General features: G+C 72.1%; 100 protein-coding genes and 1 pseudogene (1 of these 101 cut by a window edge). 45 read left to right on the top strand and 56 right to left on the bottom strand.

What is annotated here, in order from left to right:
• Positions 1 to 484 carry the 5' end (the start) of a saccharopine dehydrogenase NADP-binding domain-containing protein gene (locus tag HHX30_RS26220; protein ID WP_169984657.1) on the bottom strand. It extends 572 nt beyond the left edge of the window, so 484 of the gene's 1056 nt are visible here — the first part of the coding sequence; it begins with the start codon at positions 482 to 484; the stop codon falls past the left edge of the window.
• 81 nt (positions 485 to 565) lie between these two features.
• On the opposite strand from HHX30_RS26220, the gene HHX30_RS26215 reads away from it, so the two are divergent.
• Positions 566 to 1144, top strand: coding sequence for a TetR/AcrR family transcriptional regulator (locus HHX30_RS26215; protein WP_169984656.1), 579 nt, complete (start codon positions 566 to 568; stop codon positions 1142 to 1144).
• 48 nt (positions 1145 to 1192) lie between these two features.
• On the opposite strand, the gene HHX30_RS26210 is transcribed toward HHX30_RS26215, so the two are convergent.
• From HHX30_RS26210 to HHX30_RS26185, 6 genes are all read right to left on the bottom strand, one after another.
• Entirely contained in the window at positions 1193 to 1831 is a 639-nt protein-coding gene (locus tag HHX30_RS26210) for a pyridoxamine 5'-phosphate oxidase family protein (RefSeq protein ID WP_169984655.1), read from the bottom strand.
• A gap of 41 nt (positions 1832 to 1872) precedes the next feature.
• Complete coding sequence (locus tag HHX30_RS26205; RefSeq protein WP_169984654.1) at positions 1873 to 2775, bottom strand: hypothetical protein; 903 nt, start codon at positions 2773 to 2775, stop codon at positions 1873 to 1875.
• A gap of 139 nt (positions 2776 to 2914) precedes the next feature.
• Positions 2915 to 3082 carry a hypothetical protein gene (locus HHX30_RS26200; RefSeq protein ID WP_169984569.1) on the bottom strand — a complete coding sequence of 56 codons (168 nt, stop codon included), beginning with the start codon at positions 3080 to 3082 and terminating at the stop codon, positions 2915 to 2917.
• Positions 3083 to 3353: 271 nt separating this feature from the next.
• Entirely contained in the window at positions 3354 to 3806 is a 453-nt protein-coding gene (locus HHX30_RS26195) for a carboxymuconolactone decarboxylase family protein (RefSeq protein WP_169984653.1), read from the bottom strand.
• Positions 3807 to 3809: 3 nt separating this feature from the next.
• Positions 3810 to 4730: an RNA polymerase sigma factor SigJ gene (gene sigJ / locus HHX30_RS26190; RefSeq protein WP_311922867.1), complete on the bottom strand. Its 921-nt coding sequence runs from the start codon at positions 4728 to 4730 to the stop codon at positions 3810 to 3812.
• A 22-nt stretch (positions 4731 to 4752) separates the two neighbouring features.
• On the bottom strand, positions 4753 to 6081 hold the full coding sequence (locus HHX30_RS26185) for an MFS transporter (protein WP_311922866.1): 1329 nt from the start codon (positions 6079 to 6081) through the stop codon (positions 4753 to 4755).
• 21 nt (positions 6082 to 6102) lie between these two features.
• Here HHX30_RS26185 and HHX30_RS40850 point away from each other — a divergent pair, with 21 nt between their 5' ends.
• Positions 6103 to 6504, top strand: coding sequence for a helix-turn-helix domain-containing protein (locus HHX30_RS40850; protein ID WP_311922865.1), 402 nt, complete (start codon positions 6103 to 6105; stop codon positions 6502 to 6504).
• A 50-nt stretch (positions 6505 to 6554) separates the two neighbouring features.
• On the opposite strand, the gene HHX30_RS26175 is transcribed toward HHX30_RS40850, so the two are convergent.
• Genes HHX30_RS26175 through HHX30_RS26160 form a run of 4 tightly spaced genes read right to left on the bottom strand, consistent with a single transcriptional unit; the run spans position 6555 to position 10697 of the window.
• Entirely contained in the window at positions 6555 to 7556 is a 1002-nt protein-coding gene (locus HHX30_RS26175; RefSeq protein WP_169984649.1) for a LacI family DNA-binding transcriptional regulator, read from the bottom strand.
• Positions 7557 to 7600: 44 nt separating this feature from the next.
• Complete coding sequence (locus HHX30_RS26170; protein ID WP_169984648.1) at positions 7601 to 8482, bottom strand: carbohydrate ABC transporter permease; 882 nt, start codon at positions 8480 to 8482, stop codon at positions 7601 to 7603.
• The gene (locus tag HHX30_RS26165; RefSeq protein WP_169984829.1) at positions 8482 to 9378 is read right to left on the bottom strand and encodes a carbohydrate ABC transporter permease; all 897 of its coding nucleotides are present in this window, start codon (positions 9376 to 9378) and stop codon (positions 8482 to 8484) included. Before HHX30_RS26165 ends, HHX30_RS26170 begins: the two co-directional genes overlap by 1 nt.
• Before the next feature lie 2 nt (positions 9379 to 9380).
• Positions 9381 to 10697: an ABC transporter substrate-binding protein gene (locus HHX30_RS26160; protein WP_169984647.1), complete on the bottom strand. Its 1317-nt coding sequence runs from the start codon at positions 10695 to 10697 to the stop codon at positions 9381 to 9383.
• A gap of 208 nt (positions 10698 to 10905) precedes the next feature.
• On the opposite strand from HHX30_RS26160, the gene HHX30_RS26155 reads away from it, so the two are divergent.
• The 3 genes from HHX30_RS26155 to HHX30_RS26145 all read left to right on the top strand — a co-directional run bounded on the left by HHX30_RS26155 (position 10906) and on the right by HHX30_RS26145 (position 15319).
• Positions 10906 to 12891 carry a beta-galactosidase gene (locus HHX30_RS26155; protein ID WP_311922864.1) on the top strand — a complete coding sequence of 662 codons (1986 nt, stop codon included), beginning with the start codon at positions 10906 to 10908 and terminating at the stop codon, positions 12889 to 12891.
• A 103-nt stretch (positions 12892 to 12994) separates the two neighbouring features.
• Positions 12995 to 14137, top strand: a complete 1143-nt coding sequence (locus HHX30_RS26150; RefSeq protein WP_169984645.1) for an arabinogalactan endo-1,4-beta-galactosidase — start codon at positions 12995 to 12997, stop codon at positions 14135 to 14137.
• A 90-nt stretch (positions 14138 to 14227) separates the two neighbouring features.
• Complete coding sequence (locus HHX30_RS26145; protein ID WP_169984644.1) at positions 14228 to 15319, top strand: glycosyl hydrolase 53 family protein; 1092 nt, start codon at positions 14228 to 14230, stop codon at positions 15317 to 15319.
• Between the two features lie 80 nt (positions 15320 to 15399).
• Here HHX30_RS26145 and HHX30_RS26140 read toward each other — a convergent pair whose 3' ends face one another.
• From HHX30_RS26140 to HHX30_RS26130, 3 genes are read right to left on the bottom strand one after another with little or no spacing between them, the layout of a single operon-like run.
• Positions 15400 to 15639, bottom strand: coding sequence for a hypothetical protein (locus tag HHX30_RS26140; RefSeq protein WP_169984643.1), 240 nt, complete (start codon positions 15637 to 15639; stop codon positions 15400 to 15402).
• A 4-nt stretch (positions 15640 to 15643) separates the two neighbouring features.
• Entirely contained in the window at positions 15644 to 16423 is a 780-nt protein-coding gene (locus HHX30_RS26135; protein WP_169984642.1) for a hypothetical protein, read from the bottom strand.
• The gene (locus HHX30_RS26130) at positions 16399 to 16635 is read right to left on the bottom strand and encodes a hypothetical protein (protein ID WP_169984568.1); all 237 of its coding nucleotides are present in this window, start codon (positions 16633 to 16635) and stop codon (positions 16399 to 16401) included. Before HHX30_RS26130 ends, HHX30_RS26135 begins: the two co-directional genes overlap by 25 nt.
• Before the next feature lie 176 nt (positions 16636 to 16811).
• Here HHX30_RS26130 and HHX30_RS26125 point away from each other — a divergent pair, with 176 nt between their 5' ends.
• From HHX30_RS26125 to HHX30_RS26105, 5 genes are all read left to right on the top strand, one after another.
• Complete coding sequence (locus HHX30_RS26125; RefSeq protein WP_249350453.1) at positions 16812 to 19076, top strand: TIM-barrel domain-containing protein; 2265 nt, start codon at positions 16812 to 16814, stop codon at positions 19074 to 19076.
• A 23-nt stretch (positions 19077 to 19099) separates the two neighbouring features.
• The gene (locus HHX30_RS26120; protein ID WP_169984640.1) at positions 19100 to 20425 is read left to right on the top strand and encodes an extracellular solute-binding protein; all 1326 of its coding nucleotides are present in this window, start codon (positions 19100 to 19102) and stop codon (positions 20423 to 20425) included.
• A gap of 74 nt (positions 20426 to 20499) precedes the next feature.
• Positions 20500 to 21402, top strand: coding sequence for a carbohydrate ABC transporter permease (locus HHX30_RS26115; protein WP_169984639.1), 903 nt, complete (start codon positions 20500 to 20502; stop codon positions 21400 to 21402).
• Entirely contained in the window at positions 21399 to 22238 is an 840-nt protein-coding gene (locus HHX30_RS26110) for a carbohydrate ABC transporter permease (RefSeq protein WP_310742162.1), read from the top strand. The genes HHX30_RS26115 and HHX30_RS26110 overlap by 4 nt, the downstream gene beginning before the upstream one ends.
• Positions 22239 to 22279: 41 nt before the next feature.
• Positions 22280 to 25210 carry a glycoside hydrolase family 3 protein gene (locus tag HHX30_RS26105; protein WP_169984638.1) on the top strand — a complete coding sequence of 977 codons (2931 nt, stop codon included), beginning with the start codon at positions 22280 to 22282 and terminating at the stop codon, positions 25208 to 25210.
• 61 nt (positions 25211 to 25271) lie between these two features.
• Here HHX30_RS26105 and HHX30_RS26100 read toward each other — a convergent pair whose 3' ends face one another.
• The 4 genes from HHX30_RS26100 to HHX30_RS26085 all read right to left on the bottom strand — a co-directional run bounded on the left by HHX30_RS26100 (position 25272) and on the right by HHX30_RS26085 (position 31677).
• A complete protein-coding gene (locus tag HHX30_RS26100; RefSeq protein WP_169984637.1) occupies positions 25272 to 25595 on the bottom strand; it encodes a DUF1330 domain-containing protein in 324 nt (107 codons plus the stop codon).
• Between the two features lie 130 nt (positions 25596 to 25725).
• On the bottom strand, positions 25726 to 27732 hold the full coding sequence (locus HHX30_RS26095; protein ID WP_169984636.1) for a serine/threonine-protein kinase: 2007 nt from the start codon (positions 27730 to 27732) through the stop codon (positions 25726 to 25728).
• Positions 27733 to 27737: 5 nt separating this feature from the next.
• Positions 27738 to 29654, bottom strand: a complete 1917-nt coding sequence (locus HHX30_RS26090; RefSeq protein ID WP_169984635.1) for a hypothetical protein — start codon at positions 29652 to 29654, stop codon at positions 27738 to 27740.
• 4 nt (positions 29655 to 29658) lie between these two features.
• Complete coding sequence (locus HHX30_RS26085) at positions 29659 to 31677, bottom strand: protein kinase family protein (RefSeq protein ID WP_169984634.1); 2019 nt, start codon at positions 31675 to 31677, stop codon at positions 29659 to 29661.
• A gap of 115 nt (positions 31678 to 31792) precedes the next feature.
• Between HHX30_RS26085 and HHX30_RS26080 the strand changes: the two genes are divergently transcribed.
• From HHX30_RS26080 to HHX30_RS26065, 4 genes are all read left to right on the top strand, one after another.
• Positions 31793 to 33301 (top strand): serine/threonine-protein kinase, encoded by a 1509-nt coding sequence (locus tag HHX30_RS26080; RefSeq protein ID WP_169984633.1) that lies wholly within the window; start codon positions 31793 to 31795, stop codon positions 33299 to 33301.
• Positions 33302 to 33303: 2 nt separating this feature from the next.
• Positions 33304 to 34680, top strand: a complete 1377-nt coding sequence (locus HHX30_RS26075) for a serine/threonine-protein kinase (protein ID WP_169984632.1) — start codon at positions 33304 to 33306, stop codon at positions 34678 to 34680.
• An 865-nt stretch (positions 34681 to 35545) separates the two neighbouring features.
• Positions 35546 to 36925, top strand: coding sequence for a hypothetical protein (locus HHX30_RS26070; RefSeq protein ID WP_169984631.1), 1380 nt, complete (start codon positions 35546 to 35548; stop codon positions 36923 to 36925).
• Positions 36926 to 36990: 65 nt separating this feature from the next.
• Complete coding sequence (locus HHX30_RS26065) at positions 36991 to 37245, top strand: hypothetical protein (protein ID WP_169984630.1); 255 nt, start codon at positions 36991 to 36993, stop codon at positions 37243 to 37245.
• Between the two features lie 15 nt (positions 37246 to 37260).
• On the opposite strand, the gene HHX30_RS26060 is transcribed toward HHX30_RS26065, so the two are convergent.
• Positions 37261 to 37608: a hypothetical protein gene (locus HHX30_RS26060; protein ID WP_169984629.1), complete on the bottom strand. Its 348-nt coding sequence runs from the start codon at positions 37606 to 37608 to the stop codon at positions 37261 to 37263.
• Positions 37609 to 37714: 106 nt separating this feature from the next.
• Positions 37715 to 38812 (bottom strand): cytochrome P450, encoded by a 1098-nt coding sequence (locus HHX30_RS26055; RefSeq protein WP_169984628.1) that lies wholly within the window; start codon positions 38810 to 38812, stop codon positions 37715 to 37717.
• 548 nt (positions 38813 to 39360) lie between these two features.
• Between HHX30_RS26055 and HHX30_RS26050 the strand changes: the two genes are divergently transcribed.
• The 5 genes from HHX30_RS26050 (at position 39361) to HHX30_RS26030 (ending at position 47115) form a co-directional block, all read left to right on the top strand.
• A complete protein-coding gene (locus tag HHX30_RS26050) occupies positions 39361 to 40572 on the top strand; it encodes an ROK family transcriptional regulator (RefSeq protein WP_169984627.1) in 1212 nt (403 codons plus the stop codon).
• A 211-nt stretch (positions 40573 to 40783) separates the two neighbouring features.
• Entirely contained in the window at positions 40784 to 41695 is a 912-nt protein-coding gene (locus HHX30_RS26045) for a PD40 domain-containing protein (RefSeq protein ID WP_169984626.1), read from the top strand.
• Positions 41696 to 42032: 337 nt separating this feature from the next.
• Positions 42033 to 44837, top strand: coding sequence for a glycoside hydrolase family 3 protein (locus tag HHX30_RS26040; RefSeq protein ID WP_169984625.1), 2805 nt, complete (start codon positions 42033 to 42035; stop codon positions 44835 to 44837).
• Positions 44828 to 45835, top strand: coding sequence for a LacI family DNA-binding transcriptional regulator (locus HHX30_RS26035; protein ID WP_169984825.1), 1008 nt, complete (start codon positions 44828 to 44830; stop codon positions 45833 to 45835). Before HHX30_RS26040 ends, HHX30_RS26035 begins: the two co-directional genes overlap by 10 nt.
• Positions 45832 to 47115 carry a GH1 family beta-glucosidase gene (locus HHX30_RS26030; RefSeq protein WP_169984624.1) on the top strand — a complete coding sequence of 428 codons (1284 nt, stop codon included), beginning with the start codon at positions 45832 to 45834 and terminating at the stop codon, positions 47113 to 47115. The genes HHX30_RS26035 and HHX30_RS26030 overlap by 4 nt, the downstream gene beginning before the upstream one ends.
• 82 nt (positions 47116 to 47197) lie before the next feature.
• On the opposite strand, the gene HHX30_RS26025 is transcribed toward HHX30_RS26030, so the two are convergent.
• The gene (locus HHX30_RS26025; RefSeq protein ID WP_169984623.1) at positions 47198 to 48199 is read right to left on the bottom strand and encodes an isopenicillin N synthase family oxygenase; all 1002 of its coding nucleotides are present in this window, start codon (positions 48197 to 48199) and stop codon (positions 47198 to 47200) included.
• 194 nt (positions 48200 to 48393) lie between these two features.
• Between HHX30_RS26025 and HHX30_RS43405 the strand changes: the two genes are divergently transcribed.
• Positions 48394 to 49785 carry an ATP-binding protein gene (locus HHX30_RS43405; protein ID WP_169984622.1) on the top strand — a complete coding sequence of 464 codons (1392 nt, stop codon included), beginning with the start codon at positions 48394 to 48396 and terminating at the stop codon, positions 49783 to 49785.
• 85 nt (positions 49786 to 49870) lie between these two features.
• Positions 49871 to 50809 carry a DMT family transporter gene (locus HHX30_RS26015; protein WP_169984621.1) on the top strand — a complete coding sequence of 313 codons (939 nt, stop codon included), beginning with the start codon at positions 49871 to 49873 and terminating at the stop codon, positions 50807 to 50809.
• Positions 50810 to 50839: 30 nt separating this feature from the next.
• On the opposite strand, the gene HHX30_RS26010 is transcribed toward HHX30_RS26015, so the two are convergent.
• The gene (locus HHX30_RS26010; protein WP_169984620.1) at positions 50840 to 51598 is read right to left on the bottom strand and encodes a DoxX family protein; all 759 of its coding nucleotides are present in this window, start codon (positions 51596 to 51598) and stop codon (positions 50840 to 50842) included.
• 252 nt (positions 51599 to 51850) lie between these two features.
• On the opposite strand from HHX30_RS26010, the gene HHX30_RS26005 reads away from it, so the two are divergent.
• A complete protein-coding gene (locus HHX30_RS26005; RefSeq protein WP_396705397.1) occupies positions 51851 to 52432 on the top strand; it encodes an RNA-guided endonuclease TnpB family protein in 582 nt (193 codons plus the stop codon).
• A 93-nt stretch (positions 52433 to 52525) separates the two neighbouring features.
• Here HHX30_RS26005 and HHX30_RS26000 read toward each other — a convergent pair whose 3' ends face one another.
• On the bottom strand, positions 52526 to 54115 hold the full coding sequence (locus HHX30_RS26000) for an MFS transporter (protein WP_169984619.1): 1590 nt from the start codon (positions 54113 to 54115) through the stop codon (positions 52526 to 52528).
• Positions 54116 to 54351: 236 nt separating this feature from the next.
• On the opposite strand from HHX30_RS26000, the gene HHX30_RS25995 reads away from it, so the two are divergent.
• Both HHX30_RS25995 and HHX30_RS25990 read left to right on the top strand, forming a co-directional pair.
• Positions 54352 to 56715 carry an AAA family ATPase gene (locus tag HHX30_RS25995; protein WP_169984618.1) on the top strand — a complete coding sequence of 788 codons (2364 nt, stop codon included), beginning with the start codon at positions 54352 to 54354 and terminating at the stop codon, positions 56713 to 56715.
• A gap of 102 nt (positions 56716 to 56817) precedes the next feature.
• Positions 56818 to 58521, top strand: a complete 1704-nt coding sequence (locus tag HHX30_RS25990) for an ABC transporter family substrate-binding protein (RefSeq protein WP_169984617.1) — start codon at positions 56818 to 56820, stop codon at positions 58519 to 58521.
• 27 nt (positions 58522 to 58548) lie between these two features.
• Here HHX30_RS25990 and HHX30_RS25985 read toward each other — a convergent pair whose 3' ends face one another.
• Positions 58549 to 60051 carry a hypothetical protein gene (locus HHX30_RS25985; protein WP_169984824.1) on the bottom strand — a complete coding sequence of 501 codons (1503 nt, stop codon included), beginning with the start codon at positions 60049 to 60051 and terminating at the stop codon, positions 58549 to 58551.
• 225 nt (positions 60052 to 60276) lie between these two features.
• On the bottom strand, positions 60277 to 60459 hold the full coding sequence (locus HHX30_RS25980; protein ID WP_396705307.1) for a hypothetical protein: 183 nt from the start codon (positions 60457 to 60459) through the stop codon (positions 60277 to 60279).
• A 173-nt stretch (positions 60460 to 60632) separates the two neighbouring features.
• Between HHX30_RS25980 and HHX30_RS25975 the strand changes: the two genes are divergently transcribed.
• From HHX30_RS25975 to HHX30_RS25960, 4 genes are all read left to right on the top strand, one after another.
• Positions 60633 to 61199: an HhH-GPD-type base excision DNA repair protein gene (locus HHX30_RS25975; RefSeq protein ID WP_169984615.1), complete on the top strand. Its 567-nt coding sequence runs from the start codon at positions 60633 to 60635 to the stop codon at positions 61197 to 61199.
• 177 nt (positions 61200 to 61376) lie between these two features.
• Positions 61377 to 63458 carry a SpoIIE family protein phosphatase gene (locus tag HHX30_RS25970; protein WP_169984614.1) on the top strand — a complete coding sequence of 694 codons (2082 nt, stop codon included), beginning with the start codon at positions 61377 to 61379 and terminating at the stop codon, positions 63456 to 63458.
• Between the two features lie 219 nt (positions 63459 to 63677).
• Positions 63678 to 65354: an RNA polymerase sigma factor gene (locus HHX30_RS25965; RefSeq protein ID WP_310742164.1), complete on the top strand. Its 1677-nt coding sequence runs from the start codon at positions 63678 to 63680 to the stop codon at positions 65352 to 65354.
• Between the two features lie 396 nt (positions 65355 to 65750).
• Entirely contained in the window at positions 65751 to 66641 is an 891-nt protein-coding gene (locus HHX30_RS25960) for a hypothetical protein (RefSeq protein WP_249350451.1), read from the top strand.
• Between the two features lies 1 nt (position 66642).
• On the opposite strand, the gene HHX30_RS25955 is transcribed toward HHX30_RS25960, so the two are convergent.
• Entirely contained in the window at positions 66643 to 67392 is a 750-nt protein-coding gene (locus HHX30_RS25955) for a YaaA family protein (RefSeq protein WP_169984611.1), read from the bottom strand.
• Between the two features lie 42 nt (positions 67393 to 67434).
• Here HHX30_RS25955 and HHX30_RS25950 point away from each other — a divergent pair, with 42 nt between their 5' ends.
• Entirely contained in the window at positions 67435 to 68166 is a 732-nt protein-coding gene (locus tag HHX30_RS25950) for an N-acetyltransferase (RefSeq protein WP_169984610.1), read from the top strand.
• A gap of 222 nt (positions 68167 to 68388) precedes the next feature.
• Here the strand turns inward: HHX30_RS25950 and HHX30_RS25945 are convergent, their stop codons facing one another.
• Positions 68389 to 68619 (bottom strand): hypothetical protein, encoded by a 231-nt coding sequence (locus HHX30_RS25945; protein WP_169950713.1) that lies wholly within the window; start codon positions 68617 to 68619, stop codon positions 68389 to 68391.
• Positions 68620 to 68865: 246 nt separating this feature from the next.
• Here HHX30_RS25945 and HHX30_RS25940 point away from each other — a divergent pair, with 246 nt between their 5' ends.
• Positions 68866 to 70938 (top strand): type IIA DNA topoisomerase subunit B, encoded by a 2073-nt coding sequence (locus HHX30_RS25940; RefSeq protein WP_169984609.1) that lies wholly within the window; start codon positions 68866 to 68868, stop codon positions 70936 to 70938.
• Between the two features lie 23 nt (positions 70939 to 70961).
• On the opposite strand, the gene HHX30_RS25935 is transcribed toward HHX30_RS25940, so the two are convergent.
• The 4 genes from HHX30_RS25935 to HHX30_RS25920 form a co-directional block, all read right to left on the bottom strand.
• On the bottom strand, positions 70962 to 71252 hold the full coding sequence (locus HHX30_RS25935; RefSeq protein WP_169984608.1) for a hypothetical protein: 291 nt from the start codon (positions 71250 to 71252) through the stop codon (positions 70962 to 70964).
• A 224-nt stretch (positions 71253 to 71476) separates the two neighbouring features.
• Positions 71477 to 71800, bottom strand: coding sequence for a hypothetical protein (locus HHX30_RS25930; RefSeq protein ID WP_169984607.1), 324 nt, complete (start codon positions 71798 to 71800; stop codon positions 71477 to 71479).
• Positions 71801 to 71815: 15 nt separating this feature from the next.
• Positions 71816 to 72823, bottom strand: a complete 1008-nt coding sequence (locus HHX30_RS25925) for an SPFH domain-containing protein (RefSeq protein WP_169984606.1) — start codon at positions 72821 to 72823, stop codon at positions 71816 to 71818.
• Positions 72824 to 73021: 198 nt separating this feature from the next.
• Positions 73022 to 73522: a carbonic anhydrase gene (locus HHX30_RS25920; protein ID WP_169984605.1), complete on the bottom strand. Its 501-nt coding sequence runs from the start codon at positions 73520 to 73522 to the stop codon at positions 73022 to 73024.
• Between the two features lie 137 nt (positions 73523 to 73659).
• On the opposite strand from HHX30_RS25920, the gene HHX30_RS25915 reads away from it, so the two are divergent.
• Entirely contained in the window at positions 73660 to 74031 is a 372-nt protein-coding gene (locus tag HHX30_RS25915) for a VOC family protein (RefSeq protein WP_169984604.1), read from the top strand.
• A gap of 4 nt (positions 74032 to 74035) precedes the next feature.
• On the opposite strand, the gene HHX30_RS25910 is transcribed toward HHX30_RS25915, so the two are convergent.
• Positions 74036 to 74323, bottom strand: a complete 288-nt coding sequence (locus HHX30_RS25910; RefSeq protein WP_169984603.1) for a DUF3817 domain-containing protein — start codon at positions 74321 to 74323, stop codon at positions 74036 to 74038.
• A gap of 2 nt (positions 74324 to 74325) precedes the next feature.
• The gene (locus tag HHX30_RS25905; protein ID WP_169984602.1) at positions 74326 to 74808 is read right to left on the bottom strand and encodes a DUF2269 family protein; all 483 of its coding nucleotides are present in this window, start codon (positions 74806 to 74808) and stop codon (positions 74326 to 74328) included.
• Positions 74809 to 75082: 274 nt separating this feature from the next.
• Between HHX30_RS25905 and HHX30_RS25900 the strand changes: the two genes are divergently transcribed.
• A complete protein-coding gene (locus HHX30_RS25900; RefSeq protein WP_169984601.1) occupies positions 75083 to 76039 on the top strand; it encodes a GlxA family transcriptional regulator in 957 nt (318 codons plus the stop codon).
• 44 nt (positions 76040 to 76083) lie between these two features.
• On the opposite strand, the gene HHX30_RS25895 is transcribed toward HHX30_RS25900, so the two are convergent.
• Both HHX30_RS25895 and HHX30_RS25890 read right to left on the bottom strand, forming a co-directional pair.
• The gene (locus tag HHX30_RS25895; RefSeq protein ID WP_169984600.1) at positions 76084 to 78612 is read right to left on the bottom strand and encodes a DNA topoisomerase (ATP-hydrolyzing) subunit A; all 2529 of its coding nucleotides are present in this window, start codon (positions 78610 to 78612) and stop codon (positions 76084 to 76086) included.
• A 186-nt stretch (positions 78613 to 78798) separates the two neighbouring features.
• Positions 78799 to 79374, bottom strand: a complete 576-nt coding sequence (locus HHX30_RS25890) for a GNAT family N-acetyltransferase (RefSeq protein WP_169984599.1) — start codon at positions 79372 to 79374, stop codon at positions 78799 to 78801.
• Positions 79375 to 79493: 119 nt separating this feature from the next.
• On the opposite strand from HHX30_RS25890, the gene HHX30_RS25885 reads away from it, so the two are divergent.
• From HHX30_RS25885 to HHX30_RS25875, 3 genes are all read left to right on the top strand, one after another.
• Positions 79494 to 79955, top strand: a complete 462-nt coding sequence (locus tag HHX30_RS25885) for an ester cyclase (RefSeq protein ID WP_169984598.1) — start codon at positions 79494 to 79496, stop codon at positions 79953 to 79955.
• A 64-nt stretch (positions 79956 to 80019) separates the two neighbouring features.
• Positions 80020 to 82134, top strand: coding sequence for a RecQ family ATP-dependent DNA helicase (locus tag HHX30_RS25880; RefSeq protein ID WP_169984597.1), 2115 nt, complete (start codon positions 80020 to 80022; stop codon positions 82132 to 82134).
• 148 nt (positions 82135 to 82282) lie between these two features.
• On the top strand, positions 82283 to 82861 hold the full coding sequence (locus tag HHX30_RS25875; RefSeq protein ID WP_169984596.1) for a hypothetical protein: 579 nt from the start codon (positions 82283 to 82285) through the stop codon (positions 82859 to 82861).
• 54 nt (positions 82862 to 82915) lie between these two features.
• On the opposite strand, the gene HHX30_RS25870 is transcribed toward HHX30_RS25875, so the two are convergent.
• Positions 82916 to 83809, bottom strand: coding sequence for a carbohydrate kinase family protein (locus tag HHX30_RS25870; RefSeq protein ID WP_169984595.1), 894 nt, complete (start codon positions 83807 to 83809; stop codon positions 82916 to 82918).
• Positions 83810 to 84086: 277 nt separating this feature from the next.
• Between HHX30_RS25870 and HHX30_RS25865 the strand changes: the two genes are divergently transcribed.
• The 4 genes from HHX30_RS25865 to HHX30_RS25850 all read left to right on the top strand — a co-directional run bounded on the left by HHX30_RS25865 (position 84087) and on the right by HHX30_RS25850 (position 89562).
• Positions 84087 to 86723 (top strand): GNAT family N-acetyltransferase, encoded by a 2637-nt coding sequence (locus HHX30_RS25865; protein WP_310742165.1) that lies wholly within the window; start codon positions 84087 to 84089, stop codon positions 86721 to 86723.
• Between the two features lie 82 nt (positions 86724 to 86805).
• On the top strand, positions 86806 to 87396 hold the full coding sequence (locus tag HHX30_RS25860; RefSeq protein WP_169984593.1) for a DUF5998 family protein: 591 nt from the start codon (positions 86806 to 86808) through the stop codon (positions 87394 to 87396).
• Positions 87397 to 87519: 123 nt separating this feature from the next.
• Positions 87520 to 88635 (top strand): alkaline phosphatase family protein, encoded by a 1116-nt coding sequence (locus tag HHX30_RS25855; RefSeq protein ID WP_169984822.1) that lies wholly within the window; start codon positions 87520 to 87522, stop codon positions 88633 to 88635.
• Positions 88636 to 88749: 114 nt separating this feature from the next.
• On the top strand, positions 88750 to 89562 hold the full coding sequence (locus HHX30_RS25850) for a sulfurtransferase (protein ID WP_169984592.1): 813 nt from the start codon (positions 88750 to 88752) through the stop codon (positions 89560 to 89562).
• A gap of 34 nt (positions 89563 to 89596) precedes the next feature.
• Here the strand turns inward: HHX30_RS25850 and HHX30_RS25845 are convergent, their stop codons facing one another.
• From HHX30_RS25845 to HHX30_RS25825, 5 genes are all read right to left on the bottom strand, one after another.
• Positions 89597 to 90577, bottom strand: a complete 981-nt coding sequence (locus tag HHX30_RS25845) for a threonine/serine dehydratase (protein ID WP_169984591.1) — start codon at positions 90575 to 90577, stop codon at positions 89597 to 89599.
• A gap of 134 nt (positions 90578 to 90711) precedes the next feature.
• Positions 90712 to 93264: a CHAT domain-containing protein gene (locus HHX30_RS25840; RefSeq protein WP_169984590.1), complete on the bottom strand. Its 2553-nt coding sequence runs from the start codon at positions 93262 to 93264 to the stop codon at positions 90712 to 90714.
• On the bottom strand, positions 93261 to 93713 hold the full coding sequence (locus HHX30_RS25835) for a hypothetical protein (protein ID WP_169984589.1): 453 nt from the start codon (positions 93711 to 93713) through the stop codon (positions 93261 to 93263). Before HHX30_RS25835 ends, HHX30_RS25840 begins: the two co-directional genes overlap by 4 nt.
• Entirely contained in the window at positions 93710 to 94234 is a 525-nt protein-coding gene (locus tag HHX30_RS25830) for an RNA polymerase sigma factor (RefSeq protein ID WP_169984588.1), read from the bottom strand. The genes HHX30_RS25835 and HHX30_RS25830 overlap by 4 nt, the downstream gene beginning before the upstream one ends.
• A gap of 44 nt (positions 94235 to 94278) precedes the next feature.
• Positions 94279 to 95298 carry a S8/S53 family peptidase gene (locus tag HHX30_RS25825; RefSeq protein WP_169984587.1) on the bottom strand — a complete coding sequence of 340 codons (1020 nt, stop codon included), beginning with the start codon at positions 95296 to 95298 and terminating at the stop codon, positions 94279 to 94281.
• Between the two features lie 192 nt (positions 95299 to 95490).
• Here HHX30_RS25825 and HHX30_RS25820 point away from each other — a divergent pair, with 192 nt between their 5' ends.
• Positions 95491 to 95988, top strand: a complete 498-nt coding sequence (locus tag HHX30_RS25820; protein ID WP_169984586.1) for a DUF3145 domain-containing protein — start codon at positions 95491 to 95493, stop codon at positions 95986 to 95988.
• Positions 95989 to 96136: 148 nt separating this feature from the next.
• A complete protein-coding gene (locus tag HHX30_RS25815; RefSeq protein ID WP_169984585.1) occupies positions 96137 to 96892 on the top strand; it encodes a hypothetical protein in 756 nt (251 codons plus the stop codon).
• Between the two features lie 52 nt (positions 96893 to 96944).
• On the opposite strand, the gene HHX30_RS43400 is transcribed toward HHX30_RS25815, so the two are convergent.
• The 13 genes and pseudogenes from HHX30_RS43400 to HHX30_RS25755 all read right to left on the bottom strand — a co-directional run bounded on the left by HHX30_RS43400 (position 96945) and on the right by HHX30_RS25755 (position 108538).
• Complete coding sequence (locus HHX30_RS43400) at positions 96945 to 97241, bottom strand: aldo/keto reductase (RefSeq protein WP_311922873.1); 297 nt, start codon at positions 97239 to 97241, stop codon at positions 96945 to 96947.
• A 107-nt stretch (positions 97242 to 97348) separates the two neighbouring features.
• Positions 97349 to 97783 (bottom strand): annotated as a pseudogene (locus HHX30_RS43395) (aldo/keto reductase); the annotation flags it as partial.
• Between the two features lie 77 nt (positions 97784 to 97860).
• Positions 97861 to 98151, bottom strand: a complete 291-nt coding sequence (locus HHX30_RS25805; protein WP_169984584.1) for a hypothetical protein — start codon at positions 98149 to 98151, stop codon at positions 97861 to 97863.
• A gap of 67 nt (positions 98152 to 98218) precedes the next feature.
• Positions 98219 to 99637 (bottom strand): acyl-CoA carboxylase subunit beta, encoded by a 1419-nt coding sequence (locus HHX30_RS25800; RefSeq protein ID WP_169984583.1) that lies wholly within the window; start codon positions 99635 to 99637, stop codon positions 98219 to 98221.
• A 14-nt stretch (positions 99638 to 99651) separates the two neighbouring features.
• Positions 99652 to 100884, bottom strand: coding sequence for a beta-ketoacyl-ACP synthase II (gene fabF, locus HHX30_RS25795; RefSeq protein ID WP_310742166.1), 1233 nt, complete (start codon positions 100882 to 100884; stop codon positions 99652 to 99654).
• A gap of 119 nt (positions 100885 to 101003) precedes the next feature.
• Complete coding sequence (locus tag HHX30_RS25790) at positions 101004 to 101243, bottom strand: acyl carrier protein (RefSeq protein WP_169984581.1); 240 nt, start codon at positions 101241 to 101243, stop codon at positions 101004 to 101006.
• 80 nt (positions 101244 to 101323) lie between these two features.
• Complete coding sequence (locus HHX30_RS25785; RefSeq protein ID WP_169984580.1) at positions 101324 to 102280, bottom strand: beta-ketoacyl-ACP synthase III; 957 nt, start codon at positions 102278 to 102280, stop codon at positions 101324 to 101326.
• Positions 102277 to 103173 carry an ACP S-malonyltransferase gene (locus HHX30_RS25780; protein WP_169984579.1) on the bottom strand — a complete coding sequence of 299 codons (897 nt, stop codon included), beginning with the start codon at positions 103171 to 103173 and terminating at the stop codon, positions 102277 to 102279. Before HHX30_RS25780 ends, HHX30_RS25785 begins: the two co-directional genes overlap by 4 nt.
• A 117-nt stretch (positions 103174 to 103290) precedes the next feature.
• On the bottom strand, positions 103291 to 104439 hold the full coding sequence (locus tag HHX30_RS25775) for a CdaR family transcriptional regulator (protein WP_249350460.1): 1149 nt from the start codon (positions 104437 to 104439) through the stop codon (positions 103291 to 103293).
• Between the two features lie 168 nt (positions 104440 to 104607).
• Positions 104608 to 106263, bottom strand: a complete 1656-nt coding sequence (locus tag HHX30_RS25770; protein WP_169984578.1) for a DUF2079 domain-containing protein — start codon at positions 106261 to 106263, stop codon at positions 104608 to 104610.
• 148 nt (positions 106264 to 106411) lie between these two features.
• Complete coding sequence (locus tag HHX30_RS25765) at positions 106412 to 106855, bottom strand: DUF350 domain-containing protein (protein WP_169984577.1); 444 nt, start codon at positions 106853 to 106855, stop codon at positions 106412 to 106414.
• A 14-nt stretch (positions 106856 to 106869) separates the two neighbouring features.
• Positions 106870 to 108033 (bottom strand): glutathionylspermidine synthase family protein, encoded by a 1164-nt coding sequence (locus HHX30_RS25760; protein ID WP_169984576.1) that lies wholly within the window; start codon positions 108031 to 108033, stop codon positions 106870 to 106872.
• A gap of 13 nt (positions 108034 to 108046) precedes the next feature.
• Complete coding sequence (locus HHX30_RS25755) at positions 108047 to 108538, bottom strand: hypothetical protein (RefSeq protein ID WP_249350450.1); 492 nt, start codon at positions 108536 to 108538, stop codon at positions 108047 to 108049.
• A 134-nt stretch (positions 108539 to 108672) separates the two neighbouring features.
• Between HHX30_RS25755 and HHX30_RS25750 the strand changes: the two genes are divergently transcribed.
• The 4 genes from HHX30_RS25750 to HHX30_RS25735 all read left to right on the top strand — a co-directional run bounded on the left by HHX30_RS25750 (position 108673) and on the right by HHX30_RS25735 (position 111570).
• Positions 108673 to 109689 (top strand): PHP domain-containing protein, encoded by a 1017-nt coding sequence (locus HHX30_RS25750; protein WP_169984575.1) that lies wholly within the window; start codon positions 108673 to 108675, stop codon positions 109687 to 109689.
• Between the two features lie 69 nt (positions 109690 to 109758).
• Positions 109759 to 110217: a YafY family protein gene (locus HHX30_RS25745; RefSeq protein WP_169984574.1), complete on the top strand. Its 459-nt coding sequence runs from the start codon at positions 109759 to 109761 to the stop codon at positions 110215 to 110217.
• Between the two features lie 130 nt (positions 110218 to 110347).
• Positions 110348 to 111061: a YafY family protein gene (locus HHX30_RS25740; protein ID WP_169984573.1), complete on the top strand. Its 714-nt coding sequence runs from the start codon at positions 110348 to 110350 to the stop codon at positions 111059 to 111061.
• Positions 111062 to 111177: 116 nt separating this feature from the next.
• Positions 111178 to 111570, top strand: a complete 393-nt coding sequence (locus HHX30_RS25735; protein ID WP_169984572.1) for a VOC family protein — start codon at positions 111178 to 111180, stop codon at positions 111568 to 111570.
• Positions 111571 to 112109: 539 nt separating this feature from the next.
• On the opposite strand, the gene HHX30_RS25730 is transcribed toward HHX30_RS25735, so the two are convergent.
• Both HHX30_RS25730 and HHX30_RS25725 read right to left on the bottom strand, forming a co-directional pair.
• A complete protein-coding gene (locus tag HHX30_RS25730) occupies positions 112110 to 112685 on the bottom strand; it encodes a hypothetical protein (RefSeq protein WP_169984571.1) in 576 nt (191 codons plus the stop codon).
• Positions 112682 to 113290 (bottom strand): hypothetical protein, encoded by a 609-nt coding sequence (locus HHX30_RS25725; protein WP_169984570.1) that lies wholly within the window; start codon positions 113288 to 113290, stop codon positions 112682 to 112684. Before HHX30_RS25725 ends, HHX30_RS25730 begins: the two co-directional genes overlap by 4 nt.
• Positions 113291 to 113572 lie beyond the last annotated feature (282 nt).

The raw sequence follows: 113572 nt of genomic DNA, 5'->3' as shown, positions 1-113572 counted from the left end.
GGGCGCCGGGCTCGATCGCGACTGACGCGACGGCGTCGACGCGTACTCGCGAAGGCTTCTCCGCGGCCTCCAGCAGATGCAGCAGGATGCTCTCGGTCGCGAGCACGCCGAAGCCCGCGCCGGAGACCAGCGTGCGACCGGTCGCCGCCGCCTCCCGGTCCATGCCGTGGAGCAGCTCGAACGCGCTCAGCTCGTTGGAGACGTCGACGTAGTGGGTGCCCGGTGGGCAGGCCCGCGCGACCTGCGGCGCCGTGACCGCGAACGGCCCCACCGTGTTGATCACGACGGCCGGCGCCTCGGCGGCCAGCCGCGCGCAGACCTCGTCGAGCGAGCCGGTCACCGCCCGGGCGTCCGGACTCACCCGGGTCAGCCGCTCCCGATCGCGGCCGGCCACCACCACCTCGGCACCCGCCTGCCGCAGACGCTCCACCGCCTCCCGGCCGACCCGTCCGGTCGCGCCGAGCACCCAGATCTCGCCCGTCATGTTCGCCTCCATCGGTCATGACATGCCGTGTCATCACTATCGCATAGCATGACATGACGTGTCATCACTAGAATCGGCGACATGGGTCGATGGCAACCGGGTGCGCGAGAACGGCTCGAACAGGCCGCGCTCGATCTCTTCCTCGAGCAGGGGTTCACCGAGACCACCGTGCCGCAGATCACGGCGCGGGCCGGGCTCACGACCCGTACGTTCTTCCGGCACTTCGCCGACAAGCGTGAGGTGCTGTTCGCCGGCGAGGAGTCGGTGCCCGAGCGGGTGGCCCGCTTCATGGCCGAGGCCCCGCCGTCGCTCGGCCCGATGGAACTGATCAGCGAGAACCTGGCCCCCGCCGCGGCCGAGATCTTCGAGGGCCGCAGCCTCGACTACCTGCTACGCCGACGGGCCGCGATCGACGCCGAACCCGCCCTGCACGAGCGCGAGCTGCGCAAGTTCTCGCTGATGTCGCAGGCCCTGGAGCAGGGCTTCCGTGCCCGCGGCGTCGACGAGCTGACCGCCCAGCTGGCGGCGGAGGTCGCCGTGACCACGTTGCGGATAGCGGTGACCCGCTGGCTCAACCAGCATGGCGACCCCGGCCTGCCGGCCACCATCGACCAGACCCTGGCGGCGATGAGGCACCTGACGAACACGCCGTCGGCCTGAGGCCGCGGCCCGCCTGCGGACGCGGGCTCGGCGAACCCGGGAGCGCCGTCAGAGGCTCGTGCCGGTGCGGGCCAGGATGTGCGGCGGGACGGGGTGGGCGGCGGCCCGCGGGTCGGTCACGGGGGCCTGCCACGACGAGGTGAGCGGCAGGACGCCCGCCCACACGTCGTGCGGGTCATCGGCGTCGTCCGGGTGGCCCTCGCGCACCTTGACCGACGCCTCGTCGAGCGGGACCGCGAGAATGGCCGTCGCGGCCAGTTCCCTGCGGTTCGGCTGCCGGGCGTGGTCCCACTGGCCCGGAGCGACGTGCTCGGTCAGGCACCGCAGGGCATCGAGCTTCTCGTCGTCCTCCAGCACGCGCGGCACGCCGTAGATCATCGCGCTGCGGTAGTTGACGCCGTGCTCGAAGACCGACCGGGCCAGCACGAGGCCGTCGACATGGGTGATCGTCACACAGACCGTCGTGCCCCGGGTGAGGCTGCGGCTCGCCACCGAGCCGTGCACGTACAGCTGGGCGTCGTCGAAGCCGTACACCGTCGGCACCACCATGGGATCGCCGTCCACGACGACGCCGAGATGACAGACGAACCCGGCCCGGAGCACCTCGAACAGCGCCTCCCGGTCGGTGCGGCCCTGTTCCCGCAGCCGGCGGTGCCGGGTCCGCGCCGTCGCGGACAGATCACTCATAAGGCGAGATTCAATCAGATAAGGGATGGCCTGCGACGCGCTCAGGGGACGATCTGCGTCTGGACCACGCCGACGAGGTAGGCGGCGCGAACGTGGGGATCGCGCACCATCTTCAGCGCGTCAGCGGGCGGCGTCCAGTCGACCATCACCCCGCAGACCAGTCCGTCGCCGGCCGTGCTCCGCATCGCCGTCAGGTCGAACGCCTTCCTGGTCAGCGCCCTGCGCTGCACCGGGCTGAGGTCCCGCAGCCACGCGCGGAACTGCGCGACCACGTCCGTTGCCTCGCAGGCCGCCGTGTGAAGAGGCCGGCAGTTGTCCTCCGACCACGACAGGGGGAGATGCGCCGGTCCGAGGGCCGGGAACAGCACTCTGTCGCCCTCCAGGCCGTTCGCCGCGAGTTCCGCGTAGGTCAGGGGTTCCTTCAACTCGATGACGAGAGCGACGCCGATGTTCAACTCGCCCAGGTGCGCGGTGGAGACCGCTCCGGCGAGACCGGCCAGAAAGCGCTCGACCTTGCGGCGCTGCCGGAGCGGCCTTCCCGTCCCCTTCAGATACCCCTTCCGCAACACCTCGGTCGCGGCGGTGTCCGGGATGGTCACCAGGTCGATGTTGCCGCCCATCGTGGGATCGAGAGCCACCGTCCGTGGGGGAGTCGCCAGGTGGGCCGGAAGGGGGACGAGCTCGATCGGGACGGTGCCGGGGGCTCCGGTGGGCAGTGTGTTGTCCTCCCGGCTGAAGTCGACGAGAAGGCCCGCCCCGTAATCCGGATGAGCGACGGCCAGGGCGACTCCGTAGGCCGAATACAGTTCGGCCCACTCCTTGCGGCCGATCTCACCGCCGTCTCTCGAGCAGGAGCTCGTCGTGACCAGTGCGGCGGTGAGCGCGATGGAAACCGGCTTGCGCATCCGTGCGAACATCGCCTCCGCCATCCATAGGACGATCATGCTGCCTGTGCATGCTAGGCGGGGGGAGGCGGCTTCTGGCGGGTTCTTTCCCTGTTCGGCATCACGGCGATCGACACAAGCACCCGGCCCGCCCGGCGGGAGTGCCGGGCGGGCCGTGGGATCGCTGTGACGGACCGGATCAGGCGGCCGACGTCGGTCCGGACGTCCTCGGGAACCGGATGACGTTCCCGCCCGTGTAGGCCCGGAGGTCGACGATCTTCCTGTCTCCTCTGTCCCTCCTGGGCCTGCGGCGCAGCGCGGTCCTGATGTCCCTGACCTTGGCGAGCGACGGCACCACCGTGACCATGTTCATTACCCCCCGACCGTGATGGTTCCGTGACCTTGTCGGAATAGATATCGGAGACTCGGTAAAACCGGCGTAAAGCCTCCGCTGTCACGCGGGTCTCAGTAAGGAAGCAGCCGGCCGGAGGGGGTGCGCAGGTCGAGATCGGCGGCGGGACGGCGGATGCGGAGCGGCTTGCGGATCCTGGTGCGTCTCATGGCCTCCTCCTTCCGTGACGTAGGAAGACTATTCGTCTCGCCTGCCATCGTCTTCCGGTTTTCGGGGATAGACCGGATCAGACCCCCGTGCCGGGGACCGTCCGGCTGATCACGGAGATCCGGTTCCAGGCGTTGATCTGCGCGATCGCCACCACCAGCGCGGCCAACTGCTCCTCCGAGTAGTGCTTGGCCGCCTCCTCCCAGACCTCGTCCGGCACCGGGTCGGGCCGGTCGGCGAGCCGGGTCGCGGCCTCGGTCAGCGCGAGCGCGGCCCGCTCGGCGTCGGTGTAGTACGGCGCCTCCCGCCAGGCGGCCACCGACCACAGCCGCTCGTCGCTCTCCCCGGCCTTCTTGGCGTCCCGGCCGTGCATGTCGAGGCAGAAGGCGCAGCCGTTGATCTGGCTGGCCCGGATCTTCATCAGCTCCAGGGTGGGGTGCGGCACCCCGCACTCCCGCAGGAAGCGCTCCACCCCGCTCATCGCCCGGTACGCGTCCGGGGCCAGGTCGCGCACACTGATCCTCGCGGTCATCGCTCAACTCCTCGTCTCGTCGGCCCGCGTCACGCGGGCGAGCTTGTCCGGGTTCAGGACCATGTCGACGGCGGTGACCCGGCCGCCCGCGACGGTGAGGCCGATCACGGAGACCAGCCGGTCGCCGCGGTAGCGCAGCAGCCCCGGCCAGCCGTTCACCACGGCCGGGACCATCTCGTACGGCCCGAACCTGCGTACGCCGAACAGCAGCCTGGCCACCTTGGCCGCGCCGAGAACCGGCCGCCTCCCGGCGCGCACCCGGCCGCCGCCGTCGCTACGGAACACGACGTCCGGGTCGAGCAGCGCGAGCAGCGCGTCGATGTCGTCGCCGGCGCATGCGCGGGCGAAGGCGTGCACCACCCGCCGATGCTCGGAGGGGTCCACGTCGAAGCGGGGCGCGCGCGACGCGACGTGGGCCCGCGCCCGGGCGGCGAGCTGCCGGCAGGCGGCAGGGCTGCGCCCGACCGCCGCGCCCACCTCGGCGAACGTCAGGCCGAACACGTCGTGCAGCACGAACGCCGTCCGCTCGGCCGGGCTGAGCGACTCCAGCACGACGAGCATGGCCATGTTCATCGACTCGTCCAGCGTCACCCGCTCCGCGGGGTCGGCCCGAGTGAGAATCGGCCCGGTGACAAGAGGCTCGGGCAGCCACGGTCCCACGTACTCCTCCCTGCGGTGCCGCGCCGAGCGCAGCACGTCGAGAGCGAGCCGGGAGACCGTGACCACCAGCCAGCCGGTCACGTCCCTGATCTCGTCGCCGCCGTCGGCGGCCCCGGCCGACCGCAGCCGCAGCCAGGCGTCCTGCACGACGTCCTCGGCCTCGTCCAGGCTGCCGAGCAGGCCGTACGCGACGCCGAGCAGCCGGGGCCGCAGAGCCTGGAACTCCGCGTCCAGGCCGGTCACCGCGCTTCCATGGTCGTTCACGCCTTGAGGACGAGACACCTCCTCAGTGTGTGACATCCCTCTGCAGCGGCTGCGCTCGTGGGGAGTCCTGAGCCGGTGCCGGGGAACCTCCGGAGGTGCGGAGGCCGAACGCGACGACGACCGCGCCGAGCACCGCCGCCGCCACAGGGACCGCCAGCGCGGTCCGCAGCCCATCCGGTCCCGCCCCGGCCGCGACGCCGACGGCGGTGACGGCCGACAGCCCGAGCGCCGTGCCGAACTGCATCGCCGTGTAGAGCAGGCCGCCCGCCAGGCCGTGCTCGTCCTCGTCGACGCCCTCCGTCGCGGCCATGGTCAGCGGGCCGTACGCCAGTGAGAAGGACAGGCCGAGCAGGAGCAGCGCCGGAAGCATGGCGGCGTAGGTCCAGTCCATCCCCACGGGCAGGAACAGCGCGTACGCGACCGCCGCGGGCACGATGCCGCCGAACAGCACCCGGGTGTTGCCGAAGCGGTTCACCAGGCGCGGCGTCAGCGTCGGCGCGAGCACCGTGTCGATCCCGATAACCAGCATGGCCAGGCCGGTCTGCATCGTGGTCCAGCCGCGCCACTCCTGGAGATACAGGGTGATCAGGAACTGGAACCCCGCGAACGCGAACAGGAACAGCAGCGCCGCCGCGTTCACCCGCACCAGCGGCGCGGTGCGCAGGATGCCGAGCCGCACCAGGGGCGACGACGACCGCCGCTCGATCGCGGCGAACAGCCCGAGCATCGCCAGCCCCGCCGCGATGGCACCGGCGGTCAGGCCGGGGCCGTCTCCGGGATTCTCCAATCGGACCACCCCGTACGCCAGCAGCAGCATGGCCGCCGTGATGGCGAACGCCCCGGGCAGGTCGAAGCCGCCCGAGGGGTGCTCGCCACCCGTGTCACGGACGAGGACCAGCGCCGCCGCCAGGATCAGCGCGGACAGGATGACCGGCGCGAAGAACACCCACCGCCAGCCGAAGGCGGCGAGCACGCCTCCGGCGACCAGGCCGAGCGAGAATCCGCCCGCCGCCGTGCCCGCGTACACGCCGAGCGCCTTGGTACGCACCGGTCCCTCGGGGAAGTGGGAGGTGACCAGCGCCAGTCCGGCGGGCGCCATGAACGCGGCCGCGACCCCCGTGACGAACCGCGCGGCCAGCAGCATCCAGCCCTGCGTGGCGAGCCCGCCGAGCCCGGAGAAGACCAGGAAGACGGCCAGCCACAGCAGGAACATCCGCCGGTGGCCCAGCAGGTCGGCGGCGCGGCCGCCGAGCAGCATGAAGCCGCCGTAGCCGAGCACGTAGGCGCTGACCACGCCGCTGAGCATCCCGGTGGACAGGCCCAGGTCGGTCCGGATCGACGGCAGCGCCACGTTCAGCGCGCGGACTGCGAGGTGCGGCAGATCCTCGACCGCATCGCCGACAAGTGGTCGCTCCTGGTGATCGCGCTGCTCGACAAGCGGAGCCTGCGCTTCACCGAGCTGCGCCGCGCGATCGACGGGGTCAGTCAGCGGATGCTCGCCCGCACGCTGCGGCACCTGGAACGCGACGGGCTGGTCAGCCGGACGGTGCACCCGACCGTCCCGCCGCGCGTGGACTACGCGTTGACGCCGATGGGCGCGACTTTGCACACCACCATCCGTGCCCTGGTCGACTGGACCGAGGAGCACCAGAACGCCATCGCCGCGGCGCGCGCCGCCTACGACCGGCGCGTGGCCGCCGAGCAGGAGGCCGCCGAGTGCGAAGAGGCCGAACGCCTGGCCGTCGCCCGCGCGGTCCTGCCGATCAGGGGCTGACCGCCGGTACGGGTGCCCGGACGAGCGCGAGCACGCGCCGGGGAAGCGACCTAGGCCGACTCTCTCACGACGAGGCGGGTGGGCAGGATCACCGGGTCCACCGGGCCGCCGCCGTCGATGAGCGTGAGCAGGAGCCGTACGGTCTCCTGCGCGACCTCGGCGAGCGGCTGGCGGACGGTGGTCAGCGGCGGATGCGTGGTGGCGGCCACCGACGAGTCGTCGAAGCCCCCCACGGCCACGTCGTCGGGCACCCGGCGTCCGGCCGCGCGCAGCGTGGACAGCGCGCCGGCCGCCATGAGGTCGGAGGCCACGAAGACGGCGTCGAGGTCGGGCGTGCGCTCCAGCAGCCGCGCCATCGCGCTCTCGCCGCTGAGCTGGGTCCAGTCGCCGTGCTCGATGAGCTTCCTGGAGGCCTTCCTGCCGAGCACGTCGGCGAAACCCTCCAGGCGCTGGATGCCGCCGGGGGTGTCCATCGGGCCGGTGATCGTGGCGATCCTCCTGCGGCCCTGCTCGACCAGGTAGCGGGTCATCTGCCGGGCGCCCTCGCGGTCGTCGGCCGCCGCGTAGGGGATCGTGGTCTCCCGTCCGATGACCGCGCCCTGCGCCACGGCGGGGACCTTCGTCTCCACCAGGGCGTCCACGAGCGTGTCGCCGGCGTGCGTGGACATCAGGAACACGCCGTCGGCGTGGCCGCCGCGCACGTAGCGGAGCACCCGCTCGCGGTCCCCGTCGTCGCCGGCCAGCATGACGACGAGGGACACGTCGCGCTCGGCCAGGCGTTTGATGGCGGTGCGGATCATCACACTGTAGTTGGGGTCCTCGAACAGCTTCTCGTGCGGCTCGGACAGGACCATCACGACCGACCCGGTCCGCTGGGTGACCAGGCTCCTGGCGGCGCGGTTGACGACGTACCCGGTCTCGGCGATGGCCCGGCGGACGGCGGCGTGGGCGGCGGGGCTCACGTACCGGTCGTCGTTGAGCACCCGGGAGACGGTGCCCCGGGAGACGCCCGCCGCCGCGGCCACGTCGTGGATGGTCGGACGTTTCGCCATAGACGTATTTTCCCCCCGCCGATCAGCGTGTTTCCCCGTGTGCATCAGCTTTTCACGGCCCCGCCGGACAGGTCCGTACGCCAGTAGCGCTGCATCGTTAGGAACAGCGCGATCAGCGGGATGAGCGACAGCATCGTCCCCGTGATGATCAGGTTGTACAGCGACGGCTGGTTGGCGCCCGCGGCCAGCAGCGTGTAGAGGCCGACCGTCAGCGGGAACCTGTGGTCGTCGCCCAGCATGATGAACGGCAGCAGGAAGTTGTTCCAGATCGCGACGAACTGGAACAGGAAGATCGTCACCATGCCCGGCGTCATCATCGGCAGCGCCACCTGGCGGAACAGCCGCCACTCGCTCGCGCCGTCCAGCCGGCCCGCCTCCAGCAGCGAGCCCGGGATCGCGGCCCTGGCGTAGATCCGGGCCAGATAGATGCTGTACGGATGCAGGATCTGGGGCAGCAGCACCGACCAGTACGTGTCGGCCAGGCCGGCCTTGGAGAACAGCAGATACTGCGGGATCGCCAGCACCACCGACGGCACGAGGATGCCGCCGATGAGCATGTTGAAGATCAGGTTCCGACCCGGGAAGTCGTACGTGGCGAGGGCGTAGCCCGAGACGGTGGACACCGCGGTCGACAGGACCGCGCCGCCCCCCGCGTACAGGAGGGTGTTGAGCAGCCAGAGCCAGAAGACGCCGTCACGGTAGGCGAACAGGTCGGTCAGGTTGGACAGCAGGCCGGTCCCCGGCGCGAACGTCGAGGTGGAGAACAGCTCGGCCTTCGATTTGGTGGCCGCGACCACCACCCAGCTCACCGGGAACAGGGTGTAGATCGCGCCCAGCACGAGCACTCCGGTCGGTACGATCCCCAGCGGCCGGCGCGGCGCCCGCCGGGCGTGGCCGCGGGTCCGCGGCAGCGCGGTGGCGGCCATCAGCCCTCCCCGAACGCGCGGTTCTTCATGATCCGCAGGAAACCGAACGACAGGACGAGGGAGATCCCGGCGATCACCATGGATGTCGCGGCGGCCGAGTAGAGGTCGCCGGTGACGAACGCGTCGCGGTACACCTTCATCAGGGGGCTCCAGGTCGAGCTGATCGTGTTCGTCAGCGGCCGCAGGGTGGTCGGTTCCGTGAACACCTGGACGGTCGCGATGACGGAGAACACGGTGGTCAGGATGATCGACGGGACCAGGATCGGGATCTTGACGCGCAGCGCGATGCCCAGCTCGCTCGCGCCGTCGATCCTGGCCGCCTCGTAGTACTCCCGCGGCACGGCCCGCAGGTTCGTGTAGAGCACCAGCATGTTGAAGCCGGTGCCGCCCCAGACCGCCACGTTCGCCATGGAGAACGTCACCAGGTCGGCGCTGAGGAACGGGTGCTCGCCGAACGGGCTGAGGCTGGGCAGGTAGAGGAAGCCCCACATCAGCGTCGCGGCCACGCCGGGCACGGCGTACGGCAGGAAGATCGAGATCCGGGTGAGGCGGGCGAGCCGCACGTGCGCGGCGTCGAGCATGAGCGCGAACACGAGGGCGAGCCCCAGCATCAGCGCCAGCACCAGCGCGCCGTATCCGAGGACGCGCAGCCAGCCGGCCCACAGCTCGCCGTCGCCGACGGCGGCCGCGTAGTTGGCGAGCCCGGCGAAGACCTCGGTGCGGGCCCCCTTGCCGAGCCCCAGGCCGGAGACCTTGGTGCGCCGCAGGCTCAGATAGATCGTGTAGCCGATGGGCAGGGCCATGAAGAGCGTGAACAGCGCCATGGCCGGGGCGAGGAACAGGTAGGGCGCGGCGCCCGCGCGGCCGGCGCGGGCGCCTGTCTTCGGAGATCGCATCGTCACTGGGCGAGGCTGAAGCCGGACTTCTGCATGTCGGCGACGGTGGTGTCCTGCATCGTCGCGACGGCGGCGGCGAAGTCGGATTTGGCGGCGACGGCCTTGTCGAAGGCGTCCCTGTAGGCGTTGTACGTCACGTTGACGTTCGGGCCGAAGGTGAAGCCGCGTGCGGTGGCGCCGATGGCGGCGGCCTGCTGCCAGAAGTCGGGCTGGTTGGAGAAGTAGTCCGGCGCCTCGGTCATCAGCGCGGCGCCCTTGGCGGAGGCCGGGTAGACCGCGCCCTCCTTGATCAGCAGGTCGAGCGCCTGCGGGTCGGTGTTGAGCCAGGTGGCGAACTGCGCGGCGGCCGCCTTGTTGGGCGATTTGGCGGCGACGGCGGTGGACGAGCCGCCCCAGAAGCCGCTGTAGTTGTCACCCGCGCTCCACTGCGGCAGCGGGGCGATGGCCCACTTGCCCTTGGCCTTCGGCGCGTTGCTCGACAGCACGCCCGGGCCCCACACCGCCGACGGCCAGGTGAGCAGCTTGCCGTCGTTGAGCGCCTTGTTCCACTCGGGGGTGAAGTACGGCATGCCGTCGATGACGCCCTCCTTCACCAGGCCGCCCCAATAGGAGGCGACCTTCGTGGTGGCCTCGTCGTTCACCGCGACCTTCCAGGCGTCGCCGCTGATCGACCACCACTGCGCGCCCGCCTGCTGGGAGAGGCCGGCGAACCAGCCCGGGTCCTTGCTGGAGAACGTGCCGAGGAAGACCTTCGGGTCCTTCTTGTGCACGGCGCGGGCGGCCTCGGCGTACTCGTCCCAGGTCTTCGGCACCTCGATGCCGTACTTCTCGAACAGGTCCTTGCGGTAGTAGAGCATCATCGGCCCGCTGTCCTGCGGGACCGCGTAGACGGCGTCGGTGCCGAGGGTGACCAGCCCCCAGATGCCCTCGCCGAACTCGGCCTTCGCCTGCGCGGTCTCCGCCTTAAGGTCGGCCACGGCGTCGGCCGCGACGAAGGAGGGCAGCATCTGGTATTCGGCCTGGACCAGGTCCGGCGGGTTGCCGGCCTTGGCGGCGGTGAGGAACTTGGCGGCCGCGTCGTCCCCGCCCGCCTGCTTGCTGACCGTGACCTGGATGTCGGGGTGGGCCTGGTTCCACACCGTGACGATCTTGTCCATGTTCGGGACCCAGGTCCAGTAGGTCAGCTTGACCGGCCCGGCCGGTGCCGCGCTCTGGCTCGCGGCCTCGGAGGACGGCTCCTCGGTGCCGCCCGAGCAGGCCGCCGACAGTGCGGTGGTGAGGATCGCGACGGCCGCCACTGCTAACCGGTTCACACGCATAGGGCCCTCCAGGCAGGGGGGGAGAGGGGGATGGGAGGATGAAACGTTCTGGGAGCGTTCACAGAGTGGAAGGTCCCTCAGGTGCTGTCAATGGCCGTTACCCGGTTGTTAACGCCCCGTCCCTATCAGCGCAAATCGCATGCACCTTCACGCCTGGGCGGCTGTGCGCTACTGTGCACGTTCACAGAAGCAGAATCGAGGGGGAGACGTGCCCGGATATCCCGTCCTGCCCGAGGGCCTCGCCTACGGCGGGGACTACAACCCCGAGCAGTGGCCGGAGGACGTGTGGCGGGAGGACGTCCGCCTGATGCGGGAGGCCGGGGTGAACCTGGTCACCGTGGGGGTCTTCAACTGGGGGCTCATCGAACCGGAGGAGGGCGAGTACGACTTCGCCCGGCTCGACCGGATCCTCGACCTGCTTCACTCGGCCGGCGTGTACGCCGACCTCGCCACCCCCACCTCGTCGCCGCCCACGTGGTTCCGCCGCCGCTACCCCGGCAGCCGCCTGGTGGACCGGGAGGGCCACGTGCTCGGCGGGGGCTCCCGGCACAGCTTCTGCCCGAGCTCGCCCGACTACGCCGCCGCGTCCGAGCGGGTCGTCACCGCCCTGGCCCGGCGGTACGCCGGCCACCCCGCCGTGGCCATGTGGCACGTGCACAACGAGTACGGCTGGGCCAACGCCCACTGCTACTGCCCGACGTCGGCCGAGGCGTTCCGCGCCTGGCTGAGGGACAGGTACGGAGACGTGGGCGCGCTCAACGCCGCCTGGGGCACGACCTTCTGGGGGCTGACCTACGGCTCGTTCGAGGAGGTCGAGCCGCCCGTGGCCGCGCCGGTGGGCCTGCTCACCGGGCTCCAGCTCGACTTCATGCGGTTCTCGGTCGACGCCCACATCGCCTGTTTCCGCAGGGAGCGGGACACGATCCGCCGGTTCTGCGACCTGCCCGTCACGACCAACTTCATGATCCCCAACTGCAAGCCCATGGACTACTGGCGGTGGGCGGCTGAGGTCGACGTGGTGGCCAACGACCACTACCTCGACTCGGGGCGGGCCTATCCGCAGATCGAACTCGCCATGGCCGCCGACCTCACCCGCTCGGTGGCCGGAGGCCGCCCCTGGATGCTGATGGAGCATTCGACGGGCGCGGTCAACTGGCAGCCGCGCAACCTCGCCAAACGGCCGGGGGAGATGCGCCGCAACACGCTCGCCCACGTGGCGCGCGGCTCGGACTCGGCGATGTTCTTCCAGTGGCGCGCCTCCCGCTACGGAGCGGAGAAGTTCCACTCGGCGATGGTGCCGCACGCCGGGACCGACTCGCGGATGTGGCGCGAGGTGGTGGCGCTCGGCGCGGACCTGCGCGAACTCGCCGGGGTGAGGGGCTCGCGGGTGGCGGCCGAGGTCGCCGTGGTGTGGGACTGGGAGTCCTACTGGGCGCTCGAGTTCGAGTGGCGGCCGTCGGCCGACCTGCGCTTCCGGGAGCGCGTCGAGGCCTATTACGAGGCGCTGTGGCGGGAGCACGTCACCGTCGACTTCGTCCATCCGTCGGCCGACCTGTCGCCGTACCGGCTGGTCGTCGCGCCGAGCTCCTACCTGCTCGGCGAGGCGCCGGCGAAGAACCTGCACCGCTACGTGGAGGCGGGCGGGCACCTGCTCGTCTCGTACTTCTCCGGCATCGTGGACGAGAACGACACCATCCACGCGGGGCCCCATCCCGGGGCGCTGCGCGAGGTGCTCGGCGTTGCCGTCGAGGAGTTCCACCCGCTCCGCGAGCACGAGACCGTGACGCTGGAGCCCTTCTCCGCGACCGGCCGGATCTGGTCCGAGCGCGTACGGCTCGCGGGGGCGCGAGCCGTGCACGAGTTCGCCGACGGGCCCGACGCCGGGCACCCCGCCGTCACCCGGCACGAGCTGGGCGCGGGCACCGCGTGGTACGTGTCCACCGCCCTGGACGCCGGGTCCGGCCTGCGCGGGCTCCTCGGCCGGGTGCTCGACGGCGCGGGCGTGTCCCGGCCGCGCGGCCTGCCCGACACGCTGGAGCTCGTGTGGCGGGGCGACCACCTGTTCCTCATCAACCACGGGGACGCGCCGGTCACCGTGCACGGGGTGACCGGCACCGGAGTGCTCGACGGCGCCGCGTACGACGGTTCGGCGACGGTGCCCACCGGGGGCGTCGTGGTGGTCCGCACCGCTTGAGACTCCCCGGCGCCGTGCCGCACCTGACCGGCGACGCGGCGCCGGGGCCCGCACAATCGAACACGGGGGAACACGGCTCGTCCTCTCCTGACCGGAGGATCTCATGGCTCGATTCCTGGCGGCCCTGCTGTGCGCGATGGCCGCGCTGTTCACCACCGTCGCCCCGGCAGTGGCCGCGGCACCGGCCGGCGGCGGCCGGAAGCCGGGCGGCCCACCACCCCACCTCGCGATCAGGGGCGCCGACGTGTCGAGCCTCGCCAAGTCCGAGGCGCTGGGCGGGACGTACCGCTACGCGAACGGGCGGCGGGGCGACGCGCTGGCGATCCTGCGGCACAGCGGGGTCAACTACATCCGGCTCAAGGTGTGGGTGAACCCCGCCGACGGCTACAACACCAAGAACCAGGTGCTCGCGATCGCGAAGCGGGCCAAGGCGCTCGGCATGGGCCTGCTGGTCGACTTCCACTACTCCGACTCCTGGGCCGACCCCGGCAAGCAGAACAAGCCCGCCGCCTGGTCCTCGCTGTCCTTCGAGGAACTGAAGCAGGCGGTGTACGACCACACCTACGACGTGCTGAGCGCGCTGAAGGCGCAGGGCACGACGGCCGACATGGTGCAGGTCGGCAACGAGATCAACGGCGGCCTGCTGTGGCCGGACGGCCGGTGGGACGCCTGGCCGGGAATGGCCGCCCTGCTGGGCGCCGGGTACGACGCGGTCAAGGCGGTGTCGGCCGGAACGAAGGTCGTGCTGCACCTGGCGGACGGCGGCGACAACGGCCTCTACCGGTGGTGGTTCGACACCGCCGCGTCCTACGGCGTCCGCTACGACGTGATCGGCCTGTCGTACTACCCGTTCTGGCACGGCACCCTCGCCGCGTTCCAGGCCAACCTGAACGACGTCGCCGCGCGGTACGGCAAGCCGGTCGTGGTGGCCGAGACCGCCTATCCCTTCACGACGGCCGACGACGACGGCTGGGAGAACATCGTCACCTCCGCCGAGCCGTACCCCGGATATCCGGCGACCCCCGCGGGTCAGGCGGCGTTCGCCCGTGACCTGACGAACATCGTGCGGGCGGTGCCCGGCGGGCTTGGCCTGGGGGCCTTCTGGTGGGAGGCCACCTGGACGGGGGTGAAGGGCAACGGCTGGGATCCCGCCGACCCGTCGTCGGGCAACGCCTGGGAGAACCAGGCGCTGTTCGGCTTCGACGACCGGGCGCTGCCCGCGCTGCGGGAGTTCGCCCGCCGCTGAGTATCGAAGCGTCCCTCGCCGTGGCGACCTGACCTCGTGACGGCGGGGGTTCGGGGGCGTCCGTCCATTCCTCTCCTGACCGGAGGACTCATGAGAAAGATCCTGGCGGCGCTGGTCGTATGCGCCGCCGCGGTGCTCCCCGCCGCGCAACCGGCGCAGGCCGCCACCCCACTGACCATGCTCGGAGCCGACGTCTCCTCCGTGCAGCGCTCCCTCGACCTGGGGGCGAAGTACTACGACGCCAGCGGCGCCCAGAGGGACCCGCTCGACATCCTCAAGGGCGTCGGCGTCAACTACGTCCGCCTGCGGATCTGGAACAACCCGGCCAGCGGCTACAACAACAAGGCGAAGGTCCTGCAGTACGCCAGGACGGTCAAGGCCAAGGGCCTGAAGCTGATGATCGACTTCCATTACTCGGACACCTGGGCGGATCCCGGCAAGCAGTACAAGCCCGCCGCGTGGGCGAGCCACGGCATCGGCCAGTTGCAGACCGACGTCTACAACTACACCTACGACGTGTGCTCCAGCCTCAAGGCCCAGGGCACCACCCCTGACAGCGTGCAGATCGGCAACGAGATCAACGTCGGCATGCTGTGGAACGACGGCAAGGTCGTCAACAACGACTTCACGAACCTGAGCCTGCTGCTCAAGGCCGGCTACAACGCGACCAAGGCGTGCAACTCCGGCACTCAGGTGATCATCCACACCGCGAACGCCGACAGCGACGCGCACGCCCGTTGGTTCTACGACGGCATCCGGGCCAAGGGCGTCCCCTGGGACATCACCGGCCTGTCGTACTACTGCATGTGGCACGGCACGCTGTCCAACCTGTCCAGCGTGATCTCGGACATGCGGTCCCGCTACGGCAAGCCGGTCGTCATCGCCGAGACGGCCTACCCGTTCACTCCTGACAACGCCGACTGGGAGGGCAACTCGGTCACGTCGGGCTGCCCGGGGTACGGCCTCACCTGGCAGGGGCAGGGCGCCGAGTTCGCGGCGGTGCAGAGCACGGCCCGCAACGCGGGTGCCGTCGGAGTCTTCTACTGGGAGCCGACGTGGTACGCCGTGCCCGGCAACGGCTGGGACCCGGCGAACATCAACGGCACCGGCGACGGCTGGGACAACATGGCCGTCTTCGACTGGACCGGCCACATCAACCCGAACGTCAGGTGGACCCCGTAACCGCCTGAAACCAAGCGGGCCGTCCTGAGGGTGCACCCCTCCGGGCGGCCCGCCCCTCCGGCACACGGGCCGGCCCGCCTTCAATCGAACAGGTCGTCGGCTGATTTGACCTTGGGGGCCTTATGCAGCCATGCGCCCAGTTGGTCGAGGCTCTTGCATCGGTTGATCCGTTCCGCCGCGTCGTCGGAAAACTCCACGCCGCGCATCTCCAGCACCCTGACGATCCCCGCGATCAGCGTCGCCTCCGCCTGCCCCAGGGCGCGGCCCGCTTCGATCCAGTGAGGGAAATATTTCTTACCGAGGTAGTCGAAGTCCTGCATGGTCTTACTCATCGAACAACTCGTCGGACGAGGTGATGACGGCGGCCCTACGGACCCAGGCCTCCAGTTGGTTCGTGTCCTCACACCGCTGGATCCGTTCGCGTGCGTCGTCGGAGATCTCCAGGCCTCGGGCGTCCAGCACGGTCAAGATCGATTTGATCTCGCCTTTTACCTCGCCTTTCACCTCGCCTTTGGCCAGCCAGTGGGAGAAGTACTTCTCGCCGAGGTAGTCGAAGTCCTGAATGGTGGTCACCATCTCCTCCAGACGCTTGACCGTCACATCCCGTAGCGAGCTGATCACGTAGCTCAAATATACTCTGGCGCGATCCTCATCCAATGTCGCCAGCCCCGCCAGCATCGCCTCCAGCACCATCTCGTTGTCGGACTCGTCGGGGTGTGCCACGGCCGAGAGGACGGCGAGTTCCGGGCAGGCGCGGGCCTGGTCGGGGTTGGTGATGAGGGGCATGCGGCCGGGGTCGATCACGAGCGGCGTGATGGCGCCGTTCGGGCCCAGCCGGATCGTCCTCTCGCACCAGCGGGCCATCGACCGATCCGGGCAGATGACCAGCAGTGCGGTGTCGCACTTGTGCTGCGATCGCAACGTCGTGATGTAGACCGGCCAGCTGAAGCGCTTGCCATAGTCCCGGCCGAGCTGAACCTCCACGATGACGGCCATCACCGCGGTTCCGGTCTCGTCCCGTACGACCACCACCGAGTCGGCGCGGAACTCGATCGGCGATTGACGGCTATTAAAAGCGCTCAGGGCTCGGGGATGGCTTCCCATTCGCGGCAGGGGGTGAGCGCGTGGTGCTGGTAGATGACGCCGACCGCGGGGCGGGACCAGCCGAGTGCGACGGTGTCGCCGTCCGTGTACGGAACCGGCTCGCCGAGGTCGGCGGCGGTCACGGGCTGGCCTCCGGGGCCGCAGACGCACTCGGGGCTGCCCTCGTGGTCGATCACGTCGTCGAGCGGCATCACATGCACGAACCTGTCCATCTCACCTACCTTGGCGGGGGATTGCGGTCACATTACCTCAAACAGGCATTAATCGGAATAATTTGGACAAATCCGGAGCGACTTCGACCCATTGACCTTTGTTGGGATGGACGGCAAACTAACTCCACAATCGCCGGATGAGCCGATGGAGTGCCGCAATGCCGTACCGTCCCCCATTGATCGCGCGCGAGTTCTTCGTGGCGGATCCTCCCGAGCTTCCGGTGCGCGAGCCGGGCGAGGCGGGCCTGTCCGCGCTGACCAGCGCGGATGTGGTGGCCTCCGACGGCCAGGGCGTGACGCTGAAGGGCTCCACCTCGGCCGAGGAGACGCTCGTCGTGCAGATCACGGTCGCGGGTGAGGGGGTGATCCGGGTGCGCCTGTCGGAGGACCCCGACGCGCGCACCCGGTCCGCCCGCGCGATCTCCATGGTCACCCCCGGCGAGTACGGCGAGGCCGTCGTGGAGGCGAGCCACAGCCGCGTGATCGTCGACGCGGGATCGCTGCGTGCCGAGGTGCGGCTGAACCCGTGGAACCTGCGCTTCACCGACCGGGCCGGCCGGACGCTGGTGGAGCAGGACCCGGGCCACCCCGACATCAGCGGCCGGCTGCGCACGCTGCCGTTCGGCCGCTCCGCCGTCGACGGCGCCCCCGTCGCCTACCACGACACGTTCGTGGCCCCCGCCGACGAGGCGTTCGGCGGCTTCGGCGAGTCGTTCACGCCGCTCGACAAGCGCGGCCAGCGGCCGCTCATGTGGAACTTCGACGCGTTCGGCGCCGAGTCTCAGCGCGCGTACAAGAACGTGCCCTTCTATCTGTCCAGCAGGGGTTACGGCATCTGCGTCGACAGCGGCACGCCGGTCGAGTTCGACGTGTGCCAGTCCACGCACAGCGCCGTGCAGATCATCGTGCCCGACGACATCATCGACTACTACGTCATCGCGGGACCGGCCCCGGCGGAGGTCCTGGACCGGTTCGACCGGCTGACCTGCCGGCCGCAGCTGCCGCCGAAGTGGGCGTTCGGCACCTGGATCTCCTCGGGCTTCTTCCGTGACAGCCAGGAGCGCGTGCTGGAGCGCGCCAGGAAGATCAGGGAGCGGGGGATCCCCTGCGACGTGCTCCACCTCGACTGCTACTGGCAGGCGGACGGGCACTGGTCCGACCTCCAGTGGGACCCGGAGACGTTCCCCGACCCGGTGGGCATGCTCGCCACGCTCAAGGAGCAGGGCTTCAAGGTCTGCCTGTGGATGAACTCCTACGTCTCGCACCTCAGCCCGGCCTTCGCCGAGGCCTCGGAGAGGGGCTACTTCCTCAGGACGCGCGGCGGCGAGACCTACGTCGCCGACACCTGGCACGGTTCCTACCCGGCCTGCGGCATCGTCGACTTCACCAACCCCGAGGCGGTGGAGTGGTTCAAGGGCCTGCTGCGCGACCGTCTGCGTGAGGGCGTGGCGGCGTTCAAGACCGACTTCGCCGAGGGGGTGCCCGCCGACGCCGTGGCCTTCAACGGCATGACCGGCACCGAGCTGCACAACGTCTACACGCTGCTGTTCAACGACATCGTGGCGGAGGTGACCCGCGAGGTGAACGGGCACGACCTGGTCTGGGCCCGCTCGTCCTACCTCGGCGGTCAGCGCCACTCGGCCCAGTGGAGCGGCGACGTCGACACGACCTACTCCGCGATGGGCAGCACGATCAGGGGCGGGCTGTCGCACGGGCTGTCCGGAGTCCCCTTCTGGAGCCACGACGCGGGCGGCTTCACCGGCACGCCGAGCCCGGACCTCTACATCCGCTGGTCGCAGTTCGCCGCGCTGTCCCCGCTCGTACGGTTCCACGGCACGACCACCCGGGAGCCCTGGGAGTTCCCGGCGCACGCCGAGCAGGCCGCCGTCGAGGCCCTGCGGCTGCGGTACCGGCTCATGCCGTACATCTACTCGGCGGCCGTCACCGCGGCCGAGACGGGCGCGCCGATGCTGCGCGCGCTGTGCGTCGACCATCCCGACGATCCGGTGGCCTGGCAGGCGGACCTGCAGTACCTTCTCGGCACCGACCTGCTCGTCGCCCCGATGACCTCGGCCGACGGCACCAGGAAGGTCTACCTGCCCTCGGGGGTGTGGGTGGACTACTGGACCGGTGAGGCGGCCGACGGCGGACGCTACGTCACGGTGTCGCCGCCGCTCGACCAGATCCCCCTGTTCGTACGGCACGGCTCGCTGATCCCGGTCACCGAGCCGGGCGACACGGTGGCCGACGAGCCCCGGGTCTCGCTGCTCGCCTTCGGCGTGCCGGAGCGCGAGAGCCGTACGACGATCAGGGACCTGGACGGGGACACGACGGTCACGGCGGTGAGGGACGGCGACCGGCTGGTCGTCACCGCCGAGGGCCCCAAGCAGATCGACGGCGTCGAGTTCGTGGGCCCCGGCGTCCCGGTCGTCATCAACTAGAGAAACCCCCCTGGAGAAACACCATGTTCAGAGTAGGCAGGAGCGCGGCGGTGGCGGCACTGGCCGCGGCCGCACTGGCGCTCAGCGCGTGCGGTGGATCCTCTGACGATTCCGATAGCGGCAGCGGCAGCGGTGGCGGCTCCGCGGAGGGCAGGACCCTCACCCTCTGGCACTACGAGACCGGCAACAGTGCCATGGGCACCGCCTGGGCCCAGGCGATCAAGGATTTCGAGGCGAGCCACCCCGGCGTCAAGGTGAAGTTCGAGGAGAAGGGCTTCGAGCAGATCCAGAAGACGGCGTCGATGGTCCTCAACTCCGACGAGGCGCCCGACATCATGGAGTACAACAAGGGCAACGCGACGGCCGGTCAGCTGTCCAAGCAGGGCCTGCTCACCGACCTGTCGGAGGAGGCCACCAAGCGCGGCTGGGACAAGCTGCTCAGCCCGTCGCTGCAGACCACCGCCAAATATGACGAGCGGGGCATCATGGGCTCGGGCAAGTGGTTCGGCGTGCCGAACTACGGCGAGTACGTGATGGTCTACTACAACAAGGACATGTTCGAGAAGGCGGGCGTCAAGGTGCCCACCAGCTTCGACGAGTTCACCGCCGCGCTCGACGCGTTCGCGAAGAAGGGCACCACGCCGATCGCGATGGCGGGCGCCGAGTACCCCGCCCAGCAGCTGTTCTACCTGCTCGCGCTGAACAAGGCCAACCGTGCCTGGATCGACTCCTTCGAGCTCTACAAGGGCAAGGTCGACTTCCACGGTCCCGAGTTCACCTACGCCGCGCAGACCATCTCCGACTGGGTGAAGAAGGGGTACATCGGCAAGGACTCGGCCGGCATGAAGGCCGAGGACATGGGTGTGGCGTTCATCGGCGGCAAGTACCCGATCATGGTGTCGGGCAGCTGGTGGTTCGGCCGCATGCAGGAGGAGATCAAGGACTTCAAGTGGGGTTCGTTCCTGTGGCCCGGCCAGTTCGCCCCCGGCTCCAGCGGCAACATCTGGGTCGTGCCGGAGAAGTCCGAGAACAAGGACCTCGCCTACGACTTCATCGACATCACGATGAAGAAGGAGATCCAGAACCTGCTCGGCAACTCGGGCGGCGTCCCGGTCGCGGCCGACCCCACCGCGATCACCGACGCGCAGAACAAGGAGCTCATCGAGAACTTCAACAAGCTCTCGACGCAGGACGGCCTGGCCTTCTACCCTGACTGGCCGGCCCCCGGCTACTACGACGTGCTCGTCGCCGGCGTACAGGAACTGATCAACGGCAGCAAGAAGCCCGAGGAGGTCCTGGACGAGATCGCCCAGCCGTACAACGACAACCTGGCCGACATCGCCGAGTGACTCTCCCCGACTCCGGCGGCGGGGCTGCCTGACCGGCCTCCGCCGCCGGACCCCCTTTTCGAAAGGCTCCGCACATGGCACCACCCGGCGCGGGCACCGCCCGCCCGCGCGGGAGGGGCGGCTACTGGCTCTACCTGGTTCCGAGCCTGGTGCTGTTCCTCGCGATCATCGTCGTTCCGTTCCTGATGAATGTCGCGACGAGCTTCACCCGCTGGTCCGGCGTCGGCACCCCCAAATGGATCGGGCTCGACAACTACACCAAGCTGTTCAGGGACGAGCGCTTCTGGGCCTCCTTCCAGCACAACGTCGCGCTGATCGTCGCGATGGCCGTGGTGCCCACGATCATCGGCCTGATGCTCGCCGCCGCGCTGTTCGACTACATCGCCAAGCGGTTCGGCGGGCGTACGGCCTCGGCCCTGCGCGCGGCGTTCTACCTGCCGCAGGTGCTGCCCGTCGCGGTGGCCGGCGTGGTCTGGGGCTGGATGCTCCACCCGTCGTACGGCGCGGTCAACCAGATCTTCGGGCTCGAGGTCAACTGGCTGGGCGACCCGGACATCGCGCTGGCGACGGTCATGGCGATCATGGTGTGGTTCCAGCTCGGGTACCCGGTCGTCATCTTCATGGCCGGGCTCCAGCGAGTCGACCCCTCGTTGTACGAGGCGGCCGAGATCGACGGCGCCTCGTGGTGGCGCAGGTTCTGGCACATCACGATTCCGCAGATCCGGCCGGAGATCTTCGTGGTGCTGCTGACCTGCACGATCGCGGCGCTCAAGGTGTTCGGGCCGATCTTCGTGCTGACCAGGGGAGGCCCCGGCTCCGCGACCATGGTGCCGTCGTACTTCTCCTATCTGAACTTCTTCCAGAAGGTCAACGTCGGGTACGGCTCGGCGATCGCGACCGTGCTCGCCCTGATCATCGTCGTGGTGACCTTCCTCTTCCTGCGGGTCCAGGAGCGCGACCAGGAGAGTGAGTCGTGACCCCCGATCGCACCATCCGCCAGCCGGGACGATGGGCCGTGCTCGCGGCACTGGTCGTGCTCGCGGTCGTGATGCTCTTCCCGTTCGTCATCGTCACGCTCAACGCGTTCAAGTCACCGGCCGAATACTCCTCGGGCGGCCCGCTGAGCCTGCCCCACGGGCTCTACCTGGACGGGATCGTCGCCTTCTGGAACCGCGTCGACTTCGGCCTGAAGCTGTGGAACAGCCTCCTGATCAGCGGTGTCGTCGCGGTGGCCGCCGTGGTGCTGTCGGTGCTCAACGCGTACGCGCTGGGGATCGGCAAGGTCCGCGGCCGGCTGTGGATCCTCGTGCTCTTCCTGGTCGCCAACACGCTGCCGCAGGAGGCGCTGGTCTACCCGCTCTACTACCTGTCGAAGGAGGTGGGGCTGTACGACTCGAAGCTCGCCGTCATCCTGATCTTCACGGTGATCCAGGCGGCCTTCGGGACCTACCTGCTCTCGTCGGTGCTCGGGCAGTTCCCCCGGGGGATCCTGGAGGCGGCCGAGATCGACGGCGCGAGCAGATCGCGGATGCTGTGGCGCATCGTCGTGCCCATCAGCCGCCCGACCCTCTCGGTGCTGCTCATCTTCTTCTTCATCTGGACGTGGAACGAGTTCTTCCTGCCGATGGTGTTCCTCATCGCCAACGACAACCAGACCGTGCCGGTCGCCCTGGGCGTCCTGCAGGGCGAGAAGATGATGGACGCCACCATGTCCAGCGCGTCGGCGCTGCTCGGCATCATCCCGGCTGTGGCCTTCTTCCTGATCTTCCAGCGCACGCTGACCCGTGGCGTCACGGTCGGCGCCATCAAGTAACACCCCCCAAGTAACGCGTCACTACCTGACCTGGAGGCGCAATGTCCCATCGCCGTTCGGCGATGCTGTCCGCGTCGGCCGCCCTGGCTCTGGCACTGAGCCTGGCCGCCGGCCCCGCGAGGGCGGCCGACGACTATCCGTTCCGGAACCCGTCGCTGCCGCTCGCCCAGCGCGTCGACGACCTGCTCGGCCGGCTCACGCCGGACGAGAAGGTCGCGATGCTGCACCAGTACGCCCCCGCGATCGACCGTCTCGGCATCAAGATGTTCAAGACGGGCACCGAGGCGCTGCACGGCGTCGCCTGGTCGACCGACTACACGAACAACGGCGCCGTGGTCACCGCCAAGGGCACCGTCTTCCCTCAGGCGCTCGGCCTGGCCAGCACCTGGGATCCGGCCCTGATCAAGCGTGTGGGTTCCGCGGTGGGCGACGAGGCCCGCGGCTTCCACGCCGAGAACCCCACGGTGTGGGGGCTCAACCTCTGGGCGCCCGTCGTCAACCTGCTGCGCGACCCCCGCTGGGGACGCAACGAGGAGGGTTACTCGGAGGACCCGCTGCTGACCGGCGCCATCTCCACGGCGTACGGATCGGGCATGGTGGGCGACGACCCCGACCACCTGAAGACGGCTCCCACGCTGAAGCACTACCTGGCCAACAACAACGAGGTCAACCGCGACACCACGTCGTCGGAGCTGCCGCCGCGGGTGAAGCACGAGTACGACGAGGCGGCCTTCAAACCGGCCATCGAGGCCGACGCGGCGACCGGCGTGATGGCGTCGTACAACCTCGTCAACGGCCGGCCGAACACGGTCAGCCCGGACCTCGACGACGTGGTCCGCTCCTGGACGAAGCGGACGCTGTTCAACGTCTCCGACGCCTGGGCGCCGAACAACCTCGTGCAGACCGAGAAGTACTACGCCACCCAGCCCGAGGCCGCCGCCGCGCTGATCAAGGCGGGCCTGGACAGCTTCACCGTGGACGACACCAACGGCGGCCCGACGGTCGCGTCCGTCAAGGAGGCGCTGTCGAAGGGCCTGCTCAGTCAGTCGGACGTGGACGACGCCGTCCGGCACCAGCTCGGCGTCCGGTTCCGGCTCGGCGAGTTCGACCCCGACGGCGGGCCGTACGCGAAGATCACCAAGGACGTGGTCAACAGTCCGGCCAACCAGAAGCTGAACCGCGAGACCGCGGCCAAGGCCATGGTGCTGCTGAAGAACTCCGGCGGCGCGCTGCCGCTGAAGCCCGGCAAGAAGGTCGCCGTGGTCGGCCCGCTGGCGAACGTGCTCTACACCGACTGGTACTCGGGCAGCCTGCCGTACAAGGTGACCCCGCTCGACGGGATCAAGGAGCGGGCGGCGTCGGTGACCTCCTCCGAGGGCGTCGACCGCATCGCGCTGAAGGACGTCGCCACCGGGAAGTACATCAGCGCGCCCGCGGCCGGCGGTGACCTGAAGGAGAGCGCGACCTCGGCCGGCGCCACCGAGCAGTTCGACGCGTTCGACTGGGGCCAGGGCGTGCTGACCCTGCGCAGCGTGGCCAACGGCAAGTACGTCAGCCGGGCCAACTGGGCGACGCTCGCCAACACCTCCGAGCAGCCGTCCGGATGGTTCGTGCAGGAGCAGTTCAAGCTGGAGCAGCAGTCCGACGGGACCTACCTGCTGCGGTACGCCGGCTACGAGACGACCGAGAGCTGGTTCGGGTCGGACCCGTACGTCAAGGCGGCGGCCGACGGCACGCTGAGCCTGACCTCCGCCGACCAGGCCACGCACTACGCCAAGGAGGTCGTCTCCAGCGGCGTCGACGACGCGGCGGCCAAGGCCAAGGCGGCCGACGTGGCGGTCGTCGTGGTGGGCAGCATGCCGTTCATCAACGGCCGCGAGGCCCACGACCGCACTGACATGAACCTCGCCGAGCGGCAGGAGGCGCTGGTCAAGGCCGTGAAAGCGGCCAACCCGAACACGGTGGTCGTGCTGGAGAACAGCTACCCGACGACGATCAACTGGGTGCAGGACAACGTCCCGGCCATCCTGTGGACCACCCACGCGGGCGCCGAGACCGGGCACGCCCTCGCCGACGTGCTGTACGGCGACGTCAACCCGGCAGGCCGGCTCACCCAGACGTGGTACCGCTCGGCGGACGAGCTGCCGGGCATCCTCGACTACGACATCGTCAAGAAGGACCGGACGTACCTGTACTACCAGGGCAGGCCGCTCTACCCGTTCGGCTACGGCCTGTCGTACACGTCGTTCGCCTACCAGGGCCTCAAGGCGGTGCGGAAGGGCGACGCGTACGAGGTCTCGGTGAAGGTGACCAACACCGGCTCCCGGGCCGGCGACGAGGTCGTGCAGCTCTACACGCACCAGCACCGCTCGCGGGTGAAGCAGCCGGTGAAGCAGCTCCGCGCGTTCCAGCGCGTGACGCTGGCGCCGGGCCAGACCAGGACGGTCGCCTTCAGCGTCGCAAGGAGCGACCTCGCGCTCTGGGACGTCACGCGGAACAAGTGGACCGTCGAGAACGCCACCCACGACGTGCTCGTGGGGTCGTCCTCGGCGAACATCCGGCAGCGGGCGACGATCAACGTGCAGGGCGAGAACATCCCCCACCGCGACCTGTCGAAGACCACCCGGGCGGTCGACTTCGACGACTACTCGGGCATCCACCTGGTCGACGAGACCAAGGAGCGCGGCGACGCCGTGGCGGGCGCGAACGGCGGCTGGATCGCGTTCAAGGACGTCCAGCTCCGCAACTCCAGGAAGGTGACGGCCGGGGTCGCCTCGGCGAGCGGTGGGACGATCGAGGTGCGCCTCGGCTCGCCGACCGGCGCCAAGGTGGCCACGATCCCGGTCGCCGCGACCGGCGGGATCTACAACTGGGCCGGCGCGACCGCGCCGGTGTCCGGCGCGAACGGCGTGAAGGACGTCTACCTCGTCTTCACCGGCGATCTCCGGATCAAGGACCTCACCCTGAGCTGAGGCCCCTTGGAGTACGGCGGACGCCCCGCGCGCATGCGCGGGGCGTTCCCCGTCACGGGGGTCAGCCCGCCAGCACGTCCGTCGCCTTGTGGTCCCCGGCCACGCCCTCGATCAGCACGGCGTCACCGGAGGAGTTCCGGGTGCGCAGCGGGAGGATCTCCTGGTAGGCGGGCGACCGGTACCACGCCCTCGCCCTGCCGAGGTCGGGGAACTCGATGACGATGAGGGTCTGCGTCCAGGTGCCCTCCAGCAGCTCGGGCTCGCCGCCGTGGATGATGAAACGGCCGCCGAACGGCTCCAGCGTGGCGTCGATGCGCCGCAGATACTCCACGATGTCCGCGCCCAGGTTGACGTCGCGGAGCTGGGCGACGGCGTAGGCAGTCATGGTTTCCTCCCGTGATCGTGTGCGGCCGGGGTGCGGGGCGCCGGTGGGGCGCGTCCTCCCGCGGCCTTGAGCATCCCGCGGACGGGTCGCGAAGACGATGACCTGTGAGGTAACCGGCGTCCCGTGCCGGTCAGCCGGGGGTGACGTGGATGCTCCAGTACGTGTCGGCGGTCCCGGCGAACTCGGCGAAGAGCCGGACCCGGCGGCCGGACAGGTCGACGATGTGGACCCGCCACGGGGTGGACCCCTTGTCGAAGACGAGAAGGTGGTCCTCGTTGAACCAGCCCCACAGCGCGCCGTCGGCCGGGAGGGGAAGGCTCGCCCGGCGGCGGCCGGTGCCGGAGTCCACCACGCAGGCGCGCCCGTCGTCGCCGGGACACAGCGCCGCGAGCAGGCGTCCGGAGGGGGAGAAGCCGGCGTTCACGGCGGAGGTCCAGCGCACGCCGTCGAGGGTCCGGCGGAGGGTTCCGTCCAGGCCGTAGACGCGGACGCCGTCATTCCCGGGCGCCGACGACCGGATCACCGCGGACCCGTCGGGCGTCCACTGGTAGGTCGCCGTGCCCGCCTCTCCGTCCTCGACCTTGGTGAAGGACACCCTCCTGGCCGGCACGTCGACGACCGCGAAGCCCGCGGCCCGCGGGTTCCCGGACGGCCCGGTGGATATCGTGAGCAGCAGCCGCCGCCCGTCGGCGGACCACTCCGGCGAGGCCGCGAGGAGCGGGAGCATCACGGTCGGCACCGAGAAGGTCTCACCGGTCTCGCGACGGGTGAACCGCACCACGTTGTTCGGGTCCGAGGCGCGCCGCGGATCCCGCCCCACAACCGCGACAAGCCTGCCGTCCGGGGACACGACCGGGTCGACCAGGCCGTCGAGCTTCCGGAACGCGGCCCGGCCGGGCTCCCGGACGTAGGCGGGCTCGTCGACGCGGCCCGCCTGGCCGGTCTGCACGAGGAACGACGTGACGCGCACGGGGTCGCTCGGCGCCTCATGAAGCGTGGCCCGCAACTCCGGTACGGCGACGCGGTCCGCGACCGGCGCGGGCGGGCCGCTCAGGGCGAGGCGCGGCGGCGGGTCCGGGCGGGTCGCCACGTACGCCGCCACGCCCGCGCTGAGGAGCACTCCCACGCAGGCGGCCGCGACGGCGCGCCGCGCTCTGCCGCTCTCGACCCTGCCACTCTCGATCCTGCCACTCTCGATCCTGCCGCCTGCAACCCTGCCGCTCGCGGTGGCCCCATCCGGTCCGCTGCCCGGTCCGCTGCCCGATCCGCTCTCCGGCTCGGCGGCGGCGGAGCCGCGGTGGAGGAGGCCGGTCGTGTCCTCGGCGGTGCGGCCGAGCAACCGGAGCAGCGCCTGAGCGGCGCCGGGACGCGCGGCGGGATCCTTGCGCAGGCACGCGGCCGCCACCTCGCGCAGGTCCCCGCCGAGCCCGCCCAGATCGGGCTCCTCCGTCAGCACACGGCGGATGATCGCGGGGACCGTGTCGTGCCCGAACGGCGGGACGCCGGTGGCGGCGAACACCACGACCCCCGCCCACGAGAACATGTCGGCGGCCGGGGCGGGCGGCGCGCCCCGCAGCTGCTCGGGGGCCATGTAGGCGGGGGTGCCCAGCACTCCCTCGCCGGTGGGTTCCGCCGCGTCCCCGGGGCCGACCGCGCGGGCGATGCCGAAGTCGATCACCCGCGGGCCGTCGGGGCCCAGCAGCACGTTGGCCGGCTTGAGGTCGCGGTGGACGACGCCCGCCCGGTGGATCGCCGCGAGCGCGGTCACCGTGCCGACGGCGAGCCGCCGCAGCTCCTGGCCGCGCAGCGGACCCCGCTGCGCCACGGCCTGCTGCAGCGTCGGGCCCTCGATGAATTCGCTGACGATGTACGGCAGGCCGTCCGCCGTGCCCACCCGCAGGACCTGGGCCGTGCAGAACGACGCCACCTGGGGCAGCACCTCCGCCTCCCGGCGGAACCTGGCGTCGGCCTCCGGGTCGCCGGAGGCGTGCAGGACCTTCACGGCCACCCGTTCGCCGTGCCCGGACTCGGCGAGATAGACGACGCCCTGCCCGCCGGATCCCAGCCTGCCGAGCACGCGGTAGCCGCCGATCTCGGCCGGATCGCCGGGACGCGGGGGAGAGGCGGAGGCGGGCACGACGATCAGCGCGAGGTGTAGGAGAACCGGACCGGGGTGTCCGGGAGCTTCCGGGCCTCGGCGAGCGTTCTGACCTTCCGGCCCTTGAGATCCGTCACGACCGCCCGTACGCGGTCCTTGCCGGCGGCCTCGCTCACGATCAGGTGCTCCTCGTCGTACCACCCGAGGACGGCGCCGCCCTCATGGCGGGGAACCGTCGCCGCGCGTGCGCCCGTGACGGCGTTCCACAGGCAGACGGCGCGACGTCTCTCGCACCTGGTGGTGACGAACAGGCGGCCGGACGGCGAGAACAGGTCGCCTCCGCCGATCGACGGGCCCGTCCAGTGCATGCTGCGCAGCAGTCGCCCGGACAGATCCCACACCCGTGTGCCGAGCGCCTGCTCGGGGGTGGTGTAGGGGCCGACGACCCCGGTCCCGTCCGGCGTCCACCGGAAGTAGCCCGTGGCGCGCGCCGACTTCGGCAGCGCCAGGTATGCCCGGGCGTCCTCGGGGTTGGCCGTCTGGACATACCGCGCCCGGCGGGTGGCCGGATCGGCCACGAGGAACCCGGCCGGATACATCGCCTCCGGTCCTTTGCCGAAGTCGAGGACGGTGAGCAGCAGTCTGGTGCCGTCCCGTGACCACTGAGGGCCCTGGCTGAAGTAGGGCGAGCTCAGGCCGGTGACGGAGAACCGCTCGCCGGTCCGCCGGTCGGTGAAGGCGATGGACTGGCGTTCCGAATCGGCGTTGTGGATCGAGTTCAGCACTGCCAGCCATCTGCCCCCCGCGGACACCGCCGCCTCGAGGGTGTCGCCGCCGACGGCCTCGAAGCCGCCTTGGGGGAGCCGGGCGTAGGCGAGCTCGACCTGCCCGTCGACGGTGGCGTGGTAGGAGGTGAGGATCACTGGATCGGACGGGTTCTCGTGCAGGGTGAGCCCGGGGGTCGTGCCGGAGGACGCCGCCGTCACGGGCGCCGGGCCTGTTTCCGCCGGAGTGGCCACGGCGGTCCGCGGAGCGGCCTGGCGTGGAGTCAGCGCGTACGCCGCGCCGCCGCACATGAGCGCGAGGGACGTGCCCGCGACGGCGAGCACGAACCACGACCGGCCGGCACGGGACGTGGGCGGCGGCGCGGAGGGCCGCGCGGGCTCTTCCCACGCCCCTTCTCCGGCCGCCGGCACGGTCGCCTCCCGCGTGGCGGGGATCACGGTGTCCAGGGCGCCGGAGTGGCCGATCAGGCGCAGCAGGGCCTCCTCCGCCGACGGGCGCGCGCCGGGCTCGGCGGCCAGGCAGTCGGCGACGAGCTGCCGCAGGTCGCCGTCGAGCGGGTCGAGGTTCGCCGCGCCGTGCGCCAGGCGTTCCTCCTCGGCGAACGGGGCCCGCCCGCTCGCCGCGTACACGATGGTCGCGGCCCAGCCGAACACGTCGGCGGGCGGGCCCACGGGGTCGCCGGCCACCTCTTCGGGAGAACGCCACAGGACGGGGTTCGGCGTGGCGGAGCCGTCGCAGAGCAGGCGGGGGCCGTCCGGGCCGAGCACGATCCGGTCGGGCCGCACGTGCCCCGAATGCAGACCGGCCCATTGCGAACCGGCGCGGTGCAGGGCCGCGACCGTGGTCATCGTGGCGATCGCCAGCCGGTGGAGCGCGGGGCCCGACCGGGGACCGGCCGCGGCGACGTCCTCCTCCAGCGACGGCCCGTCCACGTGCTCGGTCACCACGTAGTCCGGGCCCGAACCGACGATGGTCGCGGTCCCGATGACGACGGCCCGCCGCAGTGCCTCCAGCCGGACCGGATCGGGGCGGGACGCGGCGGGAAACCGCTTCACCACGACCCGCTCCCCGGAGGGGGACAGGGCCGTGTACGTGGCGTCGCCGAGCCGTCCGGCGAGGCGGTGGGGACCGAGCGCGGCCGGGTCGCCGGGACCCAGCGGGGCGACGGTGGGCATCGCGTCAGCTCCCTGTGCCGGAGAGGGGGGTGTAGTAGAAGAGAAGGTCGTCGGTGTCGTCGGCCGCGGCGATGTCGGCGAGCGCCCGCTGCTCCCGCCCGCGCGTGTCCATGACGACCACCTGGTGCTCTTCGCGGCTCGGGTCCGTGACGAGCAGGTGCGCGTCGTCGTACCAGTCCAGGAAGGCGGAGCCCGGGAAGAAGATCGCGATCGAGTGCAGGCGGACGCCGGTGGCGGCGTCCCACAGGCACAGGGTGCCGCCGCTCGGGCAGTAGGTGAGGAGGAGCCGCCCCGAGGGGGAGAAGAGGTGGCGGCCGACGCTCAGGCCCACCCAGGGGAGGTCGCGCGTCTGCCGTCCGGCGAGGTCGAGGAACCGCACGCCGTATCCGGTCTTCGTGGCGTGGCCGACGGCGACCCCTGACCCGTCGGGCAGCCAGGCGTACGTGCCCACCCCCTGCCGGCTCTCGTCCTGTGTGTCCACGTACGACGAGGTCCGTTTGGCGGGGTCGAGCACCACGAAGCCCGTGGGCGTGCTCTTCCCGATCACCACGGACAGCAACAGCCGGGTGCCGTCGGGGGACCAGACGGGGCGGCCGAGCTTCCCGCCGGGCACCGCCGGGGTCAGCGTGAACCGCGCGCCGTCGCGCGGGTCGCGGAACTCGACGGAGTTCTCCTTCATGAGGAACAGCGCGAGCCAGGCGCCGCCGGGGGACGCGAGGGGCTCCGCGTCGGGCGTCTCCAGCTTCGCGAACGCGTTTTCCGTCCGCAGGTAGGTGTCCGGGCCGACACGGTAGGCCGTCAGCCGTACGGCGTCCCTGGGATTCTCGAGCAGCGTCATCCGCACGCCGGGCACGGTCAGCCGGGTGGTGGCGACGGGAGGAGCCGGCGGGTCGGCGGCGGCGGAGACGACCTCCACCGGCGGCGGCGACGCCGTGACCGGGCCGGACACGGCGCGCTGGCGCAGGGCGAGAGCGTGCCCGCCGATGGCCGAGGCCAGCGCGATCGCGAGCCCGGCCAGGGCCAGGACCGGCAGCCGCCACCGGTTCCGCGCACCCCGCGCGGACCCCGCCGCGAGCCGTTCCCCGGGGGAGGCGCCGGGGAGCACGGCCGGTTCTGCCTGTTCCGGCTGTTCCGCCGGGGGCGGCGGTGTGGCCGGGTGCCGAGGCGGCGCCGGTTCCGGGGCGCGGTCGAGGGGGACGGTGAGCAGGGAGTGGCCGACCAGCGCGAGCAGTGCGTCGGCGGCGGTGGGGCGGGCGGCCGGGTCCTTGGCGAGGCAACCGGCGACCAGGCTCCGCAGCGGTTCCTCCAGCGCGGACAGGCCCGGTTCGTCGTGCAGCACGCTGGTGACGACGGCCGCAGGCGAGTCCGCCTCGAACGGCCGGTGTCCCGTGGCGGCGAAGACGACGGTGCGGGCCCAGGCGAACACGTCGGCCGGCGGTCCCGTCTCCCGCCCCGCGAGCCCCTCCGGCGTCAGCGCGTCCAGGTCGACGGGCAGGGTGGCGCCAGGATCGGTCCCCGGATCGCCGGGATGGGCGGCGGTCTTCAGGAGTGGGGCGATTCCGATGCCGGTTACGAGGGGACCGTCGGGTCCCAGGAGCACGGCGTCCGGCCCGAAGGCACCGTGCACGGTGCCGGCCTGATGGGCGGCCACCAGTGCGGAGACCGTCGCGACCGCGAGGCGCTGGAGCGCGGGACCCGGCAGCGGCCCCCGTCCGGCCACCTCCTCCGTCAGGGCCGGTCCGTCCACGTGCTCGGTGACCACATAGGGCCTGCCCCGGGCGGTGCCCGCGTCGAGGACGGGCACGAGATGGGAGGCCGGAAGCCGCCGCAGGGCGCCCACCGAGAGGAGGAAGGAGCCGGGGTCCTCGAGCGTCACGTCGTACAGGGTGACGATCACCCGGCCGCCCGCGTCGGACTCGGCGGCGTAGAGCACTCCGTGGGCGGTCTCGGTGATCCGGCCGAGCAGCCGGTAGTCACCGAGCCGCTCCCGATCGTCCGGTCGTAACGGGCTGGTGGCGAGCAACTCGTCCCCCGTTTTCGAGGCGATCCGTCTCTGGATGTCTCCATTATTCGTCGCTCAGGGCGGCCGTGCCGGGTTTCGTCGGGCGATCGATCACGCTTTCGCTATTCTCCCCCATATGGCCGAATCGCTGAGGGGGACGCTGGCCTCGCGATACCACCTCCTGCGCCCACTGGGCTCCGGCGGTATGGGCACGGTGTGGCTGGCCAGGGACTCCGTGCTCGACCGCGAGGTGGCGATCAAGGAACTTCGTCTCCCGGACGGCCTCGGCGAGCGCGAGCGGGCCGAGCTGATCGCCAGGGTCATGCGCGAGGCCGAGGTCACCGCGCGCGTCCGGCATCCCGGGATCGTCGCCCTCCACGACGTGCTCCTCCAGGACGGCAGGCCGTGGATCGTCATGGAACTGCTCCACGGCCACGACCTCGCCCGGCAGATCGCGGCGTACGGGCCGCTGCCGTACCGGCAGGTGGCCGACCTCGGGGCCCGCCTGCTCGACGCGCTGTCGGTCACGCACGCCGGGGGCGTGCAGCACCGCGACGTCAAGCCGGGCAACGTCTTCCTCTGCGCCGACGGCCGGGTGCTGCTTACGGATTTCGGCATCGCCCGCCAGGCCGGCCAGGCGTCGATCACCGAGGCCGGGCTGCTGGTCGGCTCGCCCGGGTTCATCGCGCCGGAACGGCTCGCGGGAGAGCCCGGCGGCCCGGCCGCCGACCTGTGGTCGCTCGCCGCCACCCTCTACACCGCCGTCGAGGGCGTCGCCCCGTACCAGGGCCCGCGTGCCGAGGTCATCCGGGCGACCCTCACCCAGGCCGCCCGTCCGCCGGTGCTCGCGGGGCCGCTCGGCCCGGTGCTGGCGTGGATGATGGCGCGCGACCCGGCCGGCCGTCCGGACGCGGCGACCGCGCTCACGCTGCTGCGCCAGGTCGCCGCCGGCGGCACGCCGTCCGTGGACCACGGGCCGGGCATCCGGGTCGAACCCCCGCCGCGCCGCCGGCGGTGGTGGTGGATCGGCGCCGCGGCCGCCGTCGTGGTGGCCGCCGCGGTTCCCCTGACGGCGCAGCTGCTGAAGAACGAGCCGCCGGACGATTCCGCCCGCCGGGTCTCGCCGGCTTTCGAGCGTGCCGTGGACCTGTGCCGGTCGCTGTCGGCCGACCAGGTGCGGCGCATCCTGGGCGCCCCGGCGCAGGCGCGGCCGGGGGAGGCGAGCTGCCAGTGGGCCGTCACGGGCGCCGGCATCGCACTGAGCGCGGAGACCGACTCCGACACCCCCGAGCCGTGGGCGCTCGACACGGCCTCCGCGCACACACTCCTGGAGGGACTGCGCAGGCAGTACGCGTCGGGCCCGCGCGACCGCGACTGGATCTGGTACGAGATCGGTCTCGACCGCAGGAGCCAGGCCATCGAGTCGGCCGCCAGGGACGTGCCGGAGGCGGCCGACGAGGCGTTCGCCGTGGACCTCACCACGCCGGAGGGCAAGGCGCAGGCCACGGTCGTGTACTTCAGACTCGGCGATCTCGTGGCCCGGCTCCAGTACGCCGACCTCGACGCGAAGTCGCCCGCCGACCTGCGCGACCGGGCGGTCGCGGCGGCGGCGTCGGCGGCCGAGGGCCTGAGGGGGCTGGCCTAGCCGTGGATCTGCTCGCCGGACGGTACCGGCTCGCCGAACCGCTGGGTGAGGGCGGCGGCGGCACGGTCTGGCGCGCCCACGACGAACTGCTGCGCCGGGAGGTGGCGATCAAGCAGGTGCGCGTCCCGCCCGGCCTGGACGACCGGACGCGCGCCGACTTCCTCGGGAGAGCCGTCGAGGAGGCCCGGGCGGCCGGGCGGCTCACCCACCCGGCCATCGTGACGGTCCACGACGTCGTCGGGCACGCCGGGCAGCCGTGGATCGTCATGGACCTGGTGCCCGGCCGCTCCCTCGACAAGATCATTCGTGAGGATGGGCCGCTTCCCGCCGAGCGGGTGGCCGAGATCGGCCTGGCGGTGCTCGACGCGCTGGAGGCGGCCCACTCCCGGGGCATCCTGCACCGCGATGTGAAGCCGGCCAACGTCCTCATCGGGCCGGACGGCCGCGCCCTGCTCACCGACTTCGGGATCGCCGCGCCCGTGGGCGGCGCCGGCGGCTCCTGGCAGAGCTCGGCGGGGTCGCCCAACTACATGGCCCCGGAACGGTTCCGGGACGAGCCCGACGGCCCGCCCTCCGACCTGTGGTCGCTGGGCGCCACGCTCTACACCGCCGTCGAGGGGGAGCCGCCATTCCACCGGAACATGGCCGCCGCGCTCGTCGCCGCCGTCCTGCTCCACGAGCCCCGGCCGATGACGCGGGCCTCGCGGGTGCTCGCGTGGATCGTGCTCGCGCTGCTCGACAAGGACCCGGCGCGGCGTCCGCCGCCCGACGTCGTACGGCAGGCGCTGCGGGCCGCCGCCGCGCCGCCGGTGCCCGCGGCACGGCCCGCGCGGACATGGCGGCTCGTCGCCGTGGCGGCCCTGGTGATCGTCGCCGGCCTGGCGGCGGGCCTGGGCGCCTGGCTGCTGGTGTCCGGGGGACGGGACGGCTCCGCGCGGTTCACCGCGGTCCCGGACGCCTGCCGCAGCCTGACCGCGGCCCAGGTCCGCGACCTCATCGGCGCCGCGCCGCGCGCGGAACCCGCCGCCGAGGGGCGGTGCCAGTGGAAGGAGCGCACCACCGGCCGCGAAGGGGCGATCACGGTGACCTACCGGCTGCCCGCCGCCGGGGAGGACGAGGCGGCGGCCTCCCGTGACCTCGCGGCGCAGCGGGCCACTCGGGGCGCCGCGGCGCGCGACCGGCCCGGCATCGCCGACGAGGCCTTCACCTGTGACTCCTCCGACCCCGCCGCCGGTGCCACCGGGGCCACGGTCTGGTTCCGCCTCAGCAATCTCATCGTCGAGGTCGCCTATCGGCGTGCCGGTGACCCCTCGGTCACCCCGGCCGACCGGCACACCGCCGAGCGCGCCGCCGAACTCGTCGGCATCGGGCTCGGGTGACCTCCCGACCGTAGGAGACGATATGACCAGCGGTGACGACGCACCCGTCGAGCCCGGCGGGCCCCCTCCCCAGGACCGCCCCCGGCAGGGTGTGCCGCCGTACCCGCCCCCGTACGGCCCGCCACCCGGTGCTCAACCCGGTGCCCAGCCGGGCGCTCAGTACGGCCCGCCGCAGGGTGCTCATCCGGGTGCTCCGTACGGCTGGCAACAGCAAGACGCACAGCCCGGCGTCCCGTATGGTCCACCGCCGGATGCTCAGCCGGGTGCCGCGTATGGTCCGCCGCCGGGTGCCCAGTCCGGTGCGCCGCCCTATGGTCCACCGCCGGGTGCCCCGCCCGGTGCGCCCTACGGTCCGCCGCCGGGTGTCCAGTCCGGTGCCGCGTATGATCCGCAACCTCAGCCCGGCGCGTATCCGGGTGCCGTGCCCGGTGGTCAGCCCGCCCCGCAGCCCAACTTCGGCGGGTATCCCGGCGCCCAGGCCGGTCCGCAGCCGCCGCCCGGACCGTACCCGGGTCCTCAGCCCGGTTCTCAGCCCGGACCGTACCCCGGGTCGCAGCCCGGTCCGTACCCCGGACAGCAGCCTGGGGGGTACCCGGGTACGCCGGGCGGGCAGGTCTGGCCGCAGGCGGGGCCTCCGGGCGGGCCGCAGCCCCAGTCGAACCCCTATCCCTATCCCGGCGGGCAGGCCGCTCCGCCGTCCACTCCGCAGTCCACTCCGCCATCTGTTCCGCCGCCCGGACCGCAGGCGCAGCCCGGTCAGTACTCCGGCCCCTACTCGAGCCCGTACCCCGGGCAGGGTGGCCAGGACGCGCAGCAGGGGCAGGGCTGGCAGCCGGCGACGCCGCCCCCGCCGGAGCTGTGGCAGATGCCGACCCAGCCGTCCGCCCCGGCGCGACGGGGATGGGTGGTGCCGGTGGTGGCGGTCGTCGCCGTACTGGCGGTGGCCGGGGGCACGTTCGCGTTCATGTCGGTACGCCAGACGGGGACGACGCCCAGCGCGGCGGGTTCGCCGGCGCCGTCGCAGGCCGCGAAGTCGGCGTCGGCCGCGCCGGTGGCGGCGACCGCCGACGTGTGCGCGATGCTCGACCCGGACGAGGCCGAGCGTCTCGTGCCCCGGGCCGAGATCGACTCGTCCACCAGCGACAACCGCGACAGCACCCTCGTGAGCTACGTCCGGTGGCAGTGCCGCTGGGCCAACCGGAACATCTCGTACAAGGACGTCACCCGCAGCCGCGAGATCACGGTCAACGTGTCCAAGTACGAGGCGCTCGGGACGACCACGGCCGTGGATGCGGCGAAGATCCAGTACAAGGGCGAGCTCAGTCAATACAAGTACGGCGCGACCCACTCGGACGAGGAGCGCTATTACTCGGCGGTCCAGGAATACCAGGGCGTCGGGGACCAGGCGGCCGCGCAGTACCACTGGACGCGGGAGCGCGACAAGTACTGGTACTCCTTCGGCCAGGGCGTCGGCCGGGTCGGCGACGTGGTCTTCCAGGTGAAGTACGAGGCGAGCCAGAAGAAGAAGGAGGCGGAGCTCTTCTCCAACGAGACCACCCAGTCGATCACCGAGGAGAACGCCCTGCGTGAGGTGAAGGGCCTTCTCACGCAGGTCGCGAAATCGGTGGCCGCCTGGCAGGACGGCAAGCCGCTGCCGTACCACGCGCGCCCGAAGCCGAGCCCGTCGTCGTCGCCCTCGCCCACCCGGATCCCGATGCCGAAGGCCTGCGTGAGCCTCGAGTCGCTGGCCGCCACCCTGGTCCCGGGGACCGAGGGCGCGGCGGTGCGGGGCAAGGAGGGCAACTCGACCGTCACCCAGTGCCAGTGGTGGAACGACAAGCTCCCGCTCGGCGGCGGCAAGGTCCGCTGGCGGAATCTCCGTGTCGCCGTCCACAGCTTCTGGGACGCCGAATCCGCTCGTTACTACCTCATCGACCAGCGCTCGAAGACCAAGTTCACGGCGAGCAGCGAGATCGGCGGCATCCGATGGGGCAAGGTCGAGAAGCTGACCGGCTTCGGGCAGGAGGCGTTCGGCCAGGCGATCCGGCAGCGCACCGACACGGCCCAGGGCAACCGGTACGAGATCTACGCGCTGGACGGCAAGAACGTCATATGGGTGCTGCTGTCCGGCAGCGACCGGCCGGAGAACACGCCGATCAACGCGCCCGATTCCGTGCTCATGGACCCGAAGGAGGCCGCGGACGGGGCCAAGTCCGTGGCCAAAGCCCTGCTCGGTGCCCTGTGAGACGGTGTTCGCCCAGGTGTGGGCGGGTACTTCCCCACTCGACCGCGAGTCGACGGGGGGAAACCATGGCTACCTGTGAAGTCTGCGGCAACGACTACGACATGGCCTTCGAGGTGCACAGCCAGGGCGCGGTGCACGTCTTCGACAGCTTCGAGTGCGCCATCACCCGGATGGCACCCGTGTGCGAGCACTGCGGGTGCCGGATCGTGGGCCACGGCGCCGAGTACGACGGCCGCTGGTTCTGCTGCGCGCACTGCGCGCGCGAGGAGGGCGCGACCAGGATCACCGACAAGGAGGTCACGACCGCCGGCATGCGGTAGCCGTACCGGCGGCGGTCAGGACTCGAAGGCGACGAGGCGGATGATGAGGAAGTGCTCGCCTTCGGGTTTGGGCGGCAGCGTGGTGCCCGGCACGGCTTCGAACACCTCCGGGTGCTCGTCCCGGGTCACCACGCCGAACAGGTCGTCCGGTATGGCCACGCCCCGCGCGAGCGCACGCCTCGCCGCGGCGTAGAAGCTGCCGCCCGCCTCCAGGTCTGCGGCGACCGCCTCCGCCGCCGACCGGCTGGGCACCTTGATGCGGGCCACCCGCGCCCGCTGCGGGCGTGCCGTACGGGCGCGCAGGTAATCCTCGATCTCCCAGATGAGCAGCTCGCCGAGATAATGCGAGACGTCCTTCTCCATGGCGTCCATACTGGCGCGTCCCGTTTGATGCCGACTTGCACTCCGTTTGTTTCCGATGACCGGCGCTTCCTCCGCCGCCCGTCGGCCGCGTGATCACCCGTCGGCGTCATCCAGCAGAGGTGACGTGCAGGGCGACCGGCCGCAGGACCAGGCCGTCGGTCCATGCCACCGACTCGGGCGAGGTGGTCAGGCGGAGGGCGGGCCGCCGGATGACCAGGGCTCTGATCGCCTCGGTGAGCTCGACCCTGGCGAGACTGGCGGCCAGGCAGCGGTGCGGGCCGTAACCGAACGCCACATGCGGGTTGGGGGGATGGGCGGTGAAGCGGTGGATGTCGAACCGGCCGGGCTCGGGAAACGCCTGCGGGTCGTGGTTGGCCGCGTTCAGGTTCGGCATGACGACCGTCCCCGCGCTCAGCGTGCCGCCGGACAGCTCGGTGTCCTCCGTGATGCGACGCATGAAGGCGCTGGCGGGCGGCCCGTCGAAGCGCAGGATCTCCTCGACGGCGGTGGCCGTCAGGGCCGGGTCCGCGACCAGCTCGTCCCACTGGCCGCGGTGGAGGAGCAGCCGGAACACACCACGGGCGATCATCGAGGCGGTCGTCTCGTAACCGGCCGTGATCAGGGAGAAGACGGTGTTGACGAGCTCGCCTTCCGACAGCCGGTCGCCGGCGTCCCTGGCCTGGATGAGCAGGTCGATGAGGTCCTCGCCCGGTGAGAGGCGATGCTGGGCGACCAGTTCGGCGGCGTAGGCCATGAAGTCGGTGTAGCCCTCGTAACGCGCCTGCTCGGTGGCCGTGGAGGTGGTCAGGAACATGTCCGTCCACCGGACGAACTGCTCGTAGTGGTCCATCGGCACGCCGAGCATCGCGCAGATGACGTGGGCCGGCAGCCGCAGCGCGTATCCCTGGACCACGTCGAAGTGGTCGCCCAGGCCGTCGAGGAGATCCTGGGCGATCCGCGCGATGCGGGGGCGCCACGGTTCGATCTGGCGCGGGGTGAAGGTGCCCTGCATGATCCGGCGGTAGCGCGTGTGCTCCGGCGGATCCTGGTTGATGAGCGCGTCCGGGTCGTCGTCGATGCCGACGCCGCTCACGAACCGCGGCAGCCCGGGAAGGCGCAGATTGCGGCTGGATGTGGGCGAGGCCAGCAGGGCTCGGACGTCCTCGTAGCGGACGGCCATCGGCACGCGGTCGCCACTGGGCATGGTCGCCGGCTCCAACGGCCCCGACTCCCGTCTGCGGGCGAACTCCGGTGGTGGAGTGGCGAGCGGTCCCGGCACGATATCCGGCCCGAAACCAGGCTCAATCCCGTTCGAATCCGGCTCGGTGGTCAATGCAACCCCTTCCGGTTCGGGGCGCCCGGAGGACGGCCTAGGCGGAACGTACGAAATGGTGCACCGCCCGTCAACATGCGAACAACGTCGGCTGCCCCCCCCCCCGGCGAACCGCCGACTCGAAGGGTGCCCCGATCACCGCGCCGGCCCGATGAGACGGAAGGGGCCGAGTCCGGCCCGTGACGTGCCCTGGATTCGCTTGGCTCTCCACGGTAGGCTTTAGTTAGTCTTATGGCCAAACAAATGACGGAGGGGCGAGTGCCACCAGGTTACCCGGGAGGCGCTGGGGCCGGTGGCCGGTGCCGAGCCGGACGCGGCGCGGCCCGTGCGTCCGTCCGTGCCGCGATCCTGGCCGCCGATGTCGTGTCAAATTGCTCGCAATTGCGGCATGATGAGCCCGAGCGGGAACGGGGCGGACATTGATCACATCGCACAACGGGCCACAGCCGGCCGACTTCACCGACGTACGCGCGACCAACCTCGCCGTCGTGCTGCGGTTCGTGCGGGAGAACGCGCCCTGCTCGCGTGCCGACATCGCCGCCTCGACGGGCCTCAACAAGGCCACCGTGTCCAGCCTGGTCGCCGACCTCATCGACCGGCGCCTGCTGCGCGAGACCGGCCTGACCGAGCACCGCGTCGGCCGGCCCGCCACCATGCTCGTCCTGGACGGCTCGCCGTACGCCGCGATCGGCATCGAGGTCAACGTCGACTACATCACGGCGGTCGCGGTGGACCTCAAGGGCGAGGAACTGCTGAACTGGCGGCGCTCCTTCCCCGGCGGGACCTCGAGCGCGGGCCAGGCGGTCGTCGCGATGGCCGCGCTCGCCCGGCGGGTCGTCAGCAGGATGACCAAGGAGGCCCGTCAGGTGCTCGGCCTGACCGTGGCCGTCCCCGGGCTGGTGGACGTCAACGGCACCGTACGGGTCGCGCCCAACCTGGGCTGGCACGACGCGGACCTGGCCGGCGACCTCACCAAGGCACTGCGCGACCCGGGCTTCCCCGTGCTGGTCGACAACGACGCCAACCTGGCCGCACTCGCCGAGCACCGGTTCGGGCCCCACCGCAACGCCGCCAACCTCGTCTACGTGACCGGCGAGGTGGGCGTCGGCGCGGGCATCGTCATGGACGGCAGGCTCAGGCGAGGCGGGCAGGGCTACAGCGGCGAGATCGGCCACATCGAGCTCGACCCCGCGGGGCCCACCTGCCGGTGCGGCCGGCGCGGCTGCCTGGAGGCCGTCGCCGGGATCGGCGCGATCCTCGCCCGCACGGCGCCCGACGCCTCGCCGTCCGAGCTGGAACTCGAGATCGACGAGGTCGTGCGGCGCGCCCGCAACGGCGAGCGCGACATCCTCGCGCTGCTGGAGGACGTGGGACGCCACCTCGGCAGGGGAATGGCCGCCGTGGCCAACATGCTCAACCCCGAGGTCGTGATCCTCGGGGGCTACTACGTGCCGCTGGCGCCCTGGCTCGTCGCGTGCGCGGAGGAGGAGATGTACGGCAGGGTGCTGGCCCCCGGCGGGGGAGGCTGCCGCCTGGAGGTGTCGACGCTCGGGTACGGCGCCGCGGCGCTCGGGGCGGCCGCGCGGGTGCTCGACTCGGTCGACTCCGGCCGCCTGCCCGCGCAGCGCTGACCGCCGCCGGCCTCGTCCCCCGTCCGGGAAACGTCCCCCGTCCGGGAAGCGTCCGCCGGCCTCGTGCGCCGTCCCGGAAGCGGGCGCCGGCGCCGGAGCCATGCGCCGGACGCGGGGTCCGGCGCGGTGGCCGATGCCGATATGGGATACCCGCGAACCGGACCGGGGCCCGCGGCGTCGAACATCGGCAACGTCGACGAATTGGGACACGATGAACACTCGCCTGCTCTGCGCCGCCGCGCTCTCCACCGCGCTCGCGGGTGCGCTGGCCGCCCCCGCGGCCGCCGCCCCGGCCGGAACCTCCGCCGCGCCCAAGCCCCTCATCGGGGTCGCCGTCTACCTCTCCTACGGCAAGGGCTTCCCGATCAGCCGGTACGAGCCCGGCACGGGCTTCTCGAAGCTCGGGGTCATGCCGATGACGGGCCAGTTCTCCGCGTCCCCGGACGGCGGGAAGCTCGCCTGGATCACGGACCGCGGCGAGGTCCGGGTCGGGAGCGGCAGCACGTCCACGACCGTGGCCAAGGGCGCCGCGGCCGGGTTCCCGTGCGCCACCCCGGTCTGGTCGCCTGACTCCCGCCTGGTGGCGTACGTGAACAAGGGCGACTCCGACGCCGGGCCGGTCTCGGTCGTCGGCGCGGACGGCAAGGGACGCAGGAAGGCGGGCACCACCCTCGGGGTCTGCCACCTGGCGTGGTCGGCCGACGGCCGCTACCTCGCCGGGTACGCGGGGACGACCGAGGGCGTGTACCGCCTCGACGTGAAGACCGGCAAGGCGATCAAGGTGAAGGGCGTCGACCTCGCCAACCATGTGCAGAGCCTGTCGCCCGACGGCACGAAGGTGGTCGTGGCGCCGCTGTCGCGCAACGCGCCCGGGGGCGACGGCTCCTGGCCCGGCGGCTTCCGCCCCGCCGTGGTCGACGTCGCCACCGGCAAGAAGACCGCCATCCCGGTGAAGGGCTCGCTCATCGGGGCCTTCTACCTGCGGGACGGCCGCCTGGTCGTCCGGGTCGCCGGACGCACCGCCAACACCCTGGTCGTGCTCGACAAGAACGGCAGGCAACTGCAGAGCCTGAGCGAGCCGGCCGCGGCCAGGCGGCAGGCGCTGCTGCAGATCGTCCGCTGACCGGGGAACTCCCGGGGCATCCATCCGAGGGCGGGCGCGGACCGGCGGGTCCGTGCCCGCCCCCGTGCCCGCCCCCGTGTCCCGCCGTGTCCGCCTCCGCGTACGGCCGAGGTGACATCGGGGTGAAACCGGCGCGACGGGGGTCTTGACCTGAGCCGAGGATGCGGGCAATCATCCGGATGAGCCCGGATTTACACACCGGAAACTCGCGGTAACCCTTTCGAAGCGCTTCGACAGCGGGCGCTTCCCCAACCGAACAGCGGATCCTCGCGGCGCCCTGTGGGCGCGTTTTTCGGCAGGTCATCGAAGCGCTTCGACGCGAAGGGTAACTCTCCAGATGAACGAACCGGCTCAAGACCCGGCATTCCGGAACCCCGCGCTGTCTCCCGCCGACCGGGTGGACGACCTGCTCGGCAGGCTCACACTCGACGAGAAGATCGGCCTGCTGCACCAGTATCAGGCGCCCGTGGACCGGCTCGGCCTGCGGCCCTTCCGCACCGGCACCGAGGCCCTGCACGGCCTGGCCTGGCACGGCCCGGCCACCGTGTTCCCCCAGGCCGTCGGGCTGGCGAGCACCTGGAACCCCGACCTGGTCCGCCGGGTGGGGGACGCGACCGGCGACGAGGTCATGGCCTTCCACCTCAAGGACCCGCAGAGCGTGGGCCGCAACGTCTGGGCACCGGTGGTCAACCCGCTGCGCGACCCGCGCTGGGGCCGCAACGAGGAGGGCTACTCGGAGGACCCCTGGCTCACCGGCGTCATGGGCACGGCCTACGCGAGCGGCCTGCGCGGCGGCCACGAGGTGCTGAAGACGGCGCCCACGCTGAAGCACTTCCTCGGCTACAACAACGAGACCGATCGGTGCGTGACCTCCAGCGGCCTGCCGCCGCGGGTGCTGCACGAGTACGAACTCAGGGCGTTCCGCCCGGCGCTGCAGGCCGGAGCCGCGGTGGCCGTGATGCCGTCCTACAACCTCGTCAACGGCCGGCCGGCCCACCTGTCGCCGCTGATCGACAGCCATCTGCGGACCTGGGCGCCCGACGACATCCTCGTGGTCAGCGACGCGTACGCGCCGGGCAACCTCGCCGGGATGCAGGGCTACCACAAGGACCTGCCCCAGGCGTACGCGCACGCGATCAAGGCCGGGCTGGACAGCTTCACCCAGGACGACGCCGACAGCGCCACCACCCTCGGCCACATCAGGACGGCGCTCGACCGCGGCCTGCTGACCGAGGCCGACATCGACGCCGCCGCCCGGCACGCGCTGTCGATCCGGGTGCGGCTGGGCGAGTTCGACCCCGCCACGCCGTACGACGACATCACCCACGACGTCGTCAACAGCCCCGAGCACCGGCGGCTCGCGCGGGAGGCGGCCCGCCAGTCGATCACCCTGTTGAAGAACGACGGCCTGCTTCCGCTGGCCGCCCCGCGTACGGTCGCGGTGATCGGCCCGCTGGCCGACGCGTTGTTCGAGGACTGGTACAGCGGCACGCTGCCGTACCAGGTGACGGCCCTGGCGGGGCTCGCCGAGCGGTGCGAGACCGTCTACTGCGAGGGCGTCGACCGGGTGGCGCTGCGCACCGAGGGCGGGTACGTCGGCGCGTCCGCCGACCCCGCGGGCGGGCCGCTGCACGTGGGGAGCGAGCGGTCCTGCTTCGACGTGTTCGACTGGGGCGGCGGCGCGTTCGCGTTCCGGTCCTGCGCCAACGGGCGGCACGTGTCGGCGGGGGAGGACGGCGTGCTGGTCAACGACCAGCCGGGCCCGAACGGCTGGGAGGTGCGCCAGACCTTCCGGATCGAGGAGCGGCCGAGGGGCGTCGTGCTGCGCAACATCTCCTCCGGCAGGTACGTCACCGTGGTGGACGGCGTCGTCCGCACCACCGACGACCCCGACGCCGCGGCCGTGCTGGCCGTGGAGCCGGTGGAGAGCGGCGTGGCCCGCGCGACGGAGGCGGCGGCCCGCGCCGACGCCGCGGTCGTCGTGCTCGGCGACCACCCGCTGGTGAACGGCCGCGAGACCGAGGACCGCGCGACGCTGGCGCTGCCCGAGCGGCAGGAGGCCCTGCTGAAGGCCGTCCACGCGGCCAACCCGGCCACCGTGCTGGTGATCTCCAGCGGCTACCCCTTCGCGGTCACCTGGGCGCAGGAGCACCTGCCCGCGATCGTCTGGTCGTCGCACGGCGGCCAGGAGTACGGCCACGCGCTCGCCGGCGTGCTGCTCGGCGACGACGACCCGGGCGGCCGCCTCACCCAGACGTGGTACCGCTCGGCCGCCGAGCTGCCCGACCTGCTCGACTACGACATCATCGCCTCCGACGCCACCTACCTCTACTACCGCGGCCGGCCGCTCTACCCGTTCGGGCACGGCCTGAGCTACACCCGCTTCGCGTACTCCGGTCTGGAACTGTCGTCGGCGGAGGTCACCGAGGACGAGACGCTGACCGTCAGCGTGACCGTGACGAACGCGGGCGAGCGCGCGGGGGAGGAGGTCGTGCAGTTCTACACCCACCAGCGGCGCTCGCGGGTGAAGCAGCCGCTGCGCCAGCTGCGCGGCTTCGCCAAGGTGCGGCTCGCGCCGGGCGAGAGCCGCACGGTGTCGGTGGACGTGCCGGTCGGCGACCTGGCCTTCTGGGACGTGACGCGGGGCAGGTTCGTGGTCGAGGAGGCCGCGCACAAGGTGCAGGTGGGCGCCTCGTCGGGGGACATCCGCCTGTGCGCGTCCTTCCGCGTGCGGGGCGAGCGCATCCCGCCCCGGGACCTGACCGTGGGGTCACTGGACGCGGCCGACCACGACGAGTACGACGGTGTGGTGCTGTGCGACGCCGCGCTCGACGCCGGGGACGCGGTGCGCTCCACGTCACCGGGATCGTGGATCGTCTTCCGCGACTGCGATTTCGCGGACGGGGAGCTGTCGGCCTGCGTGCTGGCGGTGTCGAGCGACGAGGGAGGGGTGGTCACGCTGCGGCTCGACGATCCCCTGACCGGCGAGGTCGCCGGCGCGGTCAGCGTCCCGCCCACGGTCGCCAGGCATGATTTCGTCGAGGTGAGCACCCCTCTGGCGGGAGCGGCCGGAGTGCGCGATCTTTATGTGGTGTACGAGAGCGAGGGGGTCACGGTGAACGCGCTGGGGTTCTGCCGGTGAGGACCGTGACGATCGCCGACGTCGCCAAGCACGCGGGGGTCGCCGTCTCCACGGTGTCGTACGTGCTGAGCGGCAAGCGGGCGATCTCGGCGACCACGCGGCAGCGGGTCCTGGACAGCGTGCGTGCGCTCGGCTACCACCCCAACGCCGGCGCCCGCGCCCTGGCGAGCAAGCGCGCGAAGGTCATCGCGCTGGTGCTGCCGCTGCGGGCCGGCATGAACCTGCCGGTCCTCATGCAGTTCGCGACCTCGGTCGTCACCACGGCCCGGCAGTACGACCACGACGTGCTTCTCATGACGGCCGACGAGGGAGCGGACGGGCTGCACCGGGTGGCGGCCAGCGCGCTGGTCGACGGGCTGCTGCTGATGGACGTGGAGATCCACGACCCCCGCGTGCCGCTGCTGCGCAAGCTCGCCGAGCCGAGCGTGCTGATCGGTTTCCCGGCCGACCCCGAAGGGCTGACCTGCGTCGACCTCGACTTCGCCCGGGCCGGGGCGCTGTGCGCCGACCACCTGGCCGACCTCGGGCATCGCGAGATCGCGCTGCTCGGCGCGCCGCGCGTGGTCTACGAGCGCGGCACGGGCTTCGCCGAGCGGACGATGGCGGGCTTCGTCGAAGCGGCCCGGCGGCACGGCCTGGAGGCCGACGCGCGGCCCTGCGAGGAGTCGTTCGACGAGGTCCACGCCGCCGTGAAGCTGCTGCTCGACGAGCGGCCGCGGCTGTCCGGGCTCGTCGTGCACAACGAGGCGGCCGCCGGCCATGTGCTGGGGGCGTTGCGGATCCTCGGCAGGCGGGTGCCCGAGGACGTTTCGGTGGTGGCGATCTGTCCGGACGACATCGCCGAGCGGGCCAGCCCCGCGCTGACCTCCGTGCTCATTCCCGCCGAGGACGTCGGCAGGCAGGCGGTCCGGCTGCTCATGGCCAAGCTGGAGGGCCAGGCCGTACCTGACTCGACGCTCCTCGAACCCCGGCTGACGATCCGCGAAAGTTCACGATGACCTCATTCCCCGACGGCTTCCTTTGGGGCGCCGCGACCGCGTCGTACCAGATCGAGGGCGCGGTGCGCGCCGACGGCCGCGTCCCCTCGATCTGGGACACCTTCTCCCACACCCCCGGCATGGTCGTTGACGGGCACACCGGCGACGTGGCCTGCGACCACTACAACCGCTATCTCGAGGACGTCGAGATCATGGCGTGGCTGGGACTGAAGGCGTACCGGTTCTCGGTGGCCTGGCCGCGCCTCGCCGACCTGAGTTTCTACGACCGCCTCGTCGACGCCCTGCTCGACAGGGGGATCACGCCCGTCGCGACGCTCTACCACTGGGATCTGCCGCAGACGCTGCAGGACGAGGGCGGCTGGGCCAACCGCGACACCGCCTACCGGTTCGCCGACTACGCCGCCGCCGTGCACAAGCGCCTCGGCGACCGCGTCGCCACCTGGACGACGCTCAACGAGCCCTGGGTGTCGGCGTTCGTGGGGTACGCCTCGGGCCGGCACGCGCCCGGCGTGACCGACCCGGCCGCCGCGTTCGCCGCCGCCCATCACCTGATGCTCGCGCACGGCCTCGGTGTGCAGGCGCTGCGGGCGGGAGGCGCGGAATCGGTCTCGCTGACGCTGAACCTGACGCCGATCCTCGGCGACGCCGAGCCGGCCCGCCTGATCGACGGGCTGGCGAACCGGCTCTTCCTCGATCCCGTGCTGCGCGGCGAGTACCCCGCCGACGTCCTCGCCCACCTGGAACGTTTCACCGAGGTCGACCTGGACGACCTGCCGACCATCGCGCAGCCGATCGACGTGCTCGGCGTCAACTACTACACGGTCAACCGGGTCGTCGCCGACCCCTCGTCCGAGGGGCATCCGGAGTATCCCGGCAGCGAGGGCATCGCCTGGGAGGACCCGCACGGCCCGGTCACCGAGATGGACTGGGAGATCAACCCGGCAGGGCTGGAGGACCTGCTCGTACGGCTGTCGCGGGACTACCCCGGCACGCCTTTGATGATCACGGAGAACGGGGCCGCCCTGCCCGACGGGGTCGCCGACCCCGGCCGGATCTCCTACCTCGACGCCCACTTCCGCGCCGCCCGGTCCGCCATGGACCGCGGCGCCGACCTGCGCGGCTACTTCGTGTGGTCGCTGCTGGACAACTTCGAGTGGGCCCGGGGCTACGACAAGCGGTTCGGGCTCGTCCGCGTCGACTACGAGACGCTGGAGCGCACGCCCCGCGACAGCGCCAGGTGGTACCGCGAGGTGATCGCCGGGAACGGCCTCGCCGGCTGAGGCCGCTCAACCCGCGTCCCGGCGGGGACCGCACCGGTCCCCGCCGGCGACCGGGCCGATCGGGACCTTCCGAAGGCACACCTCAACTCTCGCCCGGTACGGGCGGAAGCACGCGGTCGCCGAGGTGCGGGAAGACCTTGGCGACCTTCGCCGTCAGGTAGTCGCCGTACGTGCCGGTGAAGGCCCGCAGGTCCAGGCCGTCCCAGCGGGCCCGGCCCCCCTCGCGGCCGGGCAGGGCGGGCAGCGGCGGCACCTCGCAGTCCCAGCCCGGGTCGAAGAAGAAGGGGAAGGACAGCCTGTCGCGGCCCGTGGCGTTGCGCACGCGGTGCGGGGTCGACCGATACAGGCCGCCGGTCAGCTTGTCGAGCATGTCGCCGATGTTGCAGACCAGTGTGCCGGGGATGGGCGGAGCCTCGATCCAGCCGCGGGCGGTGTGCACCTGGAGGCCGGGATTGTCGTCCTGGAGTAGCAATGTCAGCAGGCCGTAGTCGGTGTGCTCGCCGACCCCCCACTCGTCCGGATCGGCGTACGGCGGGGGCGGATAGTGAAAGATCCGGAAGAGGATCGTGGGCGTGGCCGTGTACCCGGCGGCGAAGTAGTCCTCGTCGAGTCCCAGGCTCAGCGCCACGCCCCGCATGACCGCCTGCCCGACGTGGGTGAGGGCGTCCATGTACGCCAGCACCGCCGGGCGCATCTCGGGCACGTCGTCGGGGAAGAGGTTGCGCCCGTGCAGCGGCCGGGGATCGTCGTGGTCGTGCTCGGCGCCGAAGTAGACGCCCTCCTTCAGGTCGGGCCGGCCGGAGGTGAGCTCGCCGCCCACGGGGAAGTACCCGCGCCAGGCCCGCCCGCCCCGGTCCATGGAGATGCGCGACTTGTGCTCCGGCGGCAGCCGGAAGAACCGCGCCGCGGCCTCCTTGAGCCGTGCGATCAGGTCGTCGGGCACCCCGTGGCCGCTGATGTAGAAGAAGCCGCTGTCCAGGCAGGCCGCCTCGATCCGGCGCGCGACCTCGGCGCGCGCGTGGCCCGCTCCGGAGCCGGTGAGAGCGGACACGTCGATCACCGGCAGTGGCCCGGCTGTGTTCATATCTCCATATCCCACCATCCGGGGGCATCGTCCCGGAAGGCTCCTTTACCTGCTTGCCGGACGTGTTGCGCGTGCGGGGATTTCGCGCGCACAGGACCAGCTCGTCCGGTTTGTCTCGTTACCGACGTATAACGCCCTGAAGAGTAGATTTCTTACGCACGGTCAATCGGGCCGCATCGTAAGTGGGCGATCACGTGGGTTTCGGGGATCGATGGTCGGTCAGGAGCCGCATCGCGCTGTTCACCGGCACGGTGGTCGCCCTGCTGTGCGCCGGGTTTTCGGTCGTCCTGGTGTGGGCGCTGTACATGACGGCCGGCGAGAACCTCTTGAAGGAGGTGACGACGGCCGGTGCGCGGGTCGCCTACCTCGTGGACCGCGGGGAGGCCGGAAGCGTCCTGCCATACGATCCCCCCTCCGCGCGCGACCGGCCCGTCCAGGTGGTGGGCCCGCAGGGCAGGGTGCGTGCGGCGACGCCGGACATGGCCGGAAAACCGGCCATGGCGACCTTCCGTCCCCGGCCGCCGCTCCGTAAGGCCACGCGGGAGGTCTGCGACGGTGTCTTCGGCCGGGACGGATGTCACATCGTGGTCGCGCAGCAGGTCTATCGCGACGGCGGAGACTGGATCGTCTACAGCGCCGCGCCGGCCAACGCCTTCGACGTCCCGCCGGGCCTGGTGGCCGGCTTGGCCGTGGGATCGGTGCTCGTCACCGCCGCCGTCGCGTACGGCACCCGGCGAAGCGTCAAGCGCGCGCTCATGCCGGTGCGGGCGATCCGGGGCGAGCTCGACGAGATCAACGCCTCGGACCTCGGGCGGCGGGTGCCGGTCCCGGAGGCCAAAGGGGAGATCCGCGAGCTCGCGCAGAGCGTCAACTACACGCTGGACCGGCTGGAGGAGACGCTCGAACAGCAACGGCGCTTCACCTCCGACGCGTCCCACGAACTGCGCAGCCCGATCACCGCGATCCGCGCGCAGGTGGAGGGTGCGCTCCTCGCGCCACAGGAGTCCGACGTGAGCGAGATCGGGCAGGCCGTGCTGAAGAGCCTCGACCGGCTTCAGGCGATCGCCGCCGACCTGCTGACGCTGGCCCGGCTGGACACGGGCGCGCCCTGTGAGCGCGAGCCGCTGGACCTCGGCCGGCTCGTGGCCGCCAAGCTGGACACCCGCCGCCCGCTCAGGAGGGTCGTCCCGAATCTTGCCCCCGGCGTGATCGTCCGGGGGGACCGCATCCGGCTCGGCCGCCTGGTCACCAGCCTGCTCGACAACGCCGAGCGGCACGCCGCGACCACCGTACGGCTGGCGGTGCGGCGGGAGGACGCGCCCGACGGCGACCCCCGCTTCCGCTCCGGCGCGGCCGTCCTCGAGGTGCTCGACGACGGCGCGGGCATCGCGCGGAACCAGCGGGAGCTCGTCTTCCAGCGGTTCACCCGGCTCGACACGGCGCGCAGCAGGAACGCCGGGGGCGCGGGCCTGGGCCTGCCCATCGCCCGGCAGATCGCCGAGAGCCACGGCGGCACTCTGACGATCATCGACAGCCCGCACGGCGCGTGTTTCCTCCTGCGCCTGCCGCTCTCCCGGGAGTCCTGATTTCCCGGGTCCGAAAACCGCTGCCGCTAATGTGTCATGCCCCACTACGCTCCTTACCGGCACATGAGCGGAGGGAATTGCACATATGCGACGGTGGCTTCCGTCTTTCATCCTGCTGGCGCTCGTCTGGGGGAACAGCTTCTTCTTCATCAAGGTGGCGCTCGGGAGCCTCCATCCGCTCCAGATCTCCTTCCTCCGGATGGCCGTCGGGGCGTTGACCCTGCTGGTCGCGGTGCTCGCGACCGGCCGCCGGCTGCCCCGCGACCCGCGCCTGTGGGGGCACTTCGCGGTCGCCTCCGTCGTGCTGACCACGGTGCCGTTCACTCTCTTCGGGTACGGCGAGCAGCACGTCTCCTCCGTCGTCGCGGCGATCTGGAACGCCACGACGCCGCTGTGCACGCTGCTGTTCGCGCTGCTCCTGCGCAGCGAGAAGGCGACGGCCGCCAGGGTGACCGGGCTCGGCCTCGGCTTCGCCGGCGTCATGGTGGTGCTGGGCGTGTGGCAGCCGATCTCCGGCGGCGCGGCCGTCGGCAGCCTGGCCTGCTTCGGCGCGGCCGCCTGCTACGGCGTGGGCGGGGCGTACATGGGCAGGTTCATCACCCCGCGCGGTGAGGAGCCGATGGTGCTGGCGGCCGCGCAGCTGGTCGCGGGAACGGCCGAACTCGCGGTGATCACGCCGCTCGCGGGGGTGAGCCTGGTCGAGGTCGACGTCCCTCTGACGGTCTGGGGCAGCCTCTTCGCGCTCGGCGCTTTCGGCACCGGCATCGCCTACCTGCTGCTGTACGGGATCCAGCGGAAGGTGGGAGTGACGGCCGCCTCTGCCGTGACCTACCTGATCCCGGTGTTCGCCGCCGCCTCCGGCGTGGTCTTCCTCGGCGAGCACCTGACCTGGAACCAGCCCGCCGGAGCGCTGGTGGTGCTGCTGGGCATCGCCGTGATCCAGGGGATCGTCCCCCGGCGCCGCGGCGGGCGTGCCGCCGCGGCGGCACGCGCCGTCCCCGCCGAGACCGACGCCGCGGCCTGATCCGATCGGCGCGGCGCGCTCTCCGGCTCCTCAGCGGGCCGGGGGCGCCTCGGCCCGGCTCTCCGTGGTGGTGTCGTCGTCCCGCCTCGCACGCCGCTGTCTCGGCGTGGCCTTGCGTACCGTCGTGGCCGGAGCCTCCCCGCCGGGCGGGTCCGCGACCGTCCCGGCGGCGGTGGAGCCCGTGTCCGCACCGGCCGTCGGGGGCGGCTCCGGCGACCCGGGCGAGGGCCGCCGCTCCCCGGAGGAGGGATCGGGTGCCGCCGGGGCGGCGGGCCGTCCCGGCGATCCGTCCGCGCCCGGCTCGCCGGGCCATGGCGGGCGCAGCGCCGCGATGACCGCGTCGGCCTCGGCGTCGGCGGCGAACTCGCCGGCCGCCTCGGCCTCGCGCCGTTTGATCACCACCATGTGGTCGGCCGAGATGCGGCCCGCGCCGGTGACCGCCAGCAGCACGGAGGCGGCCCCGAGAGCCACGATCAGTTCGATGTCGCCGCCGGTGAGCGGCAGGCCGGTGTCCCCGGCCGTGAGCACGAACACCGCGAGGGCCTCGGCGAACAGCAGCAGTCCGACGACCGGCACGGCGAGGCCCGCGATCAGCAGCGTGCCGCCCACCAGCTCGGTCAGCATGGTCACCGGCGCCCACACGTGGGGCAGCGGGGCCTGCAGCTCGGTGAACTGGTCGGCGGTGGCGTTGAGGCCGGCTTCGAGCTTCTGCCAGCCGTTGGCGAAGAAGATCCCGCCGACGCCCATGCGGGCGGCCAGCGAGGCTAAGTCGTGCAGGGTTTTCTTCACCGAATCCTCCGGAGGAAGCCCGGCCCTTCAAAGCCGGGAGGAATGGGGATCCCCAAAGGGGTGGCCCGGCGAAGCCGGGATAGCCCAGAGCGCCAAGTGCGCACGACTTGCTCCTTCCGCTGACCGACCAGGCAAAGGGCTAGTAAATCGCGAACATGCGTACGGCTTACAAGGTGCGGGTCTACCCCACCGACGAACAAACGCGACGGCGGCCACGACTTCCACGGGGGAGAAGATCCCAACCCGCGCCATCTGGAGCGCAAGGCCAGGAATCTGGCCCGCTACCAGCGCAGGATGGCCCGCAAACAGCGCGGCAGCAACAACCGGGCCAAGGCCAGGGCGAAGGTCGCCCGCGCCCACACCAAGGTCCGCGACGCCCGCGCCGACTTCCTGCACCGCACCTCCACCCGGCTGGTCCGCGACCACGACCTCATCGTGATCGAAGATCTCAACATCAAAGGAATGGTCCGCAACCGCTGCCTGGCGCGGGCGATCTCCGATGCCGGGTGGGGCGAGTTCCGCCGCCAACTGGAGTACAAAGCCCAGCGGTTCGGGCGGCACCTGGTTGTGATCGACCGCTGGTTTCCCAGCTCGAAGACGTGCAGCGCGTGCGGGCACCTGCTCGCCGAACTCTCTCTGTCCACACGGCACTGGACGTGCCCGGACTGCGGCGCCCGGCACGACCGGGACGTCAACGCCGCCAAGAACATCCTGGCCGCTGGTCGAGCGGTGTCTGCCTGTGGAGCTGATGTGAGCCATTCCGGGTCCTCCCGGGTGCGGTCGGCTGCGAAGCAGGAAGCCCGGCCCGTGAGGGCGGGAGTCCTCCGCCATTAGGCGGGGGAGGAAGTCAAGGCTTCTCATCCTGGGGTGGGGGATGACTTGCCCGGACACTTCCCCGCCTGTGCCGCCGTCATGCGCCTGGCCGGCTCAGTCGCGTACGCCGCCGGGCTCCTCGGCGCCGGCGTCCGCAGGGGTGGGAACGTGGCGGGGCAGCAGCAGGGCCACGGCCAGCGCGGTGAGCCCGAGCAGTGCCACGCTGACGACGATGGTGGAGTGCAGGGCGGTGACGAAGGCCACACGGGCGGCGCCCAGCAGCGCGGCTCCGGTCACGCCCGCCTCGCCGGCCACGTGCGCGGCCGCGGCCAGCGACTCCCGGGCCTGCGCCATGAGCCCGGCCGGGATCCCGGGGACCGTCCCGAGCGAGGGGGCGTACACGATCGTGGTGATCGTGCCGAGGACGGCGATGCCGAGGCCCGCCCCGAGTTCGTAGGCCGTCTCCTCGATCGCGGCGGCGCCGCCCGCCCGTGCCTCCGGCACCGACGCCATGATCGTGTCGGACGCCGCCAGCAGGGCGACCTCGACGCCGAATCCGATGCCGACGAAGCAGACGGTCAGCATCACCGGATGCTGCTCGGTGCCCCAGCTCAGCACCGGGGTGAGGGACAGCGCGGTGAGGGCGAGACCGCCGCCGACCGTCGCGCGCAGCCCGATCCGCCCCAGCACGTGCGCGGCGGCCAGGCCGCCCACGATGGCCGCGACCATGAGCGGCAGCATCCGCACGGCGGCCCGCAGGGGCGACAGCCCCAGCACGAGCTGGAGGTACTGCGCCAGCATCAGCTCCAGCCCGACCAGGGCGAAGATCGCCAGCAGCACGCAGCCGACGCCGGTCGCGAAGCCGCGCTGCGTGAACAGCCCGATGTCGAGCAGGGGGAAGTCGAGCCGCCGCTGCCGCCGCACGAACCAGACGAGCAGCGCGACGCCGGCCAGGAGGACGGCGAGCGAGGGACCACGGCCCAGCAGGTGTCCCGACCCCGCCTCCTTCAGCCCGAACGCGACGGCCAGGACGCCGACGGTGGACAGCGCCGCGCTCAGCGCGTCCCACGGATGCTCGGCCCGCCGCGGCGAGGCAGGCAGGATGCGTACGGCGAGCGGCAGCGCGACCAGCAGCAGCGGGACGTTGATGAGGAAGACCGCGCCCCACCACAGATGCTCGACGAGGACCCCGCCGACCAGCGGCCCGACGGCCGCACCCGCGGCGGCGACGGCGCTCCACACGCCGAGGGCGATCGCCCGCTCGCGCCGGTCGGTGAACACCTGCCGGATGATCGAGAGCGTCGCCGGCATGATCATCGCGCCGCCGACGCCGAGGAACGCCCGCGAGGCGATGAGCGCGAGCGGGGTCGCGGCGAACGCGGCCGACAGCGAGGCCAGGCCGAACACCACGTAACCGCCGAGCACGAAGGGCCGCCTGCCGTACCGGTCGCCCAGGGTGCCGAACGTGACCAGCAGCGGCGCGACGACCAGCGAGTAGATGTCAATGATCCACAACAGCTGCACGGACGACGGCTCCAGCGCCGCGGTGAGCGCCGGGACGGCGATGTGCAGCACGGTCGCGTCGACCGCGATCAGGAGCAGGCTGAAACACAGGAGCACGAGCACCGACCACCGGTTCGCCCGATGCTCGCGCAGGGCGCCTGCGGCGCGGACGGCGGCGGACTCGACCGAAACCATGATCATAGACCGCTCAGTGCTCCTGCCCGAAAATTCCGGCCCGCTGGAACATGCGTGGCAGCTTAGGCCATGGGAAGCGGATCTCTCAGCCCTTCCAGGGATGTCGGGAACATATCGCCGGATCCGTATCGCTCCAGGTGATCGAACAGGGGCCGGCGACGTGCGTCGTCCACCGTGCCGCAAGGGTCCACCCATTCCGTCCGCACGTGCGGTATAACCGGGGTCGAAGCGGGGAGGCGTCGATGCGGGACTCCGGCAGGGCACGGGCGGCGAGCCTCTTAAACCGGACTGCGGCACGTGATCTGTTCGAACAGGTGCGTTTCCGCTATTTCAGGCTTCCGCCGTTCGCGCGACGCGCGCTGTTCGTGGTGCTGCTGGTCGCGACAATGGGAGTGGCCGCGGCGCTGAACTGGTCGCTGATGCCCACGTTCATCTACACGTTCCTGGCGCTGTGCTTCCTCGCGCTGGCCCTCAGCTATCCGCGTGCCGCCGCGACCGTGCTCGTGCTCGCCGGATGGGGCCTGCTGCTGCCGCTGTTCATGGGCGCTTTCGGCGGGCAGTCGATCATGCCCGGTCTGCTGATGCTGCTGGGCGCGCTGGCCGGCGGCGCGGCCCACCTGATCCGGTGGGTCCCGCCGTGGCTGACGACGCTGATGTCCCTCGTGCCCGCCGGGGTCGTCGCGCTGTCGCTGTCGCCGCTGTCGCCGGCCGCCGCCCTGTGGGGGGCGTACGGCGCGGCCGCCGCGGTGCTCCTCTACCGCCTAGTGCTCGCCCGCAAGGTGCGCGGCGAGGCGGAGCGGGAGGCGGCGGGCGCCGAGACCCAGGTGCAGGTGCGCGCACCGGGCAGGACAGGGGGGCCCGGCGGCCACCAGCCCGCCCCGGCCGAGGCCGCCGCTCCGCCGCCCATCACGGTCGAGCAGGCGCTCGCCGAGCTGGAGTCCATGATCGGCCTCGAACCGGTCAAGGAGCAGGTGCGCGCCATCGCCGCGTCGATCGAGGCGGCCCGGCTGCGCAGGGAGGCGGGCTACACCAACGAGCGGCCGATGCGCCACTTCGTGTTCGTCGGCCCTCCCGGCACCGGCAAGACCAGCGTCGCCCGGTCGCTCGCCAAGATCTTCTACGCGTTCGGGCTGCTGGAGACGCCGTTCGTGGTCGAGGCGCAGCGGGCCGACCTCGTGGGGGAGTACCTGGGGGCCACGGCCATCAAGACCAACGAGCTCATCGACCGCGCGCTCGGCGGGGTCCTCTTCGTCGACGAGGCGTACGGCCTCATCAACTCCGGCGACGGCCAGCCCGACCGGTTCGGCGCGGAGGCCGTGCAGACGCTGCTGAAGCGGGCAGAGGACGACCGCGAACGGCTCATCGTCATCCTGGCCGGCTACGAGCGGGAGATGAACGACTTCCTCGCGTCCAATCCGGGGCTGTCGAGCCGCTTCGCGACCCGGGTGCGCTTCCCCAGCTACAGCCCCGCGGAACTGCTGGAGATCACCGAGGCGCTGCAGCGGCGCCGGGGAGACCTGCTCGCCCCCGAGGCGCGTCCCGTGCTGCGCCGGCTGTTCGAGGACGTGCACCGCCGGGCGCTCGTCGACGACCTCGGCAACGCGCGATTCGCCCGCAGCCTCGCCGAGGCCGCCGCACAGGCCCGGGACGTGCGCGTGGTGAGCGCGGGCGGGGCGCCGCGCGGGGAGGACCTGGTCACCGTCACCGCCGACGACGTGACCAAGGCGTTCAACGAGATCACCGCGCGATACCGCGGCTACCAGGTCACCCCGACCCTGGACGAGGCGCTCGCGGACCTCGACAGGATGGCCGGCCTCGACCCGGTCAAGCGGCAGGTCCACGCGATCACCGCCCAGCTCAAGGTGGCCAGGATGCGGCAGGAGCAGGGCCTGCCGGTCCAGTCGCAGATGCGGCACATCGTGTTCGTCGGCCCTCCGGGCACCGGCAAGACGACCGTCGCGCGGATCCTCGGCCGGATCTTCTCCGCCCTGGGCCTGCTGGCCCGGCCCGACGTGGTCGAGGCGTCGCGGGCCGACCTGGTCGGCCAGCATCTGGGCGCGACCGCGATCAAGACCAACGAGCTGGTCGACCGCGCGCTCGGCGGCGTGCTGTTCATCGACGAGGCGTACAGCCTGGTCAACACCGGCTACTCGGGGGGCGACGCCTTCGGGGCCGAGGCGGTGCAGACCCTGCTGAAGCGGGCCGAGGACGACCGCGACCGTCTGGTCGTCATCCTGGCGGGCTACGAGCGCGAGATGGACGCGTTCCTGGCGACCAATCCCGGCCTGGCCTCCCGGTTCAACCAGCGCGTGTCGTTCCCCTCCTACTCGCCGTCCGAGCTGACCGAGATCGCGGAGCTGCTCGCCGCGCGGAGCGGCGACAGGTTCGACGCCTCCGCCGCGCGGGACCTCGCGGACGTCTTCGACTGGGTCTGCCGGGAGGGGCTCATCGACGGGCTGGGCAACGGCCGCTTCGCCCGGTCCCTGTACGAGCGGGCCGCGCTGCGGCGCGACGTCCGCCTCGCCGAGCAGGGATCGGCGAACGCCGCCGAGCTGACGACGATCACCAGCGAGGACGTCCGCAGCGCGGTGGACGAGTTGTCCTGATGTCGTAGGGAAATCCACAGGGCGCGTGTCCCGATGGCCGACGGTCGTCACTTCCTGCTACTAATCGACAGCGTAGGGTAGCCGGGAGGATCGGAGAAGCACGTGAGAGCACGATGGCCGGTTGCCCTGGCCGCACTGGCCGCTCTGTGGGCCGCCGGCGCCTGCGGCGTGCAGCGGGGGCCGGGCGAACCGGACACCGGGCTCGCCCCCTCCCCGGTCAGGGCGTACGACATCAACCCGCTGGCTCGTGACAAGGTCAAGGACGGCGGCACGCTCCGGTGGGGGCTCACCGACTTCCCGTCCCAGTGGAACCGCAACCACGTCGACGGCGACACCACCGCCGTCAAGGTGGTGACGGACGCGTTGCTGCCGCGCACGTTCCAATCGGACGCGCGGGGGCGGCTGACCATCGACACCGACTACGTGACCAACGCCAGGATCACCGCGACCTCCCCCCGCCAGGTCGTCACCTACTCGATCAACCCCAAGGCGAAGTGGTCGGACGGCAGGCCGATCACCTGGACGGACTTCGCCGCGCAGTGGAAGGCCATGAGCGGCCGCGACCGGGACTACCGGGTCGACTCGACCATCGCGTACGAGAACATCCAGAGCGTGGCCCGGGGCGCGAGCGACCGCGAGGTGGTGGTCACCCTCGCCCAGCCGTTCAACGAGTGGCAGTCCCTGTTCACGCCGCTGTATCCCGGCACCACCAACGCGACCGCGGCGGCGTTCAACGCCGACTGGATCAACCGCATCCCGGTGACCGCGGGGCCGTTCAAGGTGGAGAGCCTCGATGTCAAGGGCAAGACGGTCACGCTCACTCGCAATCCCGGCTGGTGGGGCAACCGGGCGAAGCTGGACGGCATCGTGTTCCGCGCCGTGCGCCCCGACCAGATGGTCCACGCGTTCACCAAGGGGGACGTGGACGTCTTCGAGGTGGGCCCGTCCCCCGGCGACTACGCGCGGGTCAGGGAGGCGTGGGACGCCGTGATCCGGCAGGCCGCCGGCACCCAGTACCGGCAGTTCACCTTCAACGGCGAGAGCCCGGTCCTGGCCGACGCGCGGGTGCGCGAGGCCGTCGCGGCGGCGCTCGACCGCCGCGGTCTCATGCAGGCGGACCTGAAGGGCCTCGGCTGGCCGGCCGTGACGCTGGACAACCACTTCCTCATGAACAGCCAGTACGGCTACCGGGCCAACGCCGGCGAGATCGGCGCGTACGACCCGGGGCGGGCCGGGCGGCTGCTCGACCAGGCGGGCTGGAGGCTGTCGGGCAAGACGCGCGTGAAGAACGGCAAACCGCTCACGCTGCGCTTCGTCGTCCCCGACGGAATCGTCATGAGCGGCGTCGAGGCCGACTCCGCCCGGCAGATGCTGCAGCGCGTCGGCATCCGGGTCGAGGTGCGCAGGGTGTCCTTCGACGACTTCTTCGGCAAGCACCTCATCCCCGGTGACTTCGACATCACCGCCTTCGCCTACCCGAGCACGCCGTACCCCGTCTCGGGCGCCTTCGACATCTACGCCGACGGCGAGAGCGGCGGCCGGGGCGACGACACCGAGTGGTACGCCAACATCGGGCGCAGCGGCAGCAAGCAGATCGACGAGGCGATGTACCGCGCCGGCAGCACGCTCGACGCCGACAAGGTGCCCGGCCTGCTCAACGAGGCCGACCGGATGGTCTGGAAGAAGGTCAACGTGCTGCCGCTCTACCAGTGCCCGCAGGGCGTGGCGGTGCGGTCCGCGCTCGCCAACATCGGCGCCAACGGGTTCCACGACCTCAGGTACGAGGACATCGGCTACGCCTCCTGAGCGGGGCCGCCCGGGCCGGAGGGGCCGTCAGGCGGGAGGCTCGTCCGGGATGTCGGCGATGTCGTCCAGGGCGGCGGCCAGCTCGTCCGGGTGGTCGCCGATCCGCTCGGCGATCTCGATGAGGACGTGCAGCACGTCGTGCCGGTCGTGCCCCAGGTCGATCAGGCGCTGGGCGGCCTCCCACAGCTGCGGCGGGTCGCCCACCCACAGCCGCCCGGCGATCTCCTCGTGCCAGGCGAGGTGCTCCTCCAGGTCCGTACGGCCCAGCTCGCCGGCGTGGTCGATCTCCAGCAGGATGCGCCGGTCGGCCTCGTCCGCCGGGTTCAGCAGGTCGAGGTTGGTCGATCCGCGCATGCCCTGCAGCAAGGGGAACGCGAACGCGCGCCGGGCCAGCGCGGACAGGTCGCCGTCCGGCAGCAGCCGTTCCACGAGAGAGCGGTCCAGCCCGAAGGTGGCCGGGTCGCGGTAGGCCTCGGTGAACCGGGCGGTCGCCTCCCAGACCGCGTCGAGCGTGGCCCGCACGCCCTCCTCGGGCAGCCCGATCCGGGGGCCGGCGAAACGCACCCACGCCGACAGCACGTGCGGCATCGCGTCCTGCTCCGCCGGGGTGAGCAGGACCTTGCGCGGCAGCCAGTCGAGCAGGAACGTCTCGCACTTGGTCGGGCTCACCCGCATCGGCCGGCCGAAGTCCTGGTCGCAGCCGTGGTCGATGATGTGGTCGGCGCACCGGGAGGCGGCCGAGGGATCCGACAGGTTCTCCGCCGCGTCCGAGGCGAGGAACTCGGCCGCCAGCATCGCGCGGCGGTCGCGGCTGTAGGGCGCCTCCGTGTGCGCGGGGGCGGGCCGCATCCGCCCGGGCGGCAGCGCCTTGATCCGCGCCCGCGCGAAGGCGTGGTAGGCGCTGTAGCTGTCGCTCACCAGCTTCGGGCCGCCACGGCCGTGCGCGGCGGCGCTGGTGGCCTTCATGGCGAACTCCAGCAGCGCCCGCGCCTGCTGCGGCTCCAGCTCCTCGAACCGCAGCAGCGCGTTGCCCGCCGCCTCCAGCCTGGCCTGCTCCAGAAGCTTTTCGACCTGGGACGACACCCACGCGTCGCGGGCCATCCCGCCCATGTTGTAGTCGACGACCACGACCAGCGCGTGCCGGTCCTCGCCGTTGTAGGCGAACGTGCACACCACGGTGTCCTGGTCGCCGTACACGTCCCTGGAGACGTAGCAGCCGGTCGGTTTGACGGCGCCGACGCGGTCCGCCCAGCGGGGCCGGGCCACGTCGGACTCCATCAGCGCGAGCGCCGCGCCCTCCGCCTTGGCCGCCTGGCGGGCGGTGCCGAGATAGGCGACCGAGACGAGCAGGGTGAGCGCGGCCGGCGTGCCGGCCTTGGCGGCGTAGTCCACCAGGCCCTCGCCGAGGATCTGCTCGACGTCGCCGCCGCGCAGCCGCCTGCCCCACCAGGCGCCGAGCATGTCGGAGACCATGAGCTCCGCGTCGAGCGGACTGCGCACGGCGAGCAGTTCCCTGGCCGCCAGCAGCATCTCCGCGAACACGTCGTCCGGCGGCCGGGTCTCCCGGGGGTCACGTCGGCGCCGGCGACTCACGAGATCTCGCTCCGCTCGCTCACGGTCACCACCTTCTCGCATTCCCGCCGCGAAGGGCATCAGGAACACGGGCCGGTGACTTCCCCGTTATCTGCCGCTCCAGCCTTTCCCAGACTACGGCGGCGGGCCGGGGCGACGGCCGTGCGAGCGTCGTTCGCCGCCTCACCTCCGGGAAGGCGGCGCCGAGTTCACGAGACCCAGGAGGCGTTCCCGGGCGACCCGCTCGACGATCTCCGGTGTGACGTCGAGTCCCAGGTGCTCCCCGCACACCCATGCGTCGGCGACGCAGCGGGCGACGGCGGACAGGGGGACGGTCAGGAATTCCGCGGCCAGACGATCGGTCACCAGCTCCGCCGGTTCGCGGAGACCCGGCTCTGGTGATGGGCCGCCACTGATTCGTGCTGCGAGTACGGGCATGGACTGCATTCCTCGCTGAATGGGGACCTGCCGCCCCTTATTCCACCTCTTTCCCGGGCAGTGTCAAGCCTTGGCGGGCCACCGCGTGGGAAGCTTGACCCATGCGCATCCGGCTCGCCCAGGATCCCGAGGCCGACGAGCTGCTCGGCCGCAGCCCCCTCGCACTGCTCGTCGGCATGCTGCTCGACCAACAGGTGCCACTGGAGCGGGCCTTCGCGGGGCCCCGCGCGATCGCCGACCGGCTCGGCCGCGACCTGGACGCGCGTGAGATCGCCTCCTATGATCCTGACCAGTTCGCGGCACTGTTCGCGGCGGCGCCCGCCGTTCACCGGTATCCGAAGGCGATGGCGGCCCGCGTCCAGGCGCTCGCGACATATCTCGTCGAGCACTACGATGGCTCGGCCGAGAAGGTATGGGAGGATGCCCGCGACGGTGCCGAGCTGCTGCGCCGGCTGCTGGCCCTCCCCGGATTCGGCCGGCAGAAGGCCCAGATCTTCCTGGCCCTGCTGGGCAAACAGTGCGGCGTGCGCCCGGACGGCTGGCGTGAGGCGGCCGGGCCGTACGGCGAGGAGGGGGTGCACCGGTCGGTGGCCGACGTCGTGGACGCCGAGAGCCTGCAACTGGTTCGCGCGACCAAGCAGGAAGCGAAGCGGGCCGCCAAGAAGTAGGCCCGATCCTCCTGCGCGAGGCGCCGGTCTTTTGACAGGATGCGTTGACCGCATGCCGGGCGGGGCTTCCGTCCGCGTATGCCGATCGCCCATGATGTAGGGCAGATCTGCGCTACCAATCACAGTTATGGAGATGTGCCTCGTGGGAGACGCTGGCACGCGACGGAGGTGCCGACCATGAGCGCCGAAACCTCCGTGCCCCGGCCCCGGGAGCCCGGTTTGGACATATCAGACTCCGACCTCTTCAGAGGCCTGATGTCGGAGGCGCCGTTTGCCTTCGCGTTTTTCGACCCGGATGGGCGTTTCGTCCGGGTCAACTCCACCTTTACCGAGCTGACCGGCCATCCTGTCGAGCTGCATCTTGACCGCCAACCGGCCGAGTTGCTGCCGGCCGACCTGAGCACCCTGATCGAGGCGGTGCTGGGCCGGATCGCCGACGAGGCGCTGCCGATCACCGACCAGCGGATCAGGACCCGCGCGGAGAACGGCGACAGCCGCCACTGGACGGTGTCGTTCTTCCCGCTGCATGGCGACGACGGCGTCATCGGGACCGCGCTCTTCGGGGTCGACGTGACCGAGCGGCAGCTGAACGAGGAGGTGCTGGAGCGCAGCGAGGAGCGCTACCGCTCGCTGGTGGAGTCGCAGCAGCAGCTGGTGTGGATCAGCTCGCCCAGCGGCTCGGTGGCCGAGGACGCGCCCCAGTGGCGCGCCATCACCGGCCAGGGCCTGGAGGAGTACCTCGCGCACGGCTGGCTGGACGCGGTGCACCCCGACGACCGTCCCGGCACCGAGGAGGCGTGGCGCGAGGCGCTGCGCGGCCGCACGATGTTCGAGTGGAGCTACCGGGTGCGCACCCGGGCCAGCGGCTACCGGCACTTCGAGGTCCGGGCCGTGCCGATCGTCAGGCACGGCCGCGTGGTGGAGTGGGTCGGGGCCAACACCGACGTCACGCCGCAGCGCGAGGCCGAGGAGATGCGCGGCCGCCTCACCGACCAGCTCGGCGCCGCCGCGCTGCGCACCGCCCGCCTCCAGGGTGCGACCGCCCAGCTCGCCGAGGCGCTCACCGTCGAGCAGGTGGTGCAGGTCATCATCGACGTCGGCCGTACGGCCCTCGCCGCCGACCACTCGTCCGTCGCGCTGCTCGACCCGGACCGGGCCACGCTGAAGGTGATCAACAGCGGCGGCACCCCGGACGCCCCGGGCGAGGAGATCGACCTCGCGCACCCCAACGTGATGACGATGGCGGTCAACAGCCGCCGCCCGCTCTTCGCCGAGTCCCCCGACAGCCTGCGCGCCCAGCTCGTCGACGCCGGCGCCGACGAGGCGCGGATCTCCGGCTTCCTGGCGCAGTCGGACGAGCGGGCCTGGGTGGGCCTGCCGCTGCTCGCGGCCGGCCGGGCGCTCGGCGCGCTGCGGTTCTCGTTCATGCGGACCCAGAAGATCTCACAGGAGGACGGCGTCTTCCTGGAGGCGCTGGCCGGCCAGTGCGCCCTCGCGGTCGAGCGGGCCACGCTGTTCGAGCGCGAGCACAAGACGGCCGAGACGCTGCAGCGCAGCCTGCTGCCCGAGCGCCTGCCGGTGGTGCGGGGGATGACGCTCGCCTACCGCTTCCGCTCCGGCTCACGCCACGTGCAGGTGGGCGGCGACTGGTACGACGCGTTCGTCCTGCAGGACGGCCGGGTGGCGGCGGTGGTGGGCGACGTCATGGGCAAGGGCGTCAAGGCCGCCGCGGGCATGGGCCGGATCCGCAACGCCATGCGGGCGCTCGCGCTGACGAACCCGCCCCCGGCGGCGGTGCTGACGGGACTCGACCGCGTCTTCGAGGCGACCGAGGAGGAGGAGCAGGTCACCACCCTGGCGTACATGGTCGTCGAGCCGGGGACCGGGGAGGGCACGCTGGCCCTGGCCGGTCACCCGCCGCCGCTGCTGGTCTCGCCGCAGGGCGTCGGGCTGCTGCACGAGACCGAGCCCGGCACCCCGCTCGGCTGGGCCACGAGCCGCAAGCAGTTCAGGTTCTGCGTGCCGCCGGGTCACACCGCCGTCCTGTACTCGGATGGTTTGGTGGAGAACCGCAAGCGCGGGCTGGATGCCGGACTCAGGGAGCTTTCGTCCGTAGTGGCCGAAGCGCCCCCGGAGGTGCTGAACAGCCCGAATATGCTGCTCGATTTCCTGGTGGACCACATGCTGTCCGGGTATGAACAGGACGATGACGTAACGGTACTCGCGGTCCACGTCCCACCGGCCACGAAGAGTGACTGAATGAAACAGTCATAACGGTTGCTTTCGGGTATCAGTGACCTCCTTCCGTACGCACTAGTGTCTCGGTCGGCCTAGGGTGGAGGGGCAACCCGGCGGGACGCGGCCGTATCACGTACCGCGGCGTGCCACAATGGCATGTCGCGGTCTGCGCGACCTCACCACCGGAAAAGAAGAAGCACCTGGGTCCATTCTCGCCATGCGTTCGTTCGAGAGGTGTTCGTGTCGCCTGCAAGTTCGACTCGCTCGAAGCCGTCGGAGCTGAACGAGCCAGTGATTCAGCAGCTCCTCGAGCGTGGGCGCTCGCAGGGTTTCCTCGAGTCCGAGGATGTCCGCAAGGCCTTCGAGGAAGCGGACATCCCGATGTCGCAAGCCGCTGGATTCCTGCGCAGCCTCAGCAAGGAGGGTGTGACCGTCGTGGTGACGGCCGCCGACTCCGCGGCTCCCAAGCGCTCTCGAGGTCAAGCCAAGCGCCGCACCACCGCGCCCGTCAAGAAGACCACCAAATCCGCGGCGGCCAAGGAGTCGCAGCCGGAGACCGTGACCGCAGTGGTCACCGACTCCGCGCCGGCGCCGAAGAGGCCCGCCCCGGCCAAGCCCGCGCCCGCCGCCAAGCCGGCTGCCGCCAAGGCTCCGGCGAAGCCCGCTCCGCCGAAGAAGGCCGCGCCCGCCAAGCCGGAGGCCCCCGCCGCGGGGCCCGAGGGCAAGGCGCCGAAGGCCGACTCCAAGCCGAAGTCGGCCGACATCGCCGAGGACGACGAGGACATCGACCTCGAAGGTGACGTCGAGATCGAGGACTTCGACATCGAGGTCGAGGACGTCGAGATCGACGCCGAGGCGGAGACCGAGGAGGCCGACGCCGAACCCGAGGGGGAGACCGAGGGCGAAGAGCCCAAGGCCGAGGCGCTCGTCCAGTCCGAGGACGAGGTACTGATCCTCACCGACGACGATGACGACGCGCCCGTCGCCCAGGTCGCGGCGGCCGGCGCCACCGCCGACCCGGTGAAGGACTACCTCAAGCAGATCGGCAAGGTGCCGCTCCTCAACGCCGAGCAGGAGGTCGAGCTCGCCAAGCGGATCGAGGCCGGCCTGTTCGCCGAGGAGCAGCTCGCCCAGGAGGCCGACGGCCTGCCCGTCGACGTCCGCGCCGAGCTGGAGTGGATCGCCGAGGACGGCCACCGTGCCAAGAACCACCTGCTGGAGGCCAACCTCCGTCTCGTGGTCTCGCTGGCCAAGCGGTACACCGGCCGCGGCATGCTGTTCCTGGACCTGATCCAGGAGGGCAACCTGGGCCTGATCCGCGCCGTCGAGAAGTTCGACTACACCAAGGGCTACAAGTTCTCGACGTACGCCACATGGTGGATCCGGCAGGCGATCACCCGGGCCATGGCCGACCAGGCGCGGACCATCCGCATCCCGGTCCACATGGTCGAGGTGATCAACAAGCTGGCCCGTGTCCAGCGGCAGATGCTGCAGGACCTCGGCCGCGAGCCCACGCCGGAGGAGCTGGCCCGCGAGCTCGACATGACGCCCGAGAAGGTCATCGAGGTGCAGAAGTACGGCCGCGAGCCGATCTCCCTGCACACTCCGCTGGGTGAGGAGGGCGACAGCGAGTTCGGCGACCTCATCGAGGACTCCGAGGCCATCGTCCCGGCCGACGCCGTCAGCTTCACGCTGCTGCAGGAGCAGCTGCACTCCGTTCTCGACACGCTGTCGGAGCGGGAGGCGGGCGTGGTGTCGATGCGGTTCGGTCTCACCGACGGGCAGCCGAAGACCCTCGACGAGATCGGGAAGGTCTACGGCGTGACCCGTGAGCGGATCCGCCAGATCGAGTCCAAGACCATGTCGAAGCTGCGGCACCCCTCCCGGTCCCAGGTGCTGCGCGACTACCTGGACTGACGCACGAGTCGATCGTCCCCCGGCCACGTACGGCCGAGGGGGCGATGACGTAGGAGTGTCTCGCAGATCTCGCCGTAGCGAGGATCGGCCAGGTGGATGCCTCGCAAGGCGGAGGAGGAGCCCATAGCGGAGCTATGGGCGATCTTCCCGGGCCCCACGGAGATTCCGAGCGTGCGAGGAATCTTCGTGGGTGGGGCGACAACGCGGCGAGGCACCGCCTGGGTGACCGCAGTAGGCGAAAGATCTAAGGGAGACGACTTTACACCCCCGTAACCTCGTGGTAGCGCCCCGGGCACGTCGAGGCTCCTAGGCTCGCGCCTCATGGGAGTGATCGAAGTGGATCGGGCGCGTGCTCGGGGGCCACGAGTGATCCCGGACCGCCCGTGGGCGGATTCAATGCTCGACGAGGCGGTCGAGGCCGCCTGCCGGGGCGACCTCGGACCGGCCGCGGCCGCCCTCGCGGACAGCAGGGGCGACCCGGAGACGCGGTCGCTGCGGGTGGAGGCGCTGTCGCGGACCGTCATCGGGGCGAGCCGGTCGATCGAGGCGCTGCTCGCCTATCACCAGGGCAATCCGGACCTCTGGCTGTGGCTCGGCCGGGCCCGCCTGGAGGAGGCCTGGGAACTGCGGCCCGACGTACGGGCCAGAGCGGTGCAGGCGGACCGGCTGCACACCTATCAGTCGGCGATGGAACAGGCCAGGCAGCCGCTGCTGACGGCGGCGGCGCTCGCGCCGGGCGACCCGGTGCCGTGGGAGGGCCTGATGTGGCTGGCGGTCGGGCTGGACCGGCCGCGCGGCGACAAGGACGCGGTCTGGTACGAATGCTCCCGCCGCTGGCCGACGCTGTATTCGGGGGCGGTGGCCCGTCTGATCACGCTGTCGCCCGGCTGGGGCGGCACCGCCCAGGAGATGCTCGCTTTCGCCCGCTCGGCCGCCGCGCACGCCCCGGAGGGCAGTCCGCTGCCCGCGCTCGTGCCGCTGGCCCACTTCGAGATCGTCGCCGCCGGGCGCACTCCCATGTCGCGGGGCGGCTGGTTCTCCTTCGAGGCGCAACGCGAGATCGTCTCGGCCTCCGCCCACTGGTCGGAGCGGCGCCTCGGCGGGGCGCACCCGCGGGCGGTCGAGGCGCACAACGTCTTCGGCGCCGCGTTCTACCTGTCGGACCTGCGGCGTCCGGCGCGTGGCCACCTGGCCAGGACGGGCGGCCGGTTCAGCCGGCTGCCCTGGTCGCACCTCGGCGACGCCGGGCAGCAGTACCGACGGGCCTGTTCCCGGCTCAACCTCTGACTCACTCGTTCACGATCACGTCGAGGGTCCGCGGCCGTCCCCGGCCGGCGGACCCGGCCAGTTCCACCCGGTGCCCCAGGCCGGTCAGCAGGTCGGCGAGGTCGCCGGCCGTGCGGGGCCGGTCGGGGGTCTCGACGAGCGATCGGGCCACCACGCCCCTGGTGGCCTTCGCCATGTGGCTGACGACCGTCCGCTTCCCGGCCGCCTCCCTCAGCACCCGTACGGCCACGCCGCGTTCGCCGGGTTGCCAGGCGGCGGCGTACGTCGCGGACCGCATGTCCACCACGAGCCCCTTCGTCGCGTCGAGCACGGCGCTGATCGACGGCCGCCAGAACGCGGCCAGGCCGCCCATCGGCGGCAGCCGTACGCCCATGGACAGCCGGTAGGGCGGCACGCGGTCGGACGGGCGCAGCAGGCCCCACAGCGCCGAGAACACGACGATCCTCCGGTCCGCCCGCCGCCGGGCCTCGGGGGAGAGGGTGGCCAGGCCGAGGTTGTCGTACAGCACGCCCGTGTAGAGGGCGGCGACGGGCAGCGTGCGCGCCGTGGGCAACGCCAGGTCGCGCTCGATCTCGCCGGCCTGCCCCTCGGACAGACCGAGCACGTCGCGCGCCTCGGGGGTGTGGCAGAGCGAGACGAGGGCGTCGAGGACCTTCTCGCGCGGGGAGGCGAGTTCGGGGAAGCTGAGCCGCCGGACGGTGGAGGTCCCCCGCTCGGCCTTCCCCTCCGAGGGCGGAAGCAGGATGAGCACGGTTCCGCAGCTTATCCGGCCCCCCAGGTTAGGCTGCGGCGGGTGGATGAGGAGATCGCACAGTTCGACCTGCTGGTCGACGAGGCCTGGCCGGCGCCGGGGCGGGCCGAGGACGGCGGCTGGGTCTACCGGCACGCGGGCGGCGTGACGAAGCGGGCCAACTCGGTGCTCGCGCTGGGGGAGCGTACGGACCTGCCGGAGGCGGTCGGCCGGGCGGAGCGGTTCTACGCGGGCCTCGGCCAGCCCTGCGTGTTCTCGGTCGGCATGGGCGCGTCGCGCGGGCTCGACGACGAACTCGGCCGCCGGGGCTACCGGCTCGTGGACCCCACTCTGGTGATGACCAGGCCGCTGACCTCCGGTGGCCTCGCCGCCGGGGCGGTGGTGGAGGACGCGCCGTCGGAACGGTGGCTGCACACGTGGTGGAGCGTGGACGGAGGGCGGCATCGCGACACCGGGGAGATTCCGGCGCGGACGTGGGGCGAGCGGATCCTCAGCGGAGTGCCCGCCGGGTACGTCCTCCTCGACGAGGGCGCGGTGGGAAGGGGCGTCCCGCAGGGCCGGTGGCTCGGAATCTACTGCATGGCCGTCGAGCCACGCGTCAGACGGCGTGGGCTGGGCGCGGCCGTGCTGCGCACCCTGCTCGCCTGGGGCGAAGGGCACGGCGCGGACAGCGCGTACCTGGTGGTGACGGAGGCCAACGCCGCGGCCCGAGCGCTCTACGAGCGGGAGGGCTTCACCGTCGCCGGCCGCTATCACTACCGCGTGCGGCCCTGACGGGCGCCGCCGCAGGGGAGTCCGTGCGCCGGCTCGGGCCGGTCACGGCACCCGTACAGCGGCCGCCGGTGCGCCGACGGCCGTTGATCACGCCCGGGACGGCATCCGCCGGGGCCCCGGGGGAAGCGGGGATCGGCGGGTGTCCGGCCCGGGCCGGTGGCTTATAAGGCGACGGCGTGCGGAGCGGACATCGTCGTGACGCTCCGGCACGCCGTCTATGGGTCAGCGCTCGCCGTCAGAGGCGGTCGCGGGGGATTCACTGAGTCGGGCCGACTCGTCCTGGATCTCAGCACCTTTGTCGCGCAGCACAGTCACGTGCTGACGCCCGTGGTGGGCGCAGAACAGCAACTCCCCACCCACGGGCAGGGTCGCGCGGATGTAGGCCTGAGCACCGCACCGGTCGCACCGGTCCAGGGCCGTCAGCGGCTTGATGGGGGCGAGAGCTCCAGTCACGTATCGCCTTTCGGGTCGCCCCACATTTCGTGGGGACGTTGGCGTCAGTCACTTGGGACAACATCTAACCGGATGAAGGGCTTCCCAATCATGCTCCGACTACGCCCAGAGCAGAATGATCCGGAAAGTGACCGGGATCACAGCGAAAGTGCCGGTCATCGTGCTGCGCCTGGCAAGCTGTACGCGTACAAACATGAGTGGCGTTAAGCTGCGTACGCGTGTTCGATTGATAAGTGGGAGTTGGGTGTGACTGCGGTTCGCGCGGAGACGGGGTACACCGCCCGTCATCTCTCTGTGCTGGAAGGCCTGGAGGCCGTCCGCAAGCGCCCGGGGATGTACATCGGCTCCACGGACACGCGCGGCCTCATGCACTGCCTCTGGGAGATCGTGGACAACGCGGTCGACGAGGCGCTGGGCGGCTACTGCACCCGCATCGAGGTCGAGCTTCACCCCGACGGCTCGGTCGAGGTCCACGACAACGGGCGCGGCATCCCCGTCGACATCGAGCCCAAGACCGGCCTGGCCGGCGTCGAGCTCGTCTACACCAAGCTCCACGCGGGCGGCAAGTTCGGCGGCGGCTCCTACGGCGCCTCGGGCGGTCTGCACGGCGTCGGCGCCTCGGTGGTCAACGCGCTGTCCTCCCGGGTGGACGTGGAGGTCGACCGCGACGGCAAGGTCCACCAGATCAGCTTCCGCCGGGGCGTGCCCGGCGTGTTCGACGGCGACGGCCCGTCCGCCAAGTTCCGCAAGAAGTCCGGCCTGCGCGACGGCGGCCCGGCCCCGCGCGACGTCACCGGCACGCGCGTGCGTTTCTGGGCCGACCGGCAGATCTTCCTGCCCGAGGCGGAGGTCTCGCTCGACGAGATCCACGTGCGGCTGCGCCAGACGGCTTTCCTGGTGCCGGGGCTCACGCTCGTGGTGCGCGACCTCCGCGGCGAGGAGCCGGTCGAGGAGTCGTTCCGCTTCGACGGCGGCATCGGCGAGTTCACCGAGTTCCTGTCCCGCGACGAGGCCGTGTGCGACGTGCTGCGGCTGCAGGGCGAGGGCCACTTCCACGAGACGGTCCCCGTGCTCGACGAGCAGGGCCACATGACGCCCACGGAGACCGAGCGGGAGCTCACCGTCGACGTCGCGGTCCGCTGGGGGAAGGGCTACGAGACGACCGTACGCTCCTTCGTGAACGTGATCGCCACGCCGAAGGGCGGCACGCACGTCGCCGGGTTCGAGCGGGCGCTGGTCCGCACGATCAACGAGCAGCTGAGGGAGACCCGGCTGCTGAAGAACGGCGACGAGCCGGTGACCAAGGAGGACATCCTCGAAGGGCTGACCGCGGTGGTCACCGTGCGGGTGCCCGAGCCGCAGTTCGAGGGCCAGACCAAGGAGGTGCTCGGCACCTCCGCGGCCAGCCGCATCGTCGCCCACGTGGTCACCCGGGAGCTCAAGGCGCTGTTCGCCAACCCCAAGCGGGGGCAGAAGCAGCAGCTGCGCGCGGTGCTCGAGAAGATCGTCGCCGCCGCCAAGGCGCGTATCGCCGCCCGCGTGCACCGCGACAACCAGCGGCGCAAGTCCGCCCTGGAGAACTCGGCGCTGCCCGCCAAGCTGGTCGACTGCCGCAGCGACGACGTCGACCGCAGCGAGCTGTTCATCGTCGAGGGCGACTCAGCGCTGGGCACGGCCAAGCTCGCGCGCGACTCGGAGTTCCAGGCGTTGCTGCCGATCCGGGGCAAGATCCTGAACGTGCAGAAGGCGTCGGTCGCCGACATGCTCAAGAACGCCGAGTGCGCCGCGATCATCCAGGTGGTGGGCGCCGGGTCCGGCCGTTCGTTCGACATCGAGTCGGCTCGCTACGGCAAGATCATCTTAATGGCCGACGCGGACGTGGACGGGGCGCACATCCGCTGCCTGCTGCTCACGTTGTTCCACCGCTACATGAAGCCGATGGTCGAGGCGGGGCGGGTGTTCGCCGCCGTGCCGCCGTTGCACCGCATCGAGGTCACCAACCCCGGGCGCGGCCAGGACAAGTACATCTACACCTACAGCGACGCCGAGCTGCACAAGGTCCTGCGCGACCTGGAGCGGCGCGGCAAGCGATGGAAGGACCCTGTGCAGCGCTACAAGGGCCTCGGTGAGATGGACGCCGACCAGCTCGCCGAGACCACCATGGACCCCCGTCACCGCGTCCTGCGCCGCGTCAAGATCGAGGACGTGGAGGAGGCCGAGCACATCTTCAGCCTCCTCATGGGCAGCGACGTCGGCCCGCGCCGCGAGTTCATCATCGGCAGCGCCGCCGAGGTGGACCGCGACCACATCGACGCCTGACCGGCACCGGGCCGGGCACCGACTCAGTAGCAGTCACGGCCGTAGAGGTAGCCGTTCTCGGGGGAGAAGTACACAAAGCGGCAGACGTAGGTCTCGGTCGGGAGGGTGATGCCCCCTGGGGCGCCGTCGCTGGCGCCCGGCCCCGTGCAGTCGCGGGCCGCGACGCCGGTCAGCCAGTCGATCGTGGTGAATACGATGCCGGTCGCGCAGGTGTAGGCGGCGGTGTCCTGCGCCGCGGCGGGTGCGGCGGTGACGGCGCCCGCCAGGGCGACTGCGGCGCAGATCGTGGACACGCGTGTGACCAGAGCCTTCATGGGGGCGTCCTTCCGGGGGAGGGGGTGTCGGACGCACGCATCTCTACCCGAACCGGCCCCGCCCGATCCGGCGGGCGGTGTCCGGAAGCGGCCAACGCGGCCATCTCCCGGGCGTGATCGCGACCGGAAGAGCCATGTGACCGTGCGGCCTCCCCCCGCCGAGGACGTCGCCCGGGTGCGGGAGTCGTTCATCGAGGGGCTGTCCTCGCCGCCCTCCGGCGGGCTCAGCCGGACTCGATCTCCAGCGTGCTGACCCGGTTGCGGGCCTCCACCATGCCCTCCCGGTAGAGCTCGTCCCAGTCCGGGTCGTCGTCCCGGATCGCCTTGACCGTCTGCCTGGCCAGCTCCACCGGCCCGGCGGGGCCGAGGGCGACCTTGCGCACGACGATCAGGGTCCACCCGTTCTCCATGACGGTGTCGGTCTCCCACCGGGGTGCGCCGGCCGCCTCCCGGCGGGACGCCGGTTTCCCGCCGCGTGCGAGCGTCACGAGCAGATACACGAGTATCGCGATGACGATGAGCGTGATGGGAAGGGCGAGCAGGCGCATCGGGGTCCCGGCTCCCTACTTGGTGGGCAGAGCGACGCCTCCAGTATTGCCCGGCGCGTACACCGTGATGCCCTGGGGCAGAGCCTTCAGCTTCTCGATCTCCGCACAGGTGGGGCACTTGTTGTAGCCGTCCTGCCGGGCCTTGTTGGCCTCCGCCTCGGCGCGTGCCTGGGCGACCTTGGCCTGCGCCTCCGTGACCTTCGCGAACGCGGCCTGCGCCTGGTTGACCGCCTCCTGCACCTCGGTCGGCAGAGTGACCCGCGAGAGGTTGAAGTGGATGTTGGTGAGGAAGTCGGCGCCGAGGGTCGACTTGAGGTCCTCGGCCAGGCTCGTGTTCACCGCGTTCTGGATCTTGGCGATGTTCGCGTTGTTGCCCTGCTGCGGCATGCCCGCCTGCTGGCCGGCGCTGTTGTTCTGCACGAGCGCGCAGGAGGAGACCAGCTCGGCGCAGCGGAAGTTGTTGATCTGGGTGCGCAGGTCGTTGTCGATGACCGGCCGGATGATCTGGTCGAGGAAGGCGGACCAGCCCTCGTCGCCCTCCCAGGGGTAGTAGGTCCCGCCGTTGGTGCTGCGGAACTTACGCGTGCCGAACTTGTCGTCGAACGACTCCAGTGTCCGGTGGTCGAGGTTGAGCCCGAAGTACAGCGTGCCCTCGATGCCCATGTTGACGCCGTCGCTGCTCGGCACGTTGACCACGTCGACGCCGGACTTCTCGCCTTCGCCGGAGTTCGAGGTGATCGTGTAGAACCGCTGCTGCGCCGGATAGCGGTGTATCTGGGACCACCAGCCGATCCAGGCGACCCCGGAGCCGGGGTCGATGACCTGGCGGACCTTGTTGTCGTCGAGCGGCCCGCCGTCGCGGACGACCGCCACCTCTCCGCCGCTGGTGCGCTCGAACCCGCTGAACGCGCCGATCAGGGCCGGCGCGCCGACGACGATGAGCGCGAGGATCGCCAGGATGGCGATGCCGCGGTAGGACCGGCGCGACGTGCCGCCGGAGGCGGAGGAGGGGGTGCGGGGCATGCGGGCTCCAGTGGGGGCTCGGGACCGGTGATGTGACCGGGGGGAGAGAGGCGCGCGTTTTCGCGATTCAGCAGAAGAACGTAGCAGCCTCCCGGCCGGGTTCCGTCCCGCCGAGCGAAGCGCGCCGCCGGTCCCGGAGACGCCCACGCCTGGCCCGTACGGCAGGCCCGCGGGGGGCCTGCCGTAGGGAACCGTAGATCAGAGCTCGACGGGCTGGAGCCGTCCCGTGTGCACGTCGTACAGCGCGCCGCCCACCACGAGGTCGCCCGGCAGGTAGGGGCTGGACTTGATGCGGGTGATGTCGTGCCGCAGCGCGGCCCGCTGGTCGGGGACCGTCTGGAACTCCAGGCTGCGGGTGTCGACGCCGTGCTCGGCGGCGATGAGGTTGTGCACGTCTTCGTCGGTCGACTTGGACATCCGGCAGTCGGTGTGCGGCATCACCAGCACGCGGTCGACGCCGAGCAGGTAGACGGCGAGGACGAGGGTACGCAGGACGTCGTCGGTCACCCGGGCGCCGGCGTTGCGCAGGATCTTCGCGTCGCCGGCGGTCAGGCCGAGCAGGCCGAGGGGGTCGATGCGGGAGTCCATGCACGTCACCACGGCGAGTCCGCGCGAGGCGCGGCCGCTGAGTCCGGAGTGGGTGAACGTGCTCGCGTACTTCTCGTTGGCGGCAAGCAGATCGTCGAAGGCAGCGGTCATGTCACAGATGTTGCCCGATGCCCTCTCGCCGCTCCCTGCGGGGGTGGCGATTTTCGCCACCGCGGCGTATGGCTCCCCGGCAAAACACCGGTATAAGGTCTTTACTGGTGTTGTTCCCATCGGAAGAGAGGTCACCCATGAGCGGTGTCGCACGCATGTACTCGGTGGTGCTCGACTGCCCGGATCCCAAAGCCCTGGCCGCTTTCTACGCCGGGCTGCTGGGCTGGAAGGTGACGAGCGAGGAGGATGACTGGGTCACCCTCACCGGGGACGACCAGGGCCGTCTCTCCTTCCAGCGGGTGCCCGGCCACAGGCCGCCCGCGTGGCCGGACGCCGGGCACTCGCAGCAGTTCCACCTCGACCTGGTCGTGGACGACCCGGTCAGGGCGGAGAAGGAGGCGCTGGCCCTGGGCGCGGTCAGGCATGACCACCAGCCCGGCGCCGGGCATGGGTGGACCGTCTACCTCGACCCCGCGGGACACCCGTTCTGCCTGTGCGTCTCGTCCTGACGCCTCACCGCGGGGAATCGGAGGCGGCCTTCTCCCGGGGCGTGCGCGCGAGGCGCCGCAGGACGAGAAGGCCGCCGATCCCCGGCAGCCAGGCCAGCGCCTTGCCGGCCGGGTCGCATCCCGCGTCGCGGGCGGCGGCCACGACGACGAACAGGTACGCGCAGCCGTGGAGGGGGCCGACGAGCGAGGACACGGGCGGCAGGTGCGTGGTGGCCAGGTTGACCAGGAGGACGGCCAGGGACCCCAGCTCGACGGCGGCGGCGGCACGCAGGGCGGCGTGAGGGCGCGACATGGTCAGACTCCCGTGGTCGAGCCGGGACGGACGATCATCAGCACCGTGACGGCCGCCCACAGCAGGTTGAAGACGCCGGTCGGCATCGCGAGCCTCGCCGCCCCGGCGTCGGCGGACGGGGGATCCCCGGCGGTGAGCCGGGCGAGGACGGCGTCCTGGCGGGGCAGGACCGCCAGGGCCAGGATCGCGGCCGCGGCGCCGGTGAGCGCGACGGACGCGATGACCCAGGCGTCGCCGAGCACACCGAGGGCGCTCGCCGTGGCGAACCCGAAAACCGGCACGGCCAGGCCCGCGACGGCGTAGACGCGGCAGACGCGGTGCAGGACGCGGAGCACCGCCGGGCCGCCGGCCTGTGCGTTCCGATCCGCTGTGCTCCGATCCGCCGCACGCCGGGCGGCGGCGGGGAACATGCTCGCCGCCACGGCGACCGGGCCGATCGCGAGGATCGCGGCGAGGACGTGGACGGCCAGGAAGAACTTGGTCATCGTGCGCGGTCCCCGATCAGCGGACGGCGCGCGAGGACGGGTACGGCGCGAGGACGTCCAGGGGGTCGAACCCGTCGGACAGCACGAACTGCGCTTGCATCGGCATCTCTCCTCGTCGTCGGTGTGCGGTCACCAACCGTAGGAGTGCGGCCGTCGTCGATCCCAGCGGCGAGAACGACAAAGGCCAACGGATTCCCGCCAAGTCCGGTCGCCAGGATGTTCACGCGACGGCGGAGGTATCTCCACTGGCGGGATTCCGTCTATGGTGGCGATCATGCACACCGTGGCGATCCTGGCGCTGGACCATGTCGTGCCGTTCGATCTGGCGACCCCGATCGAGGTGTTCGGCCGCACCCGCCTGCCGGACGGCCGCACGCCGTACCGGGTGCGGGTGTGCGGGCCCGCCCCCGAAGTGGCGACCGAGGCGTTCGCCCTGCGCGTGCCGTACGGCGTGGACGCGCTGGCGGAGGCCGATACGATCATCGTCCCCGGCTGCTCGGAGCGGTCCGGGCCGGCCCCGGCCGAGGCGCTGGAGGCGCTGCGCGAGGCGGCCGCGCGGGGCACCCGGCTCGCCTCGATCTGCGTGGGCGCGTTCACGCTCGCGGCGGCCGGGCTGCTGGACGGCCTGCGGGCGACGACCCACTGGGCGGCGGCGCCCGAGCTGGCCCGGCGGTTCCCGTCGGTGGACGTGCGGCCGGACGTGCTGTACGTCGACAACGGGCAGGTGCTCACCTCCGCGGGCGCGGCGGCCGGGCTCGACCTGTGCCTGCACATGATCAGGCGCGACCACGGCTCGGCCGTCGCGGCCGACGCCGCCCGCCTGTCGGTGATGCCGCTCGAACGGGAGGGCGGCCAGGCCCAGTTCATCGTCCACGAGCATCCGCCGGTGCCCGGCGGCTCATTGCTTGAGCCGGTGCTGGCGTGGATCGAGGACAACCTCGGTCGCGACCTCACCCTGGCGGAGATGGCGGCGCGAGGCGGGATGAGCGAGCGCACCTTCAGCCGGCGCTTCCGTCAGCAGACCGGCACCACTCCGCTGCAGTGGCTGCTGCGGGCCCGGGTGCGGCGGGCGCAGTACCTGCTGGAGAACACCGACCACGGCATCGAGCGCATCGCGGCGCAGGCCGGGTTCGGGTCGCCGACCGCGTTCAGGGAGCGGTTCAAGCGGGTCGTGGGGACCACGCCGCAGGCGTACCGCTCGTCCTTCCAGGGCGGCCCGGCCGGCACCTGAACCGGAGTCCGCCCGGCGCGGGCGGCGGGCGGACTCCGTGACGGCTACGAGACCGGCTCTTCGCCACCGGTGTCGCCGGTGGTGGCCATGCCGCCCTCGGTCGCGGCGGCCTCGTCGTCGCCGTCCGCGCCGAGCGCGCCGCCGATCGCGGCGATGGCGTGCACGAGGCGCACGCCCGAGCCGTCGCGGCGGCCCAGCTCATCCGGCAGCGGCACCGGCTTTCCGGTCGAGGAGACGGCCTTCACCGGGACGGGGCCGGCGTAGGCGAGCAGCAGGACGTCCTCGCCCTTCAGGAAGCGCTGGGCGCGGACGCCGCCGGTCGCCCGGCCCTTCGGCGGGAAGTCGGCGTAGTCGGAGACCTTGCCCGCGCCCATCTGGGTGCCGGGCAGGGCCGTGGAGGAGCCGGCGACCGTCACCACGCGCGCCTCACGCGCCGGATCGACCACGCCGAAGAAGACCACCTTCGCGTCCCCGTCGAGGCGCACGCCGGCCATGCCGCCGGCCGGGCGTCCCTGAGGCCGTACGACCGAGGCGGGGAAGCGCAGCAGCTGCGCGTCGCTGGTGATGAAGACCAGGTCGTGGTCGGCGGAGGTCAGCTCGACGGCGCCGACCACCACGTCGCCGTCCCGCAGGCCGATCACCTCGAACTCGTCGCGGTTGACGGGATATTCGGGCACGACCCGCTTGACCACGCCCTGGCTGGTGCCGAGCGCGAGGCCCGGGCCGTCCGGGTCGAGCGAGCCCAGGCCGACGACCTTCTCGTCCGGTTCGAGCGAGACGTACTCCGACACCGGGTGCCCGCCCGCCAGCGAGGGCGGGTTGGCCGAGGGCGGCAGCGCGGGCAGGTCGAGCACCGAGACCCGGATCAACCGGCCCTGGGAGGTCACCACGCCCACCTCGCCGCGTACGGTCGAGCGGACCACCGACACGAGCACGTCGTGCGCCGTGCGCTCACCCTCGCCGGAGATCGGCGAGGCGTCGGTCGTACGGGCGAGCAGGCCGGTGGACGACAGCATCACCAGGCACGGGTCGTCGGGCACCTCCAGCGGCACGACGGCGCTCCTGGCGGCATCCGAGGACTCGAGCAGGACCGTGCGGCGCGGCGTGCCGTACGTCTTGGCCACCTCGGCCAGCTCGGACGACACGACCTTGCGCAGCCGGTCCTCCGAGCCGAGGATCTCGTTCAGCTCGGCGATGTCGGCCTGGAGCTGCTCCTTCTCCCGGTCGAGCTCCAGCTTGTCGTAGCGGGTCAGGCGGCGCAGCGGGGTGTCGAGGATGTAGTTGGCCTGGATCTCGCTCAGCTCGAAGGTCTCCATGAGCCGCGCGCGGGCCTGCGCCGTGTCGTCCGAGTTCCGGATCACCTGGATGACCTGGTCGATGTTGAGCAGCGCGATGATGAGGCCGTCGACGAGGTGGAGCCGGTCCTCGCGCCTGCGCAGCCGGTACGCCGAGCGCCTGCGCACGACGTCGAGCCGGTGGTCCACGTAGACCGACAGCAGCTCGCGCAGGCCGAGCGTGCGCGGCTGGCCGTCGACGAGGGCGACGTTGTTGATGCCGAAGGTCTCCTCCATCGGCGTCAGCCGATAGAGCTCCTCCAGCACGGCCTCGGGGTTGAAGCCGTTCTTGACCTCGACGACCAGGCGCAGGCCCTTGTGCCGGTCGGTCAGGTCCTTGAGGTCGGCGATGCCGGTGAGCTTCTTGGCGTTCACCAGCTCCTTGATCTTCGTGACCACCCGCTCGGGGCCCACGTTGAACGGCAGCTCGGTGACGACGATGCCCTTGCGGCGCGGGGTGACCTGCTCGATCGTGGCCTTGGCCCGCATCTTGAAGGTGCCGCGGCCGGTCTCGTACGCGTCCCTGACGCCGCCCAGGCCGATGATCGTGCCGCCGGTCGGCAGGTCGGGGCCGGGGACGAAGCGCATGAGCTCGTCGAGTGTGGCGGTCGGCTTCCTGATCAGGAAGCGGGCCGCGGCGATGACCTCGCCGAGGTTGTGCGGGGCCATGTTGGTGGCCATGCCGACCGCGATGCCGGAGGCGCCGTTGACCAGCAGGTTGGGGAACGCCGACGGCATGACCGACGGCTCGGTCTCCTGGCCGTCGTAGTTGGGCTTGAAGTCGACGGTGTCCTCGTCGATCGACTGCACCATGAGCATGGCGGCCGGGGCGAGGCGGGCCTCGGTGTACCGCATCGCGGCGGGCAGGTCGTCGGGAGACCCGAAGTTGCCGTGCCCGTCCACCAGCGGCAGGCGCATCGAGAACGGCTGCGCGAGCCGTACGAGCGCGTCGTAGATGGCCGAGTCGCCGTGCGGGTGGAGCTTGCCCATCACCTCGCCGACGACGCGGGAGGACTTGACGTGCCCGCGCTCGGGCCGCAGGCCCATCTCGCTCATGGAGTAGAGGATGCGGCGCTGGACGGGCTTGAGGCCGTCGCGCGCGTCGGGCAGCGCGCGCTGGTAGATCACCGAGTAGGCGTACTCAAGGAAGCTCGTCCGCATCTCCGCGGAGACGTCGATGTCGACGATCCGCTCCTCGAAGTCCTCGTCCGGCGGGGGTGTCGTCGTGCGTCGGGCCATGTCGTGGTTTCCTGCGTGTCGAGGAGCCGGGCCCCGGCCCGTCGGAGCCGGGGAAGGTCAACATCGGTGGTGTGTCTCGAACATTCTGCCGAGAGTTCATCCTGTTCGCGACTCACACCATATCGCCGGGCCCGCGCCCGCCGTCCCGGCTTCCCCGACGGGACAGCGCCTGCGGTCGCGGGCCGGTCAGTCGCGGGGGCCGGCGCCGGGCCATGGGCCGGGCGTCTCGCCCTCGTCCTCGTCGCCCGGCACGTTCAGCTTCTCGTCGTAGATCCGCAAGCCCCGGGCCTTGTAGTTGGCGAGCGCGGCCGGTCCGTCGAGGGAGCAGGTATGCACCCAAACCCGCCGGGTGGTCTCCCGCCCCGGCCATCGCTCGGCGAGATCCCAGGCGCGGGCCACGGCCTCGCCCAGCAGCCACCCGCCGAGGCCCTGCCCGATCGCGTACGGCAGCAGCCCGAAGTTGACGATCTCGACCGTGCCGCCGTCCTGGGCCACCAGTTCGGCGTACCCGGCGGGGGTGCCGCGCACCCAGGCCACCCAGGTCTCGACGCCCGGCCGGTCGAGCCAGTCCTTCCACTGCTTCCAGGTCCACGGCAGCCGGTTGGTCCACTGCCAGTCGCCGCCCACGGCGGTGTAGAGGAAGCGGCTGAACTCCGGGCTGGGGACCTCGGCGCGGACGACCCGCGCGGGCAGCGCGGGCGGCCGTCCCGGCCGCAGGTCGGCGGGGCTGGTCTGTTCGAGATACCAGGTGGTCACGTCCATAGCGGGATTCATCCAACCACGACGCCCGTCCGGGTCGGTCCCGCCGCAGGCGTCGACATGCGGCCGCGACGCCTGCGAGGCGGCCGGGGGTACTCTCACCAGGAGGGGAGGCTGCCGCAGTGTACGACGTCGTGGACCGGACGCTCGACGCGTGGAACGCACACGATCTGGACGCGCTGTCGCGGTGCTACGGGCCGGACGCGGTGGTCGTCGGACCGGAGATGGAGGCGGAAGGCCGCGAGGAGATCGGCTCCTTCATCCTGCAGATATGGGAGGGCTTTCCCGATCTGCACTTCACGCTCTGGGAGACGATCTTCGCCGGCGACGCGGTGGCGCTGGAGCTGATGTCCACGGGCACGCACACCGGGCCCTACCTGGTCGCGGGAGGGGACGTCCTGGCCCCGACCGGCCGGAGCATCAGCGTGCGCGCCTCCTGGTTTTGGCACCTCGAGGACCACCTCATCCTCAGCCACCGCTTCTACTACGACCAGCTTCAGATCTACTCGCAGCTCGGCCTGCGGTTCCCCCTCCGCTTCGGAGACGAGGGCGCCGGAAGCGGCGCGTCCGGAGAACGCGGCTAGCTTCCCGCCCCGCCTCCCGCCGTCGCGGCGGAAACGGTCGGCCGGACCTGGTACCAATGGGCGGGTGAGCGAAGAAGAGGTGACGCTGCGGGAAGAGGCCGAGGCCCGGTTGCGGGCGCTCGCCGGCGATCACGCGCGGCTGCGCGACGACCAGTGGGCCGCGATCAAGGCCCTGGTCATGGACCGCAGACGCGCGCTGGTGGTGCAGCGCACCGGCTGGGGAAAGTCGGCCGTCTACTTCATCGCGACCGCGCTGCTGCGCGAGCTCGGCGAGGGGCCCACGGTCATCGTCTCCCCGCTCCTGGCGCTCATGCGCAACCAGATCGCCGCGGCCGAGCGGGCCGGCATCCACGCCGAGACGATCAACTCCGCCAACCCCGAGGAGTGGGAGAAGGTCTACGGCCAGGTCGCCGAGGGCGCGGTCGACGTGCTGCTGGTCAGCCCCGAGCGGCTGAACAACCCCGACTTCCGCGACAACGTGCTGCCCGAGCTGGCCGGCAGCGCGGGGCTGCTGGTGATCGACGAGGCCCACTGCATCTCCGACTGGGGCCACGACTTCCGGCCCGACTACCGCAGGCTCCGCACGCTGCTGGCCGAGCTGCCGCCGGGCATCCCCGTGCTGGCCACGACGGCCACGGCGAACGCCCGGGTCACCCGCGACGTCGCCGAGCAGCTCGCCGTCACCCAGGAGTGGGACGAACTGCCCGGCGGCGAGGTGTTCGTCCTGCGCGGCCCGCTGGAGCGCGAGAGCCTCCACCTGAGCGTCGTACGGCTGGGTGGTGCGGACCAGCGGCTCGCCTGGCTGGCCAGGACGCTGCACGAGCTGCCGGGCTCCGGCATCGTCTACACGCTGACCGTCGCGGCGGCCCAGGAGATCGCCGCGTACCTGCGCGAGCAGGGGCACACCGTCGCGGCGTACACCGGCCAGACCGAGCCGGCGGACCGGCTGGCGGCCGAGGAGGACCTGCTCGGCAACCGGGTCAAGGCGCTGGTGGCGACCTCGGCGCTCGGGATGGGCTTCGACAAGCCCGACCTGGGCTTCGTCGTCCACGTGGGCGCGCCCGCCTCGCCGGTGGCGTACTACCAGCAGGTGGGCCGGGCCGGCCGCGGCGTCGAGCGGGCCGAGGTCATCCTGCTGCCCGGCCCCGAGGACCGGGAGATCTGGGCCTACTTCGCCTCGCTCGCCTTCCCGCCGGAGGGCGTGGTCAGGGCTACGCTCGAGGCGCTGTCCGAGGGGGGAGTGCTGTCCACCGCCGCGCTGGAGACGAGGGTCGACCTCAGCCGGAGCCGGCTGGAGATGATGCTCAAGGTGCTCGACGTGGACGGCGCCGTACGCCGGGTCAAGGGCGGCTGGGAGGCCACCGGCGAGCCGTGGAGCTACGACGCCGAGCGTTACGCCCGGGTGACCGCCGAGCGCCGGGCGGAGCAGGAGGCGATGCTCGGATACATCGCGACCACCGAGTGCCGGGAGCAGTACCTGCGCCGTCACCTCGACGACGAGTCCGCGACGCCCTGCGGCGGCAGGTGTGACAACTGCACCGGCGCCCACCGTTCCGCCGAGGTGCCGGACGAGGCCGTCCGGGCCGCGCACGAGCGCCTCGCGCGCCCGGGCGTCGAGATCGAGCCGCGCCGCCAGTGGCCCACCGGCCTGCCGGACCTGAAGGGGCGGATCAAGCCGGAGCTGGGCGCCGAGCCGGGCCGCGCGCTCGGCCGCCTGACCGACATCGGCTGGGGCACCCGGCTGCGCGAGCTGTTCGCGGCGGGGGACGGCCCGGTCCCCGACGACGTGTTCGCGGCCGTGATCGAGGTGCTGAAGTCGTGGGAGTGGGAGCGGCGCCCGGTGGCGGTGGTCGCGGTGCCGTCGGGCGCGCGGCCGGTCCTGGTCGGATCGCTCGCCGAGCGGCTCGCCCAGGTCGGCCGGCTGGAGCACCTCGGGGCGCTCGGCTACCGCAACGGGTCGCCCGCGGCCAGGCACAACAGCGCCCAGCGGGTGTCGGCGATCCGGGGCACGCTCGCGATGCCGCGTGACGTCGCCGCGAGGATCGCGGCGGCGGGCGGGCCGGTGCTGCTGGTGGACGACCGCGTCGACACCGGATGGACGATGGCGCTGGCCGCCGCCCAGGTGCGTCACGCCGGGGCACCCGCCGTCCTGCCCCTGGCCCTGGCCGTCACGAGCTGACCGCCTCCCGGGCCCGGCCCGGGGCCGGACCGGCGCGCCCCTGACACGCGGGGGCGGCGAGCCGGGACTCGCCTCCGGGACGGGCCAGGGTGGAGTCAGGGTGATCACCCCATCCCGGGGCGGGGGCCCGATCACCAAACTTGTCGCCATGAGAGCACTTGTTGCGGCTCCGGCCCTGGTCGGCGCGTACGGCGTCGCCCGCATCCTCGACGGTCTCGACGGCAGCCGGGGACCCGGCCCGGCCTGGACCATGAGGCACCTGTTCTTCCTGGCCGCGTTGGTCCTCTTCGTGTGGATCTTCGGGCGGCTCCGGACGATGGCCGGCGGCGGGCTGACCGCCATGGCGGGATACATCGCCGGTCTCGCCGGTGCGCTGGCGCTGGCCGCGCAGTTCACGATCGACATCGTGGTCGGCTTCCTGTCCGCCGACCACGACGCGATGGGGCCGCGCTTCGACGCCGTCAAGGCGATCCCCGGCGTCGAACCGGTCGTCTACACCGTCGTGCCGTTGCTGTTCTACGTGGGCATGGTCACGCTGGTGGCCCGGCTCGCGTCCCAGCGGCGGGTGCCGTGGTGGAGCGCGGCGCTGGTGCTCGTGCAGGCCGTGCTCCCCCTGGCGAGCAAGGATCTGATCCCGCTGGGAGCCGCGCTGCTCCTGCTGGCCTTCGTGCCGCTGATGCGCGTGCGGCCCGCGCGGCCGGTCGCGCTCGCGCGTAGCCCGTTCTGAACTGCGTTGTCCTGAACTGCGCTGTTCCGAACTGTGCCCTTCCGGACGCGAGGGTCAGAGCCGGGGACGGGCGCCGAGGTTGGAGATGCACCTGGCGGCGAGGGCGTTGCCCGCCGCCAGCGCCTCGGCGGCCGGCTTGCCGTCGAGCCAGACGGGCAGGAAACCCGCGCTGAAGGCGTCACCGGCGCCGGTGCCGTCCACCACGCGGTCGACGACCTCGGCGGACGCGCGGACCGGCTCGGGACGGCTGTTGGAGTACCAGAGCGAGCCCTCGGCGTTGAGCTTGATCACGACCTGCGGGAACCAGGCGGTCAGCACCTTCGCCGCGGCGGCGGGGTCGTCCCTGCCGGTGAGCACCTTGGCCTGGTCGCCGTTGGCGAACAGCAGCTTCGCGCCGTCGGTCCACTCCAGGAAGGGCTCGGCGCCGGTCCGCTCCAGCGGAGCGGAGGAGGCGCAGTCCACGGAGATCGACATGCCGGCGCGGCGGGCCATGTCGAGCGCGGCGAGGCCGGCGTCGCGCGACCCCTCGTTGATCAGCGTGTAGCCCGACATGTGCAGGTGGCCGCCGGAGGCGAACAGGTCGCGCGGCAGGTCCTCGGGCGACAGCGCGGCGTTGGCGCCGGGGTCGGACAGCATGGTCCGTTCGCCCTTGTGCGTGACGAGCACGACGCAGGTGCCGGTCGGCCGCTCGGGGTCCATGACGAGCCGGGCGTCCACGCCGTACCCCATGAGCTCCATGTCGCGGTTGCGGCCGGTGATGTCGGCGCCGCGGCGGCCGATGAAGGCCACTTCCGAGCCCTCCACGGCGAGCCAGGAGGCGATGTTGGCGCCGGAGCCGCCGCCGTGCATCGTCACGACGGCCGGGGTGTCGCTCGCCCTGGCAAGAGGGAACTTCGCGCGGGCGACCGCGTCGGTCATGAGATCGCCCACCACGACGACCCGCGTCATGATGTCACCACCTTGCCAACTGCTAGTGGAGGCGAGCCATGCCCTGGGAGGGGCGGCGTCCTCTCCGTGCTGTGAGGCTGACGTCCAGAAACCTAACAGCTTCCAGGGGTGTCGTGGGGTGGAGAGCGGACAGACGGGCACAGTCGATGCACAAGCGTTGCCCAATTCGTCGCGTCGCGGCTGGTAGATCCCCTATAAGCGGTCTCGCGAGATGGGCCCCTCAGTCGTAAGCAATCTCTCAATACAGGTCAAGCCAGGCACCGCTAGCCTCGATTGCGTGCACCCTCAGTACCCCGCCCACTGGGAGGCGGACGTCGTGCTGTCGGACGGCGGCACCGCGCACGTCCGCCCGATCAGGCCGGACGACGCCGGCATGCTGCGCTCGTTCTACTCACGCCTGTCCGCGGAGTCCATCTACTTCCGCTACTTCGGGCCACGGCCGCGGCTGACCGACAAGGACGTGGTCTGGTTCACCAACGTCGACTACGACAACAGGGTCGCCCTCATCGCCACGATCGGCACCGAGATGGTCGCGGTCGTACGGTACGACCGGGTGCAGCCGCGCGATCACGCCGAGGTGGCCTTCCTCGTCGAGGACGCCCACCAGGGCAGGGGCGTGGCCTCGGTGCTCATGGAGCACCTGCGGGCCGCCGCGCGCGAGCGCGGGATCAAGACGTTCATCGCGGACGTGCTGCCGGGCAACCACCGGATGATGGGCCTGTTCCGTCAGGCGGGCTACACGGCGCAGAGCCAGTTCGAGGACGGCGTCGTGCGGATGACGCTCGACCTGTCCAGCACCGAGACCGCGCTGGAGGTCCGGCTCGCCCGCGAGCACCGCGCCGAGGCGCGCTCGATCGCGCGCCTGCTGACGCCGGAGTCGGTCGCGGTCATCGGCGCGAGCCGCGAACCGGGCGGAATCGGCCAGACGGTCCTGCGCAACCTGCTCGCGGCCGACTTCACCGGGCCCGTCTACCCCGTCCACCGGCACGTACGGGCCGTGGCCGGCGTCCGGGCCTACCGCAATGTGTCGGCGATCGACGGCGAGGTGGACCTCGCCGTGCTGGCGGTCCCCGCCGAGGGCGTGCTCGAACTGGTCGAGGAGTGCGCGCGGAAGGGCGTCAAGGGCTTGGTCGTGCTCTCCTCCGGGTTCGGCGAGACCGGTCCGGAGGGCCGGGCACGCCAGGAGGAGCTGGTCCACATCGCCCGGGGGTACGGCATGCGGGTGGTGGGGCCCAACTGCCTGGGCATCGCCAACACCGACCCCGCCGTACGGCTCAACGCGACGCTCGCGGCGACCCTGCCGGGGCGGGGGAGGGTCGGGTTCTTCAGCCAGTCGGGCGCACTCGGCACCGCACTGCTGCAGCGCGTGGCGCAGCGCGGCATGGGCATCTCGACGTTCGTCTCGGCCGGCAACCGGGCCGACGTGTCCGGCAACGACCTCCTTCAATACTGGGAGGAGGACCCCGCGACCGACGTGATCCTGCTGTACCTGGAGTCCATCGGGAACCCGCGCAAGTTCACCCGGCTGGCCCGGCGGATCTCCCGGTCCAAGCCGATCGTGGTGGTCAAGTCGCGCGGCGTCCCCGGCGGGCACCGCGCGCCGGTGCTCGCGCTGCCCGACACCGCGCTCAGCTCGCTGTTCGCGCAGGCCGGGGTCATCCGGGTGGACGACCTGGTGCAGCTGTTCGACGTCGCCGAGCTCCTGGCGCACCAGCCGCTGCCGGCCGGGCCCCGGGTGGGCGTGGTCGGCAACTCCGACGCGCTCACGCTGCTCGCCGAGGAGGCCTGCGCGGGCGCGGGCCTGGAGCCGCGCCCGCCGGTCAACCTCGGCGCCCAGGCCGGCGCGGGAGAGTTCGCCGAGGCGTTGCGGAGCGTCCTGCCCGAGGTGGACGCCGCCGTCGCGATCTACATGCCGCCGATCCCGGGCGACTGCCGCGAGGTGGCCGAGGCGCTGCTGGAGGCCGCGCGGGAGTCGGGAAAGCCGGTGCTGGCCACCTTCCAGGGACAACTGGGCATGCCCGCGGAGCTGCGGGTGCCGGGCGGCCCCGGCGACGAGTCCCCCCAGCGGGGGTCGATCCCGTCGTACCCCGCCCCGGAGGAGGCGGTCCGCGCGCTGGCCCACGTGGTGCGCTACGCCCACTGGCGCCGGCAGCCCCCGGGCACGGTGCCGTACGTCGAGGGGATCGACACGGCGGCGGCGCGGCGGATCGTCGCCGCCACACTGACCGAAGAGGGGGCGGACGGCGAGGAGCGGGAGATCGACGCGACCGCGCTGCTGGCCTGCCACGGCATCGAGGTGTGGCCGGCGCACGTCGCGGCCGACGCCGAGGAGGCCGTCGCCACCGCCGAGCGGATCGGCTGGCCCGTAGTGGTCAAGTCGGCCGACCCCGAGGACGCCCGCCGCGCCGGCACCGTGCGCATCGGGCTCACCGAGCCCGCCGGGGTCCGGCAGGCGTACGCGGACCTCGCGGCCCTGCTCGGGCCGGACACCCCGCTCGCGGTGCAGCGCATGGCGCCGCAGCCCTCGGTGCCGACCGTCGTCGGCGTGGCCCAGGACCGCTACTTCGGCGGGGTCGTCACGTTCGGCCTCGGCGAGGTCACCGCCCGGCTGCTCGGCGACCAGGCCTACCGCCTGGCGCCGCTGACCGCGGAGGACGCGGCCGGGCTGGTGCGGTCGGTCCGCGCCGCGCCGCTGCTGTTCGGCGAGTACGGCTACCAGGCGGTGGCCGTGGAGGCGCTGGAGGAACTGCTGGTGCGGGTGGGACTGCTGGCCGACGCCCTGCCCGAGGTCGCCCGGATGGACCTCGACCAGGTCCTGGTGAACGCGACGGGAGTGGCCGTGCTGGGGGCGCGGGCCGTGCTGCGGCCGGTCACGGCGCTGCGCCCCGACGTCGGCCCCCGGCGGCTGAGCTGATCGGCCGGGCGCCGGGACCCGGGCGGAAAACCCGTACCGCCGGGGTGTGAAACAGGTGTCCCTTACAGGGCAGGATGGACCCATGAGGGAAACCCGAGTCTCCGCCGCGGGCTTGCGCGAGGCCATAGATCGCAGCGGCTACTACCCGGATCTGGTGGCCGACGCCGTCGACTCCGCGCTCGGCAACGAGCAGGTCACGGCGTACGTCGTGCATCACGAGGCCACGTTCGACCCGGCGATGGAGGTGCGCAGGCACGTCACGGTCCTGGTTCTTTCGCCCACGCGGCTGCTGGTCTGCCACACCGACGAGCACCCGCCCGCCGAGGGCATGCCCGCCTCGCACGCCTCCACCACCACCGAGGCGGTGCGGCTCAGCCGCATCCAGTCGGTCGCCGTGACCAGGGTCGTGCCCGACCCGGCGGCGTACGTGCCGGGCGTCCCCCCGACGGAGGTCACGCTGACGATCGGCTGGGGCGCGATCTCCCACGTCGATCTCGAACCGGCGACCTGCGGCGACGAGAACTGCGAGGCCGACCACGGCTACACCGGCGCGATCACGGCCGACGACCTGTCCCTCCGGGTCAGCGAGGCGGCCGACGGCCCCGAGGCCGTCACCCACGTGCTGGCCTTCGCGAAGGCCCTGTCGGAGGCCACCGCCAAGACGGCGACCTAGGTGTCCTGACCACACTTCCTGACCGCCCTCCTCGAGCCGCCGGGAGGCGACGTGATCAACCCCCAGCCCCCTGCGACGTCCGCCGTGACGCCCTCGGGGGCGTCGCCCACGGCGCCTCCCGCGGTGCCGCCGGCCGCGCCCGTGCCGTACGTGCCCGCGTACGGCACGGCCTCGCTGGCCGATCTGCCGGGCTCTCTGCTCGCCTCCCTCGGGCTGCCGGGCGCCGCGAGACTGGCGCTGGAACCGGCCGCCCGGGTGTGCCTGTTCCTCGTGGACGGCCTCGGGGCCGAGCTCCTGGCCGCGCATCCGGGCGCCGCGCCGTTCCTGTCGTCCCATCTGCGCGGGACGCTCACGGCCGGCTTCCCCTCCTCGACCCCCATCAGCCTGGCCACCCTGGGCACCGGCGCTCCTCCCGGGGAGCACGGCATGCTCGGCAGCCAGCTGGCCGTCCCGGGGGAGGGCCGGCTGTTCAACTGCCTGCGCTGGGTGCCGCCGGTCGACCCGGAGGTGTGGCAGCCCCTGCCGACGGTCTACGAACGCATGGCGGCGGCGGGGGTCGAGCCCGTCTACGTGGCGCCCGCCTGGTTCGACGGCACCGGGCTGACCCGCGCCGTCTACCGGGGCATGCGCCACTGGGCCGCCGACAGCGTCGACGAGCGCGTCGAGACCGTGCGGCGGGCGCTGCGCGAGACCTCCTTTGTCACCGTCTACTACGGCGAGGTCGACCGTGCCGGCCACTTCCATGGGTGGGGCGGCGGGGAGTGGCTCGAACAGGTCGCCGTGGTGGACCGGATGGCCGAGCGCATCGCCGAGGCGCTGCCGCCTGGCGCGGTCCTGTACGTCACGGCCGACCACGGCATGGTCAACGCCAGTGACAAGGTGGACGTGGACCTGCGCCCCGACCTTCGGGAAGGCGTGCTCATGCTGGGTGGTGAGGCCCGCGCGCGGCACGTCTACACCTCCCCCGGCGCGGCGGGTGCGGTGCTGGAGACCTGGCGGGAGGTCCTGCGCGGGCGCGCCTGGGTGGTCACCCGTGAGGAGGCCGTCGCCGCGGGCTGGTTCGGCCGCCGCGTCCGCCGCGAGTGGCTCGGCCGCATCGGCGACGTGGTGGCCGTGCCGTACGGTGAGTGCGTGATCGTGGCCTCGGCCGGCGAGCCGGTGGAGTCGTCGATGATCGGCTACCACGGCTCGCTGACCTCCGCCGAGCAGAACGTCCCGCTGGCGGAGATCCGCCGCTGACGCCTCCGCGAGATCCGCCGGGGGCACCGGCGGCGGGGATGCGCCGGCGCCGGCCCGCCGCACGGCACAATGGCTGCGGCACCGTCCGACACCGACCGAAGGCGAGGAGATGGCATGAGCCCGCTGATCACTCCTGAGGAGCTCGCCGCGATCGGCGACGCCGTGATCCTCGACGTCCGGTGGCGGCTGGGCGGCCCGCCCGGCATCGAGGCGTACCGCGAGGGCCACGTCCCCGGCGCGGTCTTCTGCGACCTCGACGCCGACCTCGCCGCCCCGCCCGGACCCGCCGGACGGCATCCGCTGCCCGCGCCGGAGGCGTTCCAGGAGGCGATGCGCCGCCTCGGGGTGTCGCAGGCCCGGCCGGTGGTCGTCTACGACGACGCCGACTCGACGGCGGCGGCCAGGGCCTGGTGGACGTTGCGCTACTTCGGTCACGGTGACGTGCGCGTCCTCGACGGCGGGCTGCGGGCCTGGACGCGGGCCGGGTTGCCGGTGACCAAGGAGGAAGGGCCCGTGCCGCCCGGCGACTTCACGGCGCGGCCGGAAGGGATGCCGGTGCTCGGCGCCGGCGAGGCCGCCGCGCTGGCGGCCGACGGCGTGCTGCTCGACGCCAGGGCGGCCGAGCGCTACCGGGGCGAGGTGGAGCCGGTGGACCCGGTCGCCGGGCACATCCCCGGCGCGGTCAGCGCCCCGACCGGTGAGAACGTCGAGCCCGGCGGGCGGTTCCACACCAGGGAGTTCCTCCGCGAGCGCTTCAACAGCCTCGGCGCGGTCGAGGGCGTGCCCGTCGGCGCGTACTGCGGGTCCGGGGTCACGGCCGCCCACGAGGTGCTCGCGCTGGAGATCGCCGGGCTGCCGGCGGCCCTGTACGTCGGCTCGTGGTCCAACTGGGTCGCCGACCCCGGCAGGCCCGTCGCGACCGGCTGACGGGGCGTCACGCGGTGGTCCCGGCGGGCAGGCGTCAGGACCTGTGGGCGGGAGCCGCACCGACCCAGCGGCGATAGGCGTCCATGTCGACGTTGCCGCCGCACACGACGGTGACCACGTGCCGGCCGGCGAAGCGGTCGCGATCCTCGAGGATCGCCGCGATGCCGAGCGCGGCCGACGGTTCGACGACGAGGCCGGCGTGGTCGAGGAGCATCCGCATGCCGGCGATGATCGACGCCTCCCGGACCAGGACGCAGTCGTCCGCGACCACGAGGAGGTCGTCCAGGACGGCCGGGATGGGGCGCCGACCGGCGACGCCGTCGGCGATGGTGTCGGCCGAGTCTGTGGTGACGACGCGCCGTCGGCGCCACGAGTGCGTCATCGCCGGTGCGCCCAGCGGCTGGACGCAGATCACCTCGACGTCGGGCGCCGAGGACTTCACCACATGACCCACACCGGTGGCCAGCGCCCCGCCGCCGAGAGCGATCAGGACGGCGTCGAACGAGGCCACGGTGTTCACCAGCTCCAGGCCGATGGTCGCCGCGCCTTCGCAGGTCTCGATGTCCAGGCTGTCTTCGACCAGGCGGATGCCGTCGTACCGCGCGACGTCCGCCGCCCGCTCGCGAGCCATGTCGAAGTCGCCGTCCACCAGCTCCAGCCTGGCGTCCAGCGCGCGGATCCGATCAAGCTTGGCCGCGGGCGCGAAGCGGGATGCCACGACGGTGACGTCGAGCCCCCGGCCGCGACCGGACCAGGCGAGGGCCTGGCCGAGGTTGCCCGCGCTGGCGCACACCGCGGCCCGCGAGCCGTTCCCCGCGAGCAGGCTCGCGACCACCTCGGTGCCTCGGGCCTTGAAGCTGCGCACCGGGTTCGCCGTTTCGAGCTTGACGCTCACCGCGCACCCGAGGGCGGGCTCCAGCGCCTCGCAGCGGTACAGCGGAGTGTCGAGGAAAACCGGGTCGATCACATGGCGAGCCGCCCGGATCCGAGCGGTGTCGAGGCGCGTCTCCTGCACGGCACAGCAGCGTAGCCCCGCCGGCGCTGCTCGGTCCGGGGTGAACGCCCGGCGACCGGTTCCCGCGCTCGTCGGTGGGCCGGCACCGGCGGAGAGGGCATGCCGTGCGGTGACCGAGATGGGACACGAGGGGGTCAGCCGGTGCCGAAGGGCGCGTCGCCGGCTCCGAAGCACACGAAGCCCGGCACGGCCGTCTTCTCGGAGGCCCGGGCCAGCGCCTCGGCGGGGGAGCGGCCCTCGGCCAGCAGCGTGTGGAAGATCGTCATGAGCGCCAGAGCCTCGTCGTCGCGTACCGGCACCACCCCGGCCACCACGCACCCCGCCACTCCGCTGTGCGCGGCGCGGTCGAGGAAGGCCCCGGCGAGGCCCAGCGCCACGCCGTCCACCGGGGCGTGCGCCATCCCGGCGTCGCAGGCCGACAGCACGACGAGGCGGGGGATCCGCCGCGCGGTCAGCAGGTCGTAGGCCATGAGCGGCCCGTCGTCCAGCGTGATCCGCGACAGCATGGGCCCGCGCGGGGTGAACATCCCGTGGGCGGCGACGTGGAGCACGTCGGCGAGCTCCAGCGCGCGGAGCACCTCCGCCCTGGTGGCGCCGACGCGCCGTGCCCGCGCGTGCGCGGCGGCGACCATGTCGGCCTCGGCGGCGGCGTGGTCGAGCCCCGGTCCCGCGACCGACAGCACCAGAGGGGCCCCGGCCGGCCCGGGGCGCGGGGCGAGCCATCCGGCGGCGTCGGCCGCCACCGACACCGGCCGCCCGCGCAGCGAGGGAAGCAGCGGCCAGGGCAGCGTGCACAGCGCTCCGGTGGGCACGACCGTCACCGGCCCGCCGGGCGGGCTCCCCGCGCGGGTGAGCGTGCCGGGACCGGACAGGAGAACGCGGTCGAGCGCGGACAGCTCGTGGGCGACCGCCTCGCCGGCCGCTCCTCGAGGGGCGTCCGCGTCGCCCGCAGTGTCGCGCAGATTGCGGCGGCGCAGGCCGTACCGGATCCGCACGGTCGACTCCACCGCGGCCTGGTAGGAGCCGAGCGCGCGCAGCGCACAGCCTTGCGGGCCGGCCGTGACGGCGAACAGGTCGTCGCCGCGCCGCACCAGCTCCACCAGGATCCCCGCCCCGGCGGGCGGGGCGCCGGGCGTCCGGAACACGGGAGCCGTCGCGCCGCGCACGACCGCCCGGCATCGCTCGGCCCATTCGAGCACCGTCCGGGCGTCTCCCGTCCGTCCGGCCCGGTCGAGGGCGATCTCCCGGCCGAGCTCGGCGAGGTCCTCGGCCGGCCGTGCCGCGTGCACCCGCAGTTCCGCGTCCCGCGCTGTGTCCCGCGCTGTGCCCCCCGTCGCGTCCAGCGCTGTGTCCCCCGCCGTGCCGTGGTCACGCGTCCCGGCGTCGTGCACGGCCTCGATGCCCCGTGCCGCGGCCGCCAGGGCCCGGTCGAGGTCCCCGTCCAGGCGGTGCCGCATCGCCGCCGCGTGCCAGCGTACGAGGGGGCGCGTGGCGGCGGCCGCGACGAGGTCGAGCTGGGCGCGGGCACGTGTGATCACGCCCAGACGCACGGCGGCAGCGGCGGCGGTGAGCCGCAGGGCCGCCGAGGCCCCCGGCCAGCCGCACGCCGCGAGGTCGTCGGCACAGGTGATCAGTTCGGTGACCAGGCCGGGGAGGCCCTCGCGTGCGCCGGGACCGGCCGGCGAGGCGGTCGCCGTGGTCCGCGCGAGGCGGGCTCGCAGGACGACCTCCCTGGCGAGGGGCAGCCAGGCCGTCCTGCCCTGCGCGTCCAGCTCGGCCAGCGCGGTGCGCGCCGTCGTCTCGGCCAGCGTGGCGTCCCCGGCGAGGAGCGCGGCCTGGGCGAGCAGCAGCCGCGCACCGGGGACCGCCGCCTGCGCCCCGGCCGCGACCAGCTCCGGAACGGCCTGTTCGAGCAGCGTGCGCGCCTCGCCGGGCAGCCGCGCCGCCACCAGTGCCTCGGCGAAGTCCGTGCGCATCGCGGCGAGCCGTTCCGGGTAGCCGAACAGCGTGGCCTCGGCCGCCCGGTACCGCCTGAAGGCGGCGGCGACGTCGCCGCGCCGCGCGGACACGAAGGGCAGGTTGCCCTCCGCCAGCATCGCGACGTGGTCCAGCCCCGCCGACCTCGCGACCCGGGCGCATTCGGCCAGGTCGGCCTCGGCCTCGCCGTACCGTTCGAGGTAGGCGTGGGCGAGGCCGCGATTCAGCAGCCCGCCCGCCCGGAAGCGGGGATCGTCGTCCAGCAGGCCGACCGCCCGGTCGCAGTGCCGCACGGCCTCCTCGTGCCGTCCCAGCAGGATCAGGGCGACCGACCGCTGCACGCCGAGCCTGGCCAGGTCCGTCCCCGCGAGATCCCGCTCGGCGAGGTCGGCGAGGCGCAGCCCGCCCTCGGGGTCGCCGAGCTGGGCCCGGACCGTGACGAGCGACATCCGGGCCTGCGCCACGCGGCGCGGGAACCCGTGCCCCGCCGCGATCGCCTCCTCCAGCCGCTCCCCGGCGAGTTCGAGGTCGCCCAGTTCGCGGGCCGCGAGCGCCGCCGCGCGCAGCGCCACCGAGGCCGCCTCGCCGTACGCGCCCGCGGGTCCCGGCCGCCCGGTCAGGTCCAGTACGGCTCTCGCCTCCGCGAGTGCCAGCCGGGGGTCGGTCCCGGAGAGCCGCACGGCGGCCTCGGCTCGGTCCAACGGGGTCATGAGCGAACGTGGATCCAGCGGGTGAAAACGGGGGCATGGCCGGGCCGGTGGCAGACCACGCTGACCCATCCCGGCGGCAGGCCGGCCACCGCGAAGTGACCGCTGCCGGAGGGCACGCGGACCTTGCCGATGTGCGGGGTGCGCACCTCGATCCTGGCGTCCGGACCGGGGGCGGGGGACACCTGACCGGCCACTTCCATCCGCCCGCCGCTCACGGCCGTCTCGACGTCGATGACCAGGCCGTCCGCGCTGAACCTGCGGACGCAGGACTGCGCCGTCCCGTCCGCGGAGCGGGCCCCCGGCGGCACGGCGACGTCGACCGGCGCGGCGGGCACACCCCCGGGCACCCGCAGGCCGAAGACCGCCCGGGCGGCGGCCGACACACCCTCGGGCACCGGATCGGCGCCCGCTCCCATGCGCAGGGCGGCCAGCAGGTATTCCTCCCTCATCGGGCCTCCTCCTCGACGAGGGCGCGCAGGCGGGCCATGCAGCGGGCCCGGGTGGGGCCGATGCTGCCGACCGGCAGGTCGAGCCGGACCGCTATCTGGGCGTACCTCGCCTCGGGGTGGAGCACGTAGAGGCGGATGAGCGACCGGCACGGCTCTCCGAGCAGGTCGAGCCTGCGCCACACCTGCCTGCCGAAGTCGGCGTCCACCACCGCAGCCGTCGGATCGGGGAGCGCCGTGTCCGGCACGTCCAGGTCGGCGGCGACCTCCCCGCGGGCCCTGCGGCTGAGCCGGGCCGCCTCGCGCCGTGTCGTGGTGACGAGCCACGCGCCGATCCGTCCGGGGTCGCGGATCGCGTCCGCGTTCTCCACGAGCCGGAGCCAGGCGCCCTGCACGGCGTCGGCGGCGTCGGCGGCGCTCAGCCCGAACGCCCGGGCGACCGCCCACATCCTGCCGTCGAACCGGGCGACCAGGTCCTCCCAGGCGGCCTGGTCGATGGTGGCGAACGAGTTGTCTGTCGGCATACGTCACTCTGCGCACTCGGGGGGATTCTGTTCGTGACGGCACCTTATCGATCCCCGCCCGCCACGACCACCCCGAGATCCGCGATGCGCCGCCCGCCGCCGAGCAGGCGGCGTACGGCCCGGTCCGGCGGCGCCTCCCGGCACAGGCGGGCGAGCGCGCCCGTGACGAGGGCGGCGGCGAACGACGTGCCGCTCCACGTCGCGTAGCCGCGGAAGTCCCCGTATTCGAGGAAACTGCTGGTCAGGCCGACACCCGGCGCCCAGACGTCCACCCACGGGCCGTACGCGGAGAACTCCGCCCTGGCGTCCCCGTCGAGCGCGCCGACCGCGACGACGCCCGGCAGGGCCGCCGGCCAGAAGGGGCGCGGCGACGCCGTGTTGCCCGCGCACGCGACGACGGCGGGAAAATCCGCGAGCGCCTCGGCCAGCCCGAGAGGCGGCGCGTCGTCGAAGGTGTGCCCGCCGAAGGAGAGGTTGACGACGTCGGCGCGCGCGCCGCGCAGCGTGGCGAGCGCGCGCAGCAGCGCCGCCTCGTCGCCCACGCCGTCGCTGTCGAGGAGGCGCAGGGCGCGCAGCCGGACGCCGGGCGCCTGCCGCAGGATCAGCCCGGCCACGAACGTCCCGTGCCCGGCCTGCCGGTCGCGCGCGCCGTCGCCGTCCGCGTCGGGCGTCTCGGCGATGTCGTCGCTGTACCACCGGGCGAGCCACGGATGCGGCGCCAGTCCGGTGTCGAGGACGGCCACGGTGACGTCCCACTGCTCGCCCGGCGCGTACGGCGGCGGCGCCGCGGGCGCGGGCGGCCCGCCGGGTCCGCCGAAGAACAGCGGCTGGCCGGTGAGCAGGTGATTGGGGGAGGCCGGATGCCCGCGGTCGCGGAGCACGGCCGTCAGGTCGATCACGTCGGTGCCCGGCGGCAGCCGTACGCGGTGGACGCGGCCGGCTCCGGGGAGGGGCTCGGAGGCCAGGGCCCACCGGGCGACGGCCGCGGGGGAGGAGGTCAGGAGTTCGTCCGGCCGGATGAGGACGGGCCGTCCTGGGAGGGGTTCGACGAGGAGGCTGCGCATGGGGGAGACCTTCCGTGACGGTTACGGAACGCGTCCTTCCCGATTCGGTTGGTCACCAAGCGCCAATCGGTATGACCCCCCTCTGGTGCCGGACTGCGACGGACGGTAGTCTCTCCTACAGTCATCCAACCGTGATCATTCCAAGTGTGAGGCCGTTGGGGAAGGCGCACCTCATGCGAATTGGGAGGTCCGGTGGCTGCTGCTCGTGGCGTCCTGTACGTCCACTCGGCTCAGCCTGCGCTGTGCCCGCACATTGAGTGGGCCGTCGCAGGCGTTCTTGGCGTGCCCGTCGACCTGACGTGGACCGCCCAGCCTGCCGCGCCCGGGACCCTGCGGGCCCAGGCCGAGTGGGAGGGGCGTCCCGGTACGGCGGCGGCGATCACGTCCTCACTCATGGGCTGGCAGCGCATCCGCTTCGAGATAACCGAGGACGCCTCGCCGGGCGTCGACGGCTCCCGGCACGCCTACACGCCGACGCTCGGCGCCTTCACGGCGGTCGTCGGCGCGAACGGCGACATCATGATCCCCGAGGACCGGCTGCGCAACGTCATGCTCATGGCGGCGCAGGGACGGGTGGTCCTGGAGGAGGAGCTCGACCGCCTGCTCGGCAAGCAGTGGGACGAGGAACTGGAGTCGTTCCGCTACGCGGGTGAAGGGGCGCCGGTCCGCTGGCTGCACGCCGCCGTCTGATCCGGTTCCGCGGCGACTGTTTTGCGCGGATCGTGATAACAAGTCACCCTTGCGCCTTGTGAAAACCGCATAGAAAGCCGTCTTTTTCGCAGATATACCGGGACTCATCCACGTCCGCACCCCCCGACGCGGACCCGAGGAGGAGTCCATGAGCGTTCTTGCCCGGAGCCTGGCGATCGGCGTGGCGGCGGTGGCGCTGCTGGCCGGCACGGCGGCGCCCGCCCAGGCGACGGCCGCCTACGACTACCATCCGAGCGACGCCGACTGGGCCGGCTGCCCGCGGCTTCCGGCCGGCGCCGCTCCCGACACCTGGAGCTGCATCTTCATCATCACCGTCGGTGGTTCGATCAAGCTCGGCTCGATCACCCAGGACATCAGCCAGCCGCTGCGGATCACCGTGGCGCAGGGCAGACTCGCCGACGGCAGCACGGCGGCGGCGTTCGGCAGCGTCGTGGGCGGCCGGATGAAGGTGCCCGGCGGCCTCATCGGCAAGCCGTTCGAGGTGCCCAAGCTCACCGACGTGTACGTGGAGACCCAGGGCACCGGGAAGGTCGAGGCCGGCCCGGTCTTCCCGACCAACGTCGGCATCAAGATCCGCATGATCCACTCGCTGCTCGGCAAGAAGTGCTACATCGGGAGCGACGCCGCCCCGATCACACTGAACCCCGAGATCACCTCGCTGGACCTGACGTTCATCGACGACACGCCGGTCTTCAAGGCCACGGCCACCGACACGACGTTCGCCGTGCCGAAGGCGTCGGGCTGCGGCCTCGACTGGGGCCTGGTCAACACGGCCGTGAACCTGCGGGCCGGGCTGCCCTCGCCCAGCGGCAAGAACGCCGCCGACTTCCAGTGGTTCGTCCGCGGCAAGTCCTACCTGGAGCTTCCCGAGCTCACGTCCTGACCTCGCCCGCGTCCGCCCGGCCCGTGTTGTCGTACGGACCGGGCGGACCGGATCAGGCGAGCCCGTCCAGCAGGGCGATGTCCCCGGGGGACAGGCGCAGCAGGGCCGCGGCCATGTTCTCCTCCAGGTGGGTGAGCGAGGAGGTGCCGGGAATGGCCAGGGTGACCGGGGAACGGCCGAGCAGCCAGGCGAGCGCCACCTGCGCGCGGGTCGCGCCGTACCGGCCGGCGACCTCGTCGAGCACGGCCAGCCGCTCGGCCGAGGGGGCCATGCCGGGCGGGGCCTGCGACAGATCCAGGCCGGGCCGGAGCATGCCGGCGGCGAGCGGGAAGTAGGCGGCGAACGCGATGCCGGCGGCCTCGCACGCGGCCAGGACGTCCGCGCCCGACCGGGTCGAACAGGTGTCTGCACCGCCGCCACGGGCGCGATCGCGCGCGCCTCGGCCAGTTGTTCCGTCGTCACGCCGCTGAGTCCGAGCGCGCGGATCAGCCCGCGTTCGTGGAGCCCGGCCAGCGCCCGGAAGGACTCGGCGAAGGGCACCTCGCCGGGAAACAGCAGCCCGTCACCGCCCACCCGCAGGTAGACGAGGTCGAGCCGGGCCCGGCCGAGCCGGACCAGGTTCTCCTCGACCTGCTCGCGCAGCCGCTCCGGCTCCGCGGCGGCCTCGAAGCCGTGCCACTCGTCGCGGACCACGCCGACCTTGGTGGCGATGACCAGGTCGTCCGGATAGGGGTGCAGGGCCTGTCTGATCAGGTCGTTGGCGACGTGCGGGCCGTAGAAGTCGCTGGTGTCGATGTGGGTGACACCCAGTTCCGCGGCCCGGCGGAGCACGGCGAGTGCGGTCGCGTGGTCCCGCGGCGGGCCCCACACCCCCGGGCCCGGCAGCTGCATCGCGCCGTATCCCAGCCGCCGGACGGCCAGGCCGTCCGCGAGCCGCAGGACGTCGCCGGTGGAACCGGTGGAAACGGTCATTCAGAGCTCCTCACGCCGGCCGCCGCCCGGTCGCCGCGGCTACGGGAGAGGCGGGCCTGGATCGACGCCGTGGTGATCGCGCCCCCGGAATCGCGGTCGAGCTTGTGGCGGCGCACCAGGTCGTGCACGCCCTGACGGGTGATGCCGAGCATCGCCGCGGCGACCGAGACCGGCACCGCGGTCGCGGCCGGGTGCCCCGCGCGCCGGGCGACCGCCCGGCCCAGTGGGGTGCCCCACCAGGCGGCGGGCGGATCGAACGCCTCATCGCCCGGATACAGCGCGCTCACCAGCCGGACCGCGAGAACGCGAAAGCGCCGGTCCCCTGATGTGGGGACCGGCGCTTCCGGTACGTCGTCAGAGCGGGATGTTGCCGTGGGCGCCCCGGGCCGGGGTGGCCTGGGCGAGCACCCGGGCGATCGCACCGCGCGTCTTGGCCGGCTCGATCACCTCGTCGATGACGCCGAGGTCGAGGGCGCGCTGGAGGCCGCCCGCGGCCTTCTCGTGCTCCTCGGCCAGCCGGGCCTCGAGGGCGGAGCGCTCCTCCTCGGGGGCGGCCGCGAGCTCACGCCGCTTGAGGATGCGCACCGCCGCGACCGCGCCCATGACCGCCACCTCGATGTTCGGCCAGGCGAACACCCGGGTCGCGCCGAGCGAGCGGGAGTTCATCGCGATGTACGCCCCGCCGTACGCCTTGCGGGTGATCAGGGTGACGCGGGGCACGGACGCCTCGGCGAACGCGTGCAGCAGCTTCGCGCCGCGCCGGACGACGCCGTCGTGCTCCTGGCCGACACCGGGAAGGTAACCGGGCACGTCCACGAGCACCACCAGCGGCACTCCGAAGGCATCGCACATCCGGACAAAACGGGCGGCCTTCTCGGCGGAGGCGGAGTCGAGGCAGCCGCCGAGCCGCATGGGGTTGTTGGCGATGACACCGACCGTGCGGCCGCCGAGCCGGCCCAGGGTGGTGACGATGTTGGGCGCCCACTTGGGGTGCAGCTCCACGCCGGGCTCGTCGAGCAGCCCCTTCACCAGCGGATGCACGTCGTAGGCGCGGCGGGGGTTGTCGGGGAGCACGTCGCTGAAGTCGACCTCGTCCACCTCGCGCACCCGGCCCTGGTGGCCGAGCAGGCTGGCGAGCTGGCGGGCGCGCAGCATCGCCTCAGGCTCGTCCTTGGTGACGACGTGGACGACGCCGCTGCGCTTGCTGTGCGGCTCGGGACCGCCGAGCGCCGCCATGTCGATCTGCTCGCCGGTGACGCTGCGGACGACGTCGGGGCCGGTGACGAAGATGCGGCCCTGGTCGGCCAGGATCACGATGTCGGTCAGGGCCGGGCCGTAGGCGGCGCCGCCGGCCGCAGGGCCGACGACGACGGAGATCTGGGGGACCAGGCCCGAGGCCTTGGTCATGGCGGCGAACACGCGGCCCACGGCGTGCAGGGACTCCACGCCCTCGGCGAGCCGGGCGCCGCCGCAGTGCCACAGGCCGATGATCGGCACGCGCTCGCGCACCGCGACGTCGTAGGCGTGGACGATGTGCTCGCAGCCCTCCGCGCCCATCGCGCCGCCCTGGACACGGGCGTCGCTGCAGAACGCCACGACCGGCACGCCCTCGACGCGGCCGGTCACCGCCAGCACGCCGCTCCTGTCCTCGGGGGTGATCGTCCGGATCGACCCCTCGTCCAGCAGGTGGCCGAGGCGCACCAGGGGGTCACGAGGATCGACGGCGGCCGCTTCGGCGGCGTCGGCCACCGTCCTGCTGTCGAGCACTGTCATTCGAGACTCCCTTGTCAAACCGTCGTGAAGGCCACGGCGACGTTGTGTCCGCCGAACCCGAAGGAGTTGTTGATCGCGGCGAGCTGGTCGCCCTCGAGCTTGCGGGGTTCGCCGCGTACGAGGTCGACCTCGATGCCGTCGGCCGGGTCGTCCAGGTTCGCGATGGCCGGCACGATCCGCTCGTGCAGGGCGAGAATGGTGAAGATCGACTCGATGCCGCCGGCGCCGCCGAGGAGGTGGCCGGTCATCGACTTGGTGGCGGTGACGATCGCGTGGCCGCCGATGGCCTCCTTGATCGCACGGGCCTCGATCTCGTCACCGAGCGGGGTCGACGTGGCGTGGGCGTTGACGTGGACGACGTCCGACGGGGCGAGGTCCGCGTTCCTGAGGGCCCGGAGCATGGCCTCCTGGCCGCCCTTGCCGTCCGGGTCGAGCCCGGTGATGTGGTAGGCGTCGCTGGTGTAACCGGCTCCGGCGGCCACGGCGTAGATGCGGGCGCCGCGAGCCAGGGCGTGCTCCTCCGACTCCAGCACCACGATGCCCGCGCCCTCGCCGAGCACGAAGCCGTCGCGGCCCTTGTCGAACGGGCGGGAGGCGCGCTCGGGCTCGTCGTTGCGGGTCGACATGGCCCGCGCCGCGGCGAACGACGCCACGTTCAGACCGTGGATCGCCGCCTCGGTGCCGCCGGCGACCACCATGTCGGCCCGGCCGGAGCGGATCATGTCGATGCCGTAGCCGATGGACTCGGCACCGGTGGCGCAGGCGCTGACCGTGGCGTGCGCGCCGGCCTTGGCGCCCAGCTCGATGCTGATCCAACCGGCCGAGCCGTTGGGCATGAGCATCGGCACGGTGAACGGCGACAGCCGGTTCCAGCCCTTCTCCCGGTAGAGGTCGTAGGCGGACAGGATCGTTCCGATGCCGCCGATGCCGCTGCCGACCACCACGCCCAGCCGGTCCCCGTCCACCTCGGGGGCGCCCGCGTCCTGCCAGGCCTGCCTGGCGGCGATCAGGGCGAACTGCTCGGCGCGGTCGAGCCTCCTCGCCTCGGGCCGGGGAAGCACCTCGCCGGGGTCGACGGCCGCCACACCGGCGAACTTCACCGGCACGGTGTCGACCCAGTCCTCGGTGAGCGTGCGGATGCCCGACCGCCCCTCGAGGAGCGCCGACCAGGTCGATGCGACGTCTCCACCGAGGGGCGTCGTCGCGCCGAGCCCGGTGACTACGACACGTACCCGGTCCTTACTCACTTGTCTGCACTCCTCTTGCGTATGAGCGTGAAAGGGGCCGGACGCGCCCTGCCGTCTCATCGGAGGCGGGGCGGGCACGTCCGTGCGGCCGTCGTACGGCGGGGACTAGGGGATACGCCCTAGGCCTGGATGAAGCTGATGACGTCCTTGACGGTCTTCAGGTGCTTGAGCTGGTCGTCGGGGATCTCGACGCCGAACTCGTCCTGGGCCGCGACGGCGATCTCGACCATCGAGAGCGAGTCGATGTCCAGGTCGTCCACGAAGCTCTTCTCCGGGGTGACCTCGTCGGCCGGGATGCCGGTGATCTCGTTAATGATCTTGCCGAGGCCCGCGAGGATCTCCTGCTCGGTCAGTGCCATGTCGCGACTACTCCTTGGATTTTCTGTCTTCCGGGTTTTCTGGGTTGCCCCAGCTCTGTACGGCAGGCCGTACAAGTTCCTCAGGGGATCTCGATCACCTGGGAGGCGTAGGTGAGGCCGGCGCCGAAGCCCAGCAGCAGGGCCAGGTCGCCCGACCGGACCTCGCCGCGCTCGATCATGCGAGAGAGCGCGAGCGGGATCGACGCGGCGGAGGTGTTGCCGGCGAGCACGATGTCCTTGGCGACGACGGCCTTCTCGGCGCCCAGCTTGCGCGCGATGGCCTCGACGATCCGCAGGTTCGCCTGGTGGGGGACGAACGCGTCCAGGTCGGCGGGGTCCACCCCCGCACGCTCGCAGGCGAGCTTGGCCACCGGGTGAAGCGCGGTGGTGGCCCAGCGGAACACCGTCTGGCCTTCCTGATGGAGGAAGGACTGGCGGTCCTTGATGGCGATCGCCTCGGCCTTGTCGCCGGCGCTGCCCCACGCCACCGGGCCGATGCACGGCCGGTCGGAGGGGCCCACGACCGCGGCGCCCGCGCCGTCGGCGAAGATGACGACGGTCGACCGGTCGTCGGGGTCGACCCACTGGGTGAGCTTCTCGCTGCCGACGACCAGCACGTTGGTCGCCGAGCCCGACCGCACCGCGTCGGACGCGGCGGCCAGCGCGTAGCAGAAGCCGGCGCAGGCGGCGTTGATGTCGAAGGCGCCGGGGGCCGTGATGCCGAGCCGGTGGGCGACGCGGCCCGCGGCGTTGGGGATGGGCGCCTCGATCGTGCAGGTCGCCACGATCACCAGGTCGATGTCGTCGCTCGACAGGCCGCTGGCCGCCAGGGCCTTGCCGCCCGCCTGCACCGCGAGGTCGATCTCCGACTCCTCCGGGCCCGCCACGCGGCGTTCCTTGATGCCGACGCGGCTCTGGATCCACTCGTCGTTGGTGTCGAGCCGGGCGGCGAGGTCGTCGTTGGTGACGACCTGGGCGGGCTGGTAGCCGCCGAAGGCGAGCACCCTCGCCGCGGGAGCGCCTTGGCCGAGCCTCACTTCAGCACCTCCCTGGCGGAGTCCAGGTCACCGGGGGTCTTGAGCGCCACGGTCTTCACGCCGGGCAGGGCCCGCCGGGCCAGGCCCGTCAGCGTGCCGCCGGGCAGCAGCTCGATCATGGCGGTGACGCCGCGCTCGGCCATCGTCGCCATGCAGGCGTCCCAGCGAACCGGGTTGGCCACCTGGTTCACCAGCCGGTCCAGGAACTCGCCACCTCCGGCGACGGCCGCGCCGTCGGCGTTGGACAGCAGCGTCACCGACGGGTCCGCGGGGGTGAGCGCCGCGGCCTCGGCGCGCAGATGGTCGACGGCGGGGGCCATGTGGACGGTGTGGAAGGCTCCGGCGACCGCCAGGGGACGCACCCGCGCCTTCTCCGGCGGCTCGGCCGCGAAGGCCTCCAGCTGCGCCCGCGTGCCGCCCGCGACGATCTGACCCGCGCCGTTCATGTTGGCGGGGGTCAGCCCGTGTTTGGAGATCACGGTGAGGACGTCCTCCTCCGCGCCGCCGAGCACCGCGCTCATGCCGGTCTCGGTGACGGCGGCGGCCTTGGCCATGGCCCGGCCGCGCTCGCGCACCAGCGCGAGGGCCTGCTCGGGGGTCAGCACACCGGCGATCGCGGCGGCGGCGAGCTCGCCCACGCTGTGCCCGGCGACCATGTCCGGCCGGACCCCGAGGATCTCGGACGACGCCAGGGCGGCGGCCACCAGCAGGGGCTGGGCCACGGCGGTGTCGCGGATCTCGTCGGCGCCGGCGGTCGTTCCGTACGACACGAGATCGAGCTCCACGATCTCCGACCACGCGGAGATCCGCTCGCGGAACTCGGGTATCTCGAGCCACGGACTGAGGAATCCTGGGGTCTGGGCGCCTTGGCCCGGAGCGACGATGACGAGCACGTACTCAACCCTGCCCTGTAGAGGTTCACCACACTGATGGAGATCCGAACGAACTTTGTGGCCGCCGCGTTGTGGGGTACCTACAGTTTCGGTGTCGAGAAGATTAAGGCACCCGGCTCAGGTTACGGACAGGCGCCCGAGTATGAGACCCACCTGGAGGGTGAATGCGGACCGTCCCTCGGTGGGCTGGTACCCGGTCAGTTCCGTGATCTTACGTAGACGGTACCGCACGGTGTTCGGATGGACGAACAACAGCCGGGCGGTCGCCTCGAGGGAGGTCCCCTGCTCCAGGTACGTCGCGAGCGTGTCGAGCAGCGGGGTCCCGGCGAGCGGCTTGTAGACGTTCTCCACCAGCTGGGCCCGGGCGTCCTCGTCGCCGTCCAGCGCGCGCTCGGCCAGCAGGTCCTCGGCGAGCACCGGGCGCGGGGCGTCGGGCCAGCCGGCGGCGGCGCGCAGGCCCGCGATGGCGGCGCGGGCCGATCTGGCCGCCGCGTGCAGGTCGGGCACCTCGGGCCCGATGACGACGGGCCCGGGACCGAAGCGCGGCACGACGCCGCGCGCCGCGTCCTTGACGCCGTCCGCGCCGCCCACGATGACGATGAGCCGGTCGCCCTGCACCCCGGCGAGCAGCTCGTGGCCGAGACGGCGGCCCTTGTCGCGCAGCCCGTCGATGACGCTCTGCGGGTCCTCGTCGGGGGCGTACCCGGCGAAGACGACGACCGGCGCGGAGGTCCAGCCGAGCGCGGCGGCCCACGAGTGCAGCCCGTCGTCGACCTGGCCGCGCACCAGCGCGTCCACGATCAGCGCCTCCAGCCGGGCGTCCCACGAGCCGCGTGCCTCGGCCTCCCTGGCGTACACCTGCGCGGCGGCGAAGGCCACGTCGCGCGTGTAGCGCAGCATCGCGTGCCGCAGCAGCTCCGCGCCGCCGGGCGCGGCCAGCTCCTCGACCTGGGCCTCCACGACCTCGACGACGATGCGGACGAGGTCGACGGTCTGCTGGAGCGACACGCTGCGCTTGAGCTCACGCGGCGCGGTGCCGAAGAACTCGATGCTCGGCGTCGGCCGTCCCTCGCCCGCGTGGCCGAACCACTCCACGAACGCCGCGATGCCGGCCTGCGCCACCAGGCCGACCCACGACCTGTCCTCCGCCGACAGTGCGCGGTACCAGGCCAGCCGCTCCTCCATCCGGGCCATCGCGGCCGTCCCGAGGCTGCCCATGGCCCGGTCGAGCCGGCGCGCCGTGTCCTCCCGGATCCTGTCGCTCATCGGCACACCGTCTCCGGCCACCCGGGCCACGTCGCCCTGTCCGTCCGTTCGCACCTGTCCGCCGCTCCCCGTGCCCCGCTCGCTCACGCCCTCTAGCGTGCCAGGTCATCCCGGAGATCGTGCCGTACGGGGGCGCGGACGGCGTCGTCGCACGTCGGAACGGCGGCGTCAGGCGCCGATGCGATGCAGGACGACGATGTCGTCGCGGTCGAGGCGCATCTCGTAGCCCTCGGCCAGGTAGCTGTTGACCAGGCCGCGCAGGTCGTTGTTGACCGAGGCCACGATCCAGGGCGTGCCCCGCTTCTGGTAGTCCCACCACAGCACGGTCGTCCGGCCGGACAGCCGCGCGCCGAAGTCGTCGGTCGCCTCCACCACGACGCCGTCGGGGACCAGGCTCATGGCCTGCTCCCGGGCCGCCGTACGCGGGTCGGGCCGGTAGAAGTCGGGGTTCATCAGGTTGTCGAACGGCCGGTAGGGGACCGTGGTGACCGCGACCGCGAAGACCGCGGCGGCGTAGGCCAGCCGCAGGCCGTGCCCGGGGCGCGGCAGCCCGCGCCGCTCCAGCCACCGGATCAGCCGGGCGGCGCCGTCCACCCCGGCCAGCAGCAGGATCACCACCACGAACGCGTCGTAGTGCCAGCCGGTCGACCACCAGTTGTCCGAGTCGGCCAGCAGCCGCTCCAGGATCAGCGGCAGCGCCGCCAGGACCAGCGGGGACAGCAGGCACAGGAACAGCGCCGGCCACAGCAGCAGGCCCCAGGTGTCCCACTTCGAGTGGTCGTCGAAGAGCATGGCCGCGAACTCGTGCGGCCGGGTGACCGCGCTCCACAACATCTGCGGCAGGTCCTCGCCGAGCTTGGAGTAGCGCGTGTAGTAGGCCGGGTTGCCGCCGGCCAGCGGGATCAGGAACTTGCGCACCACCTGGAACACGGCCACTCCGGCGACGGCCAGCCCGGCGCCGAGCCGGCGCTGCCCGGTGAGGAACAGCCACACGCCGAGACCCGCCACCAGGAGGCCCAAGTCCTCCTTGGTGAGCAGCAGGCCGAGCACCGCGAGCAGCCCGGGCAGCCGCCGCCCGGCGTGCAGCCGCTCGACGGCGATCGCGCTCAGCAGCGGCACGAAGGCGACCTCGTGGAACTCCACCGCCGTCGCCTGCGCGATCGGCCAGGAGATCGCGTACGCGGCGGAGACGAGGTAGGCGTGGGGGGTGCCGAGCACGCGGCGGGTGAACATCCAGATGAACGGAATGGCCAGGGCGAACAGCACGGCCTGCGCCACGAGCAGCGTCTCGGGCCCGTCGTGGAGCCAGTAGAAGGGCGCCAGCACGGCCAGGATCGGCGAGAAGTGGTCGGCGAGCTGGATGTAGTCCATGCCGAAGCCGCCGGTGATCCCGCGCAACGGCACCGTGGGCGCGGAGAAGCGCGAGTATCCGCGCACCGCCTGGTCGAAGATGACGAGGTCGTAGGTGGCCACCTGGAAGTGGGCGAACCTGAGCAGGGACAGGGTCCAGTTCAGGGCCGCGGACAGCCCGCACAGCACCGACACCGCGATGAGGTGCCGGTTGGACCTCAGGAACCGTCCGGCGGGGCCCTGAGGCGCGCTCTCACCGGCCTGGCCGTCCCGCTGTTCCTCCGGTCCGGCGGCGGCCGTGGCGCCGACGGCGTCTTCGGGCTCCGCGCCGGCTGCCCGGGGGCCTGCCGTGTCCTCCGGCTCCGCGACGGCCGTTCCGTCCACGGCGGCTGCCTCCAGGGTGTCGTCGGGGTCGCTGGCTTTCCGGGGCGACTCCTCCGCCGGTTGCCCGGACGTCGTGGTCCCCGTGATCACGAGGAGGAGAGTAGGCCCTCCGGGCGGGAACGGTCTATACGGGCGTACCCGCGCAAACTTCTTCGCGGCACGCCCGCCGCTCCCACCTGGGCGTCTGCCCGCCGGCCGATGAATGTTTCACGGCGGGCGGGACCACGTCCGTACGGGGTCAGATGACGGCGACGGCCGTGATGAGGCCGATGAAGAAGTGCGTCACGCCGAGGAGCACGGCGGCGGGCTGCAGCGTGGTCTCCCGGACGAGTTCGCGCACCGAGATGCCGGCGACCTTGTCGAAGGCGACCATGCCGAGCGTCTGCACGGCGATGCCCACCAGGCCGAACACGAGCGTCGCGAGCAGCCCCTCCTGCAGGGCGCCGCCCGACGACCAGATGGAGGCCGCCACGATGAGCCCGACGCCGGCGACGCTGGAGGCGGCCAGCACCGTGGCGTTGGGGTTGCGGTCGGTACGGATGATCTTGCTGAGCCTGCCGGGCGTCGCCAGGTCGATGACGTAGAACCCGGCGACGAGCAGCAGCACGCCCAGGATGGCGTACGAGAGGATCGCCAGGGAGCCGTGCGTGAGCACGTCGGCGATGGAGGTTTTGGTGTCCACGGGGGCCTTCGCTTTCAGCCGTGAATGCGGTGGGGGACGAAAGAGGACGTGTCGTCGGTGACGAGACCGGAGGTCTCCCGGATGCCGAGCCCGGCCGACTCGTCGTCGACCATCCAGGCGCCGAGCACCGGACGCCAGCCGTCGAACTCGGGCAACGGCAGGAACTCCTGGTAGACGAAGCCCTCCGTGCCGTACTCGCCCGCGGTCTCCATCTCGACGCCCGGCGCGGCGATCCGCATCGAGGCGCCCTCGCGGCCGAGTAGCGGCTTGCGCACGTAGCCGGGGTCGCCGGCCAGCTCGCGGGGACCGTCGAGGTATGCGGGCAGCAGGTTGGGGTGGTCCGGGTACAGCTCCCAGAGGATCGCCAGCAGGGCCTTGTTGGACAGCAGCATCTTCCACAGGGGCTCGATCCACGTCATCGAGACCTGCTGCGCGAGCGCGTGCGGCGCGAACGGCTCGGCGACGATCCACTCCCAGGGGTACAGCTTGCACAGCGTGCGGACGACCCGGTGCTCCATGTCGACGAACCGGCGGTTGAGCGGGTCCCAGCCGATGTCCTCCATGGCGATCGCCGCCGTGACGAGCCCCGCCTGCTCCGCGGTCTCCTGGAGGTAGCCGATGGTCATCGCCTCCTCGCCCGTCTCGTCGGCGCTGGTCCACGCGAAGTGTGCCGGGCCCGTCTGCAGCGTGAGCGACTTCCAGCGGTCGACCAGGCGCTCGTGGATCGAGTTCCACTGGTCGTCCTCGGGATACACGTCCTTGAGCCAGAACCACTGCACGACGGAGCTCTCGACCAGGCTGGTCGGGGTGTCGGCGTTGTACTCCAGCAGCTTGGCCGGTCCCGTGCCGTCGTAGCGCAGGTCGAACCGGCCGAAGACGTGCGGGTCGCGCCGCCGCCACGACTCCGCGACGGCCGCGCGGCAGTGCGGTGGGATGCCGAGGTCGGCGAACCGGTCGAAGGCCACGATGTGGTCGGCCGCGGCCAGGCACATCCGGTGCAGCTCCTCGACCTGCTCCTCCAGGGACAGGACCTCGTCCATGGTGAAGACGTAGTGGACGCTCTCGTCCCAGTACGGCCGGGTGAGCCCCTCGGGGTGGGCGGAGCGGTGGAACGCGAGGCCCTGCGACTCGATGAGGGCGGCCCAGTTCTCCCTGGGCGCCGAGGTCAGTCTGCGCACGTGCCGGCCCCGCTCAGCCGCCGCCGCCGGAGTGGAAGCCGAAGCCGCCGCGCTGCACGACCCGCCCCGACCTCGTCGTGATCTGCGCGTCGGCCGGCCGGATCGTCGTGCCGTGGTAGACCCGGCCGCCGTTGCGGGTGCCGCCGTAGTACCAGCGGTACGCGCCGTGCGAGCCGGAGTAGTGGCTGTGGCCGTTCCCGTCGTCATCGTCGTCGCAGTAGGAGTCGTCGACGACGACGTACGACCCGTCCGGGTTCATCGTGGAGGTGTCCACGCAGTCCGCGCCGACCTCCTCGTAGTCGTCCTGGGCCGCGCAGAAGCCGACGACGAGGACGGACAGGACGCCCAGGGTGCCGAGCTTGATCATGGTGGAGGACTTGACGCCGCTCCCGGGCGGCGTCGCCGCCGGCCGCGGCGCGCCGCCCATGGCCATGGGATGGAAGGGCAAGGAGGAGTTGCCGGGTGGCGGGTTCTTCGGTGGGGGGCTCTCCCCGGGCTCTGCCAATCGGGCTCCTGCTTGTCGAGATCGGCACACATTATCGTCTGGCTGGACGAACGGGACAGGCAGGTCTGGGGTTCCTGATGAGTCTGTTATGTCCCGTCCAGCTGATGCTCCGTACGCCGGGTAGCGTGCCGGATGTGGACCCCGTCGAGGCACTCAAGCGCATCGCCTTCCTGCTGGAACGGGCCGGCGAGCCGACGTACCGCGTGCGCGCCTTCCGCGGCGCCGCCGCCGCGATCGAGGACCTGCCCCGGGAGGAGCTGGTGCGGCTCGCCCGCGCCGGCGGCCTGACCGGCCTGAAAGGCATCGGCAAGGTGACAGCCCTGGCCGTCACCGAGGCGCTGGACGGCGCCGTGCCGACCTACCTGCGGCGGCTGGAGGACACCAAGGACGTCGACCTGGACGAGGCCGCGCAAGCGCTGCGGTCGGCGCTGCGCGGCGACTTCCACAGCCACTCCGACTGGTCGGACGGCGGATCGCCCATCGAGGAGATGGCCGACGCCGCCCGTGCGCTCGGTCACGAGTACCTCGCGCTGACCGACCACTCGCCCCGGCTGACCGTCGCGCACGGCCTGTCCGCCGACCGGCTGCGGCGGCAGCTCGACGTGGTCGCCGGGCTCAACGAGCGGTACGCCGGGGACGGCGGCCCGCCGTTCCGGATCCTGACCGGCATCGAGGTGGACATCAACGCCGACGGCTCGCTCGACCAGGAGCCCGAGCTGCTCGAACGGCTGGACGTCGTGGTGGCGAGCGTCCACTCGCTGCTGCGGATGGACGCCGCGGACATGACCCGGCGGATGGTCACCGCGGTGGCCGACCCCCATGTGGACGTCCTCGGGCACTGCACCGGCCGCGTCGTACGCGGACGAGGGCGGCCCGAGTCCCGGTTCGACGCCGAGATCGTCTTCGAGGCGTGCCGGAGGTTCGGGGTCGCGGTGGAGATCAATTCCCGGCCCGATCGGCTCGACCCGCCCAAGCGCCTGATGCGGCTGGCGTACGAGATGGGCTGCGAGTTCGCCGTCGACTCCGACGCCCACGCGCCCGGCCAGCTCGACTGGCAGCGGTTCGGGTGCGAGCGCGCGGCCCTGTGCGGGATACCGCCCGAGCGCATCCGGAACACCCGTCCCTGGGGGACTCCTGCGCACTTGGGGTGATAGTGCTGTGGCGTCCGAGTGAGGTGTGTTGGGCGGGTTTCGCCGCACTGATCGACGTAGCGTCGAATCATGAAACGCCGCGACGCGCTGGTGAAGGAGCTGGAATCCGGCGGATGCCTGTCGGCGCGCGAGCTCGCCTCGCGCCTGGGGGTCAGCAGGAGCACCGTCGTGCGCGACGTCGCGAAGCTCCGGGAGGCCGGGGTCCCGATCCGGCTCGACCAGGGCGGGTACGCGCTCGCGGGCCCCGACTCGGTGAAGCGCGCCATCGATAGAGCGCTGCGCGGGCGGCACGTGCTGCGCCTGGAATACGTCAACAGCAAGGGCGCGCCCACGGTCAGGGACGTCGAGCCGAGCATCTGCCTCGGCGGCCGGGGCGGGCACTGGTACCTGGTGGCCTGGTGCCGGCTGCGCGACGACGTCCGCGTCTTCCGGCTCGACCGGATCTCCTGGGCCGAGGTCCTGGAGGAACGGTTCCCCGAGCCGGGCCGCGACCGCCTGGCCGAACTCGCCGAGGCCGTCGGCGGCTGAAGGACATCGGGCGCCCGCCCGCGGCGGCATGGCGCTCCGGCTCCTGTCGCTCCTGTCGTGACCTGCGGGAACGCGTGTCACTCGAACGGGTCAGCGAGAAATGTCGGTGGGATGGCCTACCCTCTGCGGCGTGAACCGTACCGACCGGCTCTACGCGATCGTCGAGGACCTGCGGGCGATCTCCCCGCGCTGCCGGTCCGCGCGTGAGCTCGCCCTGCGCTTCGAGGTGAGTTCCCGGACCATCGAGCGGGACATCTCCGCGCTGCAGCAGGCCGGCGTGCCCATCTACGCGGAGGTCGGGCGGAGGGGAGGCTACGCGCTGGACAAGAGCATGTCCCTGCCCCCGCTCAACTTCACCCCCGCCGAGGCCGTGGCGGTGGCGATCGCCCTGAGCCGCACAGAACAGCAGCCATTCGCCGACGAGGCGCGCAGCGCGCTGCGCAAGCTCGTCGCCGCCATGCCCGGTCCCGAGGGGGAGCGGGCCCGGCAACTGGCCGCCCGCGTGCAGATCCTCACCGAGGACAAGCCGGAGTCCCGGTACACCGGGTCGATCGGCCGGGTCATCGAGGAGGCCCTGCTCCGGAGCGTCGTCCTGCGCATCCGGTACAGCGACGCGCACGGTGTGCTGACGACCAGGGAGGTGGAACCCGGAGCGTTCGTCGGCGGGCGGAGCGGGTGGTGGTATCTGGTGGCCTGGTGCCGCCTGCGCGACGCCGTCAGGGTGTTCCGGCTCGACCGGATCGCCGAGGCCGTCCTCACCGAGGAGCCGGTGCCCGGCCGGCCCCTGGAGGCGTTCGACGCCGACGTGCCGGACATGATCGCGCGGACACCGGTGCTCGACTGACCTGACTTTCGAAAAAACGTTCGTGAGATTCTGGAAACGCCGACAGGGGGGTGTCGCCGAAGGGCGGGAGGCTCTACCTCACCGAGAACCCGGAAAGCAGAGAGAAAGAGACGACGATGACCACTCCCGCCCCCGCCGTCGACACGGTCGCCTGGTTCGAGATCGCGAGCGACGACCCCGAGGGCGTCCAGCGGTTCTACGGCGACCTGTTCGGCTGGCGGTTCCGCACCGACGAGGCCTCGGCCGCCGTCGGCATGGACTATCGGCTCATCAGCTACGACGGTGACGACGAGGTGCGCGGCGGGGTGTTCGGCACCGGGGGCGGCATGCCCGGCCACGCCGTCTTCACCGTCCTGGTGCGGGACGTGACCGAGACCTGCCGGAAGGTGGAGGCCCTGGGCGGAAAGGTGCTCAGCGAGGTCGTGGGCAACGAGAGCGGCCCCGACTTCGCCTACCTCCACGACCCGTCCGGCAACCTCTTCGGCGTCTTCGCCCCGGCCGCTTCCTGACCGCCCGTGCCGCCGGTCCTGACCGACGGGCCTCGCGTCGGCCCTGTGACGAGCCGGCCGGGCCCGACGGCCGCGACCGGTGACATGCGACCGACGGCAGTGCGGCCGGTGACAGTGTGACCGACGGCAGTGCGGCCGGTGACAGTGTGACCGGCGGCAGTGCGACCGACGGCAGTGCGGCCGGTGACAGCGCGCCGAGTGCTGCCGGAGCGAGCAGACCTTAGAGCCTCGCGACGGCCGGTCTCCGACCGGCCGGAGCCTACCGAGGCCGTCCGGACGCCCGCCGGGATCCCCCCTCCCGTGCTTCCCCTGCGGTGCCTTTCCCCCGGGTCCTTCCCCTCCGGGCCGTCAGGGCGTTCGGGCGGCCCTTCCCCGATCCGGCCGCGACATTGTTCGCCGCGAACCTTGGTCGCCGGAAACGTCACAGGAGGGCCGGTCGGTGTGACCGGCCCTCCTGTGAGGTCCGCCGTTTCCCGGCGGAGCCGCATGTCCGCTGTGCACCTGCCGCCCGGCCGGGGCCGGGCAGGGTCGCGCCGCGTTCAGCGGCGGGCGTACAGGTTCCTGCGACGCAGGATGAAGATCAAGGCCCCGACGGCGATGGCCGCCGCGACCGCGATGATGCCGATCTTGAGCGGCATGCCCGAGTCGTCGGCGTCCTGCGCGGCCGCCCGGTCGCTGAGCAGCCCGGTCGCCGCCGCCTTCTCCGGAGTGAGCGTGGTCGCCGGGGCCTCGGGGACGACGTCGACCGCACCGGCCTTCACCGTCACCGTCTTGCTCGCCTTGGCGGGCTCGGTCGCTTTCACGGTGACCTTCCACTCGCCGCTCGGCAGCGGCTCCGCGGCGCGGTAGACGTTCTGGCCCTCGGGCGCCGACCTCAGCGGCACCGGCCCGAAGGTGCGGCCGTCGGTGGCGGTCGCGGTCAGCGTCGCCTCGACGATCTCCGTGACCGGGTGCTTGTCCTCCTTGTACGTCACCAGAACGTTGACGTTGTGGTCGCCGTCCCCGATCACCTCCAGCTTGATCGGTCCGCCGTGAGCGGACGCCGCCGGTGCGCCGAGCGTCAGCGCGAGCCCGGCCAGCAGGACGGCGAAGACGTATTTCAGTGCCTTGGTCACGATTCGTGACTCCCCTCAGGTTCGGTGTCGGGGGTGAGCGCTCCGTCGCCGGGCGTTGTCGGGAGGAACACGTGCTGGTGCCCGTAGCCGGCGTCGACGTTCACGGCGTCGAGGGCGGTGCCTCCGACCGACCAGGTGAAGAGCGCGTCGGCGCGTTGCCGTGCGGCCAGGTCCAGAGCGGTGGTGCGGGCCGGTCCGGTGAGGTCCCGCGCGGCCGCGTAGGTGTCGACGGTCGTGGCGAGCTGCCGTGCGGCGGAGGCGAGAGTCGACCTCGCGACGTTGGTGGCGGTCTCGCCGGACGGCGGGTCGGCGAAGCCGTCGGCGGCGGCGGTGGCCGCCTTCCGCCAGTTCTCGACGTCGGCCGTGGTCACCACGGCCGGACCCGCGGTGCCGTCGACGGGCATGGCCCGGCTCAGCCCCTCGACCACCGGGACGAGCCGGTCGCGCGTGGTGCGGGCCAGCTCGGTCAGGGTCTTGATCTGTGTCTTGTCGCGGAGGGCGGATTCGGCGCGGATCTGGCTGGCCATCTGCTCGATCGAGCTCGGCCGGGTGGTCCAGAACACCAGGCCGCCGGCGACGAGCGCGCCGATTACGAACGCGGCCACGAGGCCGAGCGCCCGGCCCCGGGCCGGACGCCGGACCGGCGTCGGTTGCCTGGGTGGTCGGTTGATGGTCGCCACCTCCTGAGGGGCGGATAGTGCTGGTCGGGTGGGCTGGGTTCGCCTCGTGGCAGGTGTCGCGGTGGGCGTCGATCCGTCCGCGCGTTCAGGTGCTCATGCCCCGAGGGGTCTGCCTTGGCTGTTGAGGAGGATCAGTTTCTCGATGCGCTTGCGGCGCCGGGCGCCGGTGATGCGGAGGGCGAGGACGAGCAGGACGAGCAGGGCGAG

Origin of the sequence: Microbispora sp. H10836, assembly GCF_012999525.1 — a bacterium.
GTDB lineage: Bacteria > Actinomycetota > Actinomycetes > Streptosporangiales > Streptosporangiaceae > Microbispora.
Note: the sequence above shows the minus strand (reverse complement) of the source record. Positions and strands in the feature narration are given on the sequence as shown.

What these genes read in the sequence shown, in the direction of transcription:
- HHX30_RS26215 (WP_169984656.1), top strand. Translation starts at nt 566, where the DNA reads ATGGGTCGATGGCAACCGGGTGCGCGAGAACGGCTCGAACAGGCCGCG.
- HHX30_RS26210 (WP_169984655.1), bottom strand. Translation starts at nt 1,831, where the DNA reads ATGAGTGATCTGTCCGCGACGGCGCGGACCCGGCACCGCCGGCTGCGG.
- HHX30_RS26205 (WP_169984654.1), bottom strand. Translation starts at nt 2,775, where the DNA reads ATGATCGTCCTATGGATGGCGGAGGCGATGTTCGCACGGATGCGCAAG.
- HHX30_RS26200 (WP_169984569.1), bottom strand. Translation starts at nt 3,082, where the DNA reads ATGGTCACGGTGGTGCCGTCGCTCGCCAAGGTCAGGGACATCAGGACC.
- HHX30_RS26195 (WP_169984653.1), bottom strand. Translation starts at nt 3,806, where the DNA reads ATGACCGCGAGGATCAGTGTGCGCGACCTGGCCCCGGACGCGTACCGG.
- HHX30_RS26175 (WP_169984649.1), bottom strand. Translation starts at nt 7,556, where the DNA reads ATGGCGAAACGTCCGACCATCCACGACGTGGCCGCGGCGGCGGGCGTC.
- HHX30_RS26170 (WP_169984648.1), bottom strand. Translation starts at nt 8,482, where the DNA reads ATGGCCGCCACCGCGCTGCCGCGGACCCGCGGCCACGCCCGGCGGGCG.
- HHX30_RS26165 (WP_169984829.1), bottom strand. Translation starts at nt 9,378, where the DNA reads ATGCGATCTCCGAAGACAGGCGCCCGCGCCGGCCGCGCGGGCGCCGCG.
- HHX30_RS26160 (WP_169984647.1), bottom strand. Translation starts at nt 10,697, where the DNA reads ATGCGTGTGAACCGGTTAGCAGTGGCGGCCGTCGCGATCCTCACCACC.
- HHX30_RS26150 (WP_169984645.1), top strand. Translation starts at nt 12,995, where the DNA reads ATGGCTCGATTCCTGGCGGCCCTGCTGTGCGCGATGGCCGCGCTGTTC.
- HHX30_RS26145 (WP_169984644.1), top strand. Translation starts at nt 14,228, where the DNA reads ATGAGAAAGATCCTGGCGGCGCTGGTCGTATGCGCCGCCGCGGTGCTC.
- HHX30_RS26140 (WP_169984643.1), bottom strand. Translation starts at nt 15,639, where the DNA reads ATGCAGGACTTCGACTACCTCGGTAAGAAATATTTCCCTCACTGGATC.
- HHX30_RS26135 (WP_169984642.1), bottom strand. Translation starts at nt 16,423, where the DNA reads ATGGGAAGCCATCCCCGAGCCCTGAGCGCTTTTAATAGCCGTCAATCG.
- HHX30_RS26130 (WP_169984568.1), bottom strand. Translation starts at nt 16,635, where the DNA reads ATGGACAGGTTCGTGCATGTGATGCCGCTCGACGACGTGATCGACCAC.
- HHX30_RS26120 (WP_169984640.1), top strand. Translation starts at nt 19,100, where the DNA reads ATGTTCAGAGTAGGCAGGAGCGCGGCGGTGGCGGCACTGGCCGCGGCC.
- HHX30_RS26115 (WP_169984639.1), top strand. Translation starts at nt 20,500, where the DNA reads ATGGCACCACCCGGCGCGGGCACCGCCCGCCCGCGCGGGAGGGGCGGC.
- HHX30_RS26105 (WP_169984638.1), top strand. Translation starts at nt 22,280, where the DNA reads ATGTCCCATCGCCGTTCGGCGATGCTGTCCGCGTCGGCCGCCCTGGCT.
- HHX30_RS26100 (WP_169984637.1), bottom strand. Translation starts at nt 25,595, where the DNA reads ATGACTGCCTACGCCGTCGCCCAGCTCCGCGACGTCAACCTGGGCGCG.
- HHX30_RS26090 (WP_169984635.1), bottom strand. Translation starts at nt 29,654, where the DNA reads ATGCCCACCGTCGCCCCGCTGGGTCCCGGCGACCCGGCCGCGCTCGGT.
- HHX30_RS26080 (WP_169984633.1), top strand. Translation starts at nt 31,793, where the DNA reads ATGGCCGAATCGCTGAGGGGGACGCTGGCCTCGCGATACCACCTCCTG.
- HHX30_RS26070 (WP_169984631.1), top strand. Translation starts at nt 35,546, where the DNA reads ATGCCGACCCAGCCGTCCGCCCCGGCGCGACGGGGATGGGTGGTGCCG.
- HHX30_RS26065 (WP_169984630.1), top strand. Translation starts at nt 36,991, where the DNA reads ATGGCTACCTGTGAAGTCTGCGGCAACGACTACGACATGGCCTTCGAG.
- HHX30_RS26060 (WP_169984629.1), bottom strand. Translation starts at nt 37,608, where the DNA reads ATGGAGAAGGACGTCTCGCATTATCTCGGCGAGCTGCTCATCTGGGAG.
- HHX30_RS26055 (WP_169984628.1), bottom strand. Translation starts at nt 38,812, where the DNA reads ATGCCCAGTGGCGACCGCGTGCCGATGGCCGTCCGCTACGAGGACGTC.
- HHX30_RS26045 (WP_169984626.1), top strand. Translation starts at nt 40,784, where the DNA reads ATGAACACTCGCCTGCTCTGCGCCGCCGCGCTCTCCACCGCGCTCGCG.
- HHX30_RS26040 (WP_169984625.1), top strand. Translation starts at nt 42,033, where the DNA reads ATGAACGAACCGGCTCAAGACCCGGCATTCCGGAACCCCGCGCTGTCT.
- HHX30_RS26030 (WP_169984624.1), top strand. Translation starts at nt 45,832, where the DNA reads ATGACCTCATTCCCCGACGGCTTCCTTTGGGGCGCCGCGACCGCGTCG.
- HHX30_RS26025 (WP_169984623.1), bottom strand. Translation starts at nt 48,199, where the DNA reads ATGAACACAGCCGGGCCACTGCCGGTGATCGACGTGTCCGCTCTCACC.
- HHX30_RS26015 (WP_169984621.1), top strand. Translation starts at nt 49,871, where the DNA reads ATGCGACGGTGGCTTCCGTCTTTCATCCTGCTGGCGCTCGTCTGGGGG.
- HHX30_RS26000 (WP_169984619.1), bottom strand. Translation starts at nt 54,115, where the DNA reads ATGATCATGGTTTCGGTCGAGTCCGCCGCCGTCCGCGCCGCAGGCGCC.
- HHX30_RS25995 (WP_169984618.1), top strand. Translation starts at nt 54,352, where the DNA reads ATGCGGGACTCCGGCAGGGCACGGGCGGCGAGCCTCTTAAACCGGACT.
- HHX30_RS25985 (WP_169984824.1), bottom strand. Translation starts at nt 60,051, where the DNA reads ATGCTGCTGGCGGCCAGGGAACTGCTCGCCGTGCGCAGTCCGCTCGAC.
- HHX30_RS25975 (WP_169984615.1), top strand. Translation starts at nt 60,633, where the DNA reads ATGCGCATCCGGCTCGCCCAGGATCCCGAGGCCGACGAGCTGCTCGGC.
- HHX30_RS25970 (WP_169984614.1), top strand. Translation starts at nt 61,377, where the DNA reads ATGAGCGCCGAAACCTCCGTGCCCCGGCCCCGGGAGCCCGGTTTGGAC.
- HHX30_RS25960 (WP_249350451.1), top strand. Translation starts at nt 65,751, where the DNA reads ATGCTCGACGAGGCGGTCGAGGCCGCCTGCCGGGGCGACCTCGGACCG.
- HHX30_RS25935 (WP_169984608.1), bottom strand. Translation starts at nt 71,252, where the DNA reads ATGAAGGCTCTGGTCACACGCGTGTCCACGATCTGCGCCGCAGTCGCC.
- HHX30_RS25930 (WP_169984607.1), bottom strand. Translation starts at nt 71,800, where the DNA reads ATGCGCCTGCTCGCCCTTCCCATCACGCTCATCGTCATCGCGATACTC.
- HHX30_RS25925 (WP_169984606.1), bottom strand. Translation starts at nt 72,823, where the DNA reads ATGCCCCGCACCCCCTCCTCCGCCTCCGGCGGCACGTCGCGCCGGTCC.
- HHX30_RS25920 (WP_169984605.1), bottom strand. Translation starts at nt 73,522, where the DNA reads ATGACCGCTGCCTTCGACGATCTGCTTGCCGCCAACGAGAAGTACGCG.
- HHX30_RS25915 (WP_169984604.1), top strand. Translation starts at nt 73,660, where the DNA reads ATGAGCGGTGTCGCACGCATGTACTCGGTGGTGCTCGACTGCCCGGAT.
- HHX30_RS25910 (WP_169984603.1), bottom strand. Translation starts at nt 74,323, where the DNA reads ATGTCGCGCCCTCACGCCGCCCTGCGTGCCGCCGCCGCCGTCGAGCTG.
- HHX30_RS25905 (WP_169984602.1), bottom strand. Translation starts at nt 74,808, where the DNA reads ATGACCAAGTTCTTCCTGGCCGTCCACGTCCTCGCCGCGATCCTCGCG.
- HHX30_RS25900 (WP_169984601.1), top strand. Translation starts at nt 75,083, where the DNA reads ATGCACACCGTGGCGATCCTGGCGCTGGACCATGTCGTGCCGTTCGAT.
- HHX30_RS25895 (WP_169984600.1), bottom strand. Translation starts at nt 78,612, where the DNA reads ATGGCCCGACGCACGACGACACCCCCGCCGGACGAGGACTTCGAGGAG.
- HHX30_RS25890 (WP_169984599.1), bottom strand. Translation starts at nt 79,374, where the DNA reads ATGGACGTGACCACCTGGTATCTCGAACAGACCAGCCCCGCCGACCTG.
- HHX30_RS25875 (WP_169984596.1), top strand. Translation starts at nt 82,283, where the DNA reads ATGAGAGCACTTGTTGCGGCTCCGGCCCTGGTCGGCGCGTACGGCGTC.
- HHX30_RS25870 (WP_169984595.1), bottom strand. Translation starts at nt 83,809, where the DNA reads ATGACGCGGGTCGTCGTGGTGGGCGATCTCATGACCGACGCGGTCGCC.
- HHX30_RS25860 (WP_169984593.1), top strand. Translation starts at nt 86,806, where the DNA reads ATGAGGGAAACCCGAGTCTCCGCCGCGGGCTTGCGCGAGGCCATAGAT.
- HHX30_RS25850 (WP_169984592.1), top strand. Translation starts at nt 88,750, where the DNA reads ATGAGCCCGCTGATCACTCCTGAGGAGCTCGCCGCGATCGGCGACGCC.
- HHX30_RS25840 (WP_169984590.1), bottom strand. Translation starts at nt 93,264, where the DNA reads ATGACCCCGTTGGACCGAGCCGAGGCCGCCGTGCGGCTCTCCGGGACC.
- HHX30_RS25835 (WP_169984589.1), bottom strand. Translation starts at nt 93,713, where the DNA reads ATGAGGGAGGAATACCTGCTGGCCGCCCTGCGCATGGGAGCGGGCGCC.
- HHX30_RS25830 (WP_169984588.1), bottom strand. Translation starts at nt 94,234, where the DNA reads ATGCCGACAGACAACTCGTTCGCCACCATCGACCAGGCCGCCTGGGAG.
- HHX30_RS25825 (WP_169984587.1), bottom strand. Translation starts at nt 95,298, where the DNA reads ATGCGCAGCCTCCTCGTCGAACCCCTCCCAGGACGGCCCGTCCTCATC.
- HHX30_RS25815 (WP_169984585.1), top strand. Translation starts at nt 96,137, where the DNA reads ATGAGCGTTCTTGCCCGGAGCCTGGCGATCGGCGTGGCGGCGGTGGCG.
- HHX30_RS25800 (WP_169984583.1), bottom strand. Translation starts at nt 99,637, where the DNA reads ATGACAGTGCTCGACAGCAGGACGGTGGCCGACGCCGCCGAAGCGGCC.
- HHX30_RS25790 (WP_169984581.1), bottom strand. Translation starts at nt 101,243, where the DNA reads ATGGCACTGACCGAGCAGGAGATCCTCGCGGGCCTCGGCAAGATCATT.
- HHX30_RS25775 (WP_249350460.1), bottom strand. Translation starts at nt 104,439, where the DNA reads ATGAGCGACAGGATCCGGGAGGACACGGCGCGCCGGCTCGACCGGGCC.
- HHX30_RS25745 (WP_169984574.1), top strand. Translation starts at nt 109,759, where the DNA reads ATGAAACGCCGCGACGCGCTGGTGAAGGAGCTGGAATCCGGCGGATGC.
- HHX30_RS25735 (WP_169984572.1), top strand. Translation starts at nt 111,178, where the DNA reads ATGACCACTCCCGCCCCCGCCGTCGACACGGTCGCCTGGTTCGAGATC.